Raw genomic sequence first — 114,527 nt, forward strand, 5'->3', positions numbered from 1 at the left:
TGACCGGCCGGCCGAAAAACCGGCCCTCGCCCCGTGTCGAGCGGGGGCGAGGGCCGGTTCGCGAGAAATCCGTCAGACCCGCTTGAACAGCAGGGCCCGCTTCACTTCCTGGATCGCCTTCGTGACCTGAATGCCACGGGGGCAGGCGTCGGTGCAGTTGAAGGTGGTGCGGCAGCGCCACACGCCTTCGCCGTCGTTCAGGATGTCCAGGCGTTCCTCGGCACCGTCGTCACGCGAGTCGAAGATGAAGCGGTGCGCGTTGACGATCGCGGCCGGGCCGAAGTACGAGCCGTCGTTCCAGTACACCGGGCACGACGACGTGCAGCAGGCGCACAGGATGCACTTGGTGGTGTCGTCGAAGCGGTCGCGGTCGGCCTGTGACTGGATCCGCTCGCGGGTCGGCTCGTTGCCGTAGGTGATCAGGTACGGCTTGATCGCCCGGTACGCCTCGAAGAACGGGTCCATGTCGACGTAGAGGTCCTTCAACGTCGTCAGGCCCTTGATCGGGGCGATGCTGATCTCGGTCTTCTTGCCGTTCTTTTCCAGCAGGTCCTTCAGCAGCACCTTGCAGGCCAGCCGGTTGATCCCGTTGATCTGCATGGCGTCCGACCCGCACACGCCGTGCGCGCACGAGCGGCGGAAGGCGAACGTGCCGTCCACGTAGTCCTTGACGTAGAACAGCAGGTTCAGCACCCGGTCGGTCGGCTGCGCCGGGACGTCGTAGGACTCCCAGTGCGGCTCCTGGTCGATCTCCGGGTTGAACCGCAGGATCTTCAGCGTGACCTGGATCGGCGTGTGGGTTTCGGAAGCGGCCTCGGCTTCCGGGGTGGCCGTCGTCATCAGTACTTCCGCTCCATCGGTTCGTAGCGGGTGAAGGTCACCGGCTTGTAGTCAAGCCGGATGTCGGACGACAGCCCCTCGCCCTGCTTGTAGGCCATGGTGTGCCGCATGAAGTTCGTGTCGTCGCGGGTCGGGTAGTCCTCGCGGGCGTGGCCGCCGCGCGACTCCTTGCGCGCGATCGCGCCGACGACGAGCACCTCCGCCAGCTCCAGCAGGAAGCCGAGCTCGACCGCTTCGAGCAGGTCGGTGTTGTACCGCTTGCCCTTGTCCGCCACGGTGATCCGGGTGTAGCGCTCCTTGAGCGACTGGATGTCGGTGAGCGCCTGCTTGAGCGTGTCCTCGGTGCGGTAGACCGACGCGTGCGAGTCCATCGTCTGCTGCATTTCCTTGCGGATGTCGGCAACGCGCTCGTCGCCGTGCTCCGACAGCAGCAGCTCCAGCTGCTGCTCGACCAGTGTGGTCGGGGTTTCCGGCAGCTCGACGTGCTCGTGGGCGAGTGCGTACTCCGCGGCGGCGATGCCCGCCCGGCGGCCGAACACGTTGATGTCCAGCAGCGAGTTGGTGCCCAGCCGGTTCGAACCGTGCACGGACACGCAGGCCACTTCACCCGCCGCGTACAGGCCGGGGATCACGTGCTCGTTGTCGCGCAACGCTTCGCCGTGGATGTTGGTGGGGATACCGCCCATCACGTAGTGACAGGTCGGGAACACCGGCACCGGTTCCTTGACCGGGTCGACCCCGAGGTAGGTGCGGGAGAACTCGGTGATGTCCGGCAGCTTGGTCTCCAGCACCTCCACCGGAAGGTGCGTCACGTCGAGCACGACGTAGTCCTTGTTCGGCCCGCAACCGCGGCCCTGCAGTACTTCCTGGACCATCGAGCGGGCGACGATGTCGCGCGGTGCGAGGTCCTTGATGGTGGGGGCGTAGCGCTCCATGAACCGCTCGCCGTCGGCGTTGCGCAGGATGCCGCCCTCGCCGCGGACCGCCTCGGAGATCAGGATGCCGAGGCCGGCCAGACCGGTCGGGTGGAACTGGAAGAACTCCATGTCCTCCAGCGGCAGGCCCTTGCGGAAGATGATGCCGAGGCCGTCACCGGTGAGGGTGTGCGCGTTCGAGGTGGTCTTGAAGATCTTGCCCGCACCGCCGGTGGCGAACACGATCGACTTGGCCTGGAACACGTGCAGTTCGCCGGTGGCCAGTTCGTAGGCGACGACGCCGGAGGCGACCGGGTTGCCGTCCTCGCCCTCGGTGGTGACCAGGTCGAGCACGTAGAACTCGTTGAAGAACTCGGTGCCGTACTTGACGCAGTTCTGGTACAGCGTCTGCAGGATCATGTGCCCGGTGCGGTCCGCGGCGTAGCAGGCGCGGCGGACCGCGGCCTTGCCGTGGTCACGCGTGTGCCCGCCGAACCGGCGCTGGTCGATCTTGCCCTCGGGCGTGCGGTTGAACGGCAGGCCCATCTTCTCCAGGTCGAGGACGGCGTCGATGGCTTCCTTGGCCATGATCTCCGCGGCATCCTGGTCGACCAGGTAGTCACCGCCCTTGACGGTGTCGAAGGTGTGCCATTCCCAGTTGTCCTCTTCGACGTTGGCCAGTGCGGCGCACATGCCGCCCTGTGCCGCGCCGGTGTGCGACCGGGTCGGGTAGAGCTTGGTGAGGACCGCCGTGCGGGCGCGCTGGCCGGATTCGATGGCCGCACGCATCCCGGCGCCGCCGGCGCCGACGATCACCACGTCGTACTTGTGGAACTGCATAGTGGGGCTCCGCTGCGTTGTGGAAGAGCGCTGTGGTGGGTGCGCCGTCAGGTGGCGGGCATTTCGGGATCGAAGGTGAAGATCACCATCGTGCCCACGGCCAGGATCAGCACCATCGACACGTAGAGGACCATCTTCAGCCAGAACCGGGTCGAGTCCTTGCGTGCGTAGTCGTCGATGATCGTGCGCAGGCCGTTGCCACCGTGGATCTCCGCGAGCCAGAGCATCGCCAGGTCCCAGAACTGCCAGAACGGCGAGGCCCACCGGCCGGCCACGAAGCCCCAGTTGATCCGGTGCACGCCGCCGTCGAGGATGTTCATGATCAGCAGGTGGCCGAGCACCAGGATGATCAGCGCCAGTCCGGAGATGCGCATGAACAACCAGCTGTAGAGCTCGAAGTTGCTGCGCCGGGCGGCAGGGCGCCGCGGCGAGCGCGGCTTGTCGAGAATCAGAGCGTCGGCCATCAGGCACCCCCGAAAAGCATTTCGACGGTGCGCTTGAGCATGAAGAACGCACCCGGAACCATCACCACGACCCACACGACGCCGATCACCCACAGCATCGTCTTCTGGTACTTCGGGCCCTTCGACCAGAAATCGACCAGCATCACGCGCAGGCCGTTGAGCGCGTGGAACAGCACCGCGCCGACGAGGCCGACCTCCAGCAGGTTCACCAGCGGGGTCTTGTACGTCTCGATCACCTGGTCGTAGGTGTTCGGCGACACGCGCACGAGTGCGGTGTCGAGTACGTGCACGAACAGGAAGAAGAATGTCAGCACGCCGGTGATGCGGTGCAGCACCCAGGACCACATACCGGGGTCGCCCCGGTAGAAGGATCCCCGCCGGCGTGAGGCACCCGCCCGATCGCTCGCCCCCGCCGCTGGCTCAGCGGCAGTGCTCGCCGTGGTGGACATCGGTGAACGGCCTCCAACGTCATGACTGTCGTGCCCGGGTGACCGGTGTGCTCCGCACTCGCCGGGGTCGGTCCACTGGGGACAACTCCGGCGACAGTGCCGAGTTCAGGGGCTCACGCGAGCGTGGATGCACAGGATGCTAGACCCGCCCCGGGTGCCCGGCTCACCTCCGGGTTCGTCTCTGTGATGGACCAGACACCGGCAGCGGTATCCACCACTTGCCGGTGTGTTCTGGAGCACGCCGGCGCCGGTCCCGCGGCCTCGCCGCAGCGGCCGGCCGGCGCGGTTCGCGCCGGCCCGCACCGAGTCCACTGTGGACACGCTGAGTGTCGGCCGGACCAGGTCGACCGCACTGGCCGGGTGGTCCGGGTGGGTGAGTTCCGGTGATCGAAGATGCGGAGCGTGGCCAAGTCGGTGACTTTCAGTACACGAATGGTCGCGGACCGAGCCGCTGAGTAAACGTTTGTGTTACGTAGCGTGCCGTTGCTATGGCGTCTTCCTGGCGGTTGGGTACGGTCTGGCGGTTGAACCCGACACCGTCGCCGGGTTCGTTCGACGCGTCCGCTGGATCAGCGGGGAGGGAGACACACGTTGCGTCGCATGCGTGGAACCGCGCTGGCCGCCGTGACCATGGCCGGGGTACTCGCCTTGGCCGGGTGTGCGAAGGACACCGGCAAGAACGAGAACGCGTCCGGATCGGACAGCAACTCGGGGTCGAACTGCATCACCGCGCAGAAGCCGCCTGCCGCGCCCGCCGCGGCCACGAGCAGCACCGCGGACACCGGCAAGGTCGACGGGAGCAAGTTGAAGGTCGGACTGGCCTTCGACGTCGGGGGTCGCGGGGACGCCTCGTTCAACGACGCGGCAGCCGCCGGAACCGACCAGGCGAAGAGTGAGCTCGGCGTCCCGTCGGTCCAGGAAAGCACGGCGAGCGCGAGCGAGAGCGAATCGGCGAAGCAGCAGCGGCTGGAGCAGATGGCCGCGCAGGGGCTCAACCCGGTCATCGCGGTCGGTTTCGCGTACGCGCCTTCGGTGGCTGCTGTCGCGCCGAAGCACCCGAACACGAAGTTCGCGATCGTCGACGACGATTCCATCAAGCAGCCGAACGTGACGCCGCTGGTCTTCGCCGAGGAGCAGGGTTCGTTCCTGGCCGGCGTCGCTGCCGCGTACAAGAGCAAGAACTGCCACATCGGCTTCGTCGGCGGCGTGAAAACCCCGCTGATCCAGAAGTTCGAGGCCGGTTACCTGCAGGGGGCGAAGGCGGTCTCGGACAAGATCCAGATCGAGGACGACTACCTCACCCCGGCCGGCGACTTCACCGGTTTCCAGGATCCGGCCAAGGGCAATGTGAAGGCCGCGGCGGAGATCGCCAAGGGCGCGGACGTGATCTACCACGCCGCGGGTGCCTCCGGTAAGGGCGTGTTCGACGCCGCCAAGTCCGGTGACGCGCTGGCCATCGGCGTCGACTCCGACCAGTACAACCAGAAGACCGTCGCGGCGGACAAGGACATCATCATCACCTCGATGGTCAAGCGGGTGGACATCGCGGTCTTCGAGTACCTGAAGGCGGCCGCGAAGAACGACCTCTCCACGGTCCCGAAGCGGTTCGACCTCAAGGTCGACGGCGTCGGCTACGCCACCTCCGGTGGCAAGGTCGACGACATCAAGGACGTGCTGGACGGCTACAAGGCCCAGATCATCTCGGGTGCCGTCCAGGTCAAGGACAAGCCGGAGAAGTAGTACACCGACGCGCCAGGGCTCGGAGGGATCTTCCTTCCGGGCCCTCGCGCGTTTCGACAGAACGGGATGTGCCCTCCGATGAGCGCTACCGAGGCCGAAGCCCCCGATCGGGGTACCCCGGCCGTTCAGCTGACCGGGATCACCAAACGGTTCCCCGGTGTGGTCGCCAACTCCGACGTCAATCTCACCGTGACCGCAGGCGAAGTACACGCCCTGTGCGGGGAGAACGGCGCGGGCAAGTCGACCCTGATGAAGATCCTCTACGGGATGCAGCAGCCCGACGAGGGCGCCATCGAGATCAACGGCACCGAGGTGCGGCTGCGCAACCCGCAGGACGCCATCCGGACCGGGATCGGCATGGTGCACCAGCACTTCATGCTCGCGGACAACCTTACCGTCGCGGAGAACGTGTTCCTCGGCGCGGAGGGGCTGCACGGTATCGGCCGTGCGGCGCGGTCGCGGCTGGCGAAGCTGGCCGAGCAGAGCGGGCTGCACGCGAAGCCGGACACGCTGCTGGAAGAACTCGGCGTGGCCGACCGCCAGCGCGTGGAGATCGTGAAGGTGCTCTACCGCGGCGCGAAGATCATCATCCTCGACGAGCCGACCGCCGTGCTCGTGCCGCAGGAAGTCGACGCGCTGTTCGACACGATCCGCGGGATGAAGGCGGACGGCTACACCTTCCTGTTCATCTCGCACAAGCTCGACGAGGTGCGGGCCATCGCGGACACGGTCACCGTGATCCGCCGCGGCACCACGGTCGGCACCGCTGATCCGAAGAGCATCACCAGCCACGAACTGGCCGAGATGATGGTCGGCTCCGAGTTGCCGAGCCCGCAGACCCGCGAGTCGACCGTGACCGACCGCGAGGTGTTGCGCGTGCGCGAGCTGCGGCTCTCGGCCGAGGGTTCGGAACGCAACGTGCTCGACGACATCTCCTTCACCGTGCGCGCGGGAGAGGTGCTCGGCATCGCGGGTGTCGAGGGCAACGGCCAGACCGAGCTGGTCGAGACGATCATGGGCATGCGCAAGGCCAGTGGCGGGCATCTCGAGCTCGCCGAGGCCGACGGCAAGGCCCGTGATCTGGTCAGGCTCGGCACGCTGGCCCGGCGCGAGGCGGGCATCGGCTACATCGCCGAGGACCGCACGCGGCACAGTCTGCTGCTCACCCAGCCGTTGTGGGTCAACCGGATCCTCGGCTACCAGACGCGCAAACCGGTTTCCGGCGGGCAGCTGCTGGACATCGCGGGTGCCCGCAAGGACACCGAGCGGATCGTGCGCGAGTACGACGTGCGCACGCCGGGCATCGACGTGCCCGCGGCCGCGCTTTCCGGTGGCAACCAGCAGAAGCTGATCGTCGGACGCGAGCTGTCCGGTAATCCGGTGCTGCTCATCGCGTCGCATCCGACCCGGGGGGTCGATGTCGGCGCACAGGCGCTGATCTGGGAGCAGATCCGCCAGGCCCGCGCGGACGGGCTCGCCGTGCTGCTGATCTCCGCGGACCTCGACGAGCTGATCGGGCTGTCCGACACGATCCGCGTGATGCTGCGCGGGCGGCTGGTGAGCGAGGCGAACCCGGCCACGGTGACCCCGCAGGAACTCGGCTCCGCGATGACCGGTGCCGCCGGAGAGGGAGAAGAAGTCCAGTGAAGTCCGGAGTGAGTTCGTGGCGCACGCGGCTGCTGCCGCCCCTGCTCGCGATCGTCTTCGCCCTGCTGCTGTCGGCGATCGCGCTCATCATCTCCGGCGCCGATCCGCTGCAGGCGTACGGGACCATGGTCGGTCAGCTGTTCAAGGGCTCGACCGCGGTCGACACGGTGAACCTCGGATGCGTCTACTACCTGTCCGGTCTCGCGGTGGCCATCGGTTTCCAGATGAACCTGTTCAACATCGGCGTCGAGGGCCAGTACCGGTTCGCCGCGGTGGTCGCCGCGATCATCGGTGGCGCACTGCAGCTGCCGCCGGTGCTGCACACCATCGTGATCCTGCTGGTGGCCATCGTCTCCGGTGCGCTGTACGCGACGATCCCGGCGGTGTTGAAGGTGACCCGCGGCGTCAGCGAGGTCATCTCCACGATCATGCTGAACTCGATCGTGGCGGGCATCATCGCGTTCCTGGTGAACGCCGACCAGTTCGGCGTGCAGACCGGCAACAACGTCGGCACCAGGCAGATCGCGCCGTCCGGGCGCATTCCCGGCATCCCGATCGGTTCCGGCACGCTGTTCGGCTTCGTGTTCATCGCGATCGTGATCGGTGCCGCCTACTGGTTCATGCTCAACCGCACGCGGTTCGGCTTCGAACTCAAGGCGAGCGGCGAATCGTCGACGGCCGCCTCGGCGGGTGGCGTCAGCGCGAAGAAGATGACGCTGATCGCAATGCTGCTTTCCGGTGCGGTGGCCGGCCTGGTCGCCATGCCGGAGCTGCTCGGCCGTGACTACAGCTACGGCATCACGGCCACCCAGATGTACGGCTTCACCGGCATCGCAGTGGCGCTGCTCGGCCGCAACCATCCGGGCGGCATCGCGTTCGGCGCGCTGCTGTGGGCTTTCCTGGACACCTCGGCGGTGTCACTGGAACAGATCAACGTGTCCAAGGAGATCGCGACGATCATGCAGGGCATCATCGTGCTGTCGGTGGTCGTCGCGTACGAGATCGTGCGCCGCGCCGACCTCGCCGCCGAACAGCGACGGGTGGGGCGCGCGCTGGCCGGTAACGGCCGCAAGGGTTCCTCGGTCGCGGAAGGCGGTGCGGTGTGACCACCACGACGGAGTTCACCCGGCCGGAACCGGAATCCGGCACGCCGGTGCCCGCTCGGCGCCAGCGGCCGCGGATCCCCGGCTGGCTGCGCGGGGTGATCTGGGCGGTCATCGCGATCGCCGTGATGTCCACCGCTTCGTACGCCACCGGCGTGTCCGCGCTGACCTCGAGCAACACCGCCTCGACCGCGTTGCGGCTCGCGCTGCCGATCCTGCTGTGCGCGCTCGGCGGGTTGTGGGCCGAGCGCTCGGGCGTGATCAACATCGGGCTCGAGGGCATGATGATCCTCGGTACCTGGGGCGCGGCGTGGGGTGCCTACTACGGCGGCGTGTGGATCGGGCTGCTGGCCGCGATCGGGTTCGGCGCGCTGGGCGGGCTGCTGCACGCGGTGGCGACGGTGACCTTCCGGGTCAACCACATCGTCTCCGGCGTCGCGATCAACCTGCTCGGTCTCGGGGTGGCGAAGTACCTGGCGAACCTGATCTTCGAGCCGATTTCGGGCAATCCACGGCAATCGCCGACGGTGCCGAAGTTCGACACCTACTCGGCGGTCGGGCTGTCCGACTGGCTGGGTTCGCTGGAGGACGAGCAGCGGGTCGGGTTGTCCGATGTCGCGGGCGTGCTGAAAGGCCTGGTCAGCGGGGTGGCCCCGTTGACGATGATCGCGATCGTGCTGATCCCGGTGAGCTACTGGGTGCTCTGGCGCACGCGGTTCGGCCTGCGGCTGCGTTCGTGCGGTGAGAATCCGGTGGCGGCCGAATCCCTTGGCGTGAACGTGTACCGCTACAAGTACCTCGGCGTGCTGATCTCCGGTGGTTTCGCCGGTATGGGTGGTGCTTCGCTGGTGCTGCTCAAGGGCGGCGCGGACTACCTGGAGAACCAGACCAACGGCCGCGGTTACATCGGTCTGGCCGCGATGATCTTCGGCAACTGGCGGCCGGGTGGTCTGCTCGGTGGCGCCGCGCTGTTCGGCTACTCCGACGGTCTGCAGCTCGCCGGTGGCGGCGACGCGGTGCTGGCGTTGTTGTACGGCGCGGTGATCCTGCTGGTGATCATCGTGATCGTGCAGTTGTTCCGGCGGCGCTGGATCGCGGCCGGGGTCGGCGTGGTCGGTGCCGGCGTGCTGTACGCGATCTACTGGACCAACGACACGTTGCCGAGCGACCTGATCCCGTACACCGCGCACTTCGTCACACTGATCGTGCTTGCCGTTGCGTCGCAACGACTACGGCCACCGAAGGCGGACGGCGCGCTGTACCGGCGAGGGGAGGGCGACTGATGTCCGAAGTGGACTGGGACGCGCTGCGTTCCGAAGCAGTGTCGGCCGCTTCGCACGCGTACGCGCCATATTCGGGCCTTCACGTCGGCGTCGCGGGCATCGTGGACGACGGTCGGCACGTGACCGGCTGCAACGTCGAGAACGCCTCGTACGGCGTCGGGCTGTGCGCGGAGTGCACCATGGCCGGGCAGCTGCGGCTGTCCGGTGGTGGACGGCTGGTGGCGGTGGCCTGCCGCGGTGGCGAAGGGGAGCTGCTGATGCCGTGCGGTCGTTGCCGCCAGATCTTGTTCGAACTCGGTGGTTCGACGTGCCTGCTCGACACGCCAAGCGGTGTGCTGCCGATGTCGAAGGTGCTGCCGGATGCGTTCGGGCCCGAGGATCTGCCGTGAGCCCCGCCGACGTACTTCCTCCCGCGGAGGCGGCAGCAACCCCAGTCGCGGTCGACGTCATCCGCGCCAAGCGGGATGGCGGACGGCTCAGCGACGCGCAAATCGACTGGGTCGTCGACGCCTACACCCACGGTGCCGTGGCCGAGGAACAGATGGCCGCGCTGGCCATGGCGATCTTCCTGCGCGGGATGGACAACGCGGAGATCGCGCGCTGGACCGGTGCGATGATCGGCTCCGGCACGCGGTTGTCGCTGTCCACCTCGCGCCCGACGGTGGACAAGCACTCGACCGGCGGGGTCGGCGACAAGATCACCTTGCCGCTGGCGCCGTTGGTCGCCGCGTGCGGTGCGGCGGTGCCGCAGCTGTCCGGCCGCGGTCTCGGGCACACTGGTGGCACGCTCGACAAACTGGAGTCGATCCCCGGCTGGCGCGCGGCGTTGTCCCCGGACGAGATCGCGGCGCAGCTGGACTCGGTGGGTGCGGTCGTGTGCGCGGCCACCGAGGGCCTGGCGCCTGCGGACAAGAAGCTGTACGCGCTGCGGGACGTGACCGGCACGGTCGAGTCGATCCCGTTGATCGCCAGCTCGATCATGAGCAAGAAGATCGCCGAAGGCGCGTCCGGGCTGGTGCTCGACGTGAAGGCCGGCTCCGGCGCGTTCATGAAGACCGCCGCTGATGCCGAAGCGCTGGCCCGCACCTTGGTGGACATCGGTATCGCGCACGGCGTTGCCACCACCGCGTTGATCACGGATATGGAAACGCCGCTGGGGCGCGCGGTCGGCAACGCGGTGGAAGTCGCCGAAGCGGTCGAGGTGCTCCAGGGCGGCGGTCCGGCCGATGTCGTGGAGCTGACCGTCGCGCTGGCCCGGGAAATGCTTGCGCTGGCTGGAATTTCGGTGGATCCCGCGGCAGTCCTCGCGGCCGGCGAGGCGTACGAGACATGGGCACGGATGATCACCGCACAGGGCGGCGACCCGTCCGCACCACTGCCGAAGCCGGGGCACGTGCATGTGGTCCCGGCCCCGGAGTCCGGGGTGCTGGCCTCCTTGGACGCCTACGCGGTGGGCGTTGCGGCCTGGCGCCTCGGCGCCGGACGTGCGCGCAAGGAAGACCCGGTCCAGTCCGCGGCCGGGGTGCTGTGCCATGCGAAGCCCGGCGACGCCGTCACCGAAGGCCAACCGCTGCTGGAACTCCACACGGACACCCCCGACGCGGTGCCTGCCGCTTTGGCGGCGCTGTCCGGTTCGTTCACCGTGGCCTCGCACGCTCCGGCAGTGCACGGAATCGTGCTGGACACCGTGCGGCCCTGAACCGCTACTCGGCTGTTGGCGGGGGAGTGGCCAGGCTCTGGAAGCACGGGCGGAGCAGGTCGACGATCTGCTCCGGTGAGGCGTCCGCGAGGTTCGTGAGGCGCAACAGGTACCGCTCGGCGAGCACGCCGTGCACGATCGCGCTGAGCAGGCTCGCGCGAAGGTCGGCGTCGGGTGTCGGGATGGCCTCGGTGAGATGCTTGAGCTGGGGCTCCCCGGCGGCCCGGTAACGGTCGGCCGCGTCGGCGTTCGTGAGCATCGAGCGCAGCACCGCCAGCGAGGCAGTCGGCTCCTCGGTCAGGCGCCTGCCCAGCGACGTCAGCAGAGCCTCGGCCACCTCGTCCGACGTCCCGCCCGGTAATTCGTCGGCAGGCGCTTCGGAGGCGCGCGCGAAGAGCAGGTCCTTGCTGCCGAAGTAGTGCATGACGAGTCCGGCGTCGACACCGGCGGCCGAGGCCACCGCGCGGATCGTGGTCCGGTCGTAGCCGAGCTCGGCGAAGATCCGGCGGGCTGCGGCGAGAATGCGGTCCTCGCTCCGGCGGCGCTGCTGTGCCCTGGTGAGGCGGGCGCTCGGTTCACTCACCGGTTCATTCTACGGCCGTTGACCGAGGGTCCATTTCGCTCTACGGTCGTTCAATCAACGAGCGTTCAACGAAAGGGGAGTGGCCATGGCCGCCACGGCACGTGAGATCGTCGAGCAGGTTCTGCGCGCAGGCCGGGAGATGGACACCGACACCTTCGTCAGCCTGATCGCCCCGGACGGCTACCTCGAGTGGCCGTACCGGCCGGAAGGCGTCCCGGGCCGGTTGGCGGGCCGCGAACGGATTCGCGAGTTCCTCACCACCCAGGCCGAGAGCTTCGTGAGATTCGACGAGTACCGCAACGTCGTGATCCACGAAACGACCGACCCCGAGGTGGTGATCGTCGAGTACGACGCACACGGCACCGTGGTCCCCACCGGCGCACCCTTGCACCAGACCATCATCGCCGTACTCCGGATCAGGGACGGCCTGGTCGTCTCGTACCGCGACTACCTCAACCCGCTGGTACTGGCCGAAGCGCTGGCCGACGCCGGCAGGGCTTAGTACCGCGGCAAATCCGGGCGTGCCCGAAATCCGGCCGTGCTCGCGAACGGCGCCCAAACAGGAAAACGCCCCCGCCGAGTTCCGGCGAGGGCGTTCTTCGGGTTCCGGCTCAGTCGGTGGCCGGCTCGTCCGCGTCGGCGGAGCCGTTCTTCGCCTTCGCGTCGGCGGCCTTCGGCGAACGGCCGTTGCGCGAGCTGCGGCGCGGCTGGCGCGGCGCGGGCGGTGCCGGGGCGATCTGCTGCACTGCCGGGCCGCCGCCGAGCATCAGCTCCGCGAAGGTGGCCATGGCCTCGTCCAGCTGACCGCCGATGCGGCGCACGGACTCGTCGTTGCTGCGGCGCACGAGCGAGTCGACCGAGTCGGTGTCCGGCTGCTTGGCCAGCGTGCCCTCGACCTTCGACAGGCCGGTGCGCAGCGAGCCGTCCAGATCGCCGAGCCTGCCGGTGACGCCGTCCTCGACCTTGTCCAGGCGGGTGGCCAGATCGTCGAGCCGGTCGGTGACCGTGTCGAGCCGGGTGCCGACCTTCTCCAGCCGCTCGGCGGGGTCGACCTTCTCGCCGGTCTCCGTGACCGCCGCCTTGAGCGCGTCGGTGGTGGCACCGATCCGCTCCTTGGTTGCGCGGTCCAGCTCGTCGACGCGGGAGCGCAGCTCCTGGTCGGTGGTGTCGATCCGCTCGCGCAGCGCCGCCTCGGCCAGTTCGATGCGCTCGCGCACCGGGGCCTGGGTCGACTGCGGGATCGAGTCCAGCTTGGCGTCCTGCTTGTCCAGGTGCCCACCCAGCTCGTCGATCCGGCGGTGGATGTTCTGCAGTTTGTCCTCGAGCCCGTCCATCCGGCCCGCAACGCCCTCGAACCGGGCCGCGACGCCGTCCAGCCTGCCGTCGAGCTGGGCGAACGGCTTCGCCAGCTTGTCGACGATGCTCTCCACCGCGTGCGTCAGCGCGGCAAGCGCGTTGTCCTGCGCCTCGAGCCGGGTCATCGCCTCGTCGAGCCGCTCGGCCAGCACCCCGACCTCGGTGCGGTCGGGCAGCTCGGACAGCCGCTTGCGCACCGCGCCGAGTGAGTCCACCGGCGCCAGCCGGGCGTAGATGTCGTCGAGCGCGTCGAAGATCTGCTGCTGCTCGCTCTCACGCACTTCGGCCGCGCGCACCAGCATGTTGCGCATCCGGTCGAAGGACGGAGCGGCAATGTGGTTGTCAGTGGTCACTGCGGTGTCCTTCGTCGGCGGGGAAATGGAAGGGACTGGGCGGAAGCTTAACGACGGAGAAAATTGCTGTGTGTATGGCCCCCGCGAAGCCGGGATAGCACGTCGGCTACCCGGATGGCCGATTCCTTCCCCCGGACCCGCACGCACAGCGTTGTCACGACGGTGCCGGTTACGGCCATGTAGGGGAATGACACCGAGGCTACCGTTGGGGCCATGTCGGACGAAACCCCGTTGAGCGCGGAGATCCTGCGCCGCGCACCCAAGGTCCTGCTGCACGATCACCTCGACGGTGGTCTCCGCCCCGGCACCGTTGCCGAACTCGCCGATGCCGTCGGGTACCGCGACCTGCCCACCGGCGATCCGGCCGAACTCGGCCGCTGGTTCCGCGCCGCGGCCGATTCCGGTTCGCTGGTGTCCTACCTCGAGACGTTCGCGCACACCTGCGCGGTGATGCAGACCGAGGAGGCGCTGGTCAGGGTTGCCGCCGAGGCGGTGGAAGACCTGGCGGCGGACGGCGTGGCCTATGCCGAGCTGCGGTACGCGCCGGAGCTGTTCGTTGAACGTGATCTTTCACTCGATGCGGTGGTCGAAGCAGTCCAGGCCGGATTCGCCGAGGGAACACAGCGCGTGGTCGCCGCAGGCGGACGGATCCGGGTCGCGACGATCCTGTGCGCGATGCGCCAGCACGCGCGGGCGATGGAGATCGCCGAGCTGGCCGTCCGGCATCGGGACGCCGGCGTGGCCGGCTTCGACATCGCCGGCCCGGAGGACGGATTCCCGCCGAGCCGCAATCTCGACGCATTCGAGTTCCTGCGTCGCAATAATGCACATTTCACTATTCATGCCGGCGAGGCGTTCGGATTGCCCTCGATCCACGAGGCGATTCAGTTCTGCGGTGCGGAACGGCTGGGGCACGGTGTTCGGATCGCCGAGGACATCACCACCGGGCCGGACGGCGAGGTCCATCTTGGACGGTTGGCGAGCTATGTCCGGGACCGCCGCATTCCGCTGGAGATCTGCCCCACCTCGAACGTCCAGACCGGAACCGTCCCGTCGCTGTCCGAGCACCCGATCGGCCTGCTCGCCAGGCTGCGCTTCCGGGTCACCGTGAACACCGACAACCGGCTGATGAGCGGATGCACGATGACCAGCGAATTCGCCGCGCTGGCCGGGGCATTCGGCTTCGGTCTCGACGATCTTCGCTGGTTCACCATCAATGCGATGAAATCCGCGTTCCTCGATTTCGATGCGCGGCTGGCGCTGATCGAGAAGGTCATCAAGCCCGGGTACGCCGCACTGGGCTGAGTCCCGCGCCGGTGGGTTGCGACCGGTCCGGTAAGCCGGTTGCGTTCGTTAGCATGCCCAACTAAAGTTCAATATGTAAGAACGTCTTCTCAAATATTGAGACGGTGACAGATGATGGCGCAGGTCGCGGCCGGGCAGCAGGTGCCGGAAAAGGGCGGCGTGCGCAGATGGTTCATCCTCGCGCTCGGTCTCGCCGCGCAGACCGCGAGCTGTTCCTTCCTTTACGGTCTGCCATTTCTCGTGCCGACCATGCGGGTCGCCGACGACCTCACGCTGGCGCAGGCGGGCACGGTGGTCGCCGCGCCGAGCATTGGGCTGCTGTTGACCCTGATCGCCTGGGGTGCGGCTGCGGACCGTTACGGCGAGCGGCTGATCATGGCGCTCGGGCTCGGCCTTTCGGGATTACTCCTGGTGTACGCCGCGCTTGGTCATCACCCGGTTGGCCTACTGTTCGGAGTGTTTCTCGTTGCCGGAGCGTGCACGGCTTCGGTGAACGCGGCGAGCGGTCGGGTGGTGATGGGCTGGTTCTCGAAATCCGAACGCGGTGTCGCCATGGGCATCCGGCAGACCGCGCAGCCGCTCGGCATCGCGGTGGCCGCGCTCGGTCTGCCGCCGCTGGCCGCGAGCTGGGGGTTCCAGACGGCAATGTTGCTGCCCGCGGCGCTGGCGATCGTGGTGGCGCTGCTGGTCGCGGCGTTCGTGGTCGACCCGCCGCGGCCACCTCGTCCGGCGAACGGTGCGGAGAAACCGCCGTCGCCGTACCGCAAGCCTTGGCTGTGGCAGGTGCACGGGGCGAGTGCGTTGCTGGTGGTGCCGCAGTTCGCGGTGTCCGCGTTCGCGCCGGTGTACCTCGTCTCGCAGCAGCACTGGGGTCCTTCGCAGGCCGGGATTTTCCTTGCTCTGGTGCAGGTGTTGGGTGCGCTGGGCCGGCTGGCCTCCGGTTACTGGTCGGACCGGGTCGGCAGCAGGTTGCGGCCGATGCGGCAGCTGGCGGCGGCCAGTGGTGTGGTCATGCTCCTGGTCGCGCTCGGCGACGTGACGTGGTTGTGGCTGGTGCTGGTCGCGCTGGTGCTTGCCGCGGTGATCACGGTGGCGGACAACGGTCTCGGGTTCACTGCGTCGGCCGAACTCGCCGGCGTCGCCTGGTCCGGCCGGGCGATGGGCACCCAGAACACCGCGCAGAACATCGCGGCCGCGCTCACCCCGCCGTTGCTCGGCCTGGTGATCGGTGACAGCCGCTACGCACTCGCCTTCTGCGTGGCCGCGGTCTTCCCGGTGCTGGCGATCGGCCTCGTCCCGGTGCGCGCGGAGTCCGAAAAGGACTAAGCGCGCAGTCCGTCCAGGAAGAAGCCGAGGTGCCGCCGCCAGTCGGGCGAGGTCGCCTCGGACTGGAGTACCTGGGACATGCCCACCAGGAGCGGCACCAGGTCGGCGGGTTCGAAGTCCGGGCGCAGCCGGCCCGCCGTTTTGGCGCGGTCCAGTATCCGGGTGGCTTGCCGGAGCCCGGCGTGACACGCCTCGAGCATCGCGGGGCTGAGCGGCAGCCGCTGTGCGAGTGCGTCGTTCAGGCCGTGGTTTTCCGCCTGTAAGGCGAACAGGCCGTCGATGAAGCCGGTGAACGCCTGCCACGGATCCGGTTCGGCCAGTGCCTTCTCGGCGAGATCGTCCAGTGCGGCCAGCTGTGCGGGCAGGATCGCTTCGAAGAACGCCTCACGGGTGGCGAAGTGTGCGTAGAGGGTGCCGATGCTGACGCCGGCGTCGCGCGCGATCTGCTCCAGCGGGGCATCGAGACCGCGCGCGGCGAACGCCCGGGTTGCCGCACCCAGCAGCTTGTCGCGGTTGCGGGCGGCGTCTGCGCGCAACGGCTTGGATCCGGCGGCCATGGTTCCATCGTACAAAAGTCGAGGGTGATCTCGACTTCGTGCTACGGTCGAAACCAAGTCGAGGGTGCCCTCGAGTTATTTCCGGAGGAAGGAATCACCATGACCAAGCCGACCGCCGTGGTGCTCGGAGTCGGACCCGGCCTCGGGCTTTCGATGGCCCACCGGTTCGGGCGAGAGGGCCACGACGTCGCCGTCGTTTCCCGGACCGACACCCGGCACACCGGGTACCTCGCCGGCCTGTCCGCGGCCGGGATCACCGCGGAGTCCTTCACCGGTGACGTGCGCACCGACCTGGATTCCGTGCTGGACGCGATCACCGAACGCTTCGGCCGGATCGACGTCGTCTACTCCGGACCGGCCGCGGCCGGACCGGAGAGCAGGCCGGGGCCCATCGAGGAAGTCACCGTCGCCGATGTCGAACGGGCGATGACCTGGCTGTACCCGGCGGTTCAGGTGGTGAACCGGACGCTGCCCGCGATGCTCGAGCGCGGCACGGGCGGATTTCTGTTCGCAGGCGGGCTCAGTGCGGTCCGGCCGATGCCCGCCCTCGGTGCACTGGCCGTCGCCGGCGCCGCTCTGCACAACTACGCGAAGACGCTGCACGCGGCGCTGGCCGGAACCGGGGTCTACGTGGGCAGCCTGGTCATCGGCGGACTCATCGAACGCGGCGACATCTACCGGATGGTGACCGCACAGCCGGAAAAATACGGCGACGCCGACGGCCACACCCTTGATCCGGATGCGATCGCCGACGTCGCCTGGCAGCGGTATTCCGGCCGCGGAGCGGCCGAAGCCGTGTTCGACGCGCTCGGCTGACGGATCAGAGCACCGTGAGGCGGTTCTCGAAACCCTCCACCAGCTTGCGCCACGCGCTCTGTTCGGCGTCGAACGGAGCGCTCGGCTCGAGCCGGCTCGGGTCGGGGCGAAGCACGAACGACACGAGCCAGCCGAGGCTTTCGCCTGCCGCCAGCGCGCTTTCCACGGTGTCGTCGCCTGCCCACTCGGCCGCGTCGGTGAGCAGTTCGACGGCGAGTTCGAGCTGGGTCGGGTCGATCGATTCCGGACCGGCGGCGATGTCCTCGTCGAGCCCGTTCAGCACGTAGGTGTTGTCCGGGTCGACCTCGACCTCCAGCTCGCCCGCGGTCGCCTTCGCCAGCACCTCGTCCCAAGTGGACACGTCGGCGAGTTCGGTGTCGGCCAGCTCCTTGCCGTCGGTGATCGCGGTGAGCAGTGCCTTTTCCGAGCCGAACACGTCGATCTCGCCCTCGCTGCCGAGGAACACCGGCTTGTCGTCGAGGTAGCAGCGCAGCGTGTAGTACTCCGCGCCGGCGGTGACGATCTTGACCGGGTCGATGCCGACCTCACCCCAGAAACCCACCGGCTCGTCGTCCGCCTCGTCGGCGTCGTCCTCGGAGTCCACCGCCTCCAGGTCCTCCGGGCCGCCGTCCTCGGCCTCGGCCTCCGATTCGGCGGACTCCTCGTGGAACGCGGCCAGCTCCTCTGCGGTCTGCTCCAGCACCGCGGCGTCGACCTCGGGCACGGTCACCAGCCCGTCGATCGCGTCGAGCACGACATCCCACTTCTCCGAGACGGCCTTCGACAGGTCGTTCCACAGCGCTTCGCCCTCGCGCCCGGTGAACGGCAGCCGTCCCTGCTCCAGCAGCGAGAAACCCTCGTAGGCGTCGAGCACCTCGTGCACCTCTTCGAGCTCGCACACGTCCGCGAGCGAGCGCACAATGCCGACGATCTCGGCCAGTTCGCCGATGGTCCACGAGTCCGGCTCGTCGGCAACCAGCTCCGGCACGCCGACCAGGTCGTAGGAGTGGTCGTCGTCCGGGATCAGCTCCGGCACGTTCAGCTCGGGGACCGCGTCCCACGCCGGGTGGTCGAGCAGATCGTGCTGCTCGGACGTGCGCACGAAGGCGGCAAGGTGCGCGGCATCGGGGAAGGCGTACAGGTCGTCCTCGTCGCCGAGGAACGCTTCCCACTCCTCGCCGTCCTCCCGCCACCGCGGGGCCCAGAGGGTGACCACGTCGCCCTGCGGCAGCCCGAGCTCGATCGGGATGATGTCCTGTGCCATTGCTGAGTCCTCCGCGAGTACCGCCCGTGTGCGCGCCCGCCCGTCAGTATCCCCCGGTCGGTGCGCGGTACCCGGGCAGCCTACGGGTTCGGGCAAGCAGCCGCGATCTCCCCTGCGGAACTGCCCGTCGTGAGATGGCACGATGGGTCCCACGATGACACTCACGGACCTTCTGCCTGCGGATCCCGATCCGGACACCCTGTTCGAGGCCTTCTCCACCTGGACCGCCGAACGGGGGATCGAGCTGTACCCGGCCCAGGAGGAAGCGCTGATCGAGGTCGTCTCCGGCGCGAACGTGATCCTCTCGACTCCGACCGGCTCCGGCAAGAGCCTGGTCGCGGTCGGCGCCCACTTCACCGCGTTGGCGCATGGCAAACGCAGCTTTTACACCGCGCCGATCAAAGCCCTCGTCTCGGAGAAGTTCTTCCAGCTCATCGACATCTTCGGCGCCGATCAGGTCGGTATGCTGACCGGCGATTCGAGCGTCAACGCCGATGCACCGATCATCTGCTGCACCGCGGAAATCCTGGCGAACATCGCATTGCGCTTCGGTGCCGATGCGCCGGTGGGTCAGGTCGTCGCGGACGAATTCCACTTCTACTCCGAACCGGACCGCGGCTGGGCGTGGCAGGTCCCGCTGATCGAGCTGCCGGCGGCGCAGTTCGTGCTCATGTCCGCGACGCTCGGCGATGTCTCGTTCTTCGAGAAGGACCTGACCCGCCGGACCGGGCGGGCCACCGCGGCGGTCACCTCCACCCAGCGGCCGGTCCCGCTGACCTACCGCTATGCGATCACGCCACTGCACGAGACCATGTCCGAGCTGCTGAACGGCGGTCAGGCACCGGTGTACGTGGTGCACTTCTCGCAGGCCGCGGCGATCGAGCGGGCGCAGACGTTGATGAGCATCAACGTGACCACTCGCGCGGAGAAGGACGCCATCGCCGAACTGATCGGCGACTTCCGGTTCTCCGCCGGGTTCGGCAAGACGCTGTCGCGACTGGTGCGGCACGGCATCGGCGTGCACCACGCGGGCATGCTGCCGAAGTACCGGCGGCTGGTGGAAACGCTCGCGCAGTCCGGGCTGCTCAAGGTGATCTGCGGGACGGACACCCTCGGCGTCGGCATCAACGTGCCGATCCGCACCGTGGTGTTCTCCGCGCTGACCAAATACGACGGCGTGCGCCAGCGGCACCTGAAGGCGCGCGAATTCCACCAGATCGCCGGCCGCGCCGGGCGGGCCGGTTACGACACCGACGGCTACGTCGTGGTGCAGGCGCCGGACCACGTGGTGGAAAACGCGAAGGCACTGGAGAAGGCAGGCGACGATCCGAAGAAGAAAAAGAAGATCGTCCGGAAGAAGGCGCCGGAGGGCTTCGTCAACTGGACCGAAAGCACGTTCGACCGGTTGATCGCGGCGGATCCGGAGCCGCTCACGTCCAGCTTCCGGGTCAGCCACTCGATGCTGCTGAACGTGATCTCCCGGCCGGGCAACGCGTTCGAGGCGATGCGCCACCTGCTGGAGGACAACCACGCGGACCGGCCCGCGCAGCGGAAGCTGATCCTGCGCGCGATCGCGATCTACCGCGCGCTGCTCGCCGCGGGCGTCGTGGAGCGGCTGCCCGAACCGGACGCCGACGGACGGATCGTGCGGCTGACCGTGGACCTGCAGTTCGACTTCGCGTTGAACCAGCCCCTTTCGCCCTTCGCGCTGGCCGCGGTGGAGCTGCTGGACACCGAATCGCCGTCGTACGCGCTCGATGTGGTGTCCGTTGTGGAATCCACAGTGGATGATCCACGGCCGGTGCTGTCGCAGCAGCAGTTCAAGGCCCGCGGCGAGGCCGTGCAGGCGATGAAGGCCGAGGGCATCGAGTACGAGGAGCGGATGGAGCTGCTCGAGGACGTCACCTACCCGAAACCGTTGGAGGAGCTGCTTTCCGCCGCGTACAGCTCGTACCGGCAGGGGCATCCGTGGGTGGCGGACTACGAGCTCTCGCCGAAGTCCGTGGTGCGCGACATGTACGAGCGCGCGATGAACTTCGTCGAGTACGTGGGCTTCTACCAGCTCGCGCGGTCGGAGGGCCTGGTGCTGCGCTACCTCGCCGACACCTACGACGCGCTGCGGCACACCGTTCCGGACGAGGCCAAGACCGAGCCGTTGCAGGACCTCATCGAATGGCTGGGCGAGCTGGTCCGGCAGGTGGACTCCAGCCTGCTCGACGAGTGGGAGGCGCTGCGCCACCCGGACGAGGAAGGTGCCGCGGACGGACGGCAGGCCCGTCTCCCCGCCGAACCACCCGCGGTCACCCGCAACGAGCGCGCGTTCCGGGTGCTGGTGCGCAACGAGCTGTTCCGTCGTGTGGAGCTGGCTGCCCGGCGCGCCTACGACACCCTCGGCGAACTGGACGCGGCGTCCGGTTGGGACGGTGCCGCGTGGGAGGACGCCGTCGAAGACTACTTCGACGAGCACGAGACCCTTGGTATCGGCCCGGATGCCCGCGGCCCTGCGCTGCTGCTGATCGAACAGCAACCCGAACTGTGGCGGGTGCGGCAGATCTTCGACGACCCCGCCGGTGACCACGACTGGGGTATCAGCGCCGAGATCGACCTCGCCGCCTCGGACGAGGCAGGCACCGCGGTGGTCCGCATCGTGGACGTGAACCAGCTCTAGGACATCAGCATCGTCCGCGCGTCGGCGCCGCGCAGCCAGAGTCCGATGGCGAACGCGGCGGTGGCTTCGAGCAGCGGTGCGCGGTCCAGGCCGCCGGCGGGCAGCGGGGTGGCGCCGACGTCGCGGACCAGCTCAGCGGCCACCTCGACCGCGGCCGGAGCACCGCACAGCGGGACACCGAGCGGACGGCCTTCGAACGTCGGCGGGGTCCTCCGCCAGACGTCCACCTTGGCCAGATTGAACGCCTTCACCACGGACGCACCGGGCGCCAACTCGGCGATCCGGGTGGCCACGGGGGTGCCGGGTGGCTCCGGGTCGCCCGGCGTGTTCGTGCAGTCGAGCAGCACGGTGCCGGTCAGCTCCAGCGGCGGCAGCAGTTCCTCGAGTGCGGAGACCGGCACGGCGAGCAGGACGGCGTCGGCCTCGCGGGCGGCGGCTGCCCAGGGCTGCACTTCGGCGCCGAGTTCACCGGCGAGCTTCGCGGCGCGTTCCGGATCGCGACCGGACACGGTCAGCCGGTGCTGCCGCCACCGGGAGCCGAGTGCGGCGGCCATTCCGCCGGTGCCGAACAGAGCGATGCGCATGGGGTTCCTTCCGGAGTTGTGGTTGGCTCCGAAGGTAGAAACCCGGGTAGGAACCGAAAGGTAACCAGCGCATGGACTTCCTCGCCGACTGCCGTACGCGGCTCGCGTTCGACCTGGTCGGGAACACCTGGCATCCGGTCGTGTTGTGGGCGTTGAAGGACGGCCCGCGCCGGCACGGCGAACTGCGCACCGCGATCGGCGGCATCAGTGCGAAGGTGCTGACCGAGGCGGTCCGACGGCTGGAGCGGGACGGGCTGGTCGAGCGCGTGCCGGGTGGTTACCGGCTCACCCGGCTCGGCACGAGTTTCCTCGGGCCGATCGAGGCGTTCGGCCGATGGGCCGCCGAGCACGGGGACGAGGTCGTGGCCGCGCAGGCGGCGCCCGGCTGTCCGGTCGCCGCGGTCAACCGGCGCTGAGTTTTCCGGTGCGCGGCAGGGTTTTCGGCCGTCGCACGAGGAGTACGACGAGCATGATCAGCGACAGGGCGGGCATCGGGTAGCCGAGTGCCAGCCCGGCGGCGATGTCGATGACCGGCGCGGCCAGCCCGGCCGCGAAGATCCAGGTGGGTGCGTTCGGCGGCTTCGCGGTGCGTGACCATGGCGTGCGCGGCCACGGTTTGGCCACCGAAAGCCAGGCCTGGAACGCGAGCCCGCCGGCCATCAGCGCGGTACCGGCGGCCTGTGTCCAGGTGGGCGTTGCGGTCGCGGCGCTGTCGGCGAGTGCCGGGGACAACAGGAAGATCCCGGCGTAGAGCTGGACGAGCGTCATGGCGAACTTGGCCAGCACCCACCAATGCCGGAAGAACCCCCAGGCGGTCGCCCCCGCGAGCACCAGCCCGGTGAACGCGGCGGCGTTCGCCATCGGGGCGAGCAGCACCGTGTCGAGGTGCTCGGCCATGGTCATCGCCGCGGACCGCGTCGGCCGAGCACCGGACAACGCAACCAGCGTCAACGTCATCAGCGCGAGCGCCTGGCTCATCCACGCCACCGACGAGACCACGTGCAGCCACACGACAACCTGCCGCCACCGCGGCGAAACCCGAGCCATCCGATCAGTCTCACCGAGCCCCCGGCCGCGGACATCCGGTGAAATCACCCAACTCGACCCTGAGCCGAGCCAGGGGGGCCCGGCCTGCAGCAACTCCGGGGTTGCCGCGAAACCGTGCCGCTCGTAGGCCGGGACAGCCCGGGTTGACGAATGCACCGTGACCCGCTCCAGCCCGAGTTCCACGGCCAGCTGCAGCACAGCGTCGATCAGCATTCCGCCGAGCCCGCCGCCGCGAGCCTCCGGGACGTCGCCGGAAGCTCGCGAGAACGCCCGCGGAGCCGGCACTCGGCTCGTGATCGCAAGGAGCGCCATGCCGATCACCTGGCCGGCACGCACCAGGACCAGACAGCGGTGGGTGTGCGCGTTCTCGCCTGCCCAGGTGGCGAACTGCGCGATGAACCCGGCGCGGTCCCCGCCGGGTACACCGTCCTGTTCGGACACCCGACGCCATCGCAACGCGGCGGCCGCAGCCAGCTCCGCCGGACCTGCCACGCGGACCTCGACGTTCGTCATGCTTCGGCCAGTGCCGGCGGGGTCCAGTCCGTGCAGCGCAGCATCGAGCGGGCCATCAGACCGGCCGGTGCCGCGCTGATCGCCAGGTTGCGGGCGGCGATCGCCACCGGGTTCCGGAGCTGCTGGCCCATCCGGCTGGCCTGCCGCGCGGCGCGTGCGACGGATTGGCTGCGGGCACGGCGTCGTGCGTCGTACCGGGTCAGCGCGGATTCCACAGTGGACTCTTCGGCGATCGCGGCGGCCAGTTCGACCGCGTCCTCCAGCGCTTGGCAGGCGCCCTGTCCGAGGTTCGGGCGCATGGCGTGCGCGGCGTCGCCGAGGAACGCCACCCGACCGGACACGTAGCCGGGCAACGGCGTGTGTAGTTCGTAGATGTCATGGTGCAGCACGTCTTCCGGGCGGGTTGCGGACAACAGTGCCGCAATCGGTTCGTGCCAGCCGGTAAGCAGACGGCGTAGCTCGGCCAGTGGATCCGGATGGCGGCGGTCGGCGCCGACACTCCGCACCACATGCCATTCGACCTCGCCGCCGGACAGCGCGATGTGCCCGAACTCGATCCCGGGTCCCCAGGTGAGATCGAAGTCCGACGGTAGGGCCACCGGTTCCGCGGTGATCGCCCGCAGCACGGACGATCCACTGTAGAGCGGACCGGGATGGCCGGGGAAATGCCTTGCCCGGAACCGGCTGCGGATCCCGTCCGCCGCCACGACCAGGTCCGCCTCGGCGAGCCCCGGCCGCTCCGGCGTGACCTCCTCGCCGAGCACCACCGCCCCCGGCGGCAACGCCTCCCGCAGCAGCCGGTGCAGTACCGCCCGCCGGATGCCGACGATCGGGGTGTCCGCCACGCGTTCGAGGTCCGCGCCGTTCATCCGGGCCAGCCACCGGCCGGCCGGGGTCCGGGTGCTCACCGTGCGCTGGTACTGCCCGGCGGCCCGGATCGCGGCTCCGGCGCCGAGTGTGTCGAGCGCGCGGATCCCGTTGGCCGCCAGCGAAATTCCCGCGCCCGCATCTTCGAGCACCGGATACCGCTCGAAGACCACCGTCTCCCAGCCGACCCGGCGCAGCCCGATCGCCGCGGCCAGTCCGCCGATGCCCCCGCCGATGACCACGGCACGGTTGCCCATTGCGTTTTCCCTCGGTTCAGGACGGCCGTCCGGCGTCCGGCGGCAACGGGTTCGCCTTGGCCAGGTCCAGCAGGGCCTCCGCGGCGGCGGCGTCGGTGACCAGGCTGGACACCATGCGCGAGCGCAGTACCGCGTCCACCGCCTCCGCCTTCGGACGGCTGTAGCCGATCGCGATCACTTCCGGGACCGCGGTCAGTTCCTCGCGGCTGATCGCCAGTACGTGGTGCGTCAGCCCGGTGGACACCGGGTTGCCTGCCGCGTCGAACAGCCGCGCGGCGACCTCGGCCGTCGCGCCGCGGGCGGCGATCGCGGCCCGTTCGGCGTCGTCCAGTGCGTCGTAGACGGTGGACTCACCCGGCGTCCAGGCGCCGATGCTCACCACTGCCTTGGTGAGCTTGCCGAACTGCGCGAACGTCTCGGCGATGCCCGGCTGGTGCCGCAGGATCTCGGTGGTCCGCTGGTCCGGCAGCACGAGCGGACCGAAGATCGGATAGGCCTCGCCGCCGGACACCGCGGTCACCCTGCTCACCGTCTCCACCGAACGGCCGCGCATGTCCATGCCCGCCTGTACTCCGCACAGCTGCACGATCGGGCACCGTGGCAAAGTCCGGATCGCCTCGGTCATCGCGTTCACCGAGCGGGCCCAGGACAGCCCGATCACGTCCTCGGCAACGGCGATCTCCTCCAGCAGCCGGGCGGCCAGTGCGCCGACGCGTCTGCGCACGACCTCCTTCGGCTCCCGCATCGAGGATCTTTCGAGGACGAGAACACGGTCCAGCCGATACGCTCTGCGGACCTCGTCGGAGAGCTCGACGTCGACCGGGGCCTGCAAGTCGAACTCGATCCGCACCAGACCGCTCTCCCTGGCCGCATCCAGCATGCGGGCGACCTTGAACCGGCTCATGCCGAACTCGTCGGCGATCTCCAGCTTCGAGTGTCCCTGCACGTAGAACCGCCGGGCCATGGTGGCGAGACGTAACGTCTCGCTCAGCGGCTGCTGCCCTTTCTTCCTGCTCACATGAGCACTATAGCTCGAAATTGAGCGTTTGTGGTTGACTTAACCCCCAGGAAACGCCTGTAATGCTTTCGCATGTTAGGTGCGCCATAGATCAACGTTGCTCGGATGAGCACCCAGGAAGGTGATGAAGGCATGCGTGCCGCGATCGTGGACCGGCCCGGAGAGATCCGGGTCGGCGAAGTTCCCGATCCCAAACCCGGAGAGCGCCAGGTTGTCGTGAAGGTGGGTGCCTGCGGTATCTGCGGCACGGACCTGCACATCGCCGACGGGCACTTCCCGCCAACCCCGTACCCGATCGTCCCCGGCCACGAGTTCGCCGGGGAGATCGTCGAACTCGGCGCGGACGTGCCGGGTGAGTGGAAAGTCGGTGACCGCGTCGCGGTCGACCCGTCGATCTACTGCGGGTACTGCAAGCCGTGCCGATCGGGACACGGCAATCTCTGTGCCAACTGGAACGCCACCGGAGACACGGTCAACGGTGCGTTCGCCGAATACGTCGCGGTCCCCGCGGACACCTGCCACCAGATGCCCGACTCGCTGACCTGGGAGCAGGGTGCGCTGGTCGAGCCGGTCTCGTGCGCGGTGCACGGGGTGCGCCGGATCGGCGTGGAAGCGGGCGAGCGGTTCCTCGTGGTCGGGGCGGGCACGATGGGCCTGATCATGCAGCAGCTGCTGCAGCGGGCCGGTGCACACGTGACGATGGTCGACCGCAACGCGGCCCGGCTGCCGCGCTCCACCGACCTCGGTGCCGCTGCGGTGGCCGAGGATGTGTCCGCATTGGACGGTGAGCGCTACGACGCCGCGGTGGACTGCACCGGCGCCGCACCGGCCATCGAGTCCGCCTTCAACGCGTTGCACCGCGGTGGCCGTCTGCTGGTGTTCGGCGTCGCCCCGGCGGAAGCCAGGGTCGCGCTGTCCCCGTTCCGGATCTACAACGACGAGATCACCATCGTCGGTTCGATGGCCGTGCTGAACAGCTACGGCAGCGCGCTCGACCTGGTCGCAAACGGCTATATCGACACCGACGCGCTGATCACCGACACCCTGCCGCTCGAGCAGTACCCGGACGCGCTGGCGAAGATGCGCAGTGGTTCCGGGCTGAAGATCCAGGTGCTCCCAGGAGGCAGCCGTGCGTAAGCTCCTGTGTCTCCTGGCCGCAACAGCGCTGTTCGTAACGGGATGCGCCGGGGCCGGTTCGCTCGGCAACGGCGGGCGGACGCTGGTCGTCGCGATCGTGTCCAACGCGCAGATGAAGGACGCGATCTCACTGAAGGGCGAGTTCGAGAAGAACAACCCCGGAGTGAACCTGAAGTTCGTCTCCCTGCCGGAGAACGAGGCCCGTGCGAAGATCACCGCCTCCACCGCCACCCAGGGCGGCGAGTTCGACGTGGTGATGATCAGCAACTACGAGGCTCCGCAGTGGGCGGCCAACGGCTGGCTCGAGAACCTCGAACCGCACATGAAGGCCACTCCCGGCTACGACGAGAACGACTTCATCCCGAGCATCCGGGACTCGTTGTCGTACCAGAAGCAGATGTACGCGGTGCCGTTCTACGGTGAGTCGTCGTTCGTCGCCTACCGCAAGGATCTGTTCCAGAAGGCGGGCATCACCATGCCGGCGCATCCCACGTGGGCGCAGATCGCCGAGTACGCCGCGAAGCTCGACGACAAGCAGGCCGGCATCGCCGGGATCTGCCTGCGCGGCAAGCCCGGCTGGGGCGAGAGCCTCGCGCCGTTCAGCACGGTCGCCAACACCTTCGGCGCGCAGTGGTTCGACAAGGACTGGAACGCCAAGCTCACCAGCCCCGAGTTCACGAAGGCGGCGAACTTCTACGTGAACCTGGTGCGCGAGCACGGTGAGGTCGGTGCCTCCAGCGCCGGGTTCACCGAATGCGGCACGCAGTACGCGCAGGGCTCGGTCGCGATGTGGTACGACGCCACGTCGATGACCGGCACCACCGAGGACCCCTCCACCAGCCATGTGGTCGGCAAGAACGGCTACGCCCCCGCCCCGGTCGACAAGACGCAGGCCAGCGGGTGGCTCTACGCCTGGTCGCTGGCCATCCCGAAGGTCGCCAAGGACAAGGACGACGCCTGGAAATTCATGGCGTGGATGACCGACAAGGAGTACGCGAAGAAGGTCGGCGAGGCCTACGGCTGGAACCGCGTGCCGCCGGGCACCCGTAAGTCCGTTTACGAGATCCCGCAGTACAAGGACGCCGCCAAGGCCTACGCGCAACCCACGCTGGACGGCATCGCGAACGCGAGCCAGCAGAAGACCATGGTGTCCCCGGTGCCGTACCCGGGCATCCAGTTCGTCGGCATCCCGGAGTTCCAGGACCTCGGCACCCGGGTCAGCCAGCAACTGTCGGCGGCCATTGCCGGCCAGACGTCCGTGGCGGACGCGCTCGCGCAGTCCCAGAAGTACGCGGAGACCGTGGGCAAGTCCTACCAGGAGGTGGCCGGATGAGTACCCTCTCCGTCCCCGCCGGCACCGCGCCGGCGACCACGAGCACGACCGCGAAGAAGCCGGTCGCCAAGTCCGGCAAGCGTCGGCTGCCGCTGCTGCCCGCGCTGATCTTCGTCATCGCGGTGACGCAGATCCCGTTCCTGCTGACGCTGTTCTACTCGTTCCAATCGTGGAACCTGGTGCGGCCGGGTTCGCAGCACTTCGTCGGCTTCCGGAACTACGTCGACGTCTTCACCGACAGCACGTTCCTCGGCGCACTGCTCAACACCGTGGTGCTCACCGTGGTGTGCGTGTTCGTGTCGCTGCTGCTCGGACTCGGGCTGGCGATCCTGCTCGACCGCAAGTTCGCCGGCCGCGGTTTCGTGCGCACGCTGCTGATCACGCCGTTCCTGATCCTGCCCGCGGCCGGTGCGCTGCTGTGGAAGACCACGATGTTCGACCCGACGTTCGGGCTGCTGCACTTCGTGTTCAACACCGACGTCGACTGGCTTTCGCAGTTCCCGCTGGCCGCGGTGATGGCACAGATCGTGTGGCAGTGGACGCCGTTCATGATGCTGCTGACCCTGGCCGGTCTGCAGAGCCAGTCGAAGGAGGTGCTGGAGGCCGCGTCGGTGGACGGGGCCAACCGCTGGCGCACCTTCTACTCGATCACGCTGCCGCACCTGTCGCGGTTCCTGCAGCTGGCCACGCTGCTCGGCGCGATCTACATCGTGAACAGCTTCGACGCGATCTTCCTGATGACGCAGGGCGGGCCGGGCACGGCGAGCACCAACCTGCCGTTCTACATCTACCAGCGCGCGTTCGAGGGCTTCGACATCGGCCAGTCCTCGGCGATGGGCGTCATCGTGGTCATCCTGACCATGATCGTCGCGACGTTCGCCCTGCGGCTGATGTTCCGCGCGTTCTCCGTGGACGGAGGTACGAAGTGACTACCGCAACCGCCGCCCCGCCGGCCACGGCCACGTCGGAGGCGCCGCGCCGCAACACCAAGCGGCGCTACGGTCCTGGCACGCTCACCGTCGTCACGTGGGTACTGGCGATCCTGTTCGTCTTCCCGCTGCTGTGGATGATCCTCACCGCGTTCAAGCAGGAGTCGGACGCTTACACCGATCCGCCCAAGCTGTTCTTCAAGCCCACCTTCGACCAGATCTCCGGAGTGCTGAAGGGCGATTTCCTGCCCTACCTCGGCAACTCGGCGTTCGTCACGATCATCTCCACGCTGCTGGTGCTGCTGCTGGGCATCCCCGCGGCGTACGCGTTGTCGCTGGCGCCGGTCAAGGGCACGAAGAACGCGCTGAGCTTCTTCCTCTCCACGAAGATGCTGCCGATCGTCGCGGCGATCATCCCGCTGTACGTGATCTCGCAGAACACCAACCTGCTGGACACGGTGTGGGCGCTGATCATCCTCTACACCGCGATGAACCTGCCGCTGGCGATCTGGATGATGCGCTCGTTCTTCATGGAGGTGCCCGGCGAGATGATCGAGGCGGCGCGGATCGACGGGGCGAACCTGCCGACGTTGCTGCGCAAGATCATCATGCCGGTGGTCGCGCCTGGCGTGGCCGCGACCGCGTTGATCTGCGTGATCTTCTCCTGGACGGAGTTCTTCTACGCGGTCAACCTGACTGCCGCGAGGGCCGGCACGGTGCCGGTGTTCCTGGTCGGCTTCATCACCAGTGAGGGCCTGTACTGGGCCCAGCTGTCCGCCGCAGCGCTGCTGGCCTCGCTGCCGGTGATGATCGTGGGCTGGTTCGCGCAGAACCACCTGGTACGTGGCCTTTCCATGGGTGCTGTGAAGTAAAGGGAGAGCGCAGATGTCCGCAGAAGTGATTTACGACCAGGCGTCGCGCGTCTACCCCGGCAACCCGGGTGTGCGTGCGGTCGACAAGTTGAGCCTCGATGTGCCCGACGGTGAGTTCCTGGTGCTGGTTGGCCCTTCGGGATCCGGGAAGTCCACCGCGCTGCGCATGCTCGCCGGGCTCGAGGACGTCAACGAGGGCGCGATCCGGATCGGCGACCGCGATGTGACCGATCTGCCGCCGAAGGACCGGGACATCGCGATGGTGTTCCAGTCTTACGCGCTGTACCCGCACATGACGGTGGCCGACAACATGGGGTTCGCGCTGAAGCTGCGCGGGGTGTCCAAATCGGACATCGAAGCCAAGGTCGCCGAGGCTGCCGCGATGCTGGACCTGACCAAGTACCTCGAGCGCAAGCCGAAGGCGCTCTCCGGCGGTCAGCGCCAGCGGGTGGCGATGGGCCGCGCGATCGTGCGTGAGCCGAGCGTGTTCCTGATGGACGAACCACTGTCCAACCTGGACGCGAAGCTGCGGGTGGAGACGCGGGCCAATATCGCGAAGCTCCAGCAGCGCCTCGGCACCACCACCATCTACGTGACCCACGACCAGGTCGAGGCCATGACGATGGGCGATCGGGTGGCGGTGCTCAAGGACGGCCACCTGCAGCAGTGCGATTCGCCGCGCGAGCTGTACGAGAACCCGGCCAACTCGTTCGTCGCCGGGTTCATCGGCTCCCCTGCGATGAACCTGACCACGGTGCCGCTCACCGACGGTGGGGTCAAGCTGGGCGACCTCACCGTGCCGCTGCCGACCGCGGTGCTGACCGGCGCGCGGGAGGACGGTCTGTCGGAGATCGTGTTCGGTGTCCGGCCGGAGGCACTGCGCCTGGTCGGCGAGGCCGACGACGGCTTCGAGCTGGTCGTGGAGCTGGTGGAGGAGCTGGGCGCGGACGCGTACCTGCACGGCAAGGTCGGCGACGACCGGTTCGTGGTCCGCGTCGACGGCCGCACCCCGCCGCGGATCGGCGACAACGTGCGGGTCGCCCTGCGTGGTGAGGGCGAGACGCACGCGTTCAACCCGTCGACGAGCCTGCGGCTGGGCTGAGTTTTCCACGGTGCTGATGGCCATCCCGGGCTTCCGGGGTGGCCATCAGCCGTTTCCGGGCTCCCGCAGCACGCCGGAGAGCACCGTCCGAACCATCCGCCGCACGGCCTCGTCGTCCGGCGCCGGGCCGGTACGGTCGGCGAACTGCAGGTGCCCGGCGCCGACCAAGGTGGGGGCGAGCGCGTCGACGTCGGCGTCCGGGGTGAGCCTGCCGAGGGCACGTTCGGCGGCGAGGTAGCCCGCGAGCATCCGGGCCGCCTCGGTCGCCAGTGGCACGCCGCCACCCGGGCGGGCCACCCGCAACCGGGCGCGCAGCTCGTCGCGGAAGGTGATCAGCGCGACGATCGACACCGCGACCGATTCGAACAGCTCGGTGAGCACCTCGGCAACGGTGTCGACCACGTCGTCCGTCCCGGCCTTCTCGAGCAGTTCGCCGGAGCGGGCCTCGAGCCGGCGCAGCCGGTCGAGCACGAGCTCGGCGAGAAACTCGTCGAAGTCCGCGAAGTGCCGGTGCAGTACGCCTTTCGCGCACGCCGCCTCGTCGGTCACGGCGCGGCTGGTCAGTGCGCTCGGGCCGGCGCGCAGCAGCACACGCTCCGCGGCGTCGAAGAGCTGCGCGCGGACCTCACGGAGGTGGATCCCGGTCGGCAACGGTCGTCCCTTCTCCGCCTCGCGGTCTTCGGCGGCTTTTCAAAGTGGGCGCTTGCCCACTAGGGTGGGCGCATGCCCACTTTACCGGCCGAACGTCCGGAACCCCACCGGCACCGGCAGATCGCCGAATCCTTCGGCGTGGACGCACAGCGCTACGACCGGGCCCGGCCGCGCTATCCGGACGAGCTGATCGCCGCGGTCCTTTCGGCGAGCCCCGGCCGGGATTTCCTGGACGTCGGCTGCGGCACCGGGATCGCGGCCCGGCAGCTCCGGGCCGCCGGTGCCACGGTGCTCGGCGTGGAGCCGGACGCGCGGATGGCCGGATTCGCCGGCACCGCCGGGGGTGCCGGGGTCGAAGTCGAGGTGGCGACCTTCGAGGACTGGGAGCCGGCCGGGCGGACCTTCGACGCGATCGTGTCCGGGCAGGCCTGGCATTGGGTGGATCCGCAGGCCGGTGCGGCCAAGGTGCAGGAGGTGCTGCGGCCGGGCGGCCTGTTCGCCCTCTTCTGGCACCTCTTCCTGCCTCCGCAGGACATTGCCGACGCGTTCGGTGCGGCCTTCCGGCAGGCGGTTCCGGCGTCGCCGATCCCGGTCCCGGCCGGCCGGAACCCCGGCCGGGAGGCGTTCCGGCCGGTTGTCGACAAAACCGCCGCGGCACTGCAGGGGTTCACCGGTTTCGAGCGGCACCACTACGACTGGCAGTGCGACTACACCCGCGACGAGTACCTCGACCTGCTCCCGACGCAGGGCGGACTCACGCGGGTGCCCGCGGCCGGGCAGGCGAGCGTCCTCGCCGCGGTCGGCGAGGCCATCGATGCCCGCGGTGGCCGGTTCACCTGCGATTACACGACGGTGCTCTGCACCGCCAGCCGAACGTGAGACCCATGGCCGGGGAGAGAACCCGGCCACGGGACCACGTTCACTCCTGCAGCGAGAGCGCCTGGCTCGGGCAGACGTTCACGGCTTCGCGAGCCTTCTCGACCAGTTCGCCCTCGGGCTTGTCGTTGAGCACGATGACCGTGCCGTCGTCCTCGCTCTGGTCGAACAGGTCGGGTTCGGTCAGCACGCACTGGCCGGCGCCGACGCACTTGCCTGTGTCAGCGATGATCTTCATGGTTCCTTCTTCCTGGCTCGTGGTGGGAGCACTCTGATCCTTACCAGGTCACCGGCAGCTGGTACAGGCCATAGATCGCCGCGTCGTCCTTGAACGGCAGGTCGTCCACCGGTTTGGCCAGCTTGAGCTCGGGGATGCGGCGGAGGAGCGTGTCGAAGACGACCTGCAGTTCGGCGCGGGCGAGGTTCTGGCCGAGGCACTGGTGCGGTCCGAAGCCGAAGGCGACGTGGTGGCGGGCCCCGCGTTCGAGATCCAGCCGTTCCGGCGACTCGAAGACCGCCGGGTCCCAGTTCGCCGGATACCCGAGCACGATCACGCCGTCGTCGGCCGGGATGGTGGTCCCGCCGATCTCGACGTCCTCGGTCGCCACCCGCGAGGTAACGGTGTCCACGATGGTGAAGTACCGCAGCATTTCCTCGATCGCGGGGAGCGTCCGGGCCGGATCCGCCCGGATCTTCGCCAGCTGGTCCGGGTTCTCCAGCAACGCGACGGTGCCCAGCGAGATCATGTTCGCGGTGGTTTCGTGCCCGGCGACCAGCAGCGAGAACGCCAGCGAGACCAGTGCCTCGTGCTCGTAGGTACCCTCGCCGCGCAGCTTCACGATCTGACGGCCGAGCAGGTCGTCGCCCGGGTCGGCTTCCTTCACCGTGACAAGGCTGCTGAGGTAACTGCGTAGCCGGTCGACCGCGGCCAGCCGTTCCTCCTCGGCGGTGTCCCGCTTGGCCAGTTTCCTGGTGTTCCCCTGGAAGAAGTCGTGGTCTTCGTAGGGGACACCGAGCAGTTCGCAGATCACCAGTGACGGCACCGGCAGCGACAGCATTTCGACCAGGTCGCCTTCGCCGTCCCGCGCGAGGATGTCGTCGATCAGGCCGTCCACGATCTGCTGGATCCGCGGCCGCAGCGCGTTGACCCGCTTCACGGTGAACTCGCCGAGCACGGATTTGCGGGCCGCACCGTGTTCCGGTGCGTCCATCCCGATCATCGGGCGCGCCTGGCTGCGGAACGGGTTGCCGCCTTCGGTCAGGAACGGGTAGCCCGGACGGAACCGGTTCGAGGAGAACCGGTGGTCGTTGAGCACCAGCCGGGCGTCTTCGTACCGGGTGACGACCCAGGCGTGCTTGCCGTCCGGGATGCTGACCCGGGTCACCCCCTGGTCCTCGCGCATCCGGGTGTACTGCTCCGGCGGCGCGAACGGGCACGTGCGGGCGATCGGCAGAGCCGGCTGTTCGGTGGTGGCCATCGCGTTCTCCGTCACCAGGTGACCGGCAGCTGGTACAGGCCGTAGATCGACGCGTCGACCTTGAAGTCCAGATCGTCCACCGGCTTGGCCAGCTTGAGCCCGGGGACGCGGCGGAACAGGGTGTCGAAGACGATCTGCAGTTCGGCGCGGGCGAGGTTCTGGCCGAGGCACTGGTGCGGTCCGAAGCCGAAGGCGACGTGGTGGCGTGCTCCGCGTTCGAGGTCCAGCCGTTCCGGCGACTCGAAGACCGCTGGGTCCCAGTTGGCGGTGTAGCCCAGCACGATCACGCCGTCGCCCGCCGGGATCGTCGTCCCGCCGATCTCGACGTCCTCGACCGCCACTCGTGAGGTCGCGGTGTCGACGATGGTGAAGTACCGCAGCATTTCCTCGATCGCGTCGAGCGTCCGGCCGGGATCGGCCTTGATCTTGGCCAGCTGGTCCGGATTTTCCAGCAACGCGACGGTGCCCAGCGAGATCATGTTCGCGGTGGTTTCGTGTCCGGCGATCAACAGCAGCAATGCCATCGAGGCCAGCGCCTCGTGCTCGTAGGTGCCCTCGCCGCGCAGCTTCACGATCTGACGGCCGAGCAGGTCGTCGCCGGGGTCGGCTTCCTTCGCCGTGATGAGATCGCTGAGGTAGTCACGCACGCGTTCGATCGCGTCCCTGCGTTCGGCGAAGCTGGCCGTGCGGCGCAGGGCCTTCGACGTGTGCTCCTGGAAGAAGTCGTGGTCTTCGTAGGGGACGCCGAGCAGTTCGCAGATCACCAGCGACGGCACCGGCAGCGACAGCTTCTCCACCAGGTCGACTTCGCCGCCGGTGGCAAGGACATCGTCGATCAGGCCGTCCACGATCTGCTGGATCCGCGGCCGCAGCGCGTTGATCCGCTTGACGGTGAACTCGCCGAGCACGGACTTGCGCGCCGGACCGTGTTCCGGCGCGTCCATCCCGATCATCGAGCGCTGCTCGTTCCGGCGGAAGGCGTTGCCGCCTGCGGTCAGGAACGGGAAGCCCGGATTGAACCGGTCCGAGGAGAACCGGCGGTCGTTGAGCACCAGCCGGGCGTCCTCGTGTCGGGTGACGACCCAGGCGTGCTTGTCGTCCGGGATGTCCACCCGGGTGACCGCCTGGTCCTCGCGCATCTTGGTGTACTGCTCCGGCGGTGCGAACGGGCACGTGCGTGCCACCGGCATCTGCAGCTGTTCCGTGGTGGTCATCGCGTTCTCCTTCACCAGGTGACCGGGAGTTCGTACAGTCCGTAGACGATCGCGTCGTCCTTGACCGCGAGGTCGTCGAACGACGTGGCGAGCTTCAGCGTGGGGATGCGACGGAAGAGCGTGTCGAAGACGATCTGCAGTTCGGCGCGGGCGAGGTTCTGGCCGAGGCACTGGTGCGGTCCGAAGCCGAAGGCGACGTGGTGGCGTGCTCCGCGTTCGATGTCGAACGACGACGGCTCGCTGAACACCTCCGGGTCCCAGTTCGCCGCGTAGGTCGTGAGCACCACGCCCTCACCGGCGCGCACGACGGTGTCGCCGACGCGCACGTCCTCCCGCGCGATCCGCGTCGTGTTGTCCACGATGGAGAAATAGCGGAGCAGCTCCTCGATTGCGTCGAGGGTCTTGTCCGGGGCGCGCTCGATCATGGCGCGCTGGTCCGGATGCCGCAGGAACGCGACGGTGCCGAGCGAGATCATGTTCGCCGTGGTCTCGTGGCCGGCGACCAACAGCAGGAACGAGAGGCTCACCATTTTCTCGCGGTGGTAGTCGCCGTCCGCCCGGCGCTTCTCGATCTGCCTGCTCAGCAGGTCGTCGCCGGGGTTGACCTCCTTCTCCGCGAGCAGCCGGTCGAAGTAGTCCCGCAGCCGGTCGAGTGCCGTGCGCCGGCTCTCCTGCGTGGTGTTCCGGTTGATCAGCTGTTTGGTGTTTTCCTGGAAGAAGTCGTGGTCGGCGTAGGGGACCCCGAGCATTTCGCAGATCACCAGGGACGGCACCGGCAGTGACAGCTTCTCCACCAGGTCGACTTCGCCGCCGGTGGCAAGGACATCGTCGATCAGCTCGTCCACGATCTGCTGGATCCGCGGCCGCAGCGCGTTGATCCGCTTGACGGTGAACTCGCCGAGCGTCGCCTTGCGCTCCGGGCCGTGCTGCGGCGCGTCCATCGCGAGCATGGTGCGCTCTTCCTCGCGACGGAACGTGTTGCCGCCCTTGACCAGGGTCGGGAAGTCCGGGCGGAGCCGATCGGCGGAGAACCGCGGGTCGTTGAGCACCGCCCGCACGTCCTCGTGCCGGGAGACCAGCCAGGCTTCCCCGTCGGGCAGCCGGACCCGGCGCAGCGGCGCCTGGGTGTGCTGCGCCGGCGGGCTGAACGGGCACTTCCGGAGTGCGGGGAGTTCTTCCATGGTCGTCATCGGGTACTCCTCACCAGGTCACCGGAAGACAGTGCAGACCGAAGATGGCCGAATCGTGTTTGAACGGCAGCTGGTCGAACGGCACCGCGAGCTGCAGCGTGGGGATCCGGCGGAAGAGCGTGTCGAACACGATCTGCAGCTCCAGCCGTGCGAGGTTCTGCCCGAGGCACTGGTGCGCGCCGAAGCCGAAGGCCACGTGGTGGCGCCCGCCGCGGGTGAAGTCGAGTTCGTCCGGCTCGGGGAAGGCGTCCTGGTCGAAGTTGGCCGCGTGGCTGAGGCCGAGCACGCCCTCGCCTGCACGGATCGTCACGCCTGCGATCTCCACGTCCTCGGTCGCGAACCGGGTGGTGGCGAACTCGGCGATGGTGAAGTACCGCAGCAGCTCCTCGACCGCGTCGAGCGTCTTGCCCGGATCCTCCTTGAGCACGGCGAGCTGATCGGGGTTCTCCAGCAGTGCGACGGTGCCGAGCGAGATCATGTTCGCGGTGGTCTCGTGCCCGGCGAGCAGCAGCAGGAAGGCGAGGCTCACCAGGTCGTCGTGGTCGTAGGTGCCGTCCGCGCGCTTCTTCTCGATCTGCCGCCCGAGCAGGTCGTCGGTCGGCGCCTGCTCCTTGGCGGTGACCAGTTCGGACAGGTAGTCCTGCAACTGCTCGACGGAGGCGGTGCGCTGGTCCGCGGTCGCGGTCCGGTTCAGGACCGTCGAGCTGTGCTTCTGGAAGAAGCCGTGGTCGGAGTACGGGACGCCGAGCTGCTCGCAGATCACCAGCGAGGGCACCGGCAGCGACAGCGCGGTGACCAGGTCGGCCGGCTTGTCACCGGCCAGGATCGCGTCGATGTGCGTGTCCACGATCCCCTGGATGCGTGGCTGCAGCGCCTTCATCCGCTTCACGGTGAACTCGCCGACGACCTCGCGCCGGGCCGGCCCGTGCTCCGGCGGGTCCATGTTGATCAGCGACGGGCCGAACCCCGGCCGCCGACGCGCTGCCCCGTCCCGGAAGAGGACCGGATAGCTGGAGTTGAACCGGTCGGAGCTGAACCGCGGGTCGTTCAGCATCGCCCGCACGTCCTCGTGCTTTGCCAGCGCCCAGACGTGCTGCCCGGAAGTCAGTTCGACCAGCGTCGCCCTGGCCTCCGTGAACTCCCGGTACTCCGGCGGCGGCGCGAACGGGCAGGTCCGCATCAACGGGAAGTGCGCGGTTACCGGTTCGACATCCCGCCCGTCGACCGGCACCGGCGCGGCTGTGCCGGACTGGGCGGCGGCTGCGCCGGACTGGGCGGCTGGGCTGGGCTGGGTTCCTGCGCTGGGCTGGGCGGCTGGGCTGGGCTGGGTTCCTGCGCTGGGCTGGGCGGCTGTGCCGGGCTGGGTTCCTGCGCCGGGCTGGGCAGCTGCGCCGGCCGGGGAGATGGCGCCGGTCGGGGTGGTGAGTTCGTGCTCGGCGACCTCGGTCATGGTGGGACCCCTTTTGGTGGAAATGCACCGTTACGGAACGAATGTGGAGGATTACATTCCGGTTCACTGCCCACGGTACCGAAGTGGAGGATCTTCGTCCACTAGCAACGGGGTGACAATTACTGTCCGGAGGACGTGTGCCGAGACGTGCGAGAATCGCCGCGCACCCCGCAGGTGCGCGGATCGGAAGGGACTGTCGGGATGAGTGCGGACCCGCAAACGCCACTGCGCGCGGACGCGCAGCGCAATCGCGACCAGATCATTGCCGCCGCCCGCGCGATCTTCGCCGAGCACGGTCCCGAGGTCCCGATGGAGGAGATCGCCCGCGCGGCCGGCGTCGGAGTGGGCACCCTGTACCGCCGCTTCCCCGACCGCGAAGCGCTGATCCGAGCCGTGGCGGTGGACAACTTCACCCGCGTCCGTGACGACGCCCGTGCGGCGAGCGCCGAGGAGCCGACGTGCTGGAGTGCCCTGGTGCGGCTGTTGTACCAGTCGGTGGACCTGCAGCTGTCGATCCAGCTGGCGATGCTGTCGATCAGGGCGTACGAGATCCTCCGGGAGGACCCCACCATCGTCGCCCTGCGGGAGGACCTGCTGACCGAGGTGGAATCCCTGGTGACCGGCGCGCAGCAGGAGGGCCACCTTCGCACCGACGTCGGCGCAGGCGACGTGGCGATGCTGTTCGCCCTCCTGCTCCGCCGCATCCCGTCCCGCAAGAAGCACATCGCGGAAATGTCCACGGCCCGAAACGTCGCCATCATGATCGACGGCCTGCAGTCCCACCCCGGCACCGAACTCCCCGGCCACCCCCTCGGCCGCGACGACATCCACTGACCCCTGCCGGGGCGGGGCCCCACGCCCGCTGGCCCCGTCGCCGCCCACTGCCACACCGCGACCGCTGCCACACCACAAGATCCGGCCGCACTACAAAATTCGGCCACCCCACAAGATCCGGCCGCACTACACGATCCGGCCGCACTGCGTGCCCGGAGCGCCACTGGCTTGTCTTGCCGTGTTCGTTCGGGCTGGGTTCGAGCTCGCTGGTTTGTCTTGCCGTGTTCGGTCGGGCTGGGTTCGAGCTCGCTGGTTTGTCTTGCCGTGTTCGTTCGGGCTGGGTTCGAGCTCGCTGGTTTGTCTTGCCGTGTTCGGTCGGGCCGTGTTCGAGCTCGCTGGTTTGTCTTGCCGTGTTCGGTCGGGCCGTGTTCGAGCTCGCTGGTTTGTCTTGCCGTGTTCGGTCGGGCCGTGTTCGAGCTCGCTGGTTTGTCCTGGCGTGTTCGGTCGGGCTGCGTGCCCGGAGCCCACCGGTTTGTCTTGCCGTGTTCGGCTGCGGTGCGTTCGAACTCACTGACTTGTCTTGCCCCAGCCCACGGCTCCGACCGGCGGCAGCCGCTGTCACTCCACGGCCGCGATCCCCTGCGACCTTGTTACGCGCGCGAGCGCCGTCGCCTGCGGCTGCCGTCGCCCGCGGTCGGCGCCACCCGCGGCTGCGCCGTCGCCGCCTGTAAACGCTGGCTGCGGTCGATCGCGGTTGTCGTCGCCTTGTAGCTGCCATGTCGGCGGTAGTAGCAGCCTCGCGTCGCTAGCTGTCGGTCGATTGTGGTTGCTGTTGCCTGTGGCTGCCATGTCGGCGGTTGTAGCCGCCTCCGGTTGCCGACTGCGGTCGATCGTGGTTGGTGTCGCCTTGTAGCTGCCATGCCTGCGACCCGCGGCCCCGGTCGTCCTCTGCCTGCGGTCTTAATCGTCGGCGGCTCCCACCGATCGAGGCCGCCTCGGTCTGTCGTTCTCGTTCACCGAAGCCTTCTCCGTCCAGGACTCTCACCGACCGTGGGTTCCCGTCGAATACGGCTACTGCTGACCGTGGTCCCATCGATGGTGGCCTGCTGACCGTTGCCCCACAGAACCACAACTTCCGTCGATTTCGGTTTCCGCTGGCCCCGGATCGCTGACTGTGCAACGGGATCGACCAGTGCAAGCACCCGATTGCCCGCGCTTGGCTACCCGTGAGCCGCCGGGCTGGTTCGTTCACTGCCTATCATCCGCAACCGCTCGTCCGTAACCGCAATCGTCCGCGACCGCGACCCTCGCCCATAGCCATAGCCATAGCCATAGCCATAGCCATAGCCATAGCCATAGCCATAGCCATAGCCATAGCCGCAACCGGCGCCCGCAACCACTCAACCTGTTGGCTCCAACGGGTGCGATGAGCGCAACTGTCCGGCCCAGGCTCCCCGAGAGCCTGCTGCCAGAACGGACTTCCTCGCCCGCCGCGGTTGCGTCCTTTGCCCGGGGCCGCCCGGTGAGGCTGCCGGGTTTGTGCACGCAGGGTTTTCTTTCAGCTTCTTAACCCTCGGACGCGTGAACCCCGATCGGGTTGCTTTGCTGGGGGCGATTTCACAGTCAGGCATCCCCTGGTGGTCGTGGGCGTCTTTCCGGTTGAGAGCGATCACGGTGGATCGATCACCGGCCGATCGCCTTCCGCCGGCGGAAAATCCGTCCGGCCATGGAGAAAGGGGAGCACCATGACCACTCGTATTTCGGTTCGCCGTACCGCCGCCGCGCTCGCTGTTGCCGGCGTTGCCGCCGGAGCGGGAGCGTTCTTCGCGACCAGCGCCAGCGCCGCTCCGTCCGGCACCGAGTCGACGGTGTCCGCGTGCACCTCGAACCAGTTCACCACCAAACTGGTGCCTGGCGATCCCGGCGCGGGCAACCGTTACGCCGCCCTCCAGTTCACCGCGAACCCGGGTGAGCGCTGCTACCTCCCCGGCAAACTCGATGTTTCCCTTGTCGGCGCCCACAATGTGCTGATCAACAACGAAGCGGCGGACGACGCGCCCTCTGTGCCGCTGACCGACGGGTCCTCGGCCTACGTGCAGCTGCACTGGACCGGCATCGCGGCCGAGGAGCAGCAGCAGACGCCGAACGGCCTTTCCGTGACCGCGCCGTCCGACTCCAACATGCACGGTGACTACATCAACCCGAACGTGCTCGTCGACTGGAACCTCGGCGCGGTCGACGCCAACGAGGACAGCCACACCATCGATATCGGTGCGATGACCCAGGGTGTCGCCCCGACCGTGTGACGCCGGCTTCTCCAACGGACGGGTGGTGCGAGGGGGCACCACCCGTCCGCTTTTCGGCTGCATCGGACTTCGCCGGACCGATTGGCTGTGGACGGCTCAGACGCCCAGCGGATGCCAGACCGTCTTGGCCTCCAGATAGCGTCGCAGCCGGGAAAGATCCGGTTCCGCAGTCCAATCGGGTTCGTCGTCCGCGACGGTGAGCACTCGCTTCACCGTACCGGCTGCTTCTTGGGCGAGCTGGACGCGTTCTTCCGGCGTGGCACCGGTGGGGTCGAGTGCGTTCACATCGCCGTGCGAGGCCAGCCACGGCCCGAGCTCCGACGCCCGGCCGGTGAGGATGTTCGCCACCCCACCCGGAACATCCGACGTCGCAAGCACTTCCGACAAGGTGATCGCCGGCAGCGGTCGGTCCGCGCTCGACACCACCACTGCCGTGGACCCGGTTGCCAGCACCGGCGCCAGCACGCTCACCAGTCCCAGCAACGACGACTTCTGCGGCGCCAGCACCCCCACCACCCCGGTCGGCTCCGGTACGGTGAACGAGAAGTACGGACCGGCGACCGGGTTGGCCGCGCCGAGCACAGACGCGATCTTGTCCGTCCACCCGGCGTACCAGACCCAACGGTCGATCGCCGCGTCCACTTGGGACTCGGCCCGTTTCGCGGACAGGCCCTCGGAAGCGGCGACCTCGGCGGTGAACTGGTCGCGGCGGCCTTCAAGCACCTCGGCTACGCGATAGAGCACCTGGCCCCGGTTGTACGCGGTCGCCGAGGACCAACCGGGGAACGCCTTGCGCGCGGCCACCACGGCCTCGCGGAGATCCTTCCGGGAGGCGTGCGCGGCATTGGCGAGGAACTTGCCCGCCGTGTCGGTCACCGGGTAAACCCGGCCGGACTCCGAACGCGGGAACTTCCCGCCCAGGTAGAGCTTGTACGTCTTCGCCACGGAAATCCTGGTGGACGCTGTCGAATCAGACACTGAGGTAGGCCTCCAAGCCGGTACGTCCGCCCTCCCGGCCGAACCCGGACTCCTGGTAACCGCCGAACGGTGCGGCGGGGTCGAAGCGGTTGAACGTGTTGGCCCAGACGACACCCGCCCGGAGCTGGTTCGCCATCCACAGGATGCGCGAGCCCTTTTCAGTCCAGATTCCGGCGGACAGCCCGTACGGGGTGTTGTTCGCCTTCGTGATCGCCTCCTCCGGCGTGCGGAAGGTGAGTACCGACAGCACCGGTCCGAAGATCTCTTCGCGCGCGATCCGCATCGACTGGTGCACGTCGGAGAACACCGTGGGAGCGAAGAAGAACCCGCGGTCGGGCACCGGACAGGGACTTGTCCAGCGTTGCGCGCCCTCCGCGTCACCGGACTCCACGAGACCGCGGATCTTGGCCAGCTGCTCGGCCGAGTTGATCGCGCCGATGTCGGTGTTCTTGTCAAGCGGATCACCCAGCCGCAGCGTGGAAACGCGATAACGCAGCTTCTCCAGCACTTCCTCGGCGATGGACTCCTGCACCAGCAGCCGGGACCCGGCGCAGCACACGTGCCCCTGGTTGAAGAAGATCCCGTTGACGATCCCCTCAACGGCCTGGTCCAGCGGTGCGTCGTCGAACACCACGTTCGCCGCCTTGCCGCCCAGCTCCAGGGTGAGCTTCTTGCGCGTGCCGGCCACCGTGCGCTGGATCAGCTTGCCGACCTCGGTGGAACCGGTGAACGCGATCTTGTCCACGTCCTCGTGTTCCACAATGGACGCACCGATGTCGCCGGCGCCGGGCAGGATGTTCACCACGCCCGCAGGCAGTTCGGCCTGCTGGCAGATCTCGCCGAACACCAATGCGGTGAGCGGCGTGGTCTCCGCTGGCTTGAGCACCACGGTGTTGCCGGTGGCCAGCGCGGGTGCGATCTTCCACGCCAGCATCAACAACGGGAAGTTCCACGGGATGACCTGGCCGGCGACACCCAGTGGTTTCGGATCCGGGCCGTAGCCTGCGTAGCCGAGTTTGTCGGCCCAGCCCGCGTGGTAAAAGAAGTGCGCGGCGGCGGTGGGCACGTCCGAATCGCGCGACTCCTTGATCGGCTTGCCGTTGTCCAGCGTCTCCAGCACGGCGAGTTCGCGGGAACGTTCCTGGATCAGCCGGGCGATGCGGAAGAGGTACTTGGCCCGTTCCACACCCGGCATCTTCGACCAGACGTCGGTGTAGGCGCGGCGGGCGGCCTTCACCGCAGTGTCCACATCGGATGCCGATGCGGTGCCGACCTCGGCGAGGATCTCCTCGGTGGCCGGGTTGAGCGTCTTGAGCGGCTCGCCCGACCCGTCCACGAATTCGCCGTCCACGAACGGTTTGTAGTGATCTTTGAGGTTGGCGATGGCGCGCGATTCGGGCGCGGGCGCGTATTCGAAGATGCCCATGTCAGTCCACCGTCACGTAGTCGGGGCCGCTGTAGTGACCGTCCACCTGGGTGCGGCGCTGCAGCAGCAGATCGTTGAGCAGGCTCGACGCACCGAACCGGAACAGTTCCGGCGTGAGCCACTGCTCGCCGGCCACCTCGTGCACGGCGACGAGATATTTGATGGCGTCCTTCGTGGTGCGGATCCCGCCTGCGGGCTTCACACCGCGCAGCTCGCCGGTCCGTGTGAACCAGTCGTGCACGGCCTGCAGCATCACGTGCGTGACCGGGAGCGTGGCGGCGGGGGACACCTTGCCGGTGGACGTCTTGATGAAATCGCCCCCGGCGAGGAGCGCGAGCCAGGAAGCGCGGCGCACGTTGTCGTATGTCGCCAGCTCGCCCGTTTCCAGGATCACCTTCAGATGCGTCTCGCCGCAGGCCGCCTTCACCGCCCGGATCTCTTCGAACACGTCCATGTACCGGCCTTCGAGGAACGCACCGCGATCGATCACCATGTCGACCTCGTGCGCACCCGCCTCCACCGCGAGTCGGGTGTCCGCCAGTTTCACCTCGCGACTCGTGCGCCCCGACGGGAAGCCGGTGGCCACGCTCGCCACGTGTACTGCACTTCCCGCGAGCGCCTCGACGGCCGTCTGGACCAGGTCCGGGTACACGCACAACGCGGCAACCCGGGGGCAGTCCTGCCGCTCCGGGTCAGGCCGCAACGCCTTCGCCGCGAGCGCGCGGACCTTCCCGCGGGTGTCGGCGCCTTCGAGCGTGGTCAGGTCGACCATCGATATGGCGGTGTCGATCGCCCATCGTTTGGCCTCCTTCTTGATGCTCCGGGTCCCGAGCCCCGCCGCGCGTTGCTCGACACCGACCTGATCGACACCGGGCAGCCCGTGCAGGAACCGCCGCAAGCTCGCGTCGTCGCGAGTCACGTCCGCCAGCGGTGCCGGGGTGTCCGGTGCCGCTGACGGGCTGGTGGTAGCTGTCATACCGCTGAGTGTAGGTCCGCCACGGGCCGTGCCGGGTTACTCACCGGAATCTGTGGATGACTGCGTGCTGGCGGCCGAGTTGTCCACAGATCGGCTTCGGCTCGTGCCGTCCGACCGCTGCGGTGGTAGACCGGAGTCATCAAAGCGCAAGGCGGAACAGCCGCTCCGTGGTTTTCGCGGTGTTCGGGCGTGGAGTGAACGCGCAGAACTCGTTGACCATCGGTACCTGTCGCAGGCCTGCCTGTTCGGCGTTCGCCGTCAGGTCGAGCGTGGCCAGCGTCGTCACCTGAAGCGGCCCGGTCTGTTCCTTGAAACTCAGGGTGTTGAAGCCCGGCACGTCCCCACCGTGGCCCCAGACCACGGTCGGTTTCCCGCACAGCGGGGTCAGGTCGACGCGCATCAGCCCGAGTCCGTAGTCGAAACCCTCGTCGAGGCCGGTGGGGGTGTCGACGCCGGGCACCGTCGTCTTCATCGCGTCGAGGAGCGCGGGCGGCAGCAGCCGTCCGCCGAGAAGGGCATCGAAGAAATGGTTGAGATCGGGACCGCTGGAGATCAGCTGCCCCGCACCGAGGTAGCGCGAATAGTTGTAGGTCGTTACGTCGGTGAGTGGGTGCGGCGCTGGGTAGGCCTGCTCGTAGCCGTGTGCCGCCGGCCTCGGTACGAACGGGAAGTCGCCCGGCAGCAACGTGTCGCGCAGTCCGAGCGGCCGAGCGATCCGCTCGTCGAGCACGCGTGCGAGCGGCTTGCCGGTCATGTGTTCCACCAGCAGGCCGAGGATGTTGTAGCCGGTGTTGGAGTACGACCATCCGGTGCCCGGCGCGAAGAGCAGCGGTTGCGTTGTGCTGAGCTGAACGGCACGCCTGCCGTCGAAGTGCACGAACCGTTCGGTGGCGAGCTCTTCGTTCGTGGCCCAGGTGTACTCGAGCGGCAGATCACGCGGCACGCCGGCAGTGTGCTGCAGCAGCTGGTGGACAGTGATCGGTTCCGGATAAGGGAGCAGGCCGGGCAGCCGGTCCTGGATCACGTCATCGAGCCCCAGCTTGTGCTCGGCCACGAGCTGCAGCACCAGGGTCGCGGTGAACGTCTTCGACACGCTGCCCACCCGGAACTGCCCGGAGGGATCGGGTTTTCCCGGCCGGTCGAGCACCTGGCGGCCCGCCGAGCCGCGCCAGTCCGGGGCGACCGCGGTCATCCCGGGGATGTCGGCGGCCGCCGCGGCGTCGAGCGAAGCCTGGCGGCGGTCCGGCGCAGCCTGTGCCGGGGCGCCGGTGACGAGTGCGGTACCGGTGAGCAGGCACAGCACAACACGGACGAGACGCATGTGGATCCCCCAGTGCTCCGGCTCCGGCTCCGTCGGCCGGGCTCACCTCGGTCGTACCGGGGCGAGCGACGAGGGGCAAGTCGATGCTCCGCGCGACGGCGGGCGTCAGGACTCGATCTGCGGGGCGTCCCGGGATCCGGCTGGCTTCCGGTAAACGACAACGCCACCCCAGAATCCGAGGCCGTTGATGGTCACCGTCGGCGCGGTTGGCGGCGCGGGCGGCGCCCCCGACTTGTCCTCCAGCAGGAAACCGCCCATCAGGCCGATACCGGTCACCTCCACGTTGATGTCGTCGGGCACGGTGATCTCGATGCCGCCCATGATCGCGACGGCGGTGATCGTGGATTGCTTTTCCGCAAAGCGTGCGCTGCGCAGGTCGACCTGCGCGCCACCCCAGAACGCGACGCTGGTGTGCTGCCGCGGCAGCACCCAGCTGCCGTTGCGCACGGCTCCGGACATGATCCCGATCGACAGATTCGAGCCGGGGTGCCCGCCCACGCGATTGTCCGGCAGCCCGAGCGCCCGGCTGGTCGCCGGTTGCAGTGCGGTCGACGGGGTGCCGGCGGCCCCGGGCAGGTCGGCCGTCACCGGCTTGAGATCGCCGAATGTCTTGGCCGCGTAGACGGTGGAGAGCCGTTCCTCCAGCTCGTTGATCGTGATGCGGCCTTCGGACAGCGCCTGGTGCAGCACTTGCGCGACCTGTTCGCGGTCGGCGTCCGAAATCCGCATTTGGTCCGGGCCCGGAATGGCTGGATCTTCACTCACCCGGGGCAGCCTAGCCCGACCGCGGACAGTCTGGGGTCCAACGAACGACGGATAGGGGCCATAATGTCCCGATGGCATCCGCGTTGGCAGGGACGCTTGTCTTGCCCGACGGCGCCGAGGTGCGCCCGCGCGGCCTCGGACGGCCCAAACCGGACGGTCCCGACCCGGACTTTGGCCTGTATCTGGGCTCGCGGCGACTGCGCGCGAAGTACGACTCGACCCTTGACTGGGACCGCGAGTGGATCCGGTGGCCCGACTTCCTGCTGCCGCTCGACTGGACCGCCGCCAGGCGTGACATCGAGGCGCTGCACGCGCGCGCCTCCGCAGGTGAGGCCGTGGAGGTGGCCTGCCACGGCGGCGTCGGCCGCACCGGCACGGTGCTCGCCTGCCTGGCGACGTTGGGTGGATTGGGGCCGGAGGAGGCCGTGGTGTGGGTCCGCGAGAACCACCACAAACACGCGGTCGAAACACCCTGGCAACGGCGCTGGGTCCGCTGGTTCGCGGACGCCGGCGTGAGGAATTGACTGGCACATTCCCGCCGAGTCTCGGCCGGACTTCGGGTCTGGGCCCGATCCGGACGGGCTGTGTGCGGCTGGAGGGAGCCGGGCCGGGGTCACCTGGGTACGCGGTAGTGGTCCCGGGCTGCGGCGGTAGGCCGAGTCGTCGATGAGCTGAGTGGTCGGTGGTGGGCCTGTGGCTGCAGGGGCGCCGGACCGGCGGTTGCGGCGGTGGCCTGTGGTTTGGCTGTGCTCGCTGGCAGCGGGTTGAGTTCGGCGGTGATGACCGGGCTTTGCGGCGGGTGGGTCGAGGTTGCTCGATGGTCCAGAACGGAGGTGGTGTCAGTCGAGGCGGACGCGGGCTTGATGTGGGCAGTGCGGCATGACGCGGGGGCGGGCGAGTGACGACGTCGGCGTGGTGTGCCAGCTAAGTTGTGCGGCATGGATGTGCACGTCGTCGACCACCCGCTGGCCAAGGCCCGGCTTTCCACGATGCGTGACGCGCGGACGGACAGTGCGGCATTCCGGGCCGCGCTGCACGAATTGACCGTGATGCTCGTGTACGAGGCCACGCGGGACGCCCCGGTGCGCATCGAGCGCATCCACACGCCGGTCGCGCGGACCGATGCCTATCGGCTGGCCAGTCCGCCGCTGCTGGTGCCGGTGTTGCGCGCCGGTCTCGGGATGGCCGACCAGGCGCACAAGCTGATCCCGGATGCGCAGATGGGCTTCGTCGGCCTCGCGCGCGACGAGGAGACGCTCAAGCCGACGCCGTATCTGGAGTCGTTGCCCGAGACGCTCGCGGACCGGCCGGTGCTGGTGCTCGACCCGATGCTGGCCACCGGCGGGTCCATGGAGTACACGATCCGCCTGCTCACCGACCGCGGTGCCACGGACGTCACCGCGATCTGTGCGCTGGCGGCTCCGGAAGGGCTCGAGCACCTCGAGCGGACCGGGCTGCCCGTGCGAGTGGTCACCGCGAGTATCGACGAACGCCTCAACGACTCCGGATTCATTGTCCCCGGCCTCGGCGACGCGGGTGATCGGCAGTACGGAGCAGTCTGACCCGGCCGGCGCGAAGGGTCCCTGGGCTGCGGTCGGAGACCGACCGTCGCTGGGCGCTGGTGCGCGGCTTGAGGCTGGTGCCTGGCCGGTTGGCGCCGATCCGCGGCGTGAGGCTGAGGCTGGTCGGTTGGTGCGGTGGGCACCCGTACGCCGGCTTGAGGCCGGGCTGTTGGCGCGCCGGGTGTGCGTTCGACGCTGTCCGGTTCGCTCGCTGGGTGGCGGCTGACCGGTTGACGGATTGGGTGGGCGGCTCGGGGCTGGCTGGCGCGCTGGGTTTGCAGCTTGAGGCAGTGCGCTGGGGGCTGGCGCGTGGCTTGAGGCTGATCGGCTGGAGCGCCGGTGCCGGTATCAGTGCCGGCGCCGGTGCGGGGCTTGAGGTTGGGCGCTGGCGTTGGGGGTGGTGCGTGGCTTGAGGGCTGGGAGGCGGGGCGCGGGCGGCGTGAACCTGGTCGGCTGACGTGGTGTGGCGGTGCACGTCTTGAGGCTGGGCGGCTTGGGTGGTGGGGCTTGCCGCGGGGGCGGCTGGGGGTGGGAGAGGTGGGTTTGTCTGCTGGGATCGGCGGCCGCCGCAGGGGTCGCTTCGGCGGGGGTCGCGGGGGCTGCTGTGGGGTTCAGCTCGGGTCTGGGCCGGCGGGGGTTTCCCGTGGGTTTCGGAGCCAGCTGGAAGCGTTGGCCCACAAGGCTTTCTCGTACGAATCGGGCATGCTGTACCCGGGCGGCAGGCTGCCGGACAGTTCCAGGGACACCAGGCCGTGTACGAGTCCCCATGAGCTGATTGTGATCACTTCGGGGGCGACGTCGGCGAATTGACCTGACGCCACGCCGTCGTGGACGATTCGGCCCAGTGGTTCCAGGGTGGCGAGGGCCAGGCGTTCGGCTTCGGCGTTCGGTTCGAAGCCGGGTATCGAGCGGGTGAACATGATCGCGTACAGGTGGGGGTCGGCGAGCGCGCTTTCGCGGTAGGCGGCGCCGAGGTGCACGAGGTCCGTGACTGCGTCCCCGGTGCGTGGGACGGCTGCCAGGCGCGCGCCGAATCGGCGGAAGCCTTCGACGTACAGGGCGTTGACCAGGTCGGGTTTACTGCCGAAAAGGGAGTAGACCGCGGTGGTGGAGGTGCCGGCGTCCGCGGCGAGTTTTCGCAGGGACAGCGCCTTGGGGCCCTCGCTGGAGATCAGTTCGCCTGCCCGGTCGAGCAGTTTCAGCCGGAGCGTCTCGTCGTGGGTACGGGGCCGGGGCACAGGACGAGCGTAACGCAACGTTGTTATAAAACGCGACTCCGCAGCGGCTGCCACTGCGAGCGGGGAGGTTCTCCTGGGATTCGGGCGACCGAGCCAGGTGACGGGACAGCGGAAAGGCTCAGGCTGAGCTGGGTGATCGTCTGCGGACCGGACAAAACTGGCGGGTCACCCACTGTGGCGGAGACGGATTCGGGGATTTGACCTGGAGTGCGCTCCAGGTCGTACTGTCGGGCGCATGAGCTACTCGATAGCGGAAGCCGCACGACGTAGCGGCCTGTCGATCGACACCCTTCGGTACTACGAGCGGATCAAGCTGCTCGATCCGCCGGCGCGGGACTCCGCGGGGCGGCGTGCGTACTCCGACGACGATCTCACCTGGCTCGGGTTCCTCACCAAGCTTCGGCTCACCGGCATGCCGATCAAGAGCATGCGCGAGTACGCCTCGCTGCGCAATCACGGCGCCGCGAGCGCCGGGCGGCGCAAGGCGATTCTCGTGGAGCAGCGCAAGTCGGTGGCGGCGCGGATTGCCGAGTTGCAGGGGTGCATGGACATTCTGGATTACAAGATCAGCAACTACGACCAGATCGAGCGCAAGGCCTTCGGGCAGGCGCCGGCGTTGGAGGAGATCTCTGCGTGATCGCCACGAGGAAGCTCGGCGAGCTGGAAGTCGGCGCCCAGGGCCTTGGCTGCATGGGCATGAGCCAGGCGTACGGGGTGCGCGACAACGACGAGGAGTCGATCGCCACCGTGCATCGCGCGCTGGAGCTGGGGGTCACCCTCCTCGACACGGCCAATGTGTACGGCGCGGGCGAGAACGAGAAGCTGGTCGGCCGCGCAATCGCGGGACGTCGTGACGAGGTGGTGCTGGCCACCAAGTTCGGCATCGTCTGGACCGACGATGGCATGACCGCGCGCGGCGACGCGGCATATGTGAAGCAATCCTGCGACGAATCGCTGCAACGGCTCGGCGTCGACCACATCGACCTCTACTACCAGCACCGGGTCGATCAGACTGTTCCGGTCGAGGAAACCTGGGCCGCGCTCGCCGAGCTCGTGCAGGCCGGGAAGATCCGGTACGCGGGTATTTCCGAGGCCGGGGCCGAAACGATCCGGCGTGCGCACGCCGTGCACCCGGTCACCGCGTTGCAGAGCGAATGGTCGTTGTGGACGCGGGGGATCGAGGACGAAATCCTGGGCACCTGCCGGGAACTCGGTATCGGTCTCGTGCCGTTTTCGCCACTCGGCCGGGGTTTCCTGACCGGCGCGGTCACCTCGACGAAGGATCTCCCGGACGACGACGTACGCCGCAACATGCCGCGGTTCGCCGATGGCAACCTCGAACGGAACCTGGCAATCGTGGACGCGCTGCGCAACCTGGCCGCGGAAAAGGGAGTGACCGCCGGGCAGCTGGCACTCGCGTGGGTCCAGGCGAAGGGTGACGACGTCGTGCCGATCCCGGGCACGAAGCGGCGCAAGTACTTGACGGAAAACGTCGCCGCCGCGGAACTGGAACTGTCCGAAGAGGACATTGCCGCGATCGAGCAGGTCGCCCCGGCGGACGCGGTCGCCGGAGCCCGCTACCCGGAGGCGCTCGCCCGAGCAGCCGAGAAGTAGACGATCACGGGGCCGGCGGGGTGCCCGCTTGACGGTTGACGAGTGGGTGACCCGCCGGTCCTGGTGGTGAGGTGCTGGTTGTGGGTGGGTAGGTGACCCGCCGGTCCCGGTGGTGAGGTGCCCGGCTGTTGGTGGGCTGGTGGTTGTGGCGGTGAGGCGCCGGTGGCCGGGCTGTTGGTGGGTAGGTGACTGGTGGTTGTGGCGGTGAGGTGCGGGTTGGTAGGTCGGTGGTGGCAGTGCTGAGCTGCGGGCTGTTGGTGGATGGGCGGTCAGTGGTTGTGGTGGTGAGGTGTCGGTGGCCGGGACGTTGGTGGGTTGGCGCCCGGTGTGAGGTGCGGGTTGTCGATCTATTGGTGGGCAGTTGATTACTGACCCGTGGCGATGTGTCGGCCGGTGGGTGTGGGTGAGTGCTGAGTTGTGTCGGGCGGTTGGCTGCCGGTTGGTCGAAGAGTGGTGGTTGGGGCTTTCGGTGAGTCGCTGATTCGTTCGCGAGTGGGGAGTGGCTGGCCGGGTGCCGAGTGGGGCTGCTGGCGGGTTGCGGAGTAGGCGACCGCTGAGTCTGTTTGTGGGTGGGGCTTTCGGTGCGTGGCGAGTCGGTGGCTGCTGGCCTCTTGGCGGGTGGCAGAGGTCGGTGGGCGATCGGGGTCGTTGGCCGGTGTCGGGGAGGTCGGTGGTTGCCGGGGTGGTCGGGTGGTGGCGGTGCAGAACATTCGGCGGTGGGCTCGTGGGTGTGGTCTGACGTTGTGTGGTCTGACGTTGTCGGCCGGCGGTGCTGGTTGGCTGGTGTCGGCGGGAGAGCGGGCGGGTTGCATTCGGCACAACTCTGTCGGTCAGTCCGGGCAAGGCGTGCGTATCTGCCTGTGGACCTGCACTTATCCGCCTCGTATGTCCTTGAACGACCAGGCCGGGGATGGCGCGTTCTGAGGGTTTTCTGAGATCTGCGGGCGAAGCTCGTCTCGGTAAACCAAGCGTGGTCTTGCGGGGAGGTCGGTGTGATGGCGGAGGTGCTGGAGTACCTGGTGGTGGGCTCGGGGCCGGCGGGGTTGCAGCTGGGGCGGCAGCTCGGCGCGGCCGGGCGGAACTACCTGGTGCTCGAAAGCGGGGACGCGCCGGCCGCGTTCTTCAGCCGGTTCCCGCGGCACCGGACGCTCATCTCGGTCAACAAGAAGCACACCGGCTGGACCGATCCCGAGCTGAACCTGCGGATGGACTGGAATTCGCTGCTCGACGACGGGCCCGATCCGCTGTTGTTCACCGACTACAGCGCCGAGCTGTTTCCGCCGGCGGAGGCTTTTCTGCGTTACACCGCGGATTACGCGGCGAAGCATCAGGTCCGCATCCGCTACGGCACCCGGGTTACCCGGATCGCCCGGGACGGGGGCATCTTCGTGCTCACCGATGCGGACGGTGGCAGTTACCGGTCGCAGCGGCTGATCATGGCGACCGGTGTGTCCAAATCGTACGTCCCGGACGTGCCGGGGATGGAGCTGGTCGACCAGTACGCAGACTTCGATCCCGATCCGGAGCCGTTCACGAACCAGCGCGTTTTGATCCTCGGCAAGGGAAACTCCGCCTTCGAAACCGCCGACAGCCTCAATGCCCACGCGGCCGTGCTGCACGTCGCCGGACCGCGGCCGGTCAAACTCGCCTGGCGCACGCATTTCGTGGGGCACCTGCGTGCCTACAACGCCGGGGTGCTCGATATGTACCAGCTCAAACTGCAGCACGCGATCCTCGACGGGGACGTTCGCGAGATCACCAAAAGCGACGACGGCTACCACGTGAAGTTCGCCTTCTTCCGTGCCGACGAGGTGATCAAGGAACTGCGCTACGACCGCGTCATCGCGTGCACCGGATTTCGCTTCGACGCCTCGATCTTCGACGAGGAATGCCGTCCGGAGATGGCGATCAACGGCCGGTTCCCCGCGCAGACCTCGTCGTGGGAATCGGTGAACGTGCCGGGACTCTACTTCGCCGGAACGATCACTCAGGTTCGTGATTTCAAGCAGGCGACCAGTGCGTTCATTCACGGATTCCGCTACGGTGTCAGAGCGCTTTCAAAGGTGCTCGATGAGCGTTACCACGGGATCGAATGGCCGCACACATCTGTGCCGGCGGAGACCGCCGAACTCGTCAACGCGGTGATCGGCCGGATCAACCGAACCTCCGCGCTGTACCAGCAATTCGGCTTTCTCGCGGACGTACTGACCGTGGACGGCGGGCAGGCCCGGTACTACGAGGAGATGCCGGTCGGCCGGTTCGAGGAATCGCCGCTTCGGCAGCGGGAGAACGCCTTTGTGATCACCCTCGACTACGGTCCGGACCACGACAAGGTCGACCCGTTCGACTTCACGGTCAAGCGTGCGAGCCAGGATGTCGCGAACGATTCCGGAGAAGGGCACTATCTGCACCCGATCGTCCGGCACTATCGCAACGGCGAATTGGCTGCCACGCACCACGTCACCGAGAATCTCGAGAACGAGTGGAACCGGGACGTGCACATCGAGGCGCTGACCAAGTTCTTCGAACAGCAGCTCTGACATGCGTACGATCGTGGAGATCGAAGCGGCGGCACGAAAGCGGCTCGCCCCGGCGCACTACGACTTCTACGCCGGTGGCGCGGATGCGGAAGAAACACTGCGGGCCAACGAGGAGGCGTTCCGTCGCCGGGTATTGGTGCCGCGGGTGCTTCGCGGCGTGAGTGAACGCGACCTTTCCGTGCAGCTCGCCGGTTCGCCGTTGTCGATGCCGGTTCTCGTTTCTCCGACGGCGTTCCACCGCTTGGCGCATCCCGAAGGTGAGGTGGCGACGGCCCGTGCGGTCGCTCGGGCGGGCACGGTTCTGGTGGTGAGCATGGGCGCGACCACGGCGATCGAGGACATCGCCGCCGCGGCGAGGGCGGCGTGGACGGAGAACGCGGCAGAGGAGGACGCCGCGGCGAGGGCGGCCGCGAAGGGGGAAGCGGCGGCGAGAGAGGCTGCGGCGGGAGAAGCGGCGGTGCGAATTGCGGCGGACGGGGAAGCCGCGAGGGGGGAAGCGGCGATGAGGGCGGCCGCGAAGGGGGAAGCGGCGGCGAGAGAGGCTGCGGCAGGAGACGGGCAAGCCGCGAGGGGGGAAGCGGCGGCGAGAGAGGCTGCGGCAGGAGACGGGCAAGCCGCGAAGGGGGAAGCGGCGGCCAGAGATGCTGCGGCGGGAGGGGGCACGGCGGGAGAAGCTGCAGCGGGAGGAGTCACGGCGGGGGCGGTTGCGGTGAGTGAAGGGGTGGCTGCCGGGGCGCCGGCGTTGTGGTTTCAGCTGTACCCGCAGCCGGACCGGGGATTCACCGAGGCGGTGCTCCGTCGGGTCGAGCGGGCGGGGGTTGCCGCGCTGGTCGTGACTGTCGATTCCGCGGTCTACGGTCAGCGGGAACGTGATCACCGTAACGGTTTTCACGACCTTCCGCCGCATTTGGCCGTCGAGAACATGCGCGATCACACCGGGCGGGTGCGTGACATCGCGATGCCTGCAGCGCTGAGCTGGGCGGACGTCGAGTGGTTGCGGGCGGCCACGACGTTGCCGATCTTCCTGAAGGGGATTCTGCATCCGGCGGACGCCAGGCGGGCGGTCCGGGCGGGTGTGTCCGGGCTGGTGGTGTCCAACCACGGCGGACGGCAACTCGATTCGGCGATCTCCACTGTGGACGCACTGCCCGCGGTGGCGTCTGCTGTGGACGGTGCGATTCCGTTGATCCTCGACGGCGGTGTGCGCTGTGGGACCGATGTGGTGAAAGCGCTCGCACTCGGGGCGAGTGCGGTGGGGATCGGCAGGCCGGTGCTGTGGGGGCTCGCCGCGGCCGGCTCGGAAGGAGTGACCGAAGTGCTGGAACGGTTGCGTTCGGAAGTCGATCGTGCGCTCGCGTTGTGCGGTGCGGTGAACCCCGCCGGGCTGACCGCGGATCTGGTCCGATGAAACGGCTCGTGCTGCTCGCGCTGGCCGGTCTCGTGACGACGCTGCCGAAATGGCTGCCGTCCCGGGTGGTCGCGGTGCGGATGAAGATCTTCGCCCTCGTCAACGGCGACGAGGGCATGGTGGTGCCGGTCGAGGACTTCCGCCAGGTGTACGCCCATCCGGCGGCGGATGGCCGCAGCAAGGGCGCCGCGCTCTCCGACCTCTTCTGGTACTGGCTCGCGCCAGGGCCGCAGGTGCACCAGGAACATCTGGAACCCGGCCCGCGCTACGACGAAGTCGCCAAGACCACCCGGCACATCCTCGTGAAGACGAAGGGCGAGTCCGAGGAGCTGACCCGCCGGGTCGCCACGCGGGTCCTCGACGAGCTGGACATCGGGTCCGGCAGGCTGATCCGGCTGCGTGACGAGATGATGCCGATCTGGGCGGAGCTGTACTACGAGCTGGTGTTCGGCGAACCGTGCCCGCGCGAGGCACGTGAGCTCATCGTGGGGCACGCCGACGACGTCGTCTCCGCGCTGAAGTGCGTCCGGCCGCGCAACATGCGCCGGCGCGCCCGGCTCACCGCGTACCTGCGGCGCAGGCTCGATGACGTGCCGCACCCGCTGCCGTCCCGGCTGACCCGCGAGGAGCAGGCCTTCTACCTGCAGGGCACGTTCTTCAACACCGCCGTGGTGCAGATGTCCGAGGCGATGGCGCACCTGCTGATGATCATCGCCGAGCACCCCGAGGTGCAGCGCAGGCTTACCGAGCATCCGGACGACGACGCGTACCTGGATCGCGTGCTGGACGAGGCGCTGCGCACCTATCCGTTGTTCGGGATCGCGCATCGGATCGCGACCGGCGACATCGAGCTGGCCGACCGGACCGTCGAGGCGGGCACCGTGCTGTTGTTCAGTTATCCCGATTTCCACCACACCGGATTCGAGCGGCCCACGGAGTTCGAACCGGCCCGATGGGAGGCAGGCTGTCCGGCGCACGGCCGCAAGGAGGCGAACTTCCTGCCGTTCGGCGTGGCACAGAACCGGCCGTGCCCGGCGCGCGGACTGGCTCCGGTGACCATGCGGGTGGTCACCAGGGAGTTCCTGCGCCGGTTCACGCTGGCAACGAGTGCCGCGCACACCCGCTCGATTCCCAACCGTGGCCCGGTTTTCCTCACCCCGCGCCGGTCCCGGCGCGAGGTCGGCGGCGTGCTGGCCTACCTCGCGGTGCGGGACCGATGGGAAGACGTGTGGCGCAGCCTCGCACAACTGGTGTTCGGCACCTTCATGGTCCTCGACGCCCGGCGGCAACGGTTGTGCATCAAGTACTTCGAGACCCACGACCTCGGCGGAGGCAGGAAATGAGCCCAACCCAGGCGGCACCGGCGTTCTTCCTCGCGGTGGTGGTGATCCTCGTGGTCTGCCGGCTGGTGTGCGCACTGGCCGTGCGGCTCGGCCAGCCACCGGTGGTGGGGGAGATGATCTCGGGTGTGCTGCTCGGCCCTTCGCTGCTCGGGCTGCTGCTGCCGGGGGTGCAGGAGGCGCTCTTCCCGGACGAGGTGCGCACCCTGCTCTACCTCGGCGGCCAGATCGGGCTCGTGATCTACATGTTCGGCGCCGGGTACGAATTCCGGATGGGTGCGTTGCGGGACGGGCGCAAGACGGTCGCCGCGGTGTCCGCCGCGGGTACGGTCGTCCCGCTTGCCCTCGGCGTCGCGGTCGCGATTCTCGGCGGGACTTGGGTCGGCATCCTCAAACCCGGGGTCTCCCCGGCGGTCTCCGCTGCGTTCGTGGGGGTCGCGCTCGCCATCACGGCGTTCCCGATGCTCGCCCGGATCATCACCGAACGCGGATTGGGCGGGACGCGGTTCGGTTCGCTCGCGCTCGCCTGCGGTGCGCTCGACGACGTGCTTGCGTGGATCCTGCTGGCCGTGGTGCTCGGGATGCACGCGGGTTCGGCGGGCCCGATCGCGCTCGCGGTGGGTGGTGCGGTGCTGTTCGTGTTGCTGGTGTGGCTCGTGGTGCGGCGGATTCTCGTGCACGCCCTGCGCAGCCCGCGGCTCTCGGACGACCACCGGCTGCTGGTGACCGCGATGATCCTGTTCGCGGCCGCGTGGTTCACCGACGTGGTGGGGCTGTACGCGGTGTTCGGTGCGTTCGTGATCGGGTTGGCGTTCCCGCGTGGCGCGGCAGCGGACGCGGTGCTCGCGCGGATCATGCCGATCGGGCGGGTGGTGTTTTTGCCGCTGTTTTTCACCTATTCCGGCCTCAACACCCGGTTCGCGCTGCTCGCCGACCCGAACCTGCTGCTGTTCGCGCTGGTGTGCGTGGTGGTCGCGGTGGCGGGCAAGCTGGGTGCTTCGTGGGGTGCGGCGCGGCTGGCGGGGGAGCCGGCGCCGGTCGCGGTGCGGATCGGCGTGCTCGTGAACGCCCGCGGGCTGATGCAGCTGATCGCGCTGAACGTCGGGCTCGCCGCCGGCATCGTGTCGCCCGCGTTGTTCACCGTGCTGGTGCTCGTCGCGCTGGTGACCACGGTGATGACCGCACCGGTGCTCAGTCTGCTCGATCGGCGCGACGCCCGTCGCTACGCCGGCCGGGACCTGCCCGAATTTCTCCTGAGTACGGGGACCTGAGTACTTACCTACGAAAGTTGAGGGCTCAAGTGGCCGGATCACTGCAAGTATGAAGCCGTGCACGAAGAGGCAGGAATCCGGGCGGTCACCCGGGTGCTCCTGGTCGAGGACGATCGCGACCTCGCCGGGATGCTCGCCGAGCTGCTCGCCGGAGAAGGTTACGAGACCGACCTGGCCCACGACGGTCAGCGCGGCCTGCACCTCGGGCTCACCGGGCGGTACGACGTGCTGATCCTGGACCGCAGGCTGCCGGTGGTGGACGGCCTGTCGGTGCTGGCGCAGCTGCGCCGCCGCGCGTTGTCCGCCCGCGTGCTGGTGCTCTCCGCGCTCGGTGAGCTGACCGATCGGGTGCAGGGCCTTGATGCCGGAGCCGACGACTACCTGGTCAAGCCGTTCGAGACCGACGAACTGCTCGCCAGGGTGCGTGCGCTGTGCCGCCGTGATCTGGAACAGGCCGAGAGCCTGCCGCTCGGGACCGCCGCACTGGACCTGTTGCGGCACGAGGTGGTGCTGCCGCGTGGCGAACGCGTGACCCTGTCCGGACGCGAGTTCGAGTTGCTGCGCACGCTCGCGCAACGGCCGAAGGCGATCCACCCGCGGGCTTCGCTGCGCGCGGGCGTGTTCACCGAATCCGCCGCGGAGTCTATTGTGGACACCTATGTCTACTACCTGCGGCGGAAGCTGGGGCGAAGCGTGGTGAAGACCGTGCACGGGCTGGGTTACCAGATCGGGGCGGTGTGACCACGGTCGTCGATGCGGAGACGCGGGCGCTGCGGCGGGCGCGGCGGACCATCGCGGGCCAGATCGCGGTGGCGATCACGCTCGTGGTGCTCGTGGCGGGCGCGATCTCGTACTGGGTCCTGCTGCGCGGGCAGGAATCCGAGGTCGACCGCCAGCTCGACTACACGCTCGGCAGGGGACTGGACGAAACGCCGCCCGGCTGCGTCTGGCTGGTCACCCCGCAGGGGCACGTCCCGGCCGGGCCACTGCCGTTCACGCTCCCGTCGCCGCCGCCGGTACCGCACGACGGCGACGTGGTCACCGAGGAACACACCCTGGACGGGATGGTCTACACCATTCGCACGGTCAACCGGGGCGGCCAGGTCTGGCAGGCGTTCTTCGAGCAGCGCTACCTGATCGCCGACCGGCACCAGCTGCTCTTCGGCCTCGGCGTGGCGGAACTGGTGGTGCTCGCCGTCGCGGTGGTCAGCGGATATCTGCTGGCGAGCCGGGCGATCCGGCCGCTGGGCGAGGCGTTGCGCAGGCAGCGTGCCTTCGTCGCCGACGCATCGCACGAGCTGCGCGCACCGCTGACCCGGCTGCACACCAGGACTCAGCTGCTCGCCCGTCGTGGCCGCGCGGCCACGGCTGATCTGGACGCCCTCGTCGCAGGTACTCGTGAGATGAGCGACCTGGTGGACGATCTGCTGTTGTCCGCGCAGGCCGGTCACGAACGGCCGCAGCTGGTGCCGGTGCCGCTCGCCCAGCTGGCGGCACAGGCGGTGGAAGCGGAATCGGTCCGCGCGAGCGACCGGCGGGTGGATCTGCGGCTGTGCCGTTCGCCGGGGCTGGAGGACATCGTCCCCGGCGTACCGACCGCGTTGCGACGGGTGTTGTCCGCGTTGCTGGACAACGCACTCGGACACACCCCGCCGGGCGGTTCGATCGAGGTGAGCCTGCTGAACCCGGACCCACGGCACGTCGAACTCCGCGTGTGCGACACCGGCGCGGGCTTCCCCTCGCAGAACGTCGAGCGGCTCTTCGAACGCTTCGCGCACGGTACGAACGGCGAAGGCCGCCGCTTCGGCCTCGGACTGGCACTGGTGCAGGAGGTCGTGACCGGCCACGGCGGCACCATCGCGGCCACCGGCAGCCCCGGCTCGGGGGCGACCTTCACGCTGCGCTTCCTCCGCGCCTAAGGGATGTCGCGGTCAGATACCGCGAAGGATGTTGTGCGGGTTGGGCGATTCCTATGCCCGGCCCGTGCCTGCCGCTCTCTTGCGCCGGCTGATCGGGTTTCGGGTGCGGGAGCACGAATAAGACGGCGTGCTGTGGCTGTGCGCACCGAGGTGCACTGATTGGTCACGTGCCCGACCACGCGAAGGTTTCGTGACAGCGTTTTAAAACACTGTTACAGTTGTGTTCGTTCCCGAACGAGGAGGCGAACCATGCACGGTCCCGTTCAGTTGTTCACTGTCATCGCGCTCGTCTCGCTGCCCACCGTGATGTACGGCGGATACGCGTTGGGCGGTGTGCTGCGCCGTCAGCAGCTGAGCGAGAAACAGCGGGGTCTGTTCCGTGCCGGGCACGCGCACGCGGGGGTGCTGCTCGTGCTGGTGCTCGCCGCGATGCAGGCTCTCGACCACGGCGGTCTGTCGGACACCGCGCGGTGGCTCGTCTGCTTCCTGCTGCTGTTCGGCGTGCTCGCGCAGTCCGGCGGCTTCTTCCTGGCGATGCTGCGCACCCGGCTCGGCATGAGCGTCACCACCGGTGGCGCGGTGCTGCTCGGCGCGGCGATGCTGCTCACCGCCTACGGCGTCGCGTTCCCCTGACGAACGGGTGCGAACCGGGTCGTTAAGCTTGATGACGTGCCTGAATACCTGTCGACCGCGCCTGTCAAGGGGACCCGAGACTTCCTCCCCGCCGAGATGTCCGTCCGTACGCAGGTGTTCGGCCATCTCTACGACGTGCTCGAGCGCTACGGCTTCCTCCGCTACGACGGTCCGGTGCTGGAACCTGCCGAGATCTACGAGCGGAAATCCGGGCAGGAGATCGCCGATCAGCAGCTCTACACACTCACCACGCGGGGCGGCGAACGGCTGGCGTTGCGCCCGGAGATGACGCCTTCGGTGGCCCGGATGATCGCCGGGCACGCGAAGTCGCTGTCGTTCCCGGTGCGCTGGTACAGCCACCCCAACTGCCACCGGTACGAACGCCCGCAGCGTGGCCGCGTCCGTGAGCACTGGCAGATCAACGCGGACATCTTCGGTTCGGAAAGCGCGAACTGCGAGATCGAGATGTTCGAGCTGATTCACGACCTGATGGGTGCGCTCGGCGCGACGCCGGACAAGTTCGCGGTGCGGGTCAACGACCGGAACCTGCTCGCCTCGGCGCTGACCGACGTGGCCGGGATTTCCGCGGAACTGCTGCCGCAGGTGTTCGCGCTCGTCGACCGCTGGGAGAAGACGGCGCCGGATGAACTCGCCGCCGCGGCCGCGGAGATCGGGCTGGCGGACAAGGAGTTCGAGAAGCTGTCCGAGACCCTCGGTGCCGGTGCTGCGTTGCTGGACGAGCTGCCCGCCGAGGTCAAGGCGGAGTCGAACCTGGTGAAGGTGCTCTCCAGCAGTGCCGCGAGCCTCGTCCGCTACGAACCGCTCATCGTGCGCGGGCTGGCGTACTACACCTCCACCGTGTTCGAGGTCTTCGACACCTCGCCGAGGAACCGCCGAGCACTGTTCGGCGGCGGCCGCTACAGCGATCTCGCCTCCCTGTTCACCAAGGAGCGGATTCCCGGCATCGGCTTCGGCATGGGTGACGTCACGCTGATGGACTTCCTCGAAACGCACGGTCTGACGCCGGCCCCGCGCAGCGAGGTCGACGTGATGGTCATCCCGGTTGTCGAGGAGCTGGCCGACCCGGCCCGTCAGGTTGCCGCGTCGTTGCGGAAGGCGGGGCTGCGCACCGCGACGCCGCTCGAACCGCGCAAGCTCGGCAAGGAACTGACCCGCGCGGACAAGGCGGGTGCGGTCGCGGTGGTCATCGTCGGCGAGGAGGACTGGGCGGCCGGTGCGGTCACCGTGCGCAGCCTCGCCACCCGGGAACAGCAGCAGGTTTCGCTGGCGAACGTGCCTGCCGAAGTGGCGGCGCTGATCACCCCGTCGTGACGGCGGCGGACGCTGATCATCCCGCGGGGACCGTGGCCCATCCGGACACGAGTTCGGCAACCCGGGCCGGGTGGCTCGCGAACGGCGAGTGCCCGGCCCCGGAGATGACGGCCACCCGTGCGCCCGCCGCGGCGTAGCGGGAGGCGGTGGAAACCGGGTCGTAGAGCCGATCCCGGCTGCCCAGGAGCACCAGTGCGGGCAGGCCGAGGTCGCGCAGCTGCCCGTCGAGCGGGCGTGCCTCGAGCAGTTTTCGCCGTTCGGTGAGCACGATCCGGGCCATCCGGGGACTGGTGGCTGCGAAGTCGGCGCGCAGCCGGTGGACCGCGGTCCGGCGCAACGCGTGCGCGGTCACCGGTGAAGCGGCCAGTAGTCGCAGCAGCGTGCTCACCGCTGGTGCGGCGAGCAGCCCGTGCCCTGGCGGGAAAGTGGCGTGGCGGTAGTCCGGTGCCTGTCCGATGAGGACGACCGTTCGACGGCTTTCGTGCGCGTCGCCAGCTCCAGTACCACGTCCGCACCGAACGAGTGCCCGACCGCGGTGATCCCGGTCAGGTTCCCTACGGCGGCCGCGAGCGCTTCCGCCTGTGCGGCGGCGTCGAGTCCGGTGTGCCCGCCGGTGCGGCCGTGTCCGCGCAGATCCGCCCGCACGACCCGGAACCGCTCGGTCAGCAGTGCGGCCACCGGATCGTATGAGCGCAGTGATCCGCCGAAACCGTGCACCAGAAGCAAGACCGGCGCGTCCGCCGGGCCGTCGACGAGGACGTTCAACTGCGGATCGCGGGTTCGGCCGACCATCCTCGGTCTCCTTCGCGGTAGGCCGTGAGTGCACGGGAGAGCGGAATCGGCATTGCGGGCGAGTGGATTGTCCGCTGCCGCCCGCCCTCGGCCCGCCACCGGGCACGGTGCACGCCTCGCCGGTTGCAGGCCCGGCCGGGCACCGTGCACTGCGCAACTTGCCGGTGGTGGGTGCACCGCCGATCGAAGTCGCGCAGGGCCGGATTGCGGCGCATTCACCGGGATTTTCCGGCTGCTGCCGCTCGTCATGATCGCTACCTTGTAGTAAGCTGGACGCAGTCAAGGTTGATCGCCTCGCAGCGAACCCTTGACCTGGCCTGTTGCCGGAGGTCGACCCCCAGGGCTTCCGGTGACAGGCCCCTTTACTTTCCGGGGTGTGCGGCGGATTTCCCGGTCCCGCAGAGGTTCTGCGCTCAAGCGAGCAGACGGTACTCAAGCGAGCAAGGGATGCTCACATGAGCGTCGCGGCGAGCGTCCCGCCGAGTTCGGTGAGTGCCTCCAGGGTGGCCTTGTCCGGTTCGCCGGTCACCAGGATCGGTTCAGCGGCGCGGTTCCAGCCCAGTCCGGTGGTGATCGAGTCGAGCTGGCGCACGGTGCCCGAAGTGTCGTTGTTGCCGTGCACGTAGGCGCCGAACGGGCGGCCCCTGGTCGCATCGAGGCAGGGGTAATAGACGGTGTCGAAGAAGTGCTTCAACGCGCCGCTCATGCTGCCGAGGTTCGCCGGGGTGCCGAGCAGGTACCCGTCAGCGGCCAGCACGTCGGCCACGGTGGCCCCGAGCGCGGGCCGCCGCACGACCTCGACGCCCTCGATGTCCGGATGCTTCGCCCCGGCGAGCACGGCTTCGAACATCGCCTGCATGACCGGCGACGGCGTGTGATGCACGATCAGCAGTGTTGACATGCCCCGCAGCCTGCCATCGGCCACCGGGCAGCGCATCCGTCAGCGCAGGAGCGCGGTGACGTCCTGGCGGACGGCGCCGAGCACGGTGGTCGCGTGGCGGCGCGCGTCGGACAGGTCGCCGGTGACCGGGGCGACGACTTGCAGGTAGGTCTTGAGCTTCGGCTCGGTGCCCGACGGCCGGATGACGACCCGCACACCTTCGCCGTGCAGCCGGAGCACGTCGGCGCCGGGCAGGAGGTCCTCCAGCGTCACCGGGACTCCGCCGAGGGTGGCCGGTGGTCCGGCGCGCAGCGCACTCATCAGCCGGCCGCGGACGGCCAGATCGGTGACCCGCAGCGAGACCTGGTCGGTGAGGTACACGCCGTGCCTGCGGGCGATGTCGTCGAGGACGTCGGACGGGCCGCGGCCGTGCGCCTTGAGCGTGGCGGCGAGGTCGGCGGCGGCGACCGCGGCCGCGATGCCGTCCTTGTCCCGCACGAATCCGGGGTTCACGCACAGGCCCAGTGCTTCTTCGTAGGCGAAGAGCAGGCCCTCGCCTGCCCGGACCAGCCATTTGAACCCGGTCAGCGTTTCCGCGTAGCGGGCGCCGGTTTCCTTCGCCAGTTCGCCGAGCAGCGCGGCGGACACGATGGTCGTGGCGACGAGCGGATCCGGATCGTCGGTGGTGGACAGCAGATGCGAGCCGAGCAGCACCCCGGTCTCGTCGCCGCGCAGCATCCGCCAGGTGCCCTCGGGCGCGGGCACGCCGAGCGCGCAGCGGTCCGCGTCCGGGTCCAGCGCCACCGCGAGGTCGGCGTCCACTTCGGACGCCAGCGCCAGCAGCAGGTCGGCGGCACCCGGCTCCTCCGGGTTGGGGAACGAGACCGTGGGGAAATCGGCGTCCGGTTCGGCCTGCGCGGCAACCAAATGCACATCGGTGAAGCCGGCACCGGCCAACGCGGCGCGCAGCGTTTCGGCGCCGACGCCGTGCAGCGCGGTGGCGGCGATCCGCAGTTCCCGCGCGGTGCCCCGCGGCAGTGAGGCCACTTCGGCCAGATACGCCTCGCTCGGATCGACGACTTCGACACCGCCCGCACGGGGCACGTCCGCCGCGGCGGGTGCGGCACGGATGGCTTGTTCGATCTCCCCGTCCGACGGCGGCACGATCTGGCCGCCGGTCGCGTCGTAGAGCTTGTACCCGTTGTCCGCGGGCGGATTGTGCGACGCGGTGATCTGAATGCCGGCCGCCGCACGGTAATGCAGTACCGAATAGGCCAACAACGGCGTGGGTAACGGCCCAGGCAGGACTTTCACCGCGAATCCGGCAGCGGAGAGCACCTCCGCCGACGCCGTGGCGAATGCTTCCGAACCGTGCCGGGCATCGCGGCCGATCACGACCACCCGGCCGGCGTGCCCGTGCGCGGTGAGCCACGCCGCGACGCCGGCGGTGGTCCGGGTGACCACCGCGACGTTCATGCCGTTCGGCCCGGCCCGTACCGGTCCGCGCAGGCCGGCGGTGCCGAACTCCAGCGGTCCGGCCATCCGGTCGGCGACCTCGTCGGCCGCGCCGGGCGCCTGGTCGACGGCACGGGCGAGGATGCTGGTCAGCTCGTCGCGGGAAGCCGGGTCCGGATCGTTCGCGATCCAGCGTTCGGTGGCGGCCCGCAGTTCGGCGGTGAGACTGTTCGGCACCGGATCAGCCTACGCGGGACGTTCCGCCCGAAACGGGGAATCTGTGTTGCGCGTTCTCGATACGCTGGGCCAGTGCGCATGATTTTCACGTCTCTCGCCTCCTACGGCCACCTCTACCCGCTTCTCCCGCTCGCCGTCGCCGCTCGCGACGCCGGGCACGAGATCGTTTTCGCGACTGCCCCCGAGTTCCACCCCACGCTGGACAAAGCGGGCCTCGAACCCGCTCCGGCGGGGATCAGCATCCGGCAGGCGTTCCAGGAGATCTTCACCGGCGATCCGCGCTCCCAAGGCGAGGTACCCAAAGACGAGCTGGAGCAGCACATCGGCCGGGCGTTCGGCCGGATCATGCCGGAACGGTTCATGGCTGATCTCGCCCCGCTGATCGAGCAGCGCCGCCCGGACCTTGTGGTCTACGAAACCGGCAACCCCGGCGGGTTGTTCGCTGCGCACACCGCCGGGGTCCCGGCGATGTGCCACGGATTCGGCAGGGTGTCCTATAACGGCGATGCCGCCTCGACTTTCGTGGAACCGCTGGCCGCCTTCGCCGCGGAGCTGGGGATCACCGGCGACACCCGGTTGGCCTGGGGGCGCCCGTACCTGGACATCTGCCCGCCGTCGGTGCAGGAACCGCAATTCCTGGCCGGCGCACGGCGGGTGCCGGTGCGGCCGGTCGGCTGGAGCGAACCCGGCGACCTGCCGTCCGGGGTGCTCGGACGGGACCGCGGGCGTCCGCTCGTCTACCTCACGCTCGGCACCACGCCGATGAGCCAGGCCCACCTGCTGGCCTCGGCCGTGCACGGCCTCGCCGCGCTGGAGGCCGACGTGCTCGTGGCCACCGGTCCGTCCGTCGACGTCGCTGCGCTCGGGGACGTGCCGTCGAACGTGCGGCTGGAGGCGTGGGTGCCGCAGTCGGAGCTGCTGCCGCACGTCGACCTGGTGGTGCACCACGGCGGCAGCGGCACGACCATGAGCGCGTTTTCCGCCGGTGTGCCGCAGCTCGTGCTGCCGCAGGGCGCGGACCAGTTCACCAACGCCGAGGCAACCACCGCGGTGGGCGCAGGCACCCAGCTGCTGGGGGACGAGGTGACCACGGAGGCGGTGCGGGACAACGCGCGTCGCCTGCTCACCGACTCCGCCGTCGCGGACGTGGCACGCAAGCTGGCCGAGGAGGTCGCGGCAATGCCTTCGCCGCAGGAGGTCGCGGAGCAGCTGCCGCAGTACGCCTGAGCGACCGTGGTTCCGCCCCGACCTGGTGGACCGGGGCGGAACAGGCGTCTCAGGCGCGGGCGACGAGGTCCTTCAGCAGCGAGCCCATCCGGGTCGCCGACTGCCGTCCCGCCTCCAGTACCTCCTCGTGGTTCAGCGGTTCGCCGGTCATGCCCGCGGCCAGGTTCGTGACCAGCGACAGGCCGAACACCTCGAGTCCGGCGGCGCGGGCCGCGATCGCCTCCAGCACGGTCGACATGCCGACCAGGTCCGCACCCAGCGTGCGCAGCATCCGGATCTCGGCGGGCGTCTCGAAGTGCGGGCCGGGCAGTCCGGCGTACACGCCTTCTTCGAGCGAACCGTCGATCTCCCTGGCCAGCTCGCGCAGTCGCGCCGAGTACAGGTCGGTGAGGTCCACGAAGTTCGCGCCGACGATCGGCGAACGAGCGGTGAGGTTGAGGTGGTCGGAGAGCAACACCGGCTGGCCCACGTGCATGCCGTGGCGCAGCCCGCCGGCCGCGTTGGTCAGCAGCACCGTGCGTGCGCCCGCGGCCGCCGCGGTCCGCACGTTCTGCACCACCGGGTCGATGCCCTTGCCCTCGTAGAAGTGCGTGCGCCCGAGCAGGACCAGCGCGTGCTTGTCCCCGATCCGCAGCGACCGCACCGTGCCGCCGTGGCCGACGGCGCCGGGGGCGGTGAAGCCCGGCAGGTCGCCGAACGGGATTTCCGCCTCGGCGGAACCGATCACGTCCGCGGCCGGGCGCCAGCCCGAACCGAGCACCACCGCGATGTCGTGGCGGTCCACCCCGGTCCGCTCGGCGATGACGGCCGCAGCCGCCTCCTCCTGGTTGGTCATACCGCCGAGCGTATCCGCAGGGCAGCACCGCTCAGGACGCCCCGGGCAGGCTGAGCGTCGGTTCGATCTTGTCGAACGTGCCGGCCGCGGTGTCCTCCTGCTCGGACGGCACAGTGAGCGCCAGTACCCACAGGTCGTTGCCTGCGGATTTCAGCAGGGCGAAGGTCGCGCGGGTGATCGCGCCGGTCGGCTCCTGGTTGGTGGTCTGCTCGGGGGGCTCGCCGGATGGCTTGCCCTGTGCGCGCTCCACCGTGCGGTAGGCCAGTTCGGTTCCGTTGGCCGTCTTCGCCGGTCCCTGCGCGATGGTGAACGCGTCCTCGGCCGCCTTCGGGGGCAGCGAGTTCACGTAGTCCTCTTCGGAATGCTTGGCCAGGAAGCCCGCGAAACGTTCGAGCCGCAACGATTGCCTGCCGTCCGGGGAGAGGTACTGGACCACCGCCGAGGGACCGATCGCGGACCGGCGCGACGCGATGAACCGCTGCCAGTTCTCCGGGACCGACACGGTGTACGCACTGTCCCGTGACACGTTCGCGGTGGCGCTCGCATTGCCCTGGCGGCCGACCAGTTTCAACGGCTTCTGCGGCTCTTCGACCGGCGCCACGCCCGGCACTCCGCTGTTTTGCAAGGGCAGCAGCGGCTGGCCGCTGGCCACCCGCGCCAGCGCGAACCCGCCCACTCCGGCGACGAGGAACAACACCACCGAGCCGAGTGCCAGCAGCGTCGTGACCCCGGCACTGCGCCGCCGCGGTGGCGGTACCGGCGGAGCGGCAGTGTCCGACGAGTCGTACCCCGGGGCCGCGGTGAACGAAGAGTCCGCGGTGGCCGGCGGGACTGCCTGCGCGGACGCGGTCGAGGACTTCAGGAACGGCAGCGGACCGGGATCGGCCGCCAGCGGCGCGGGCTGGTCCGCGGAAGCCGCGTCCGGCGTGGGCGCGACCGTCTTCACCACCTGGGTGTCGGTGGCGTCCAGGTGTGCCGACGTCTTCTTCCCGTCCGGCGTGCGGAACAGCTCCGGGCCGAACAGATCGAGCGCCGTCTTGCCCTGCATCGGGTACAGCCGGTGCCGCACCTCGCGCAGCGAAATCCGCTTCTCCGGCTCCTTCTTCATCAGCGCAGTGATCACGCCGGCCAGCGGACCCGGGTTGGGCCTCGGCACCTTGCCGTTGACGACCTTGCCGACGGTCTCCAGCGGGTCACCGTCCGCGTCGTACGGCGGGGCGCCCTCGACCGCGGCGAACAGCGTGGCGCCGAGGCCCCACAGGTCGGCACCCGGGGTGACCGCGCCGCCCGACGCGACCTCGGGTGCGATGTACGCGGGCGAGCCGAGCATGATCCCGGTGCGCGTCATGGTGGCTTCGGAGACGTTGCGGGCGATGCCGAAGTCGGTGAGCTTGATCCGGCCGTCGGCCGCGACCAGCACGTTTCCCGGCTTCACGTCACGGTGTGTGATGCCGGCGGCATGCGCTGCCTCCAGCGCGGCCGCCACCGCGATGCCGATCGCCGCCGACTGCTCGACGGTGAGCGGGCCGTGGTCGCGCAGGATGTGCGCGAGGCTGCGCGAGGGCAGCAGTTCCATCACCACGAACGGCTCGTCGTGCTCGCGGGCGACGTCGTGCAGGATGATCACGTTCGGGTGGGACAGCACGGCGATCGCACGGGCCTCGCGCAGCGTCCGTTCGCGCAGCTCGTCCGCCTGCGCCGCGGGGATCCCCGGCGGCACCTTCATCTCCTTGACCGCCACCGGCCGGTGCAGGAACTCGTCGTAGGCCGACCACACGGTGCCCATCGACCCGGAACCGAGCACCGATTGCAGCCGGTACCGGCCCGCGACCACCCGCGGCTGCTCGTCCGGTGACCGGTTCGACGGCTCTAGCTTCTCCGAGGACACCCCCTGATTGTGTCGTAAGGCACCGACTCGCTTCGAGCCAGTGTCGCCACCCCTGTCCGCCAGGGGCAGGGGGCGAGCAGAGTCACAGGTGCGCGCACTGGCGTGCCTCTACCATCACTGGGTATGACGAACCTGGCTGGTCCGGAATCAGCGCCGATGTCCGAGCCGGGGCTCGCCCTCGCTGCGGAGTTCCCGCCGGCGGACCGGGCCCGGTGGCAGGAGCTGGTCGCCGGAGTGCTGCGCAAGAGCGGACGGCTGCCGGAGGACTTCGACGGCGCGCCGGAGAGCAAGCTCGTCACCCGCACCTACGACGGGATCGAAATCCAGCCGCTGTACACCGGCGGCGGCGAACCGGCCGAGCTCGGCTTCCCCGGGCTGCCGCCGTTCGTCCGCGGTGCCCGGCCGGAAGGGGTCATCGGCACCGGATGGGACGTCCGGACCCGCCAGACCCGCTCGGCCGCCAAGGCCGCCAACACGGCGATCCTGGCCGACCTCGCGGGCGGCGCGAGCTCGGTGTGGCTGGCCCTCGGCGACGCCGCGCTCCCGATCTCCGAGCTGGCCGAGGCGCTCGACGAGGTGTACGTGGAACTCGCGCCGGTCGTCCTCGACGCCGGTGCCGACTACGAAGCCGCCGCCCAAGCGTTGCTCGGCCTCTTCGCCGAGCGTGAGATCCCGGCCAGCGAAGCGGTCGGCACGCTCGGTGCGGACCCGATCGGCACCACCGCGCGGACCGGCGAAACCCTTCCGCCGGGGCCGGCCGCGGCACTGGCCGCCCGGGTCGCCGCGAAGTACCCGAAGCTGCGCACGATCGTCGCGGACGGGTTGCCGTTCCACGAGGCAGGCGGTTCCGATTCGCAGGAGCTGGGCACGGTGATCGCGGCCGGCGTCGCCTACCTGCGCGCGCTCACCGAGGCCGGCCTGGACGTGCCTGCCGCAGCCGGGCAGATCGAGTTCCGGCTGTCCGCGACGGCCGACCAGTTCCTGACCATCGCCAAGTTCCGTGCCGCCCGGCGGCTGTGGGACCGGGTGCTCGAGGTTTCCGGTGCTCCGGCCGCGGCCCGTGGGATGCACCAGCACGCGGTCACGTCCCCGGCGATGCTGACCCAGCGTGACCCGTGGGTGAACATGCTGCGGACCACGGTCGCCTGTTTCGCCGCCGGGGCAGGCGGCGCGGACGCGGTCACCGTGCTGCCGTTCGACGCCGCGATCGGCCTGCCGGACGCGTTCTCCGCGCGGATCGCCCGCAACACCAACGCGGTGCTGCTGGAGGAGTCGAAGCTGGGCAGCGTGATCGATCCGGCAGGCGGCTCCTGGTACGTCGAGCAGCTGACCGACGAACTGGCCGAAGCCGCGTGGCGCGAGTTCACCGCGATCGAGGCGGCCGGTGGCATCGAGGCCGAACTGGCCTCGGGCGCGCTGGCCGCGCGGCTCGCGGAGACCTGGGCGAAGCGCGCGAAACGGCTGGCCACCCGTCGTGATCCGCTCACCGGCGTGAGCGAGTTCCCGAACCTGGCGGAGAAACCGGTCGACCGCGAGCCGTCGCCTTCCACCGTCGCAGGTGGACTGCCCCGGCACCGGTACGCGGAGGAGTTCGAGAAGCTGCGTGACGCATCGGACGCCTACTTGGCTGAGCACGGGGAACGGCCGAAGATCTTCCTCGCCACACTGGGTCCGGTCGCCGCGCACACCGCGCGCGCCGGATTCGCCGCGAATCTGTTCCAAGCCGGAGGAATCGAGGCCGTGAACCCCGGTGCCACGGACGATCTGCCCGCCGCGTTCCGGGACAGCGGCGCCAGGGCCGCCTGCCTGTGCGGCACCGACGCGGCGTATGAGGAGCAGGCCGCCACGGTCGCGGCATCGCTCGGCGCGGAGACCGTTTTCCTGGCCGGCAAGGGAAATTACGAAGGCGTCGACGGCACCGTGTACGCCGGATGTGACGCGCTCGAAGTCCTGACCGGCCTGCACGCACAGCTGGGAGTGTCCGCATGAGTGCAGCTTGCAAGCGAATCATCGGCATTCCTGCCGGTGCCTCTCGACCGACCAGTGTGCAACTCCTTGTGGAGGCGGCGGCATGAGTATCCCGAACTTCGCCGATATCCCGCTCGGCACCCCGGAACCCGGCGACCGTGCCGCGTGGGCACAGGCCGTGCAGGACACCACCGGCAAGGGTCCGGACGCGCTCGCCTGGGAAACCCCCGAAGGCATCGGCGTGAAACCGGTCTACACCGCCGCCGATCTGTCCGATGTGGACTTCCTCGGCACGTACCCCGGTATCGCGCCGTACCTGCGCGGGCCGTACCCGACGATGTACGTGAACCAGCCGTGGACCATCCGCCAGTACGCCGGATTTTCCACCGCCGAGGAGTCGAACGCCTTCTACCGCCGCAACCTCGCCGCGGGCCAGAAGGGCCTTTCGGTCGCGTTCGACCTGGCCACGCACCGCGGTTACGACTCCGACCACCCACGGGTGGCAGGCGACGTCGGCATGGCCGGCGTGGCGATCGACTCGATCTACGACATGCGCCAGCTCTTCGACGGCATCCCGCTGGACAAGATGAGCGTGTCGATGACGATGAACGGCGCGGTGCTGCCGGTGCTGGCGCTGTACGTGGTCGCGGCCGAGGAGCAGGGGGTGAAACCGGAGCAGCTGGCCGGGACCATCCAGAACGACATTCTCAAGGAGTTCATGGTCCGCAACACCTACATCTACCCGCCGCGGCCGTCGATGCGGATCATCTCCGACATCTTCGGGTTCACCTCGCAGCACATGCCGAAGTACAACTCGATCTCGATCTCCGGCTACCACATGCAGGAGGCCGGTGCGACCGCCGATCTGGAGCTGGCCTACACGCTCGCGGACGGCGTCGAGTACCTCCGCTCCGGTATCGACGCCGGACTGGACGTGGACAAGTTCGCCCCGCGGCTGTCGTTCTTCTGGGCCATCGGGATGAACTTCTTCATGGAGGTCGCGAAGCTGCGTGCCGCGCGGTTGCTGTGGGCGAAGCTGGTGAAGCAGTTCGACCCGAAATCGCCGAAGTCGTTGTCGCTGCGCACGCATTCGCAGACCTCCGGCTGGTCGCTCACCGCGCAGGACGTGTTCAACAACGTCACGCGCACCTGTGTCGAGGCGATGGCCGCGACGCAGGGGCACACGCAGTCGCTGCACACCAACGCGCTCGACGAGGCGCTGGCGTTGCCGACCGACTTCTCCGCGCGCATCGCCCGCAACACGCAGCTGTTGCTGCAGCAGGAATCCGGGACCACGCGGGTGATCGATCCGTGGGGCGGCAGCGCGTTCGTCGAGAAGCTCACCCACGACCTGGCGCGCAAGGCGTGGGCGCACATCTCCGAAGTGGAGGGTGCCGGCGGTATGGCGCGGGCGATCGACGAGGGCATCCCCAAACTGCGCATCGAAGAGGCCGCCGCTCGCACGCAGGCGCGGATCGACTCCGGTCGTCAGCCGGTGATCGGGGTGAACAAGTACCAGGTCGCCGACGACGAGCAGATCGACGTGCTCAAGGTGGACAACGCCGGGGTCCGCGCGCAGCAGCTGGAGAAGCTGCGGCGGCTGCGCGAGGAGCGCGACCCGCAGGCCACCGAGGACGCGTTGCGGCGGCTCACCGAAGGCGCGCAGAACGACGGCAACCTGCTGGCCCTGGCCATCGACGCGGCCAGGGCGAAGGCCACCGTGGGAGAGATCTCCGACGCGCTGGAGAAGATCTGGGGACGGCACTCCGGCCAGATCCGCACGATCTCCGGGGTGTACCGGGAAGAGGTGGGGAAGTCGGACAACGTCGAGAAGGCCCGTGGGCTGGTCGAGGAGTTCGCCGAGGCGGAGGGGCGCCGTCCGCGCATCCTGATCGCCAAAATGGGCCAGGACGGCCACGACCGGGGCCAGAAGGTGATCGCCACCGGCTTCGCCGACCTCGGCTTCGACGTCGACGTCGGACCGCTGTTCTCCACCCCGGCCGAGGTCGCGCGCCAGGCCACCGAGGCGGACGTGCACGTGGTCGGCGTGTCCTCGCTGGCCGCCGGGCACCTGTCGCTGGTCCCCGCGCTGCGCCACGAACTGGCCGAGCTGGGCCGCGCGGACATCATGGTCGTGGTCGGCGGTGTGATCCCGCCGCAGGACTACGAAGAGCTGCGGACCGCCGGTGCCGCGGCGATCTTCGGTCCGGGCACGGTGCTCGCGGACGCCGCGATCGGCCTGCTCGAGCAGCTGGTCGCGCAGGAGTCCTGAGCCTTGCCGCGCCGGATCGACGTCGGCGAGTACGCGAAGGGTGTGCTCGCCGGCGACCGGGGGACCCTGTCCAAGGCGATCACGCTCGTCGAATCCCATCGCGACGACCATCGCCGGCAGGCGCAGGAGCTGCTGGTGGAGCTGCTGCCGCACGCGGGTGGATCGAAGCGGGTCGGGATCACCGGCGTACCCGGAGTCGGTAAGTCGACATTTATCGACCAGCTGGGCACCGACCTCACCACGGAAGGGCACCGGGTCGCGGTACTCGCCGTCGACCCGTCGTCGACGAGAACCGGCGGTTCGATCCTCGGCGACAAGACCCGGATGGCCCGGCTGGCGGTGGATCCGAACGCGTTCATCCGGCCGTCGCCGACCTCGGGCACGCTCGGCGGGGTCGCACGGGCCACCCGCGAGACGATCGTGCTGATGGAGGCCGCCGGCTTCGACGTGGTGCTGGTGGAGACCGTCGGCGTCGGGCAGTCCGAGGTGACCGTGGCGAATATGGTCGACTGCTTCCTCTTCCTGACCTTGGCCCGCACCGGGGACCAGCTCCAGGGCATCAAGAAGGGCGTGCTGGAGCTGGCCGACGTGATCGCCGTGAACAAGGCGGACGGCCCGCACGAACGCGACGCCCAGCGGGCCGCGCGGGAACTGCAGGGTGCGCTGCGGATGATCTACGGTAAGGACGCGGCGTGGACGCCACCCGTGCTGACCTGCAGCGCGCTGGAGGGGCGAGGGCTGGCCGAGGTGTGGGAGACGATCGGCACGCACCGCGACACGCTGGCCGAATCCGGGGAGCTGGCGGATCGGCGCCGGCGGCAGCAGGTGGAGTGGACCTGGGCGATGGTGCGCGAACAGCTGCTCGATCGGCTGACCGCGCATCCGGGGGTCCGCGCGCAGGTGACGGACGTGGAGCGGGCGGTCCGCGAAGGCGAGCTGACCCCGACGCTGGCCGCACAGCGCATCCTGGACGCCTTCATCGAGCCGGCTTGAGCTTCCTGCGCCCGGCGGTCGCCGGCACCGGTCGAACGGACCCGCCTCCTCCGCGTGGCGGCTGACGGGAACGGGGTTCGCCGGGCAGAATGCGCGTCGATGCCGTAGAAGGGAAGTCATGGCGAAGGTGCGGGGACTGCTGCTGGCCGGTCTGCTCGGCGTGCTGCTGACCGGGGTACTGCCGGTTTCGCCTGCCTCTGCAGCACCGGCCTTTGCGGCGCCTGCCTCCGTGTCGCCTGCCTTTGCGACCTCGGCCCTTGCGCCGCAGGCTCTTACCGCCGCGCGCATGCAGGTGACCGACCTGCGTCAGGCCCCACCGGCCGGTCCGGTCCTCGACCCATCCGAGACGGACAAGGCAAACGCGGAGAAGACCAAGAACAAGCTGGTCGCCGGCGGCGCCGCGGTGGTACTGCTCGCGATCGTCTTCTTCGGCCGCCGCCACCGCATCAAGCGCCGCAAGGCACAGGGCAGCTGAGCACCCACCCCGCCCAGCCGGGCCACAGTTCGGCACCCGCCGCCGGGTCCGCCGGATCTGCCAGGTCCGCCGGCTCCGCCGGGTTCTGCCGCACGCGACTCGGCGGTCCGGGATTTGCTGCGCCGGCGGGGCCATCACGCTGACGGCAGTGCTGGGTTCGCCGCGCGGTAGCGGACGGACCGGGATTTCGCGCTCTGCCGGGTCTTGCTGTGCGATGCCGGGTGCCGCTGCGCACTGTCGGGTTTCGCCGCGCGATGCCGGGTTTTGCCGCACTGCTCGGCAGGTCGGGATTTCCCGCGTTGGCGGGGTTGTCGCGCTGACCGCAGTGCCGGGTTCGCCGCGCGGTAGCGGACGGACCGGGATTTTGCGCTCTGCCGGGTCTTGCTGTGTGACGCCGGGTGCCGCTGCGCACTGTCGGGTTTCGCCGCGCGATTCTCGGCGTGCCGGGACTTGCCGTTCTGCGTGGTCTTGCCGTGCGCGATGCTGGGGTTTGCCGCGAGACCCCGCGCTTTATCGGGTTTGCCCGGTGCGCCGGTGGTCGGAGGCCTTGCCGCAACGCCTGGACCGCACTGATCCGCCCGCCGCTTCCCCCTCGCCGGGTTCTTCGGTGGGGCGCCGCTGATCGGCGGTCGGCCGGACGGTTGTCGCTGACCGGCCCGCCGTCGGGGATGGCTGTCGCCGGGCCGCCGGTCGCTGGGACGGTTGCCGCTGGTTGGTGGTCGGTCGTTGGGACGGTTGCCGCTGGTCGGCGGTCGGTGCTGGGGGTTGTCCGGAGCTGTGCTGGCCGTCGGTGGTCGGCGGGGTGTCCGGGGTTCGCCGTCGGGTGTGGTCCTCGGCGGAGGTGAGCGGGTGGTCCGAGGGGTCCGTTCACCCAAGCCGAACTCCGGTTCGCCGTTCAACGCAGATCCGGTACCGGCCGTCTCGGGCGCCTGCCGCGGGTGGGGCGCTTGCCACCTGCATGGTGCACGATCATCTGCAAATGCGTAAGACAGATCGAACGGCACGTTGCGTGACCCTTTGCGCTGCTGCTCGGGCCACCCGTGTTGCGGGAGGAGGTGCGGCGTGACTGTGCTGGATTCACGACCCGACGTGCCCGGCGACCCCGAAGGTGGGCTCGGCGACTCGATCGAGTCGCCGGGCGCGCTGTTGACCGAAGCCGGGGTCAGCATGGCTCCTGTGGATGATCTCGGTGCGGGCCGCGGCCCGTTCTGGCTGGACGATTGGCTGCGCGCGAACGCGGCCGACGTGCTGGCGTGGCGTCGGCACATCCACGCCCACCCCGAGCTGTCCCGGCACGAGTTCGCGACCACTGAGCTGATCGTCTCGCTGCTGCGCGAGGTGGGGTTGAAACCGTGGGTGCTGCCCGGTGGCACCGGCGTGGTGTGCGACATCGGCCAGGGCGAGCGGTGCGTGGCACTGCGCGCGGACATCGACGCACTGCCGCTCACCGAAGCGACCGGCCTGCCCTACGCGTCCACCACCGACGGCGCCGCGCACATGTGCGGGCACGACGCACACACGGCCATCCTGCTGGGTGCCGCCCGCGCGCTCGCCGGGGCGCCCGAACTGCCCGGCCGCGTACGGCTGATCTTCCAGCCCGCCGAGGAGGTCATGCCCGGCGGCGCGCTGGACATGGTCGCCGCGGGCGCGCTGCAGGGTGTCGAGCGGATTTTCGGGCTGCACTGCGACCCCCGGCTGGAGGTCGGCAAGGTCGGCACCCGCGTCGGAGCGCTGACTTCGGCGGCGGACCTGATCGAGCTGCGGCTGACTTCACCGGGTGGGCACACGTCACGGCCGCATCTGACCGCCGATCTCGTGTACGCACTCGGCACCGTGATCACCTCGTTGCCTTCGGTGCTGTCCCGGCGGGTCGACCCGCGCTCCGGGACGGTGCTGGTCTGGGGCGCGGTGCACGCGGGGGAGGCGGCCAACGCGGTCCCACAGGACGGCTTGCTGCGCGGCACCCTGCGCACTGCCGATCACCAGGTGTGGAAGGCGCTGGAGCCGCTGGTCGCTTCGTCGGTGGAGTCCTTGCTGGCGCCGACCGGCGTCGGCTTCTCGCTCGACTACCGGCGCGGCGTTCCCCCGGTGGTGTCCGATCCGGAGTCGACGGACCTGATGCGTGCCGGCGTGGAAGCGGCCGTCGGTGAGCCGGGGCTGGCGGGTACCGAACAGTCGTCCGGGGGTGAGGACTTCGGCTGGTATCTCGAACACGTCCAGGGTGCCTTCGCCCGGCTCGGCGTGTGGTCCGGTCCGCCTGCCACCCAGGCGGACATCCACCGCCCGACGTTCATCCTGGACGAGCGTGCTCTCCTCGTCGGCGTGCGCACTCTGGTGCACACGGCGCTGACCTCGCTGGCTTGAGTTGTCCACAGTGATCCGCTCGCTGTGGACAACTCAGATGGGGGATGTGTACCCCTCGTGAGGGGTCGCCGCAGAGGGGGATCACCCGCCCTTGTGGACTGTTCCACCGTTGGGGCGGGGTGTTCACAGAGGGTGGTTACCAGGTCGGCCCGGTCGGTCCTGCTGTGGCTTTGTGGACAACTTTTCTGGTGTGGTACAAGGGTTTTCGTATTTCTTGGCGAACTGTCCCCAGCCGGGACGACTCGGTTGGGTCGTGCATTGTCCACATGGTGATCGAGGCCGTGCACACGGCCCCACCGGTCCGGTGGAACAACGCCCGCCCCGGCTCCCCGACCCACTTCGTGAGACGAGTTGTCCACAGGCCCCGCGACTTGGGGACGGCGGAGCAGTTCATCGCGCAATCGATCCCCAGGACACTCCGCCCCAACACCGTTCACCTGCTGGACAGCGATCGGCCACCACCCGGTCGCCATCCCTTCCGCCAGCCGAAGCCGTCCCACCCAATGAGCAACGGCCCTGCCTTGGTGCCTTGGCGTTTAGTCCCCTGGTCCCTGGGGTCGGGTTCCTTGGTCCTTGGTCCTTGGGCCCTGGGATCGGGTGCCCTGGTCCTTGGGCCGGGTGCTCGGTGCCCCGGTTCCTAGGGCCGGGCACTTGGTGCCTGGTGTCCCGGTTCGTGCGCTCGGTGCCCGGTGCCCGGTGCCCGGTGCCCCGGTGCTTGGTGCCCCGGTGCTTGGTGCCCCGGTGCTTGGTGCCCCGGTGCCTGGTGCTCGGTGGTTGATTCCTGGGGCCGGATGCTTGGCACGCTCCGCGTACAAGAGTGCTTGAAGTCGTCGCACGAAAGGCATGGCTCCGGCCACGACCGGCGGGGTGCCCTGGCCAAGCCGCTGTCCCCTGTCCACCCGCGCGCGGGACCACCTGTGGTGCCAGGCCGTGCGGCGAGGCTGGGCCCGTTCGGGAGGTTGGGTCCTTTGGCGGTGCCGGGCTGTTCCGTGGGGCTGGGCCTGTTCGGGAGGCCACGCCCATTCGTGAGGCTGGGCCTTGCCGCGGGGGCGGGTCCGTTCGCGGAGCCGGGTTCACCTCGGAGGTCAGGCCGGTCCGGTGAGGACGGGCCCGCTTGCAGTGCTGCGGTCGTCCGCGTAGTCGAGCAACCTGACATCTCGCCCGACGGGGCGGCTGACCTGCGGTGGGTCAGTGGACCGAGGTGCCGGACCGAGTGGGTCGGAGCACCGGGCCACCTGCGTTAGGCCGACGGACCGAGTGGGGCAGTGGGCCAGGGGCCGACCTGTGGTGCGTCGGCGGAGTGAGCGAATCCGGCCGGTTGGACGGGCCGGGGATCGGTCAGCCGGTGATTCCCGTGCAGGGGCGGGTGCGCAGGTCTTCCACGTAGTCTGCCGGGGCGCCTGCTGCTTCGGCTGCGTCGGCGAGGACGCCCAGGTAGCGGGCGGAGGGCAGGCCGCCCTCGTAGGCGTCGAGGACGTACAGCCAGGCGAGCACCGAGCCGTCCATCGTCTGGACTCTGAGCCGGATCTTCGTGTGCATCCCCAGCTCGCCGCCTTCCCAGCGGTCGAGGCCTTCCTCGTCCAGCGCGGTCACGTCGTAGAGCACCACGAACACCCGGGAGGCCGCGTCCTCGACGATGGTGGCCAGTGCGCCTTCCCAGCCGAGGTCCTCACCTCCGAAGGTGAGGCGCCAGCCCTCCAGCCAGCCGGAGCTCGCCATCGGGGAGTGCGGGGCGCGCTCCAGCATCTGGGCGGGCTCCATGTTGGATCCGTAAGCGGCATACAACGGCACGGCCGACAGCCTAGCGACCCGAGCGCCGCAGGAGCGGATGCACATGCCGTGTCCGGACACTTCGCCTGTCCGCCGGGCCCGCCGCGTACCGTGAGGACCACCGCGAAGCACGTATCGAGGAGGACTTCAGGTGACCAGGATCGTGATCATGGGTGGCGGCCCGGCGGGCTACGAAGCTGCCTTGGTCGCGGCGCAGCACGGCGCCGACGTGACGATCGTCGAGCGGGACGGGCTGGGTGGCGCCTGCGTTCTCTACGACTGTGTCCCTTCGAAGACGTTCATCGCCTCGTCCGGTGCGCTCGCGAAGATGCACGACCTCGGTGAGCTGGGCATCAACACCGACCTCGCGGACACGCGCGTCGACCTGCCCACCGTGCACGGACGGGTGAAAGGTCTGGCGCTCGCACAGTCGGCCGACATCCGTGCCCGCGTGCAGCGGGAGGGCGTGCACGTGATCAACGGCGAAGCCCGCTTCTGCGACGACGAGCCGGGTCTGGCCACCCACAAGGTGGCCGTCACGCACGCCGACGGCAGCACCGAGGCACTGTCCGCCGACGTCGTGCTCATCGCCACCGGAGCCACCCCGCGGGTGCTGCCGGGGGCGGTGCCCGACGGCGAGCGGATCCTCGACTGGCGGCAGCTCTACGACCTCGGCGAATTGCCCGAGCACCTGGCCGTGATCGGCTCCGGGGTCACCGGCGCCGAGTTCGCCTCGGCCTACACCGAGATGGGCGTCAAGGTCACCGTGGTGTCCAGCCGGGACCGGGTGCTGCCGCACGAGGACGCGGACGCCGCGGCAGTGCTGGAGGAGGTTTTCTCGCACCGGGGCACCACGGTCGCCAAGCAGGCCCGCGCCGAACGCGTGGAGCGCATCGACAAGGGCGTCGCCGTGCACCTCGCCGACGGCCGGGTGATCGAGGCCAGCCATGCGCTGATGACCGTGGGATCCGTGCCCAACACCGCCGACATCGGACTCGACCGCGTCGGCATCGAACCGGGCCCCGGCGGGTTCATCACGGTGGACCGGGTTTCGCGGACCACCGTGCCCGGCATCTACGCCGCCGGCGACTGCAGCGGCGTGCTGATGCTCGCCTCGGTGGCGAGCATGCAGGGCCGCATCGCGATGTGGCACGCGCTGGGTGAGGGCGTCGCGCCGATCAAGCTCAAGACGGTGGCCGCCAACGTCTTCACCCACCCGGAGATCGCCACGGTCGGCATCAGCCAGCAGGCGATCGACTCCGGTGAGGTGCCCGCGCGCACGATCATGCTCCCGCTGGCCACCAACGCACGGGCGAAGATGGAGGGCCTGCGCCGCGGGTTCGTGAAGCTGTTCTGCCGCCCGGCGACCGGGGTGGTGGTCGGTGGCGTCGTGGTGGCGCCGTCGGCGAGCGAGCTGATCCTGCCGATCGCGCTCGCGGTGCAGAACCAGCTGACCGTGGACCACCTGGCGCTCACGTTCTCGGTGTACCCGTCGCTGTCCGGGTCGATCACCGAGGCCGGCCGCCAGCTGATGCGGCACGACGATCTGGACTGATTTCCGGCGAACGGGCAACCCGCCACCGGGACCCGCGTCTTGCGGGATGAGCAGCTGGACGTGGGAGAGAGGCCGAGGGTGCGCAAGAGGGCAGTGGTGGCGGTGGCGGCGGCGATCGGGTCGGCCGCGGTGGCCGGGCCGGCGGTAGCCGCGGCGAGCGGTGGGCAGCCGCCGGATCCGGTGACCGTGCAGCTGAACCAGGACACCGTGGCGCTGCACGGCATGGTCGACCACTACCAGCGCGGGGACACGAACGTGGCGCTCGCCGACTGCCCCGGTGCCAAACCGGGTGCGGTCACGTTCAGCTCGCCGGTGCTGAAGTTCTCCGGTTACGACTTCGGTCCGTTCATCGGCGTGAAGGCGACGGTGAGCGCGGACGCGGAGCTGGTGCCGGGGACCGCCGCCGGTCAGTACCCGCTCACCGTGACCTGCAGTGGAAAGCCTTACACCGCCACGTTTTCGGTGCCCGCCGCACAGGTGACCCAGGTGCCCGCCGGTGGTGCGAAAGCGGGAGACGGCAGCCTCGCCGAATAGCGGCCGGTCGTCGCCCAAGCCGTCGGGAATTGTTCCCGGCGGCTTTTTCGTGCGTGCTCCCCGCCTGCGCCGTTTCTCGAATGTTACCCAGGCCGGCAACCCCGCCCGGGTGTGAGACGTCTTACCAGAGTCGGAGGAAAACGCCCGGACGACAGGGGGAACTGCGGTCCGGGCGTGCCCAATCCGCTGTTCGACGATGCGGAAGATCCGTTTTCGAGGGGAACTGTCATGAAACGTATCGCACTCTTCTCCACCTTGGTGGCCGCCGGGATGTGCACTGCCGCACCGGCTTTCGCCGCCACCCAGACCAGTGGTCCGGCCGACGGCGAAGTCGGTGTCCCCAAGGCCTTCGTGCAGGTGCAGCCGTCGGCTGGGCAACCAGGGGACAACGTGGTCGTGCAGGTCGGCTGTGAGGCGTCGGCGATCTCGCACCTCACCTCGACGGCGCTCGACTTCGGGCCGTTGTACCCGGTCGGCCCGCAGCACGACCCGGCGAAGGCGCCCGTCTCGCAGGGGCAGGGGACCGTCCGAGACGGCGTGCAGCCGGGTACCTACCGGGTTTCGTTCGATTGCGGCAGTGCGGAGATCGACTCGCAGTTCACCGTGCAGCCCGCAACGCAGGTCTCGGCCGGCGCACGCCAGAGCGGGGGATCGGCCGACGGGCTGCCCGCTGCGGCGGCGGCAATGGGCGCGCTCGCCGTCGGCGGGACCGGGCTGGTGCTCGTGCGTCGACGCGGCCGCGACTGATCTTCCTTCTCCGGCCTTGGTTTCGAGGGCGGCCGGGTGGCAGGCTGCGGCCTGCGCGCGTGCCGAGCCGATAGGGGAACCATGATCAGGAGAACACTGGTTGCCGCGGTCTGTGCGGTCGCGGTGGTGGCCGCCGGGTGCGCGGCCGAGCCGGCGCCGTCCGCACCGTCCGCGCCGAGTTCGGCCGCGTCGTCCGGTCGCGTGCTCGCGTTGCCGAAGTCGACGCCGGTTTCACTGGACATCCCGAAGATCGGCGCGCATTCGAGCCTGGTGCCGTTGGGGCTCAACGCGGACAAGACCGTGCAGGTGCCGCCGGTGCGCACACCGCTGCAGGCCGGGTGGTACGAGTACGGCCCGACACCCGGCGAAATCGGGCCGGCCGTGGTGCTCGGCCACGTGGACGGCAACAAGCAAAAAGGGATCTTCTACCGGCTCAAGGAACTGCGGCCGGGGGACGATGTGACGATTTCCCGGCAGGACGGCCGCACCGCGCATTTCGTGGTGACGAAGACCGACCAGGTATCGAAGGACGTTTTCCCGAGCGACGCGGTATACGGAGACACCGACGACGCGGAACTGCGCCTCATCACCTGCGGCGGTGCGTTCGACCGGTCAGCCCGCAGCTACGTGGACAACATCCTCGTCTACGCGAAATTGATCGCCGATCGCATCGGGTGAGCATGCGGTGGAATTGCCGTGCCGGGAGGTGACACGGCAACTCCGCCGCGCCGGTTCACCCGTGGGAGACCCCCAGTGCGAAGAAGTGCACGCGGGCACCCACCGTGGAGCTGCTGCTGGTGCTCTGGTTGTAGTTCCCGGCCTTGAAGTACATCGGGTAGTCCTTGAACGACGAGTCGAGCGGCCACGTGGTCTGCTTGCCGTCGAGCACCAGTCCGATGGTGTCGCCGCCGGTCAGGCTGATCTCGTAGGACCACTTCTGTCCCAACGGCACGTTTCCCATCGGGTGCTGGGTCTGCCCGCCGTCGGGGGAGTCCTCGACGCCCATCTTGATGTCGCCGTTGGCGTAGTAGTACAGCTCCACCAGCGGTTTCGTCGAGCCGCTGCCTTCGGCGAGGTGGATCTGGCCGACGCACACGTGGTCGGGCACTTCGCTCACGTCGACCGAAGCGGTGAGCCGATGGGTGCCGGAGACCGGCCAGCTTGCCGCCTCGCCCGTCGAGGTCATCTCCCGCAGTTCGGCACGCGGGTAGTGCGAATTCGGGGTGGTGACGCCGTTTTCCGGATCCCAGAACGTCATCGAGCCGTCGGTGGAATCGGTGTAGAAGTACTTGTCCTGGAACCCGTCCCCGAGCCGGGACGCCGAGATGGTGGTCGGTTTGCCCGGTTCGCCGACCGGCTCCTGCAGCTCCCACGCGGACAGGTCGAAGTTGCTGCCGGGAGGCGCGCCGGGATCGAGCGCGGCCGCAGCGGAAGCGGGCTGGCAGACCAGCGCGCCGAGCAACACGGCGCCGGAACACGCGAAGAAACGAACCGCACGGAGCGTGGACATGGTTCTCCTTGGCCGAGTGGGAATGGGGGTCGTGATCCGGATCACCCGGCCCAGTGTGTGTGGTCTAAACCAGAATAGTCAAGAGTCCGGCACCAACCTGCCATTCCGGGGGAAATATCGGTCACGTGCGTGAATGGCGATTCGAGGTGCTGAAAGGAATACCGCTGGCCGGGACAGCGCGAGCAGGGGGTTCAGGAATGCGAACGCCTCCCGCTGCGAAGGCAGAACGGGGGCCGGAAAGGCCGCGGGGCGGACGGGCGTGGGTGGAAAGGCCGCGGGGCGGAATGGTTCGGCCGGGCGGGCAGGGAGCGGAATGCCTGGGGTGGGTGCGCTGGGGCGGAATGGGCGGGGTCGGAAAGGCCGGGGTGGCCGGGGTGGGTGCGCTGGGGTGGAATGGGCGGGGCTGGAAAGGCCGGGGTGGCCGGGGTGGGTGCGCTGGGGCGGAACGGCGGGGCCGGAAAGGCCGACGTGGGCGGGTCGGGGGCCGGAAAGGCCGTGGGCAGGCCGGAGCCGGAGAGGTCGGGATTACGGTCGCCCGGTGCACCGGGCCGCATCCATGTGCTGTGTGGGTGCAGCTGTGGATGCGGCCCAGGGGCGGCCGGTGGTGTGGATCAGTCCGTCACCCAGTCGAAGGTCTTCGTCACGGCCTTCTTCCAGTTGTGGTATTCCGACTCGCGGCGGGACTCGTCCATTGCCGGGTCCCACTGCTTGTCCTTGGCCCAGTTCGTGCGGATGTCGTCCTCGGACTTCCAGAAGCCCACGGCGAGTCCGGCGGCGTAGGCGGCACCGAGCGCGGTCGTTTCGTTGACCACCGGGCGGATCACCGGTACGCCGAGGATGTCCGCCTGGAACTGCATGAGCAGTTCGTTCACCACCATGCCGCCGTCGACCTTGAGGGATTTGAGCGGTACCCCGGAATCCGCGTTCATCGCGTCGATCACCTCGCGCGACTGGAACGCAGTGGCCTCCAGTACCGCCCGCGCCAGGTGTCCTTTGTTGACGAACCGGGTCAGGCCGACGATCGCGCCGCGGGCGTCCGAGCGCCAGTACGGGGCGAAAAGACCGGAGAAGGCGGGTACGAAGTACGCACCGCCGTTGTCCTCGACCTTGCGGGCGTGCTCCTCGATCTCCGCCGCGGTGCCGATCATGCCCAGGTTGTCGCGCAACCACTGCACGAGCGAGCCGGTGACCGCGATGGAGCCCTCCAGCGCGTAGACCGTGTCGTTCGAGCCGATCTTGTAGCAGACCGTGGTGAGCAGGCCGTTTTCCGACATCACCTTCTCGGTGCCGGTGTTGAGCAGCATGAAGTTGCCGGTGCCGTAAGTGTTTTTCGCCTCGCCCGGCGAAAGGCAGGCCTGGCCGAAGGTGGCCGCCTGCTGGTCGCCGAGGATGCCCGCGATCGGCACGCCGGCCAGCGCGCCACGCTCGCGCACCTTGCCGTATTCCTCCGACGACGACCGGATCTCCGGCAGCATGGACAGTGGAATGCCCATCTCCGCCGCGATCTCCGCATCCCACTGCAGCGTGTCGAGGTCCATCAGCAGCGTGCGGGACGCGTTGGTCGGATCGGTCACGTGCACGCCGCCGTTGGTGCCACCGGTCATGTTCCACAGCACCCAGGTGTCCATGTTGCCGAACAGCAGGTCGCCGGCCTCGGCCCTGGCACGCACGCCCTCGACGTTGTCGAGGATCCACTTCACCTTCGGGCCGGAGAAGTACGTCGCGAGCGGCAGGCCGGTCTTCGACCGGTACCGCTCCTGCCCGCCGCCGAGCGCACCCAGTTCGGCCGCGATCTTGTCCGTGCGGGTGTCCTGCCAGACGATCGCGTGGTAGACCGGCTTGCCGGTGTTGCGGTCCCACACCAGCGCCGTCTCGCGCTGGTTGGTGATGCCGACCGCGACGATGTCCGCGGGGTGCAGATCCGCCTTGGCGATGGCGCCACCGGCGACCGCGCGGGTGTTCTCCCAGATCTCCTCCGCGTCGTGCTCGACCCAGCCCGCCTGCGGGAAGATCTGCTCGTGCTCGCGCTGGTCGGAGGCCACCACCCGGCCGGAGTGGTCGAAGATCATGCAGCGGGTCGAGGTGGTGCCCTGGTCGATCGCGGCAACGTATGAGGTCATCGGTTTCTCCAGAAGGATCGGAGGGAGGCGTCAGGAAAGGTTGTGCACGGCGAGGTAGACGAGCGCGGCCACCGCACCGCCCAGCAGCGGCCCGACGACCGGGACCCACGCGTAGCCCCAGTCCGCGTCCCGCTTGCCCTTGATCGGCAGCAGGAATGCGTAGGCGATGCGCGGACCGAGGTCACGCGCCGGGTTGATGGCGTAGCCGGTCGGCCCGCCGAGCGAAATACCGATCACCAGCACCACGAACGACACCCCGGCGTAGCCGAGCCCGGAGTTGCCGAAGCTCGGCACGCCGTCCTCGCCGTTCTCGAAGACCGGGCTCAGCAGCACCCAGCCGACCAGCACGAAGGTGCCGATGATCTCGGTGACCAGGTTCCACGCCTTGTTCCGGATCTGCGGTGCGGTGGAGAAGATGCCCAGCGTCTCGCCCGGTTCCGGATGGTCGTCGAACTGCAGCTTGTAGGTCAGCCAGCACAGCACCGCGCCGAGGATCGCGCCGGCGAACTCGCCGATGAAGTAGAACGGCACGTCCGCCCACGCCGTCTTCCCGGAGATCGCGAGCCCGAGGGTGACCGCCGGGTTGAGGTGCGCGCCGGTCGGTGCCGCGATGCTGGCGCCGGCGAACACGCCGAACGCCCAACCGAAAGTGATGAACAACGTGCCTGCGTTGTGGCCGTTGTTCTTGCGGAGTACGTGGTTGGCCACGACACCGTTACCCAAGAGAATCAGGACTGCGGTACCCAGCAGCTCCCAGACGATGATCGCTCCGGCACTCACGTTCTACCTCCACACTGGACACTCTGCGCAGGGTCGATCACGCCGTGCCACGGCCACGTCGCCGACCCAGTCCGCGGCACGTTACCGGTGCGTACAAGATCGTTCCAGGCGCCGCTTGTCGCAATGTCATCACGGGTCGGGAGGGTTACGCCACACGTGTCACCTCGGGGTGAGCGCGCGATCACCGACCCGTGCGATGCTGGGGAAGGTGAGCATGAGGAGGAGCCAGTGGTGACGAGTTCCGAGCACGGTGCCGCGCGGTCCGCGGCCGAGATGAACCCGGCCCGGCTGGGCCCGCTCAGCCGTGAGGAGTCGTGGCGGCGCTTCGGCGACGAGACCTACGACCTGGTCGTCATCGGCGGCGGTGTGGTCGGGGCGGGCACCGCGCTCGACGCGGCGACGCGCGGTCTGCGGGTGGCCCTGATCGAGGCGCGCGATCTGGCGTCCGGCACGTCCAGCCGATCGAGCAAGCTTTTCCACGGCGGTCTGCGCTACCTGGAGCAGCTGGAGTTCGGGCTGGTGCGGGAAGCCCTGCACGAACGCGAGCTGATGCTCACGAAGATCGCGCCGCACCTGGTGAAGCCGGTGAGCTTCCTGTACCCGCTGACGCGCCGCGTCTGGGAACGGCCCTACACCGCCGCCGGGCTGCTGATGTACGACACGATGGGCGGCGCCCGTTCGGTGCCGGGCCAGAAGCACCTCACCCGCGCGGGTGCCCTGCGGATGGTGCCTGCGCTCAAGCGGTCCGCGCTGATCGGCGGGATCCGCTACTACGACGCGCAGTCCGACGACGCCAGGCACACCATGACGGTGGCCCGCACCGCCGCGCACTACGGTGCCGTGGTGCGGACGTCCACCCAGGTCGTCGGGTTCCTGCGGGAGGCGGACCGGATCTCCGGGGTCCGCGTGCGGGACGTCGAGGACGGCAGGGAGACCGAAATCCAGGCGGGCGCGGTGATCAACTGCACCGGCGTGTGGACCGACGAACTGCAGCGGCTCTCCGGCGGCCGCGGCCGGTTCCGGGTGCGCGCCAGCAAGGGCGTGCACATCGTGGTGCCGCGTGACCGGATCGTCTCGGAATCGGGCATGATCCTGCGCACCGAGAAGTCGGTGCTGTTCGTGATCCCGTGGCGCAACCACTGGATCGTGGGCACCACGGACACCGACTGGAACCTCGACCTCGCACATCCCGCGGCGACCAAGAACGACATCGACTACCTGCTCAAGCACGTCAACAAGGTGCTCGCCACCCCGCTGACGCACGACGACATCGAAGGGGTGTACGCGGGCTTGCGGCCGCTGCTGGCCGGCGAGAGCGAGGAGACGTCGAAGCTGTCGCGGGAACACGCGGTCGCGCGGGTCGCACCGGGGCTGGTCGCCATCGCGGGCGGGAAGTACACCACTTACCGCGTGATGGCGGCCGACGCCGTCGACGCGGCCGTGGTCGACCTGCCGGGCCGCCCGCCGTCGTCCATCACCGACAAGGTCCCGCTGATCGGTGCGGACGGCTACCACGCGCTGGTCAACCAGGCCGATCACCTGGCCGCGCAGCACGGGCTGCATCCCTATCGCGTGCGGCACCTGCTCGACCGCTACGGCTCGCTGGTGCACGAGGTGCTGGCGCTGGCCGACGACCGGCCGGAGCTGCTCAAGCCGATCGAATCGGCCCCGGACTACCTGGGTGTGGAGGTCGTGTACGCGGCCAGCCACGAGGGTGCGTTGCACCTGGAGGACGTGCTCGCGCGCCGCACCCGGATCTCCATCGAATACGCCCACCGCGGCGTCGACTGCGCCGAGCAGGTCGCCCAGCTCGTCGGCGAGGTGCTGGGGTGGTCCGCGGAGACCGCGCAGCGCGAGGTCGAGGTCTACCAGGCTCGGGTGGAGGCGGAACGCGATTCGCAGTCCCAGCCCACCGACGAGTCCGCCGACGCACTGCGGGCGGCTGCCCCGGAGGCGCGGGCGGGAATCATCGAACCGGTCAGCTGAGCAGCCTCATCCGGGTTTGCGGACCCAGCGCACCAGCGGTTCCCCGGCCGGCGACGGCTGCTCGGCCACGTCGATCCGGGTGAATCCGCACCGTTGCGCGACAATCGCGGACGCGGTGTTGCTCGCCAGATGCCGGTAGGTGATCTCGCGCAGCCCGAGTCCGCCGAAGCCGAACCGGATGGCCGCGGACAGCGCGGTGACGGCGATCCCGTTGCCGCGCTCCGCGGGATGCGTCCACACCGACGCCTCGGCGGTGCCGAAGGTGAGGTCGAGATCGCGCAGACCGACCTCACCGAGCAGCCGTCCGGTCGTCGGTTCGGCGACTGCCCATGAACAGCGTTCGGCACAGGCCCACTGTGCTGTGCGGAGCGTGACGTACTCGGTGGCCTCGTCGGGCGTGCGCAGCCGGTAGTTCAGCACGTATCGGCGGTGTTCGGGGTCCGCGAACGCCTCCATCAGCGCGGGCCGGTCGTCGAGGTGCCGGTCCGCGCGCAACTGGCGCAGGTAGTACGCGCCCGCGTTGATCTCCACGGGTTCCACCCCACGAGCGTAACCACCCCGGCGCCGGCCGTCCTGGGGAGCGAGCGGGCTCAGCCGACCGGAACCTGAACGTGTACCGAGGTGCCTTCTCCCGGCGCGGATTCGACGGTGAGGGTCCCGGCCACCTGCTCGACCCGCTGTCGCATGGCTTCGAGGCCGAACCCGGTGCCCTCACCGCGGTCCCCGGTGGCGAAACCCCGGCCGTCGTCGCGGATGTCGAGGATGGTCACGTCGTCGGCGTAGGTGAGGGTGATCCCGATCCGTGCCGCGACGGCGTGTTTTTCCGCGTTGGCCAGTGCTTCCTGCGCGACCCGGTAGAGCGTCGCCGCTGCCTCGGGGGACAACGGCCGCGCGGTGCCCTCGGTCCCGGCGGTCACGTCCGCGCCCACTCGTTCGGACACCTGCCGTGCCAGATCGGCCAGGGCCGTGGGAAGGGGCGACTCGGCAAGCGATTCCGGGCGCAGCGCCTGCACGGCGCGGCGGGCTTCGGTGAGGCTGCCTTTCGCGAGCGCGTGCACGTGGCCGAGGTGGCGTCGGCGGTCTTCTTCCGACGAGGCCTGGTCCGCGGCCTGCAACTGCGTGACGATTCCGGTGAGCCCCTGTGCCACGGTGTCGTGGATCTCGCGCGCCATCCGCTGCCGCTCGTCGAGTACGCCCGTTTCCCTGGCCTTGGCGAGAAGTTTCTCTTGCAGGCCGGCGTTTTCCGCCAGCGCGGCTTCCAGCCGGGCATTGGTGCGGCGGCGTTGTTCGTTTTCCACGCCGACGAACCACGCCGCGTACAGGATCGGCCCGAGGATGGACACGACGGTGACCCACGGTGGCGTGTCCGAATGCCAGATTCCGTTGGCCAGTAACGGAACCAGTGCCGTCGCCGCGGCCGCGAAGATGCTCCAGCGCGCCGGGAACAACACGAACGCGATCGGGTAGCCCACGGAGCCGAACGCGGTGAACGTGTCCGCCCGCGTGCCCAGCGCGGTCGCCGCGGCCAGCAGCACGACGAAGAAACCGAGGGTGAGCCACGGGTTCCGGGTGCGCCGTGGGAACAGCGGGATCAGCAGCAGCAACCACAGCGCGCTCGCCGCGGCGAGGATCAGCGTGGTGCGCCACTGCGCCGGACTGCCGTGCTCCCCGGTGCCCGCAATGACCGTGCACACCACCAGCGCCGCGATTCCGATGGCCGCACCTGCCGGACCTGCCCGCCGTTCGGCGCGGGGGTCGACGGCACCTGGGCGTAATCCGATCATGGAGCGTTCTTCAGCGCCGTCGCCAGCCGGTGAGCAGCAGGACCGCTACCGGCAGTGCGAAAATGAGGTACAGCCTGCCACGGGAGAGCACCAGGACCACGATGCTCACCGCGATCGAGAGCGGCACCGCATACTGCATTGCATACCGCGACAGTGCGCTGCCCCTCGGCTCCGGATCCGCGCTCCGCGGTGCGGCCAGCAGCGCGCTCGGTCTCGGCGACGGCAGGTCCTCGAACAACGGCAGCAGTTCGCTGACCCGCGTCGCCGCGGTGACCTTCGCCGAGCGGGTGCCGTACTCGTCGACGTCCAGTCGTCCGGTGCGCACGTGCTCGGACAGGACGTCGAGCGCGTCCTGCCGTTCGGCGTCGCTCAATCGCATGTCGGGCACGGCGGGCTCAGGGGTCCAGCCGGCGCCGCCGCCGGTACTCGTCCCGCATCTCGCGGTGCCGCTGGTGGTGCTCCAGCCGATGTTCACGGCGCCGGTCGTGGTGGTCGGAGTGATCGAAATGCTTGCCCCACAACGCCCGTCCGACGCCGCTGAGCGCGATCGGCACCAGGATCACCCAGGCCGTCGTGGTCCCGGTGGCGATGAGCGCGATCGCGGCGACCCAGATGAGCGGCAGGAACGCGGCCACGAACCGCTGTCCGCCCGACCAGTTCTGCTGGGGTGCCGCCACCGCGCCCGCCGGCTGCAGTGCCACCGGCGCTGCGGCCGGTGCCGGTGGTGCCGCCGCGGCGGGGGCTCCACCGTACGCCGGATGCGGCGCAGGCAGGTCGGCGAACATCTCGGCCAGCTCACCACGGGTCTTGGCCGCAGTGATCCGGGCGGAACGCTCGCCGTACTCGTCGATGTCGATCCGCCCCGCACTCATGTGCTCACCGAGCGCTTTCAGCGCGGATTCCCGTTCCTGATCGCTGATCCGCAGCTGCGGAGACGGAACCTCAGTCACACTGACGATGGTATGCCGCCGCGCGCCCGCGTACCCACGACATCCGGCACAACTTCAGTCTTTCAGCTCCAGCAGCTGCGTGCCCTGGGTGACCGCGGCGCCGATCTCGACCGAAAGTCCGGTGACCGTGCCCGCTTTGTGCGCGGTGACCGGATTCTCCATCTTCATCGCCTCGAGTACCAGGATCAGCTCGCCCGCCTCGACGTGCGCACCCTCCTCGACCGCGATCTTCACGATCGTGCCCTGCATCGGTGCGGTCACCGCGTCGCCGCTCACCGCGGCCTTCGAACCACCGGCGCGCTTGCGGGGCTTGGCCTTGGTCGCGGTGGCACCGCCGCCTTCCAGCGCGAAGCCACCGGGCAGCGACACTTCCAGCCTGCGTCCGCCGACCTCGACGACGACGTTCTGCCGCTGCTCGGGTTCCTCGGCTTCACCTTCGGCAGCGGTGAACGGCTCGATCTTGTTGTCGAACTCCGTTTCGATCCACCGGGTGTGCACGCTGAAGCCGTTCTCGTCCCCGACGAACGCGGGGTCGTCGACGATCACGCGGTCGAACGGCAGCACCGTCGCCATGCCCTCCACCTCGAATTCGGCCAGCGCGCGCCTGCTGCGTTCGAGGGCGTTGGCCCGGTCGGAGCCGGTGATGATGAGCTTGGCGAGCATCGAGTCGAACTGACCGCCGATCACGCTGCCGCTCTCCACCCCGGAGTCAACGCGCACGCCGGGGCCGCTCGGCGCCACGAACTTCGTGACCGTGCCGGGGGCGGGCAGGAAGCCGCGCCCGGCGTCCTCGCCGTTGATGCGGAATTCGATCGAGTGGCCGCGCGGCTCCGGGTCCTCGGTGATGCGCAGCTTCTCACCGCGCGCGATGCGGAACATCTCGCGCACCAGGTCGAGCCCGGTCGTCTCCTCGGACACCGGGTGCTCCACCTGCAGCCGGGTGTTCACCTCGAGGAAGGAGATGGTGCCGTCGGTGGCCACCAGGTATTCCACGGTGCCCGCGCCGTAGTAGCCGGCCTCCTTGCAGATGGCCTTCGCGGATTCGTGGATGCGGGCGCGCTGTTCTTCGGTGAGGTACGGCGCAGGCGCCTCCTCGACCAGCTTCTGGTGCCGTCGCTGCAGTGAGCAGTCCCGGGTGCCGACGACGATCGCGTTGCCGTGCTGGTCGGCCAGCACCTGCGCCTCGACGTGCCGCGGCTTGTCCAGGTAGCGCTCCACGAAGCATTCGCCCCGGCCGAACGCGGACACCGCTTCGCGGGTCGCGGATTCGAACAGCTCCGGGATCTCCTCGCGGGTCCGTGCAACCTTCAGACCGCGGCCGCCACCGCCGAAAGCGGCCTTGATCGCCACCGGCAGGCCGTGCTCGTCGGCGAAGGCGAGGATCTCGCCGGCGTCCTTGACCGGTTCCTTGGTGCCGGGCACCAGCGGCGCACCGGCCCGGGTGGCGATGTGCCGCGCGGTGACCTTGTCGCCGAGGTCGCGGATGGACTGCGGGCTCGGCCCGATCCAGGTGAGCCCCGCGTCGAGCACCGCCTGGGCGAATTCGGCGTTCTCGGAAAGGAACCCGTATCCCGGGTGGACCGAATCGGCGCCGGACCGCTTGGCCGCGTCGAGGATCTTGTCGATCGAAAGGTAGCTTTCCGCGGCCGTGCTGCCGCCGAGGGCGAAGGCCTCATCGGCAACGCGCACGTGTGGGGCGTCCCGGTCGGGATCGGCGTACACGGCCACGCTGCTGAGACCCGCGTCCTTGGCCGCCCTGATCACCCGCACCGCGATCTCACCCCGGTTGGCGACCAGGATCTTGGTCACCGGACCGCCCGTGCTCGCGATGTCCTGCTCGCTCACCCCGTACCTCCCGCGTTGTTCAGCGGCGCTGCTGGTCAACCGGGAGTCTACGGTTCGCCCTGTGCTCTGGGTTGAGAGCTGGACCACCCGGTCGGTTCGTTATACCGGCGCGTGGTGGCGCAGCTCGACCGGGAGCTCGGTGTCGAGCACGATCACGTCGTAGGGGTTGACCTGGTGGATGCGCGGCAGGTGCTCGGTGTTGACCATGATCCACGGCTGGTGTTCACCGCAGCAGTCCACGAGCCGGTCCAGCGCGGTGAACGCGACCAGCGCGACGCGCCCGTCCGGGGTGTGCCGCAGCTCGACCGAGGCGCCGGTGCCGCCGTCGGTGGTCGGCCCCACCGGACCGGTGGGCAGGTACAGGGCCGGGGGCAGGTTGGGGTTCGTCACCCGGACAACATAGACGGCCACGGTGCGCGAGGTCGCTTACAGTCTCGGATATGCGGACTTCGCCGAAGCGGCTCCCCCGATCCGCGCTGCTCACCGCGGTGCTCGCCGTCGTGGTGACAGCTGCGGCGCTCGTCGTGATCGTGGTGTTGCGCGCGGCGAACGATGGCTCGCCGCGGGAGCCCGGTCTCTTGCCGCTGGACACCGGAGCGGCGCAGGTCGGGACGTGCGGTACCGGCCCGTGCAACCAGCTGGCCGCGGTGACGGTCGGCGGGGTGCCGGTAGTGCTGCTCGCGGACGGCGAGGGCGGCTCGGGACGGGTGCAGATCGGCCCCCAGCCGGGCACCGAGTTCGAACTGGCGCTCACCGGCATGGGTGCGAAGCTGTCCGCCCACTCACTGCAGTGCATCGACGGATCCACGGCGGCGTGCCTGGTCCGCGGCAACACCGGCGGCGGCGGTGCGTACGGCGAACTGCTCACCGAATCCGGCGGGGTCTGGCGCGACTTCGGGAAGCCGTACTTCGCCGACGCCGGCACCGTCTCGCTGTTCGACGTGAGCGAGGACGGCCGCCCGGACGTGATCCTCGTCCGGCACGAATGTCCGCAGGCCACCCCCGGCACGCCGAGCTGCCAGGCCGCTCCGGTGCTGGCCGAGGTGTACGAGCTCGGCGGGGACCTGATGGGCTGCACCTCGACCGTGACGTCCCCGGCGAACCTGCGCGGCTGGCCGGACGTGCAGGTCCGCCGTTCCCAGCTGCACCCCTGCCCGGACGCTTCCTGAGCCCGATTCGCCTGCCGGATTCGACCGCGGCGCGCGGCGGTGGCCGGGTTCGGCCAGATGAGCCGGGCCGCGGGTCGGTTCGGCGGAGGTGACGCGGCCCGGTTCGCCGGGTGGGCCGGGGGTTGTGCGCGTGGTTGGGCCGGGGGTTGTGTGGCGTGGTTGGGCCGGGGGTTGTGTGGCGTGGTTCGGCGGGGGTGACGCGGTCCGGTTTGCCGGGTGGTCCGGGGGCGGCGTGGCCCGGTTCGGCCGGGGGCGGCGGGGTCCGGGTCAGGCGGTGGCGGGTGCGGTGCCGTCGTCGTTGTGCGCGGGGCGGCTCGTGTGGGCGTGTAGGACCTCGTCGTCGAGGAGTCCTTCGCTGCGGGCCACCACCGCAGGCACCACGATCTGGCCTGCCACGTTCGTGGCCGTGCGCATCATGTCCATGATCGGGTTCACCGAGTAGATCAGCGCCAGCCCCAGCGCCACCTGCTTGGCGTCGAGGCCGATGAACGCGGTGGTGAGGGTCAGCGCGGTCAGCCAGCCGGTGGTGCCCGCGGTGGCCAGCGCGCCGATCACCGCGACCACCACGATGCCCACGTACTGGCCGAAGCCCAGCGACACCCCGGACAGGTTGGCGATGAAGATGGCACCGATCGCGGGGAACACCGCGGCGCAACCGTCCATTTTGGTCGCGCTGGCGAGCGGGGTGGCGAACGCGGCGTACCCGGGGTCCACGCCGAGGTTCACCGCGGACTGGCGGGTGAGCGGCAGCGTCGCGGAACTCGACTGCGAGGCGAACGCAAACTGGATCGCGGTACCTGCCTTGGCGAAGAAGGTCAGCGGAGACACCCTCGCGACGAACTGCAGCAGGATCGGGTACACCACGAACAACACGAGCAGGCAGCCGACGTACACCGCGAGCGTGGTCGAGAACAGCGGGCGGAACAGCGCGTCGCCGTAGTTCGACACGGCGGCGCCGATCAGGCCGATGATGCCGATCGGCGCGAGCCGCACGATCCAGCCGAGGTAGCGCTGGATGATCTCGAACACGCTGTTGGTGAAGTCCACGAACGGCTTCGCCTTGTCACCGAGGCTGTAGGCGGCGGCGCCGATCAGCACGGCGAGGAAGAGCACCTGCAACGTGTTGCCCTCGGCGAAGGCGGAGAAGAAGTTCTGCGGCAGCAGGCCGTCGATGAACGCGTCCCAGGAACCCCAGTCGCTCACGCTCTTGGCGGCCTTGTCGGCGTTCTTGGCGGTGGCCGCGACGCCGGGACCGAGCCCGCCGACGCCGGGGTCGAACAGCTTGCCGATGGCGATGCCGATCAGCGACGCGATGAACGACGTGATCGCGAACCACAGCACGGTCTTGCTGCCCAGCCGCGCGGCGGTCCGGCCGCCGCCGAGTTTGCGCAGGCTGGTGATGCCGACCACGATCGCCGCGAAGACCAGCGGGATCACCGCGATCTGCAGCAACGTGGTGAAGATCGTGCCGATCTGGTCCAGCACTTCGGTCAGCCAGTCCGCCCCGCTGGTCCTGGCGAGCACGCCGAGCCCGGCGCCGACCACGAGCGAACCGAGGACCGCCGCGGCGAACACGCGCGGTCTGGTGTACGTCGAGACGAAGGACACGAAGCCACCCCATGGGTCGAAAAGTTCCGGTTCGGCCCGGTTCGGGCCGTTCAGAAACTCTTCCGGACCACCCGAACGAGTGGAAACCCTCTCAGGATGTGGACGGCCGCCAGAGATTCACGACGCTCACGCCCACTTCGGCAAGCAGTTGCCGCACGAGCGGCAGGCTGATGCCGATCACGCTCGACGGATCTCCCTCGACACCTTCGACGAACCAGCCGCCGAGTGCGTCGAGGGTGAACGCACCTGCTACCTGCAACGGTTCGCCGGTGGCGATGTAGGCGTCGATCTCGGTCTCGCTGGGTTGTCCGAAGTGGACGGTTGTGCGGCGGGTGCCTGCCGCTTCTTTGGTGCGCTGTCCGCCGTCGAGCCGGAACACCGCGTGACCGGTGAGCAGTTCGCCGGACTGTCCGGCCATCCTTGCCCATCGACGGCGGGCGAGGTCGGGGGTGGCCGGCTTGCCGACCATCTCGCCGCCGATCGAGAGCATCGAATCGCAGGCGACGACCACCGCGTCCGGATGGGCCGCGGCGACCTGGTCGAGCACCGCATTGCCCTTCGCCGTGGCCAGTGCGGTGACCAGTTCGTCGGGTGCCGGATCGGTGAGCGCGGCGGCGACCGCGTCCTCGTCGACGCCGGACACCACGACGGCCGGATCGAGACCGGCGCCGCGCAGCAGTGCCAGGCGGGCGGGGGACTGGGAAGCGAGAACGAGACGCACGGGGAGAAGCTACCGCGCACCTGCCCGTTGCCGAATCGTGACGTGCACGAGGCGGGTGCGGGGTTAGTTTGTTGTAGCCCGCAACATATGCCCTGCCGGGATCGGCGGTCCCGGCCGTGCCGGTGTCCGACCAGGATACCGAGAAGGGACGGGGTGCCCGATGACCGTGAGGGTGACGGAATCGACGCCTGCTTACCAGCCCCGGGTGCCGTGGTGGGCAAAACGCCGAATGCCGAAAGACCGCGAAGCCGTGCGCCCCACCCGGGCCGTCGGCTCGAAGACCTCCCCGCCCTCCCGCAGCTGACCCGATCCGCGCCAGCTCCCCAGGGCCAGCGCTGCCCCGTTGACCGGTTCCGTTGCGCGGAAACGGCCGGAGCTGCTGCAACTGGCACCGGTGGTCGGAACGCCTGGTTTGTCGAACGCCCGGCCTTCGGGAACGCCCGGCTTTCGGGAAGGCCCGGTTCCCATGGACGGTTCCCGGGAACGCCCGGCTCCCAGGGGTCTCGCCTCAGGAGCCGCCCCGCCCCAGGAGCCGCCCCGCCCCAGGGGATGTCGCGCCCTTTGCGGACATCGTGCCGCCCCAAGGGATGTCCCACCCTCAGTGGTGTCGCACCACTGGGACGTCTCGCTCCCAGGGATGTCGCACCACCAGGGTATGTCGCGTACTCAGGGGATATCGCGCCACAAAGGACGTCCCACTCCAGGGATGTCCCACCCCAGGGGTGTCGCGCCCAGGGATATCTCACCCCAGGGGATATCGCCCCGAGGGACGTCCCGCCCCAGGGGATATCGCGCCCAGGGATGTCTTTCCCTCAGGGATGTCTCGTTCCTGGGTCTGTCCCGATCTTCCGACTTTCGAATTGGCCTTGGCTGCCCGGCTTTCCCTCGACCTTCCCTTGCCTCCCGGAGTTGATCCGCCCTCCTCGAATTCTTCTCGTGCTTGCGGGTTTCGTTTCCGGTCGTCTGGAAGCGCTGCAGCTTTTCGAGCTGCCCGCGCCTTCCGGGGCCGCGCCAGACCTTCCTCTCCCTCGGTTGGGCGTGCCTCAGCCGGTTGGGGAGGGGGCCGGTTCGGCCGAGGGGGGTGAGGTGGCTGGGCGTGGGGTCACCCGGCGCAGGACCGCGGCCGACAGCACGCCGAGTACCAGTACCGCGACCGGCAGGATCAGGGTTGTTCTGGCGGCGTCGGTGAGTCCGCTGTTGACGGCTTGGCTCGCGAGCCGGCCCGCCCGTGCGGCGAGTTCGGTCGGCAGGCCGGGGATCGGCGCGGAGCCGCCGGACGAGCCGAATTCGCCGGTGGACGCCGCGGCCTGCGCGATGCCGTCGGCGAACGGTGCCCGGTACGGCTCGGGCAGCTGTGCCGCCGCAGCGGCCGCCTCGTCGGTGATCGACGCGCTGATCCGCGCCTGTAGCAACACCCCGATCGCCGCACTGCCGAGCACACCGCCGACCTGGCGGGCGGTGTTGAAGATGCCGGACGCGGTCCCGGTCAGCTGCCGCGGCACCGACGCCATGGTGAGGTTGCTCATCGGCGAGAAGATGCAGCCGACGCCGAGGCCGCACACCAGCAGGGCCGGGATCAGCGTCCACGGACTGGTGTCCGGCCGGGCCTGTATTGCGATGATGCCGATGCCGAGTGCGAGCAGGGACAGCCCGGCCATGACCAGATACTTGCCGTTGACCCGGTCCGAGGCCCTTCCCACGAACGGTGCGATCACCCCGGACAGCAACGACATCGGCGCGGTGAGCAGTCCGGCCATGGTCGGGCTCAGCCCCAGCACCGTCTGGATGTAGATGATCAACGGCAGGAACATGCCAGTCATGGTGAAACCGACAGTGGTCGCGGTGAGCGTGCCCGCGGAGAAGTTGCGGTTGCCGAACACCGCCAACGGCACCAGTGGTTCGCTCCGGTTGTAGCGCTGCCACAACACGAACGCGATCAGCAGCAGCACGCCCGCGCCGATGATCTCGGGCACGGTGATCCCGCCGAAGACGGCGCCCCAGTCGTACTGCTGACCGTTCTGCACGCCGAACACGATGCAGAACAGGCCTGCCGCGGACAGCAGAATGCCGATCAGATCGAACGAATGCGAGTTCTTCGGCTGCCAGTCGGGGACCAGCGCGACGGTGAGCACCACTGCGATGACGCCGATGGGCACGTTGACGTAGAAGATCCACTCCCAGCCGAGGTGCTGCACCAGCACGCCGCCCAGCAGCGGTCCGGTGATCGTGGCAAGGCCGGCGACCCCGCCCCATGCGCCCATTGCCGGACCACGTTTGGCAGGCGGGAACAGGTGCGTGATGAACGCGAGCGTCTGCGGCGTCATCAACGCGGCACCGAGGCCCTGTACGGCACGGGCGGCGATGAGCATCTCGACGTTGCCGGACAGCCCGCACCACAACGAGGCGGCGGTGAACACGACGAGCCCGGCGAGGAACACCCGCTTCGGCCCGAACCGGTCACCGAGCCTGCTGGTGAACAGCATTGGTACGGCGTAGGTGAGCAGGTAGACGCTGATCACCCAGACCACCGAGTTCAGCCCGGCGCCGAGCTCGCGCAGCATGGCGGGCACCGCAATGGACACGATGGTGGTGTCGAGCAGGATCATGAAGAAACCGAGGCACAGCGCGCTGAGCGCGGCCCACGGGTTAACCGGTCTGGCGGGCATGACCTTCCTTGACGAGGTTGAGATCTGGTTTGGGGGTGCCGTCGCTGGGGAACGGGATGCGTCCGCTGGACAGGTCGGCGTGCAGCCGCCGGACCCAGGCCAGTTCGAATTCCCGGTGCGCGGCCGCGTACCGGACGTCGAGCCAGTAGGCCTCCGGCGTCCCGTCGGTGCGGAGCCTGCCGAGGATCACCTCGTCCGCCGCGACCGCCGCGCGCAGCCGCGTGATCCGGTGTTCCAGTTCCAGGAGCGAGGTTTCGTGGCCGAGGTCGTCGATGGCGGCGAGGCCGCTCAGCAGCTCCGGGTACTCCGGGGCCACGTCGCCGAGCATCTGCCGCGCACGTTGCACGAAGGCGTCTTTGCCTGCCGGGGTCATCGCGTACACCGTGCGCTCGGGGCGGCGCCCGTCGCGCTGTGTCTCGGTGACCTCGACGAAACCATTGCGCAGCAACCGTTCCACTGTGTGGTAGAGCGAGCCTGCCTTGAGCTTCACGCGGTCGTCCACGTACCGCTCGCGCATGAGCTGCGCCATCTCGTAGGGATGCATGGGCTTCTCGTGCAGCATCTCGAGCACGGCGACCCCGAGCGCGGTCAGCTTGGTCGAGATCATCGTCGTTCGCTTCCTCCGGTGGCGGGTGCAGCGGGTGCGGGGCTGATCCTTCTGGGTGGTCCAGAACGGCTATTCCGCATGGACTATACGGGGCGGGACAAGGTTGGGCCAGTGTGGTCTTCGCTGGTGAACGACCTGTCGCTGACCGTGACGGGTGTTGCGGATAGTGGGAGAAGGATAGGCGAGGTGTCTGACAAAAACGGCGATCGCCTGTTCGAACGGGGTTCCGGGGCGGGCGGGTGACCCCGGAGCTGGTTCCGCTGTGCCGGGTGCCGGGTGCCGGGTGCGGGGTGCGGGGCTGCTGTGCCGGGTGTCGCTGTGCCAGGTGCCAGGTGGTGGTTGCCGGGCGCCGGGGTGCCGCTGTGCCGGGTGTCGTTGGTGTGCGCAGTCGCCTCTGGCACGGGATGCGGTTGCGGGGGATCGGCCATCCGGCCGATCTGCGGGCCTGTTCCGGCCGGGTTGTCCGCCGGTCGGCCGGAATGAACCGGCTCATCGGTCGATACCCGTGATCCCGGTCCTGAATAGCTTCGGATTGCTCGCATTTCCGGCGGAGGTGGACCGTTGCCCAGGCAGTTCGGACAGGTGAAGGTGCGCGTGGGGATCGCCGCGCTCATCGTGGCGGGAGGTTTGCTCGTGGCGTTCGCCGTGCACGGCGGATCCGGCAGCGGTCACTGGCGCGCAGGCTGCGGTTCGACTCCGGCCCCGGCGGCGGACAAGCATGCGAGTGCCCTTGCCGAAGCCAGGAAAGCATTGCTGAGCAAGGGGAACGATCCCCGTCTCGAACTCGAGGTCGTCGATCTGGACACGTGCGCGGTGGAGCTGAGCTGGAAAGCCGATCGGCCGCTGCCCACCGCGTCGGTGGTGAAGCTGCTCATCGCGCTCGATCTGATCGACAGTTCCGGGGTGCCCTCCGGCAGCGACGCGTCGGCTGTCAGTGACATGCTCTCGGCCAGTGACGATCAGGTCGCCAGCCGTCTGTGGCAGGAGAACGGCGGGCCGTCCATCGTCGAGCGGCAGGCCGGGAAACTGGGGCTCGCAAACACTTCGCCGCCCACCGATACCGGACAGTGGGGCTCCGCCCGGATGTCGCCTGCCGACGTCCTCACGGTCTACCGGCACATCACCGCGGAGCTGCCCGACGAAGAACGCGACTTTCTCACCGAGGCAATGGAAAGCGCCCCACGCAACGCCGCCGACGGTTTCGACCAGCACTTCGGGATTCCACGTGCATTCGAGGGCGCGGACTGGGCGGTGAAACAGGGCTGGGGCAGCTCCGGCGGACGGCGGGTGCTCAACACCACCGGCCTGGTCCGAACCGAGTCCCGGACCTTCGCCGTCTCGGTGATGACCACCTGGAGCAAGACCGTCGACTGGACCACCGCAACCACGGCACTCACCACCGCCACCAGCGCGCTGAAGGGCTCGCTCGCCACCAGCACCAACGGCCGTCTGCGCTGACGGCTAGTGCGGTCCGGCGTCCAGCAGCTTCAGTCCCAGTTCGGTAGTGCGGTACAGGACGCGACGCCCGCAGCGCTCGCCGACGACAAGCCCGCCGTCACGCAGGACCCGGATCTGCTGCGACACGGCGCTGGGTGATACCTGCTGCACCCGGGCGAGATCCACTGTCGTTGCCGGCGATCGCAACGCCGCCAGCAGATCGGCTCGCCGCCGGCCCAGCAGACGAACCGTGCTGCGTCCGGCCACGGGATGCATTCCGGTGGCCCACAGTGCGCCGACACCTCGAGCTGGATAGCGCAGTGTCGGGTGGGTCGTGCTGTGCAGCTTGATCAGAACCCGCGGCGGGCCGAGCGCAACCGGGGAGAGCACCAATCCTCCGGGGAGCTTTCCGGGAGACGGCCGATCGTCGCCGTCGAGGGTGAGCTGCCCGTCGTTCCAGCGGAGATCTTGATGCAGCTCGGTGAAGAGCTTCCCGGCACCGCCACTGGCCAATTGCCGTGCTCGGTAGGCGATATCGGCGTCGAGGACGGCTTGCAGGCGAGACCAGTGCGGCGCGACGAGCCGGTCGTGGGCCCGACGCAATTCGGCGGCGATCACGCGTAGCCCGGCAGCGGGGTCCGCGGCGAGCTTGCGGGCGACGGCCGGAGGGCGGTCGCCGAAGGTTCCGCGGAGACTGCGGCGAACCTGGGCTGCCGTGGTCCGCTGCAGCGCGGCGAGCGCGTCGTCGATCGTGGTTGCCGCACGAGCAGGCGCCGGGAGGAGAAACTGCGGCCAGCTCGTGCGGCCGTGCACGATCAGCGGCCAGGTCCAGGACAGGTCGAGAGGCCGGGCGGCGACCTCGTCCGCAGCCCACCGGACCCAGCGCAGATGACGTTGCCGTCCCTGTCCCCACCCGTTCCCCAGGATCTGCAGCCCCGAGATGGTCTCCGACAGCGGCGAGATGGCGAACCGGGTGCTCGCCAGGTCGCCGATACTCAGCTCCAGAGTCAGCGGCATGGCTCCGAGTATGTACGACCGAGCTGCCGGATTGGAACACACGTTCGATTGGTGATGCTTGCCGGTATGACCGAACGCGTCGCCGCCGGGAGTGCGGCTGTCCGTGTCGGCGACGGCGTGTTCGTCTTCGGTCCGGGGCGTGGCAGGCCTCGTGGCTGGGTCAGGAGGTGGTCTGGGTTGCCTGCCGTAGTTCGGCTCTTGCGGTGCGGGCTCGGGGGCTCCACAGGGAGAACCAGCCGGCGATGGCCGTTCCGACGGTCAGGGCGGTGGCGCTCAGGCCGAGGGACCAGTGCACGCCCACTGCGGAGCCCAGGATGCCCACGGTGAAGCCGCTGCCGGCGCGGAGGCCGTTCGCGGAGACGTTGTACACGCCGATCACGCGGCCTCGTTCGGACGGTTTTGCCAGCAGCTGCACCACTGTCTGGCCGATCGACATCGACGCCAGGTTCGCCACCCCGCCGATCAGCAGCATGACGACGGCCAGCGGATAGCTCGCGGTCATCGCGAAGAACAGGCTGGAAAGGCCGTAGACCGCGGTGCTCACCACTGCAGCGGGCACGCTCGGTTTGATCCGGCCGGTGGCTTCCAGCAGGATCCCGCCGATCACCCCGCCGACGCCGTTGGCGAACAGCAGCACGCCGTAGGCGGTTCCGGCGCTGCCCGCGCCGAGATCCTGGGCGAAGATCGGCATCGAGGTCTGCATCGAGGCACCCACGAAGAACGCGCCCAGCCCGCCGAGCACGACCATGCCCACCATGGTCGGGTTCGCGCCCACCTCGCGCAGCACCCGCACCGAGTCCAGCAAGGTCAGCCGCTGCCGGGGCACGCCGCCGTCTCGCGTGTGGCCGGTGAACTTCGTGCGGAACAGGAATGCCGTGAGCGGCAGGTAGAACGCCACGTTCACGAGAAGACCGGCGACCGGGCCGAGTCCGAGCAGCAGTGCCGAGCCGACGACCGGTCCGAACAGGATGCCGAGGCTGCGGAAGGTGGCGTTGAGCCGGATCGCGCTCGGCAGCTCCGTCGGACCGACGAAATCGTGCAGCATCAACTGTTCGCCTGCTGCCCACACGGAGCCGGCGAACCCGTGCAACACCAGCAGTACGCAGGCCATCCACACCTGCAGCGTGTCGGTCAGGATCAGCACCGCCCAGGTCGCCGAGACGAGCATGAACAGCCCTTGTCCGGCCTGGATGATCCGGCGGCAGTCGTACCGGTCGGCCAGTCCGCCGAAGTACACCGAGAACAGCAGGAACGGCACCCAGTGGCTGATCACCTCGAACCCGCTGAGCGCGGGCGAGTGGAACTTCTCCCACAGCACCCAGTAGGTGATGACGTGCTCGATGTTGTCGGCCATCATCGCCAGTGCCGCGCCGAACAGGTACGGGCGGCAGTCCTTGTTGTACAGCGCGGCGAACTTGCGCGGCGCGGTCGCCGCGGCCGGTGAGGCTTCGGCGGCCTCCGGCACGTGCGTCGGCACACCACAGGCGGAACACATGGTCGGGGCCCCCTTTTCGTCCCGTTCACCGTAGGCGCAACGTTGCGTCTTGTCTATAAACCGGATACGCTCCCCTGCGTGAGCGAGGTCACTACATCCGCAGGTCGTCGGCACCACGGGAACCGGTTCGGCCGCAGTGAGCAGGCTCGGCTCGCGGTGCTCGAGGCCGCGGACGACGTGCTGGCCGAGTACGGTTTCGCCGGGCTCACCATCGAGCGGATCGCGGCAAGGGCCGGGGTGGCCAAGCAGACCATCTACCGCTGGTGGCCGTCCAAAGTGGACATCCTGCTCGATGCGCTCGGCGAGGACCTCGCCGAGGACCTCGTCCCGCCCGACCACGGTGACCTGCGCCGGGACCTGCGCGAGCACCTTGCGCACCTGGCCGGTTTCCTGACCATGGCCGACACCGGTGCGATGGTTCGTGTGCTGCTCGGCCAGGCCCAGCACGACCCGGCACTCGCCGAGCGCCTGCGCAGCCAGCACCTGAGCGTCCAGCACGCACGCGACCGCCTGCCGTTCGAACGCGCCATCGCACGCGGTGAACTACCGCCGGACACCGACGTGAGCCGTGCGGTGGAACGGCTCGTCGGGCCGATCCACTACCGCGTTCTGGTCACCGGTGAGCCGGTGACCAGCGAATTCACCGACGAGCTCGTCGATCGCCTGCTCGGTGAACCCGCCGGTGGGTAGCGCGCCGGGATCGGGCCTGCGAAGCGATCGGTGAGTCGGCCAAGGCCCTGCACAAGACGGGCGAGAAGCCCGGCAAGGCCGCCGAGCAGTACGAGCCCGAGGAGCCCGTCCTCGGACGGCTCAAGAGCTCGACTCGATGTGTCCGCCCGCGGTCGGCGCGAGCCGTCGGGGAACTGAGCACGAGCAATCCGTTGCTCGCCTCGGCCTCAGCGCGGTAAGGCCGAGGCGCGCCAGGCTCCTTCGCCTGGTGCCTGCGGGGCGTGGACCGCGGTGGCGCGGTCGCCCCACCACGAGGTGCGCCGCTTCTTTCCGGCAGGTGCCGGGGTAGCGGCGGCCGCGGCCACGACCGCGGTGAGCGCGGCCAGTTCGGCGTCGTCCGGATTGCCGCGTACCACGCGGAGCAGGGGGGCGTCCGTCATCGCTGCCTCACAGAGGGATGTTGCCGTGCTTCTTGGGCGGCAAGGACTCTCGCTTCGTACGCAGCAAGGCGAGAGCCTTGGCGACGTGGCCACGCGTGTGCGCGGGCGCGATCACCGAGTCGACATACCCGCGCTCGGCGGCTGCGTACGGGTTCAACAGCGTGTCCTCGTACTCCTGGATGAGTTCGGCCCGCAGCGCGTCGACGTCGCGGCCCTCTTCGGCGGCCTTCGCCAGCGTCTTGCGGTGCACGATGTTCGCCGCGCCCTGTGCGCCCATCACTGCGACCTGCGCGGTGGGCCACGCCAGGTTGACGTCGGCGCCGAGGTGCTTCGAGCCCATCACGTCGTACGCACCGCCGTACGCCTTGCGCGTGATCACCGTGACGAGCGGGACGGTGGCTTCGGCGTAGGCGTAGATCAGCTTCGCGCCGCGCCGGATGATGCCGTTCCACTCCTGGTCGGTGCCCGGCAGGAAGCCCGGCACGTCGACGAAGGTGAGCACCGGGATGTTGAACGCGTCGCAGGTCCGCACGAACCGGGCGGCCTTCTCCGAAGCATCGATGTCGAGGCAGCCGGCGAACTGCGTCGGCTGGTTCGCCACCACGCCGACGCTCTGACCGTCCACCCGGCCGAAGCCGACCAGGATGTTCGGCGCGAACAGCTCGTGCACCTCGAGGAACTCGCCGTCGTCGAGCACCCGGGTGACGACCTCGTGCATGTCGTAGGGCGTGTTCGGCGAGTCGGGGATGAGCGTGTCCAGCTCGCGGTCGGTGTCGGTGACGTCGTCGAAGAAACCGGCAGGCGGCTGCTCCGCGTCGAACTCCGGTGGTGTCGACAGGTTGTTCTGCGGCAGGTAGGAGAGCAGTTCCTTGACGTAGCCGATCGCGTCCTCGTCGTCGGAGCCGAGGTAGTGCGCGACGCCGGACTTGGTGTTGTGCGTACGCCCGCCGCCGAGTTCTTCAAAGGTGACGTCCTCGCCGGTCACCGTCTTCACCACGTCCGGGCCGGTGATGAACATCTGCGAGGTCTCGTCGACCATCACCACGAAGTCGGTGAGCGCGGGGGAGTACACGTGCCCGCCCGCGTTCGCGCCCATGATCAGTGAGATCTGCGGGATCACCCCCGACGCCAGTGTGTTGCGCCGGAAGATCTCGCCGTACAGGCCGAGCGAGACCACGCCTTCCTGGATACGCGCGCCGCCGCCCTCGTTGATGCCGATGATCGGGCGGCCGGTCTTGATCGCCAGGTCCATCACCTTGACGATCTTCTCGCCGTACACCTCGCCGAGTGCGCCGCCGAAGACCGTGACGTCCTGGCTGAACACGCAGACCGGGCGGCCGTCGATGGTGCCGTGGCCGGTGACCACCCCGTCGCCGTACGGACGGTTCTTCTCCAGCCCGAAGTTCGTGGAGCGGTGCCGCGCCAGTTCGTCGAGTTCGACGAAGGACCCCTCGTCGAGCAGCAGGTCGATCCGCTCGCGGGCGGTCTTCTTGCCCTTTGCGTGCTGCTTCTCGATCGCCCGCGCCGAACCGGCGTGCACGGCCTCGTCGTAGCGGCGATAGAGGTCCGCGAGCTTGCCGGCCGTGGTGTGGATGTCCGGTTCTTCCTCGGGCGGCGTCCCGAGCGGCTGCGTCGCACTGCTCATGGAGCGGAGCTTAACTACTGTGCGGTCGCTGCGCGTGTGGCGTAGGCCTCCTCCGGCATAGGCTGGCCGGGTGCCGATCGCCGACCTGCCCGTCCGTCCGCTCGGGCCCGCCGACCTGTCCGCCTGCCTCGACCTGGGAGCCGATCGTGGCTGGCCACGGGAGCGCCGGAAGTGGTCGATCCTGCTCGACGTCGGCCGCGGGTTCGGCGTGGACGCGCCGGACGGCGGACTGGCCGCGGTCGCGATCCTGACCCGCACCGGTCCGGCCGCCACCGTGTCGATGGTCGTGGTGGCTCAGCGGTACGGCAGGCAGGGGCTCGGCGCCCGGGTCATGGCGCACGCGCTCGACGCGGCCGGCGACGCAGTGGTCTCCCTGCACTCGACCGAAGTCGGCCGTCCGCTGTACGAGTCGATCGGCTTCGTGCTCGACGGCGGCTGCAGTGACCACCGGGGCCGGTTCGAGGGCGACGGCGGCCCGCTTTCGCGGCCGATCGGACCCGCGGACGTCAGGCGGGTATCCGAACTGGACACCGAGGCGCAGGGTTTCGCCCGTCCGGAACTGCTGGACCGGCTGTTGTTCGAGGCGGAACACGTGCACGTGACCGACCACGGCTACGCGCTCGGCACAGTGCACGACGAGGTCACGGTGATCGGCCCGGTCGTCGCCGCCGACGAGGAACAGGCGCGCGCCCTGATCCGCGGCGTCGCGCTGGCCGCAGACGGCGATCTCCGGCTGGGCGTGGACGATCGTTTTCCCGAGCTGTCCGCCTGGTGCCGGAGCCGTGGTCTGGCCGTTCACCGACCGGCTCCGCGGCTCGTGCTGGGCGGGAAACCGTTGCCGGGCAAGGCGGAAATGCGGTTCTCGCCGTACAACCAGGCGCTCGGCTGAGCCCAGGCCAAGGTGGTCACCCTGCCCGGTGCACGCCGAATCCGCTCTCGCCGGGTGCCAGGTCGGCGCGCAGCACGAGGTTTCGGTCGTAGTCCCCGCCGTTCTGCGTGCGGAACGGCAGCGGCTCGGTGGTTTCCAGGGAATGCAAGCGTTTGCGCAGCTGTTCGGCGGCGACGTCGTACTGCTCCTGCGTCATCCGGTTCGCGCTCAGCACGGCGACCGGCGGCAGCACGGACATCCCGGTGTAGAAGAAGGTGCCGTGCTGCAGGCCGAACAGCAGGTCCTCCAGCGGGCCGTTCACGCCACGCGGACCGAGGCTCGCCTCGCTGCCTCCGGCAGTGACTACGACAAGGGCGCGTTTGCCTGCCAGCGTGCCCTCGCCGTAGCGCAGGACCCGGCCGTCTTCGTCGCGTACGTCGTAGCCGTAGCCCTGGATCAGGACACGGTCGAACCAGCCCTTGAGGATGGCCGGCGTGCCGTACCACCAGAGTGGGAACTGGAACACCACGGCGTCTGCCCAGGCGAGCTTCTCGTGTTCGGCGCGCACGTCGTCCGGCGCGGTGGCGATCTTGTCGACCACCGGGTTCCAGTGCATGGCGTACAGGTCGGACTCGCGGACCTGGTGGTCAAGGGAGCGCAGCGTGGCGATGCCCTCGTCGCGGAGCGAGCCGTTCAGCGACTGCGGTTCGGGATGGGCGAAAATCCACAACACGTTCATGGCTCCAGCGTGCCGACCTGTGCGGACGCGAACCAGTGGCCCGATAGCCAACCTGTGTCAGAATCGGGCCATGTCCGCTTTCCTGCATCCCGATCGGCACAAGGTCGCCGTGCTGGTGCGCCACGGCATGCTCCTGATGGAGCTCGGCATCGTGCACCGGCTGTTCGGACAGGCCCGCTCGGCCGAGGGCGAGCTGCTGTACGAGGTGATCACCTGCACGCCGGAGCCCGGCCCGGTGCGTACCGACACCGACCTGACCATCCCGGTGCCGCAGGGGCCGGAAGCGATCGCCGAGGCCGACACCGTCGTCGTCACGGCGTCGTCGGCCGAGTACGAACCTTCCGGACGGTCGATCACCCCACCGGTCGCGTACGCGATGGGTCTGATTTCGGACGGTACGCGGATCGCGTCGATCTGCACCGGTGCGTTCGTGCTCGCCGCGGTCGGGCTGCTCGACGGACGGCGCGCGACCACGCACTGGCGTTCCGCCGACGAGTTCCGGCGGGAGTACCCGCAGGTACGGCTCGACCCGGACGTGCTCTACACCGAGGACGGCGATGTGTTCACCTCCGCGGGCGTCGCGTCCGGCATCGACCTGTGCCTGCACCTGATCCGGCAGGACTTCGGCGCGGCGGTGGCCAACGAGGTCGCCCGCGGCACCGTGGTGTCCCCGCATCGCGAAGGCGGACAGGCCCAGTTCATCCGCCGTCCGGTGCCCGAGCCGCGGACCTCCTCCACCGCCGCCGCACGGGCGTGGGCGCTGGAACACCTGCACCTGCCGCTGACCCTGCGGGAGCTGGCCGCGAAGGAAGCCATGAGCACCCGCACGTTCACCCGGCGATTCCGTGACGAGGTGGGCATGTCTGCGGTGCAGTGGCTGACCCAGCAACGGGTGGAACGGGCACGGCAGCTGCTGGAGGAGTCGGAACTGCCGATCGACCGGATTGCCACCGAAGCCGGGTTCGGCACCGCAGCGTCGCTGCGCCAGCACCTGCAGAGTGCGCTCGGGGTCTCGCCGAGCGCCTACCGCATCACGTTCCGCCGGACCGCCTGAAGCCGACGGTCCGTGGCAACGTCCGGCGCTGCCACGGACCGACCCCCAGTGGACCTCGAAGACGGCGGGAGGACGCCTTCGCCGCGTCTCCATCCTGGCCGGGCGGGCCGGGTGTCCGGTACCTGCGGAGCCGGGTCTTACAAAATCTGACAGAACTCAGGGCGCCACAGTCACCAGGACGTACACCGGACGTCGCGTGGTGAAGAGCTGAGCGCCCGAGGAGTCGACCATCTTCCAGCCGATCCAGCAGCTGCCCGGGTGGTCCGCCGCGGTGACCGGGACGCTGACCATCACGTGTTCACCCGGCGCGGTGTCGCCGACCAGCACCCGGTCCGGGGTGCGGCAGCTGCCCGGCGCGGGGGGCAGGTCCATCCGCTGCAGGTAGCGCTCGTGCCAGGGCACCGAGCCGCTGTTTTCGATCTCCCACACCTTCTGCACGGTCTCGCCGACGTGGATCGTGGTGCCGTCGGGGACGGTCACGTCGGTGACGAACCTGGAGTTGTCACCGGGGATGCGGGCACCGACATCACCGGTACTGGTACCGAGCTTCGGCACGACGACCGCGGCCACCGCGCCGAGCACCAGCACCACCACAGCGGCCATGGCCAGCGCGTACTTCCTCCTGGAGAGCCGTCGTGGCCGGAAGCCGGCGGCAGGTGCGGAGCTGATGACCGGCTCGACGCCGTCGCCCACCGGGGAGACGACCGCCGGCTCGGGACCCGATGCGGCGCTCGGGGTGCCGCTGGGTGCGGTGTCCGGTTCGGTGTCCGGCGGAGTGTTCGCCTGCGGCTCGGTGCGCTTCGCCGCGTCCGGTTCGGCGTCGGCCACCAGCGGCAGGCCCTTGAGCTCTTCCCAGCGCAGCCGCCACGGGAGCTCGTCCGAATCGCAGGCCCGGACGAACTCCCTGGTGGTGTCCCAGGACGGGAAGCGGGTTCCGCGTACTGCTTCGTGCAGGGTGGCGTGCGAGATCCGTCCCGAGCGTTCGGCCATCTTCCGGAACGATGGGTTGCCGGCCTTCCTCCGCAGGGCGGCCAGTTCCGCGGAGAGGACCTGGGCGGGGCTGCGGCCCGGATCGTCAGCTCCGTCGGCCATCGCACTCCCGGTTGTCAGATCCGCTGGTCTGGACAATTCTGACAGCTGGGTCCAGTGCCGCAGGGGGGACCCCGGTGCGGATTCAGCGGGCGAGCAGGTCCCGGAGTGCACTCGTCACGCGGCCCGGTGCTTCCTCCGCCATGAAGTGCCCGCAGGTCACGGTTTCGTGTACGCAGCCGGGTGCCCAGGTCCGCCAGAGTGCCGTGCCGTCGTAGCCGAGCGCGGCGCCCCAGTCCTGTTGCAGCACCGTGACGGGCATCCGCAGCTGATTGCCTGCGGCACGGTCGGCTCGGTCGTGTTCGAGGTCGACGCCCGCCGAGGCGCGGTAGTCGGCGACGATGGACGGGACGGCGTCCCGGCAGGCCGCGAGGTATGCGGCGCGGACGTCGTCGGGGATGGCCGCGCGCTCACGTGCCCACAGGTCGAGGAAGTGGCCGAAGAACGCGTCCGGGGCGGCGCCGATCAGCTGTTCGGGCAGACCGGGTGGCTGTGCCATGAGGTAGAGATGGAAGGCCACGGCCGCGTCGGCGCCGTGCAGCACGTCCCACATGTCGAGGGTGGGCAGCACGTCGAGCACGGCGAGGTGGGTGATCGCGGCGGGGTGGTCGAGGCCGGCGCGGATCGCGACGAGCGCGCCGCGGTCGTGCCCGGCGAGGGCGAACCGTTCGTGCCCGAAGGCCTTGGCGAGTGCGACGACGTCGGCGGCCATGGTGCGTTTGGCGTAGGCCTGCCCGTCCGGGTCTGCGGGTTTGCTGCTGGCGCCGTAACCACGCAGATCGGGACAGAGCACGGTGTGGTCGGCGGCCAGATCGGCGGCGACGTGCCGCCACATCAGGTGGGTCTGCGGGAAACCGTGCAGCAGAACGACCGGCGAACCGCTCCCGCCGACGGCCACGTTCAGCGAAACGCCCGCGGCGACCGGGACCTGTTGGTAGTCGAAATCCATCCGCCGAGCATCGGTGGGCGCGATCAGTATTCGATCAGCACCGACCGAGCGGACTCGGCCGCGAGCACCGGCTCGGACGGGCGCCAGCCAGGGTGCTGCGGGCCGGGGTGGGTGCCGGTTCGGGTGGCAACGGGCTGGCGTGGGCTGAGGTGGGCCTCGGCGGAGCGATGCGGGCGGGGGTGGGTGCCGTCCGAGTGGGTATCGGCGGAGCGATGCGGGCGGGGAAGGGTGCCGGTTCGGGTGGGTTCGGGCTGGCGTGGGTGCCGGCTGGCGTGGGTGCCGGCTGGGGTGGGTGCCGTCCGAGTGGGTATCGGCGGAGCGATGCGGGCCGGGGTGGGTGCCGGTTCGGGTGGGTTCGGGCTGGCGTGGGTGCCGGCTGGCGTGGGTGCCGGCTGGGGTGGGTGCCGGAGCATCGGGTCGGAAGGTGTTCCGGTGCTCCGGCACCCCCGCCGATGTCCGGCCGTGGTCGGGCAACAGCGGTGGTCAAGCGTGGCGCCGGGGGGTTGCTCTGCGTGCCGCCGACGGCCCCGGCACTGGTCGTCGCGGGCGGGTGGCGCTCACGTGCCTCGGGTTCGCAAGGACGCTTGCGGACGAAACACGGAATCCTTTCCGGCGAACTCTGGAATCGGGTGTTTCCGTGTTGAACGTAACAGGGTTCTCCTGGCCGAGATCCGGCTCGGAGTATTTCAGCCCCCGATTTTGCCTGAATGTTCCATCTGTGGCCAATTGCAGCGGCTGCGAATTCGCGACAGTTTGTGATGGAAGTGCACAGTGGATGCCGCGGTGGCCGTGTGGCCGGCGCCCGAAGGCTCGCGGCGAGGTGGGTCTGCCGGCTCGTTCGATGGGTCAGCCTGGATCGCGTAGGCCACTCGTTCGACTGGTTGTGCTGGGGTTTTGCTGGCCGGAGTGCGGCCGATCGGCGAGGCGCTGGGCGCGGCGGGCCTGCAGCCGGTGGGCGGGGGGTCGCTGTTGCGGCCGGGGGAGCAGGTGTTCTCGGCGATGCTGTCCGGGCTTTCTGCCACTTCGTCACCGATCCGGCCGCTACGGCTGCCGGCTCAAATCATCACCCGCCAGGCCGCGCTGCCCAAGCCGGAGCGGATCGCGTTGCTTGGCCAGCTGCTTTCCGGCCACGACCTGCCGTCGCGGTCCCGGGCCGCCGCCGTGATCGGTCTGCTCTGCGCACAACCGTTCAACCGGATCGCCCGGCTCACCGCGACAACCTGAACACCAGAACCCGAGACACTTGAAGACGCGACCTCACCAGTCAAGCGACCCTGCAGGCAACTTTGTCACCGCTGGGGCGTCCTGTCCGCATGAAGTCGACTTCGGAAAGCGGTGCGGTCTCTGCTGGTCCTGCCCGGGAGAACAGCTACGACGGTATCGCCGAGGGATATTCGGCCGAGAACGAGACCAGCCTGATGAACGCCTACTACGAACGGCCCGCGATGCTGGCCCTGGCCGGCGACGTGACCGGCCGGCGGATCCTCGACGCGGGTTGCGGCTCAGGGCCTCTGTTCGCCGCGCTACGCGATCGGGGCGCAGTCGTGACCGGTGTCGACGCGAGCGCAGGCATGGTGGAGCTGGCCCGGCGACGGCTGGGTGCCGAGGCCGACCTGCGGGTCGCCGATCTGGCTGATCCGCTGCCCTTCCCCGACGGTGAATTCGACGACGTCGTCGGGTCTCTGGTGCTGCATTACCTGCAGGACTGGGGGCCGACGCTGGCCGAACTGCGACGCGTCCTGACACCCGGCGGACGGCTCATCGTCTCGGTCGAACACCCCTTCGTCATCACCATGATGCAGCGCGAGGCCGGGGAAAAGCCCCACTACTTTCAGACCCGCAGCCGAACCGAAGAATGGACGCTGGGCGGCCAATCCGCCAGGTTGACCTTCTGGGACCGCCCGCTGCACGCAATGACCGATGCCTTCACCGCGGCCGGCTTACGCATCAACGTCATCAGCGAGCCGCCGCCCGCACCCGAAGCCCCCGAGCTGTTCCCCGACGAATTCCGGAAGCTCACCGGCACGAGGTTCCTGGGCTTCCTCTTCTTCGTTCTCCAAGCCGACTGACCAGGGCCGGCTACAGCAGCACAGACCCCTGGCCGCCACCTGGAGCCACTACACTCCGGTGGCCACACACCGTCACCTCCGCGGAGAACCCGCGACACTTGAATACGAGACCTCACCAGTCCGCGGTCCGGCACCGGTTTGCTGTGTGGCGGATTGGCGCCAGTGGCTACAGTACGGAGCCGATGGTGTCGTTCGCGGTGCTTGGTCCGCTGGTGGCCAGTGACGCGCGAGGGCCGGTGGCGCTGCACGGGCCTCGGCATCGCGCGGTGCTCGCACGTCTGCTGGTCGCGCGTGGTCAGGTCGTTTCGGTGGATGCGCTGGTCGACTCGCTGTGGCGCGAACCTGGTGCGGGTGCGGTCGGGGCGCTGCAGACGTTCGTGGGTGCCTTGCGGCGTTCGCTCGAACCCGGCCGGGCACCGCGGACGCCGGCGTCCTTGCTCGTCACCGAAGCGCCGGGATACGCCTTGCGCGCGGAACCGGACCAGGTCGATGCGTGGCGGTTCGAGGCATTGCTACGGAGGAATCCGTCCGTCGCGCAGCTCGACGAGGCGCTCGGCTGGTGGCGGGGCGAACCGTACGCCGAATTCGCCGACGAACCGTGGGCAAGGGCGGAAATCGCGCGGCTGGCGGAATTGCGGTCGCTCGCGTTGGAACGGCGTGCTTCGGGGCTGCTGGAACTCGGCCGGGCCGCGGAAGCGGTACCGGACCTGGACTCCCATGTGGACGCTCATCCGCTGCGGGAAGAGGCGTGGCGGCTGTTCGTCCTTGCGTTGTACCGCGCCGGTCGTCAGGGCGACGCGCTTGCCGCGTTGCGGCGTGCGCGGGCGGTGCTGGCCGCGGACCTCGGCGTGGATCCCGGCCCGGGGTTGCGGCAGCTGGAACAGGACGTGCTGACGCAGGCGCCACGGCTGATCCCGTCGGAGACCGCGCCGCGGGAACGGCTGGTCGGCCGGGAGCGGGAACTGGCCGAGCTCGCCGAGGCAGCCGGCCGTACGCGGCTTGTGCTGGTGTCCGGTGAGGCAGGCGCGGGAAAGACGGCGCTGGTCCGGGAATTCGCCGCACGGCTGGGCCGGACCACGGCGTGGGGACCGAATCCGGACGCCTCCGGAGTACCGCCTGCCTGGCCGTGGACGCGGATCCTGAACGCACTCGGCGAGCCGGTGCCGGCGCGGGAGCAGACGGGCGACCCGGCGGTGTCCCGGTTCCGCTGGCACCACGCGGTGGCCGCGCGGCTCGCGGAGGTCGCCGTCCGCGGCAGGCTGCTGCTCGTCCTCGACGATCTGCAGTGGGCGGGCGAAGAAACGCTGGCGTTGCTCGCCGCGGTCATCGCGGAGCCGGCACCGGTGCTCGTCGTGGCGACCTATCGGACCACTGAGGTGTCCGCGGAACTGTCCGCCGCACTGGGCCGGCTCGCGCGCGCCGACCCGGTGCGGCTGTATCTCGGCGGCCTGTCCGTGGCCGCGGTGGCGGAGCTGGTCGGCGACGGCCCGGCCGAGGTGATTCACCGGCGGACCGCGGGAAATCCCTTCTTCGTAAGGGAACTCGCGCGGGTGCTCGACGCCGAGGGCGACCTTCCGGACGGTATCCGCGATGTCGTCCGGCATCGGCTCGACAGCCTGCCCGAAGACGGCCGAGCTGTGCTGCGGAGGGCGGCCGTGGTGGGCGCCGAGATCGATCCTGGTCTGCTCGACGACGCGTGGGAAGAGCTGGAAATCGCGGTACGGACGGGATTTCTCGTGTCGACCGGGCCGCGGCAGTTCCGGTTCGCGCATTCCCTGGTCCGGGACGCCGTGTACGAGGACATCCCGTTGGCTCAGCGGGCGCAGCTGCACGCTGCGGTGGCCGAAGCGCTGGCACGTCGTCGGCCGTCGGAGGTTTCCCTTCTGGCGCACCATTTCCTGCGGGCCGGGGACGATCGCGGTGTCGGCTACGCGCGAGCCGCCGCGGAGCGCGCCGAACGGGATTTCGCACCGCACGAGGCGGTACGGTGGTGGCAGGCCGCGCTCGCGCACGGCCCGCGTACCGTCGAGCTGCTGATGGGACTCGCCCGCACGTCCGCGATCACCGGTTCGCTCGAGGCTGCCCGGCGATATCGCGCCGAGGCCCTCGACCTCGCCGGTGCCGATCTCGCTCTGACCACGCGGGTGCTGACCGCGTTCGACGTGCCGGGGATCTGGACCGACAACGACG

General features: G+C 69.2%; 103 protein-coding genes (2 of these 103 only partly in view). 52 read left to right on the forward strand and 51 right to left on the reverse strand.

Features of this window, described 5'->3' with window-relative positions; translation table 11 throughout:
- A protein-coding gene (locus tag ABD793_RS11495; RefSeq protein ID WP_344858575.1) for a S8 family peptidase crosses the window boundary here: on the forward strand, positions 1–3 show its 3' end. 1,386 nt of this gene lie to the left of the window's left edge; 3 of the gene's 1,389 nt are visible here — the last part of the coding sequence; its start codon lies beyond the left edge, outside the window; its stop codon occupies positions 1–3.
- A gap of 69 nt (positions 4–72) precedes the next feature.
- Here the strand turns inward: ABD793_RS11495 and ABD793_RS11500 are convergent, their stop codons facing one another.
- Genes ABD793_RS11500 through sdhC form a run of 4 tightly spaced genes read right to left on the reverse strand, consistent with a single transcriptional unit; the run spans position 73 to position 3,507 of the window.
- On the reverse strand, positions 73–840 hold the full coding sequence (locus ABD793_RS11500) for a succinate dehydrogenase iron-sulfur subunit (protein WP_344858577.1): 768 nt from the start codon (positions 838–840) through the stop codon (positions 73–75).
- Positions 840–2,594, reverse strand: coding sequence for a succinate dehydrogenase flavoprotein subunit (gene sdhA / locus ABD793_RS11505; RefSeq protein WP_344858579.1), 1,755 nt, complete (start codon positions 2,592–2,594; stop codon positions 840–842). The genes ABD793_RS11500 and sdhA overlap by 1 nt, the downstream gene beginning before the upstream one ends.
- 47 nt (positions 2,595–2,641) lie before the next feature.
- On the reverse strand, positions 2,642–3,058 hold the full coding sequence (locus ABD793_RS11510; protein WP_344858581.1) for a succinate dehydrogenase hydrophobic membrane anchor subunit: 417 nt from the start codon (positions 3,056–3,058) through the stop codon (positions 2,642–2,644).
- On the reverse strand, positions 3,058–3,507 hold the full coding sequence (gene sdhC / locus ABD793_RS11515) for a succinate dehydrogenase, cytochrome b556 subunit (RefSeq protein WP_344858583.1): 450 nt from the start codon (positions 3,505–3,507) through the stop codon (positions 3,058–3,060). The genes ABD793_RS11510 and sdhC overlap by 1 nt, the downstream gene beginning before the upstream one ends.
- Positions 3,508–4,107: 600 nt before the next feature.
- On the opposite strand from sdhC, the gene ABD793_RS11520 reads away from it, so the two are divergent.
- The 6 genes from ABD793_RS11520 to ABD793_RS11545 all read left to right on the forward strand — a co-directional run bounded on the left by ABD793_RS11520 (position 4,108) and on the right by ABD793_RS11545 (position 10,979).
- Positions 4,108–5,247, forward strand: coding sequence for a BMP family lipoprotein (locus ABD793_RS11520; protein WP_344858586.1), 1,140 nt, complete (start codon positions 4,108–4,110; stop codon positions 5,245–5,247).
- Positions 5,248–5,325: 78 nt separating this feature from the next.
- On the forward strand, positions 5,326–6,894 hold the full coding sequence (locus tag ABD793_RS11525) for an ABC transporter ATP-binding protein (protein ID WP_344858588.1): 1,569 nt from the start codon (positions 5,326–5,328) through the stop codon (positions 6,892–6,894).
- An 8-nt stretch (positions 6,895–6,902) separates the two neighbouring features.
- Complete coding sequence (locus ABD793_RS11530) at positions 6,903–8,000, forward strand: ABC transporter permease (RefSeq protein ID WP_344859194.1); 1,098 nt, start codon at positions 6,903–6,905, stop codon at positions 7,998–8,000.
- A gap of 47 nt (positions 8,001–8,047) precedes the next feature.
- The gene (locus ABD793_RS11535; protein ID WP_425548697.1) at positions 8,048–9,280 is read left to right on the forward strand and encodes an ABC transporter permease; all 1,233 of its coding nucleotides are present in this window, start codon (positions 8,048–8,050) and stop codon (positions 9,278–9,280) included.
- Positions 9,280–9,669: a cytidine deaminase gene (locus ABD793_RS11540; RefSeq protein WP_344858592.1), complete on the forward strand. Its 390-nt coding sequence runs from the start codon at positions 9,280–9,282 to the stop codon at positions 9,667–9,669. Before ABD793_RS11535 ends, ABD793_RS11540 begins: the two co-directional genes overlap by 1 nt.
- On the forward strand, positions 9,666–10,979 hold the full coding sequence (locus tag ABD793_RS11545) for a thymidine phosphorylase (RefSeq protein ID WP_344858595.1): 1,314 nt from the start codon (positions 9,666–9,668) through the stop codon (positions 10,977–10,979). The genes ABD793_RS11540 and ABD793_RS11545 overlap by 4 nt, the downstream gene beginning before the upstream one ends.
- Before the next feature lie 4 nt (positions 10,980–10,983).
- Here ABD793_RS11545 and ABD793_RS11550 read toward each other — a convergent pair whose 3' ends face one another.
- Positions 10,984–11,562, reverse strand: a complete 579-nt coding sequence (locus ABD793_RS11550) for a TetR/AcrR family transcriptional regulator (protein WP_344858597.1) — start codon at positions 11,560–11,562, stop codon at positions 10,984–10,986.
- 85 nt (positions 11,563–11,647) lie between these two features.
- Here ABD793_RS11550 and ABD793_RS11555 point away from each other — a divergent pair, with 85 nt between their 5' ends.
- Entirely contained in the window at positions 11,648–12,064 is a 417-nt protein-coding gene (locus tag ABD793_RS11555) for a nuclear transport factor 2 family protein (RefSeq protein WP_486303686.1), read from the forward strand.
- Positions 12,065–12,173: 109 nt separating this feature from the next.
- On the opposite strand, the gene ABD793_RS11560 is transcribed toward ABD793_RS11555, so the two are convergent.
- On the reverse strand, positions 12,174–13,271 hold the full coding sequence (locus tag ABD793_RS11560) for a PA containing protein (protein ID WP_344858601.1): 1,098 nt from the start codon (positions 13,269–13,271) through the stop codon (positions 12,174–12,176).
- A 213-nt stretch (positions 13,272–13,484) separates the two neighbouring features.
- On the opposite strand from ABD793_RS11560, the gene ABD793_RS11565 reads away from it, so the two are divergent.
- Together ABD793_RS11565 and ABD793_RS11570 are read left to right on the forward strand one after the other, a co-directional pair.
- Positions 13,485–14,576, forward strand: a complete 1,092-nt coding sequence (locus ABD793_RS11565; protein ID WP_344858603.1) for an adenosine deaminase — start codon at positions 13,485–13,487, stop codon at positions 14,574–14,576.
- 114 nt (positions 14,577–14,690) lie between these two features.
- Positions 14,691–15,902, forward strand: coding sequence for an MFS transporter (locus ABD793_RS11570; RefSeq protein WP_344858605.1), 1,212 nt, complete (start codon positions 14,691–14,693; stop codon positions 15,900–15,902).
- Here ABD793_RS11570 and ABD793_RS11575 read toward each other — a convergent pair.
- The gene (locus tag ABD793_RS11575; protein ID WP_344858607.1) at positions 15,899–16,459 is read right to left on the reverse strand and encodes a TetR/AcrR family transcriptional regulator; all 561 of its coding nucleotides are present in this window, start codon (positions 16,457–16,459) and stop codon (positions 15,899–15,901) included. The two genes, ABD793_RS11570 and ABD793_RS11575, sit on opposite strands and share 4 nt — an antisense overlap.
- 99 nt (positions 16,460–16,558) lie before the next feature.
- On the opposite strand from ABD793_RS11575, the gene ABD793_RS11580 reads away from it, so the two are divergent.
- Positions 16,559–17,275 (forward strand): SDR family NAD(P)-dependent oxidoreductase, encoded by a 717-nt coding sequence (locus ABD793_RS11580; RefSeq protein ID WP_344858609.1) that lies wholly within the window; start codon positions 16,559–16,561, stop codon positions 17,273–17,275.
- A gap of 4 nt (positions 17,276–17,279) precedes the next feature.
- Here the strand turns inward: ABD793_RS11580 and ABD793_RS11585 are convergent, their stop codons facing one another.
- On the reverse strand, positions 17,280–18,539 hold the full coding sequence (locus ABD793_RS11585) for a primosomal protein (RefSeq protein WP_344858611.1): 1,260 nt from the start codon (positions 18,537–18,539) through the stop codon (positions 17,280–17,282).
- Between the two features lie 154 nt (positions 18,540–18,693).
- Here ABD793_RS11585 and ABD793_RS11590 point away from each other — a divergent pair, with 154 nt between their 5' ends.
- The gene (locus ABD793_RS11590) at positions 18,694–21,207 is read left to right on the forward strand and encodes a DEAD/DEAH box helicase (RefSeq protein WP_344858613.1); all 2,514 of its coding nucleotides are present in this window, start codon (positions 18,694–18,696) and stop codon (positions 21,205–21,207) included.
- On the opposite strand, the gene ABD793_RS11595 is transcribed toward ABD793_RS11590, so the two are convergent.
- On the reverse strand, positions 21,204–21,791 hold the full coding sequence (locus ABD793_RS11595) for an NADPH-dependent F420 reductase (protein ID WP_344858615.1): 588 nt from the start codon (positions 21,789–21,791) through the stop codon (positions 21,204–21,206). The two genes, ABD793_RS11590 and ABD793_RS11595, sit on opposite strands and share 4 nt — an antisense overlap.
- A gap of 71 nt (positions 21,792–21,862) precedes the next feature.
- Between ABD793_RS11595 and ABD793_RS11600 the strand changes: the two genes are divergently transcribed.
- Positions 21,863–22,207, forward strand: coding sequence for a winged helix-turn-helix transcriptional regulator (locus ABD793_RS11600; RefSeq protein ID WP_344858617.1), 345 nt, complete (start codon positions 21,863–21,865; stop codon positions 22,205–22,207).
- Here the strand turns inward: ABD793_RS11600 and ABD793_RS11605 are convergent.
- From ABD793_RS11605 to ABD793_RS11615, 3 genes are read right to left on the reverse strand one after another with little or no spacing between them, the layout of a single operon-like run.
- Complete coding sequence (locus ABD793_RS11605; RefSeq protein WP_344858619.1) at positions 22,194–23,351, reverse strand: GNAT family N-acetyltransferase; 1,158 nt, start codon at positions 23,349–23,351, stop codon at positions 22,194–22,196. The two genes, ABD793_RS11600 and ABD793_RS11605, sit on opposite strands and share 14 nt — an antisense overlap.
- Positions 23,348–24,475, reverse strand: a complete 1,128-nt coding sequence (locus tag ABD793_RS11610) for an FAD-dependent monooxygenase (protein ID WP_344858621.1) — start codon at positions 24,473–24,475, stop codon at positions 23,348–23,350. The genes ABD793_RS11605 and ABD793_RS11610 overlap by 4 nt, the downstream gene beginning before the upstream one ends.
- Before the next feature lie 16 nt (positions 24,476–24,491).
- Positions 24,492–25,439 carry a sugar-binding transcriptional regulator gene (locus tag ABD793_RS11615; protein WP_344859197.1) on the reverse strand — a complete coding sequence of 316 codons (948 nt, stop codon included), beginning with the start codon at positions 25,437–25,439 and terminating at the stop codon, positions 24,492–24,494.
- A 186-nt stretch (positions 25,440–25,625) separates the two neighbouring features.
- Between ABD793_RS11615 and ABD793_RS11620 the strand changes: the two genes are divergently transcribed.
- The 5 genes from ABD793_RS11620 (at position 25,626) to ABD793_RS11640 (ending at position 30,866) form a co-directional block, all read left to right on the forward strand.
- A complete protein-coding gene (locus tag ABD793_RS11620) occupies positions 25,626–26,630 on the forward strand; it encodes a zinc-dependent alcohol dehydrogenase family protein (protein ID WP_344859200.1) in 1,005 nt (334 codons plus the stop codon).
- Positions 26,623–27,963: an ABC transporter substrate-binding protein gene (locus ABD793_RS11625; RefSeq protein WP_344858623.1), complete on the forward strand. Its 1,341-nt coding sequence runs from the start codon at positions 26,623–26,625 to the stop codon at positions 27,961–27,963. The genes ABD793_RS11620 and ABD793_RS11625 overlap by 8 nt, the downstream gene beginning before the upstream one ends.
- Positions 27,960–28,892, forward strand: coding sequence for a carbohydrate ABC transporter permease (locus tag ABD793_RS11630; RefSeq protein ID WP_344858625.1), 933 nt, complete (start codon positions 27,960–27,962; stop codon positions 28,890–28,892). Before ABD793_RS11625 ends, ABD793_RS11630 begins: the two co-directional genes overlap by 4 nt.
- Positions 28,893–28,996: 104 nt before the next feature.
- Positions 28,997–29,764 (forward strand): carbohydrate ABC transporter permease, encoded by a 768-nt coding sequence (locus ABD793_RS11635; protein ID WP_344859203.1) that lies wholly within the window; start codon positions 28,997–28,999, stop codon positions 29,762–29,764.
- Positions 29,765–29,777: 13 nt separating this feature from the next.
- Positions 29,778–30,866, forward strand: a complete 1,089-nt coding sequence (locus ABD793_RS11640) for an ABC transporter ATP-binding protein (protein ID WP_344858627.1) — start codon at positions 29,778–29,780, stop codon at positions 30,864–30,866.
- A 45-nt stretch (positions 30,867–30,911) separates the two neighbouring features.
- Here the strand turns inward: ABD793_RS11640 and ABD793_RS11645 are convergent, their stop codons facing one another.
- On the reverse strand, positions 30,912–31,517 hold the full coding sequence (locus ABD793_RS11645; protein WP_344858629.1) for a TetR family transcriptional regulator: 606 nt from the start codon (positions 31,515–31,517) through the stop codon (positions 30,912–30,914).
- A 72-nt stretch (positions 31,518–31,589) separates the two neighbouring features.
- Here ABD793_RS11645 and ABD793_RS11650 point away from each other — a divergent pair, with 72 nt between their 5' ends.
- A complete protein-coding gene (locus tag ABD793_RS11650; RefSeq protein ID WP_344858631.1) occupies positions 31,590–32,396 on the forward strand; it encodes a class I SAM-dependent methyltransferase in 807 nt (268 codons plus the stop codon).
- Between the two features lie 40 nt (positions 32,397–32,436).
- Here the strand turns inward: ABD793_RS11650 and ABD793_RS11655 are convergent, their stop codons facing one another.
- Genes ABD793_RS11655 through ABD793_RS11675 form a run of 5 tightly spaced genes read right to left on the reverse strand, consistent with a single transcriptional unit; the run spans position 32,437 to position 37,455 of the window.
- Positions 32,437–32,631 (reverse strand): ferredoxin, encoded by a 195-nt coding sequence (locus ABD793_RS11655; RefSeq protein WP_344858633.1) that lies wholly within the window; start codon positions 32,629–32,631, stop codon positions 32,437–32,439.
- 40 nt (positions 32,632–32,671) lie between these two features.
- Positions 32,672–33,871 (reverse strand): cytochrome P450, encoded by a 1,200-nt coding sequence (locus ABD793_RS11660; RefSeq protein ID WP_344858635.1) that lies wholly within the window; start codon positions 33,869–33,871, stop codon positions 32,672–32,674.
- Between the two features lie 11 nt (positions 33,872–33,882).
- Positions 33,883–35,085 carry a cytochrome P450 gene (locus ABD793_RS11665; protein WP_344858637.1) on the reverse strand — a complete coding sequence of 401 codons (1,203 nt, stop codon included), beginning with the start codon at positions 35,083–35,085 and terminating at the stop codon, positions 33,883–33,885.
- An 11-nt stretch (positions 35,086–35,096) separates the two neighbouring features.
- Entirely contained in the window at positions 35,097–36,275 is a 1,179-nt protein-coding gene (locus ABD793_RS11670; RefSeq protein ID WP_344858639.1) for a cytochrome P450, read from the reverse strand.
- Positions 36,276–36,285: 10 nt separating this feature from the next.
- Positions 36,286–37,455 carry a cytochrome P450 gene (locus ABD793_RS11675; RefSeq protein WP_344859206.1) on the reverse strand — a complete coding sequence of 390 codons (1,170 nt, stop codon included), beginning with the start codon at positions 37,453–37,455 and terminating at the stop codon, positions 36,286–36,288.
- 471 nt (positions 37,456–37,926) lie between these two features.
- Between ABD793_RS11675 and ABD793_RS11680 the strand changes: the two genes are divergently transcribed.
- Both ABD793_RS11680 and ABD793_RS11685 read left to right on the forward strand, forming a co-directional pair.
- On the forward strand, positions 37,927–38,559 hold the full coding sequence (locus ABD793_RS11680) for a TetR/AcrR family transcriptional regulator (protein WP_344858641.1): 633 nt from the start codon (positions 37,927–37,929) through the stop codon (positions 38,557–38,559).
- A gap of 1,685 nt (positions 38,560–40,244) precedes the next feature.
- Positions 40,245–40,805: a DUF4232 domain-containing protein gene (locus ABD793_RS11685; RefSeq protein WP_344858644.1), complete on the forward strand. Its 561-nt coding sequence runs from the start codon at positions 40,245–40,247 to the stop codon at positions 40,803–40,805.
- A 96-nt stretch (positions 40,806–40,901) separates the two neighbouring features.
- Here ABD793_RS11685 and ABD793_RS11690 read toward each other — a convergent pair whose 3' ends face one another.
- The 5 genes from ABD793_RS11690 to ABD793_RS11710 all read right to left on the reverse strand — a co-directional run bounded on the left by ABD793_RS11690 (position 40,902) and on the right by ABD793_RS11710 (position 46,235).
- Positions 40,902–41,756, reverse strand: a complete 855-nt coding sequence (locus ABD793_RS11690; protein ID WP_425548698.1) for an aldehyde dehydrogenase family protein — start codon at positions 41,754–41,756, stop codon at positions 40,902–40,904.
- Between the two features lie 19 nt (positions 41,757–41,775).
- Positions 41,776–43,209, reverse strand: coding sequence for an aldehyde dehydrogenase family protein (locus ABD793_RS11695; RefSeq protein WP_344858648.1), 1,434 nt, complete (start codon positions 43,207–43,209; stop codon positions 41,776–41,778).
- A gap of 1 nt (position 43,210) precedes the next feature.
- Positions 43,211–44,185, reverse strand: coding sequence for a deoxyribose-phosphate aldolase (deoC, locus tag ABD793_RS11700; RefSeq protein ID WP_344858650.1), 975 nt, complete (start codon positions 44,183–44,185; stop codon positions 43,211–43,213).
- A gap of 139 nt (positions 44,186–44,324) precedes the next feature.
- Positions 44,325–45,506, reverse strand: coding sequence for a serine hydrolase domain-containing protein (locus ABD793_RS11705; RefSeq protein WP_344858652.1), 1,182 nt, complete (start codon positions 45,504–45,506; stop codon positions 44,325–44,327).
- Between the two features lie 105 nt (positions 45,507–45,611).
- The gene (locus ABD793_RS11710) at positions 45,612–46,235 is read right to left on the reverse strand and encodes a DUF1707 SHOCT-like domain-containing protein (protein WP_344859208.1); all 624 of its coding nucleotides are present in this window, start codon (positions 46,233–46,235) and stop codon (positions 45,612–45,614) included.
- Between the two features lie 107 nt (positions 46,236–46,342).
- Between ABD793_RS11710 and ABD793_RS11715 the strand changes: the two genes are divergently transcribed.
- Positions 46,343–46,795, forward strand: a complete 453-nt coding sequence (locus tag ABD793_RS11715; protein WP_344858655.1) for a protein-tyrosine phosphatase family protein — start codon at positions 46,343–46,345, stop codon at positions 46,793–46,795.
- A 414-nt stretch (positions 46,796–47,209) separates the two neighbouring features.
- Positions 47,210–47,833 (forward strand): uracil phosphoribosyltransferase, encoded by a 624-nt coding sequence (gene upp, locus ABD793_RS11720; protein ID WP_344858657.1) that lies wholly within the window; start codon positions 47,210–47,212, stop codon positions 47,831–47,833.
- Positions 47,834–48,444: 611 nt separating this feature from the next.
- Here upp and ABD793_RS11725 read toward each other — a convergent pair.
- Positions 48,445–49,071 (reverse strand): TetR/AcrR family transcriptional regulator, encoded by a 627-nt coding sequence (locus tag ABD793_RS11725; RefSeq protein WP_344858659.1) that lies wholly within the window; start codon positions 49,069–49,071, stop codon positions 48,445–48,447.
- A gap of 235 nt (positions 49,072–49,306) precedes the next feature.
- On the opposite strand from ABD793_RS11725, the gene ABD793_RS11730 reads away from it, so the two are divergent.
- The 10 genes from ABD793_RS11730 (at position 49,307) to hisS (ending at position 61,128) form a co-directional block, all read left to right on the forward strand.
- Entirely contained in the window at positions 49,307–49,708 is a 402-nt protein-coding gene (locus tag ABD793_RS11730; protein WP_344858661.1) for a MerR family transcriptional regulator, read from the forward strand.
- The gene (locus ABD793_RS11735; RefSeq protein WP_344858664.1) at positions 49,705–50,685 is read left to right on the forward strand and encodes an aldo/keto reductase; all 981 of its coding nucleotides are present in this window, start codon (positions 49,705–49,707) and stop codon (positions 50,683–50,685) included. The genes ABD793_RS11730 and ABD793_RS11735 overlap by 4 nt, the downstream gene beginning before the upstream one ends.
- Positions 50,686–51,680: 995 nt before the next feature.
- Positions 51,681–53,225: an NAD(P)-binding domain-containing protein gene (locus ABD793_RS11740; protein ID WP_344858666.1), complete on the forward strand. Its 1,545-nt coding sequence runs from the start codon at positions 51,681–51,683 to the stop codon at positions 53,223–53,225.
- A 1-nt stretch (position 53,226) separates the two neighbouring features.
- Complete coding sequence (locus tag ABD793_RS11745) at positions 53,227–54,633, forward strand: alpha-hydroxy acid oxidase (protein WP_344858668.1); 1,407 nt, start codon at positions 53,227–53,229, stop codon at positions 54,631–54,633.
- The gene (locus tag ABD793_RS11750; RefSeq protein ID WP_344858670.1) at positions 54,630–55,976 is read left to right on the forward strand and encodes a cytochrome P450; all 1,347 of its coding nucleotides are present in this window, start codon (positions 54,630–54,632) and stop codon (positions 55,974–55,976) included. The genes ABD793_RS11745 and ABD793_RS11750 overlap by 4 nt, the downstream gene beginning before the upstream one ends.
- Positions 55,973–57,244, forward strand: coding sequence for a cation:proton antiporter (locus ABD793_RS11755; protein ID WP_344858673.1), 1,272 nt, complete (start codon positions 55,973–55,975; stop codon positions 57,242–57,244). Before ABD793_RS11750 ends, ABD793_RS11755 begins: the two co-directional genes overlap by 4 nt.
- 93 nt (positions 57,245–57,337) lie before the next feature.
- On the forward strand, positions 57,338–57,985 hold the full coding sequence (locus ABD793_RS11760) for a response regulator transcription factor (RefSeq protein ID WP_344859210.1): 648 nt from the start codon (positions 57,338–57,340) through the stop codon (positions 57,983–57,985).
- The gene (locus ABD793_RS11765) at positions 57,982–59,163 is read left to right on the forward strand and encodes a sensor histidine kinase (RefSeq protein ID WP_344858675.1); all 1,182 of its coding nucleotides are present in this window, start codon (positions 57,982–57,984) and stop codon (positions 59,161–59,163) included. Before ABD793_RS11760 ends, ABD793_RS11765 begins: the two co-directional genes overlap by 4 nt.
- A 249-nt stretch (positions 59,164–59,412) precedes the next feature.
- The gene (locus tag ABD793_RS11770; RefSeq protein ID WP_344858677.1) at positions 59,413–59,796 is read left to right on the forward strand and encodes a hypothetical protein; all 384 of its coding nucleotides are present in this window, start codon (positions 59,413–59,415) and stop codon (positions 59,794–59,796) included.
- 36 nt (positions 59,797–59,832) lie between these two features.
- Positions 59,833–61,128 (forward strand): histidine--tRNA ligase, encoded by a 1,296-nt coding sequence (gene hisS / locus ABD793_RS11775; RefSeq protein ID WP_344858679.1) that lies wholly within the window; start codon positions 59,833–59,835, stop codon positions 61,126–61,128.
- A 16-nt stretch (positions 61,129–61,144) separates the two neighbouring features.
- On the opposite strand, the gene ABD793_RS11780 is transcribed toward hisS, so the two are convergent.
- The 4 genes from ABD793_RS11780 to ABD793_RS11795 all read right to left on the reverse strand — a co-directional run bounded on the left by ABD793_RS11780 (position 61,145) and on the right by ABD793_RS11795 (position 64,492).
- Complete coding sequence (locus ABD793_RS11780) at positions 61,145–61,516, reverse strand: alpha/beta fold hydrolase (protein ID WP_486303687.1); 372 nt, start codon at positions 61,514–61,516, stop codon at positions 61,145–61,147.
- Positions 61,513–61,920 carry an alpha/beta fold hydrolase gene (locus tag ABD793_RS11785; RefSeq protein WP_344858681.1) on the reverse strand — a complete coding sequence of 136 codons (408 nt, stop codon included), beginning with the start codon at positions 61,918–61,920 and terminating at the stop codon, positions 61,513–61,515. The genes ABD793_RS11780 and ABD793_RS11785 overlap by 4 nt, the downstream gene beginning before the upstream one ends.
- A 451-nt stretch (positions 61,921–62,371) precedes the next feature.
- Complete coding sequence (locus tag ABD793_RS11790) at positions 62,372–62,821, reverse strand: flavodoxin family protein (protein ID WP_344858684.1); 450 nt, start codon at positions 62,819–62,821, stop codon at positions 62,372–62,374.
- Between the two features lie 39 nt (positions 62,822–62,860).
- Positions 62,861–64,492 carry a phospho-sugar mutase gene (locus ABD793_RS11795; protein WP_344858686.1) on the reverse strand — a complete coding sequence of 544 codons (1,632 nt, stop codon included), beginning with the start codon at positions 64,490–64,492 and terminating at the stop codon, positions 62,861–62,863.
- 72 nt (positions 64,493–64,564) lie between these two features.
- Between ABD793_RS11795 and ABD793_RS11800 the strand changes: the two genes are divergently transcribed.
- Positions 64,565–65,719, forward strand: a complete 1,155-nt coding sequence (locus tag ABD793_RS11800) for a glycosyltransferase (protein WP_344858688.1) — start codon at positions 64,565–64,567, stop codon at positions 65,717–65,719.
- Positions 65,720–65,768: 49 nt separating this feature from the next.
- Here the strand turns inward: ABD793_RS11800 and ABD793_RS11805 are convergent, their stop codons facing one another.
- Positions 65,769–66,554, reverse strand: a complete 786-nt coding sequence (locus tag ABD793_RS11805) for a purine-nucleoside phosphorylase (RefSeq protein ID WP_344858690.1) — start codon at positions 66,552–66,554, stop codon at positions 65,769–65,771.
- A gap of 31 nt (positions 66,555–66,585) precedes the next feature.
- Positions 66,586–68,442, reverse strand: a complete 1,857-nt coding sequence (locus ABD793_RS11810; protein ID WP_344858692.1) for a serine/threonine-protein kinase — start codon at positions 68,440–68,442, stop codon at positions 66,586–66,588.
- Between the two features lie 123 nt (positions 68,443–68,565).
- Here ABD793_RS11810 and ABD793_RS11815 point away from each other — a divergent pair, with 123 nt between their 5' ends.
- The 5 genes from ABD793_RS11815 to ABD793_RS11835 all read left to right on the forward strand — a co-directional run bounded on the left by ABD793_RS11815 (position 68,566) and on the right by ABD793_RS11835 (position 76,514).
- Positions 68,566–70,431 (forward strand): methylmalonyl-CoA mutase family protein, encoded by a 1,866-nt coding sequence (locus ABD793_RS11815; RefSeq protein ID WP_344858695.1) that lies wholly within the window; start codon positions 68,566–68,568, stop codon positions 70,429–70,431.
- A gap of 82 nt (positions 70,432–70,513) precedes the next feature.
- Entirely contained in the window at positions 70,514–72,682 is a 2,169-nt protein-coding gene (gene scpA / locus ABD793_RS11820) for a methylmalonyl-CoA mutase (RefSeq protein ID WP_344858697.1), read from the forward strand.
- Positions 72,683–72,685: 3 nt separating this feature from the next.
- Positions 72,686–73,675, forward strand: a complete 990-nt coding sequence (gene meaB, locus ABD793_RS11825; RefSeq protein WP_344858699.1) for a methylmalonyl Co-A mutase-associated GTPase MeaB — start codon at positions 72,686–72,688, stop codon at positions 73,673–73,675.
- Between the two features lie 118 nt (positions 73,676–73,793).
- Positions 73,794–74,150, forward strand: coding sequence for a hypothetical protein (locus tag ABD793_RS11830; protein WP_344858701.1), 357 nt, complete (start codon positions 73,794–73,796; stop codon positions 74,148–74,150).
- 1,062 nt (positions 74,151–75,212) lie between these two features.
- Positions 75,213–76,514: an amidohydrolase gene (locus ABD793_RS11835; protein ID WP_344858704.1), complete on the forward strand. Its 1,302-nt coding sequence runs from the start codon at positions 75,213–75,215 to the stop codon at positions 76,512–76,514.
- A gap of 1,338 nt (positions 76,515–77,852) precedes the next feature.
- On the opposite strand, the gene ABD793_RS11840 is transcribed toward ABD793_RS11835, so the two are convergent.
- Positions 77,853–78,305 carry a gamma-glutamylcyclotransferase family protein gene (locus tag ABD793_RS11840; protein ID WP_344858706.1) on the reverse strand — a complete coding sequence of 151 codons (453 nt, stop codon included), beginning with the start codon at positions 78,303–78,305 and terminating at the stop codon, positions 77,853–77,855.
- Positions 78,306–78,435: 130 nt separating this feature from the next.
- Between ABD793_RS11840 and ABD793_RS11845 the strand changes: the two genes are divergently transcribed.
- The 4 genes from ABD793_RS11845 (at position 78,436) to ABD793_RS11860 (ending at position 81,798) form a co-directional block, all read left to right on the forward strand.
- Positions 78,436–79,839: an NAD(P)H-quinone dehydrogenase gene (locus ABD793_RS11845; RefSeq protein ID WP_344858708.1), complete on the forward strand. Its 1,404-nt coding sequence runs from the start codon at positions 78,436–78,438 to the stop codon at positions 79,837–79,839.
- Positions 79,840–79,917: 78 nt separating this feature from the next.
- A complete protein-coding gene (locus tag ABD793_RS11850; protein WP_344858710.1) occupies positions 79,918–80,373 on the forward strand; it encodes a hypothetical protein in 456 nt (151 codons plus the stop codon).
- A gap of 228 nt (positions 80,374–80,601) precedes the next feature.
- The gene (locus tag ABD793_RS11855) at positions 80,602–81,120 is read left to right on the forward strand and encodes a hypothetical protein (RefSeq protein ID WP_344858712.1); all 519 of its coding nucleotides are present in this window, start codon (positions 80,602–80,604) and stop codon (positions 81,118–81,120) included.
- 81 nt (positions 81,121–81,201) lie between these two features.
- Positions 81,202–81,798 carry a class F sortase gene (locus tag ABD793_RS11860; RefSeq protein WP_344858714.1) on the forward strand — a complete coding sequence of 199 codons (597 nt, stop codon included), beginning with the start codon at positions 81,202–81,204 and terminating at the stop codon, positions 81,796–81,798.
- A gap of 55 nt (positions 81,799–81,853) precedes the next feature.
- On the opposite strand, the gene ABD793_RS11865 is transcribed toward ABD793_RS11860, so the two are convergent.
- The 3 genes from ABD793_RS11865 to ABD793_RS11875 all read right to left on the reverse strand — a co-directional run bounded on the left by ABD793_RS11865 (position 81,854) and on the right by ABD793_RS11875 (position 85,530).
- A complete protein-coding gene (locus tag ABD793_RS11865; RefSeq protein WP_344858716.1) occupies positions 81,854–82,630 on the reverse strand; it encodes a polysaccharide lyase family 7 protein in 777 nt (258 codons plus the stop codon).
- Between the two features lie 611 nt (positions 82,631–83,241).
- Positions 83,242–84,750: a glycerol kinase GlpK gene (glpK, locus tag ABD793_RS11870; protein ID WP_344858718.1), complete on the reverse strand. Its 1,509-nt coding sequence runs from the start codon at positions 84,748–84,750 to the stop codon at positions 83,242–83,244.
- Positions 84,751–84,780: 30 nt separating this feature from the next.
- Positions 84,781–85,530 carry an MIP/aquaporin family protein gene (locus ABD793_RS11875; RefSeq protein WP_344858720.1) on the reverse strand — a complete coding sequence of 250 codons (750 nt, stop codon included), beginning with the start codon at positions 85,528–85,530 and terminating at the stop codon, positions 84,781–84,783.
- A gap of 273 nt (positions 85,531–85,803) precedes the next feature.
- Here ABD793_RS11875 and ABD793_RS11880 point away from each other — a divergent pair, with 273 nt between their 5' ends.
- Complete coding sequence (locus tag ABD793_RS11880) at positions 85,804–87,516, forward strand: glycerol-3-phosphate dehydrogenase/oxidase (RefSeq protein WP_344859214.1); 1,713 nt, start codon at positions 85,804–85,806, stop codon at positions 87,514–87,516.
- Between the two features lie 6 nt (positions 87,517–87,522).
- Here the strand turns inward: ABD793_RS11880 and ABD793_RS11885 are convergent, their stop codons facing one another.
- The 6 genes from ABD793_RS11885 to ABD793_RS11910 form a co-directional block, all read right to left on the reverse strand.
- Positions 87,523–88,056, reverse strand: a complete 534-nt coding sequence (locus ABD793_RS11885) for a GNAT family N-acetyltransferase (protein WP_344858721.1) — start codon at positions 88,054–88,056, stop codon at positions 87,523–87,525.
- A gap of 50 nt (positions 88,057–88,106) precedes the next feature.
- A complete protein-coding gene (locus tag ABD793_RS11890; RefSeq protein ID WP_344858722.1) occupies positions 88,107–89,300 on the reverse strand; it encodes a sensor histidine kinase in 1,194 nt (397 codons plus the stop codon).
- A gap of 10 nt (positions 89,301–89,310) precedes the next feature.
- On the reverse strand, positions 89,311–89,679 hold the full coding sequence (locus tag ABD793_RS11895) for a DUF1707 SHOCT-like domain-containing protein (RefSeq protein WP_344858724.1): 369 nt from the start codon (positions 89,677–89,679) through the stop codon (positions 89,311–89,313).
- A 16-nt stretch (positions 89,680–89,695) separates the two neighbouring features.
- Positions 89,696–90,250, reverse strand: a complete 555-nt coding sequence (locus ABD793_RS11900; RefSeq protein ID WP_344858726.1) for a DUF1707 SHOCT-like domain-containing protein — start codon at positions 90,248–90,250, stop codon at positions 89,696–89,698.
- 54 nt (positions 90,251–90,304) lie between these two features.
- Complete coding sequence (locus ABD793_RS11905) at positions 90,305–92,095, reverse strand: acetyl/propionyl/methylcrotonyl-CoA carboxylase subunit alpha (protein WP_344858728.1); 1,791 nt, start codon at positions 92,093–92,095, stop codon at positions 90,305–90,307.
- 99 nt (positions 92,096–92,194) lie between these two features.
- Positions 92,195–92,485, reverse strand: a complete 291-nt coding sequence (locus ABD793_RS11910; RefSeq protein WP_344858730.1) for an SAV_915 family protein — start codon at positions 92,483–92,485, stop codon at positions 92,195–92,197.
- 50 nt (positions 92,486–92,535) lie between these two features.
- Between ABD793_RS11910 and ABD793_RS11915 the strand changes: the two genes are divergently transcribed.
- Positions 92,536–93,264 carry a hypothetical protein gene (locus ABD793_RS11915; protein WP_344858732.1) on the forward strand — a complete coding sequence of 243 codons (729 nt, stop codon included), beginning with the start codon at positions 92,536–92,538 and terminating at the stop codon, positions 93,262–93,264.
- 267 nt (positions 93,265–93,531) lie between these two features.
- Here ABD793_RS11915 and ABD793_RS11920 read toward each other — a convergent pair whose 3' ends face one another.
- The 4 genes from ABD793_RS11920 to ABD793_RS11935 form a co-directional block, all read right to left on the reverse strand.
- On the reverse strand, positions 93,532–94,872 hold the full coding sequence (locus ABD793_RS11920; RefSeq protein ID WP_344858734.1) for a dicarboxylate/amino acid:cation symporter: 1,341 nt from the start codon (positions 94,870–94,872) through the stop codon (positions 93,532–93,534).
- Positions 94,873–94,963: 91 nt separating this feature from the next.
- Positions 94,964–95,593, reverse strand: a complete 630-nt coding sequence (locus ABD793_RS11925) for a Maf family protein (RefSeq protein ID WP_344858736.1) — start codon at positions 95,591–95,593, stop codon at positions 94,964–94,966.
- Between the two features lie 1,043 nt (positions 95,594–96,636).
- On the reverse strand, positions 96,637–98,259 hold the full coding sequence (locus tag ABD793_RS11930; protein WP_344858738.1) for a DHA2 family efflux MFS transporter permease subunit: 1,623 nt from the start codon (positions 98,257–98,259) through the stop codon (positions 96,637–96,639).
- A complete protein-coding gene (locus tag ABD793_RS11935) occupies positions 98,240–98,866 on the reverse strand; it encodes a PadR family transcriptional regulator (protein WP_344858740.1) in 627 nt (208 codons plus the stop codon). The genes ABD793_RS11930 and ABD793_RS11935 overlap by 20 nt, the downstream gene beginning before the upstream one ends.
- A gap of 561 nt (positions 98,867–99,427) precedes the next feature.
- On the opposite strand from ABD793_RS11935, the gene ABD793_RS11940 reads away from it, so the two are divergent.
- Positions 99,428–100,324, forward strand: a complete 897-nt coding sequence (locus tag ABD793_RS11940; RefSeq protein WP_344858742.1) for a serine hydrolase — start codon at positions 99,428–99,430, stop codon at positions 100,322–100,324.
- A gap of 3 nt (positions 100,325–100,327) precedes the next feature.
- On the opposite strand, the gene ABD793_RS11945 is transcribed toward ABD793_RS11940, so the two are convergent.
- The gene (locus ABD793_RS11945) at positions 100,328–101,320 is read right to left on the reverse strand and encodes a DUF5937 family protein (protein WP_344858744.1); all 993 of its coding nucleotides are present in this window, start codon (positions 101,318–101,320) and stop codon (positions 100,328–100,330) included.
- Positions 101,321–101,480: 160 nt separating this feature from the next.
- Entirely contained in the window at positions 101,481–102,797 is a 1,317-nt protein-coding gene (locus ABD793_RS11950; RefSeq protein ID WP_344858746.1) for an MFS transporter, read from the reverse strand.
- A gap of 96 nt (positions 102,798–102,893) precedes the next feature.
- Here ABD793_RS11950 and ABD793_RS11955 point away from each other — a divergent pair, with 96 nt between their 5' ends.
- On the forward strand, positions 102,894–103,505 hold the full coding sequence (locus ABD793_RS11955; protein WP_344858748.1) for a TetR/AcrR family transcriptional regulator: 612 nt from the start codon (positions 102,894–102,896) through the stop codon (positions 103,503–103,505).
- 206 nt (positions 103,506–103,711) lie between these two features.
- Here ABD793_RS11955 and ABD793_RS11960 read toward each other — a convergent pair whose 3' ends face one another.
- Together ABD793_RS11960 and ABD793_RS11965 are read right to left on the reverse strand one after the other, a co-directional pair.
- Entirely contained in the window at positions 103,712–103,924 is a 213-nt protein-coding gene (locus ABD793_RS11960; protein ID WP_344858750.1) for an acyl-CoA carboxylase epsilon subunit, read from the reverse strand.
- A 7-nt stretch (positions 103,925–103,931) separates the two neighbouring features.
- Positions 103,932–105,569: an acyl-CoA carboxylase subunit beta gene (locus tag ABD793_RS11965; RefSeq protein ID WP_344858752.1), complete on the reverse strand. Its 1,638-nt coding sequence runs from the start codon at positions 105,567–105,569 to the stop codon at positions 103,932–103,934.
- Between the two features lie 70 nt (positions 105,570–105,639).
- Here ABD793_RS11965 and ABD793_RS11970 point away from each other — a divergent pair, with 70 nt between their 5' ends.
- Entirely contained in the window at positions 105,640–106,458 is an 819-nt protein-coding gene (locus ABD793_RS11970; RefSeq protein WP_344858754.1) for a GNAT family N-acetyltransferase, read from the forward strand.
- 16 nt (positions 106,459–106,474) lie between these two features.
- On the opposite strand, the gene ABD793_RS11975 is transcribed toward ABD793_RS11970, so the two are convergent.
- A complete protein-coding gene (locus tag ABD793_RS11975) occupies positions 106,475–107,176 on the reverse strand; it encodes an NAD(P)H-dependent oxidoreductase (RefSeq protein WP_344858756.1) in 702 nt (233 codons plus the stop codon).
- Positions 107,177–107,246: 70 nt separating this feature from the next.
- Here ABD793_RS11975 and ABD793_RS11980 point away from each other — a divergent pair, with 70 nt between their 5' ends.
- Positions 107,247–108,230 carry a GlxA family transcriptional regulator gene (locus ABD793_RS11980; protein ID WP_344858758.1) on the forward strand — a complete coding sequence of 328 codons (984 nt, stop codon included), beginning with the start codon at positions 107,247–107,249 and terminating at the stop codon, positions 108,228–108,230.
- Between the two features lie 156 nt (positions 108,231–108,386).
- Here the strand turns inward: ABD793_RS11980 and ABD793_RS11985 are convergent, their stop codons facing one another.
- Both ABD793_RS11985 and ABD793_RS11990 read right to left on the reverse strand, forming a co-directional pair.
- Complete coding sequence (locus tag ABD793_RS11985) at positions 108,387–109,322, reverse strand: NBR1-Ig-like domain-containing protein (RefSeq protein WP_344858760.1); 936 nt, start codon at positions 109,320–109,322, stop codon at positions 108,387–108,389.
- A gap of 82 nt (positions 109,323–109,404) precedes the next feature.
- Positions 109,405–110,268, reverse strand: coding sequence for an alpha/beta fold hydrolase (locus ABD793_RS11990; protein ID WP_344858762.1), 864 nt, complete (start codon positions 110,266–110,268; stop codon positions 109,405–109,407).
- 906 nt (positions 110,269–111,174) lie between these two features.
- On the opposite strand from ABD793_RS11990, the gene ABD793_RS11995 reads away from it, so the two are divergent.
- The 3 genes from ABD793_RS11995 to ABD793_RS12005 form a co-directional block, all read left to right on the forward strand.
- Complete coding sequence (locus ABD793_RS11995) at positions 111,175–111,492, forward strand: hypothetical protein (protein ID WP_344858764.1); 318 nt, start codon at positions 111,175–111,177, stop codon at positions 111,490–111,492.
- Positions 111,493–111,581: 89 nt separating this feature from the next.
- Complete coding sequence (locus tag ABD793_RS12000) at positions 111,582–112,337, forward strand: class I SAM-dependent methyltransferase (RefSeq protein WP_344858766.1); 756 nt, start codon at positions 111,582–111,584, stop codon at positions 112,335–112,337.
- A gap of 182 nt (positions 112,338–112,519) precedes the next feature.
- Positions 112,520–114,527, forward strand: the 5' portion of a protein-coding gene (locus ABD793_RS12005; RefSeq protein WP_344858768.1) for an ATP-binding protein. 935 nt of this gene lie beyond the right edge of the window; the window shows 2,008 of its 2,943 coding nt (coding positions 1–2,008); its start codon is at positions 112,520–112,522; the stop codon falls past the right edge of the window.

The sequence above is a fragment of the Amycolatopsis ultiminotia genome, from assembly GCF_039536925.1.
Classification (GTDB): Bacteria; Actinomycetota; Actinomycetes; order Mycobacteriales; family Pseudonocardiaceae; genus Amycolatopsis; species Amycolatopsis ultiminotia.

Coding starts and splice junctions, on each gene's coding strand:
- ABD793_RS11860 (WP_344858714.1), top strand. CDS start 81,202: ATGATCAGGAGAACACTGGTTGCCGCGGTCTGTGCGGTCGCGGTGGTG.
- ABD793_RS11570 (WP_344858605.1), top strand. CDS start 14,691: ATGGCGCAGGTCGCGGCCGGGCAGCAGGTGCCGGAAAAGGGCGGCGTG.
- ABD793_RS11540 (WP_344858592.1), top strand. CDS start 9,280: ATGTCCGAAGTGGACTGGGACGCGCTGCGTTCCGAAGCAGTGTCGGCC.
- ABD793_RS11730 (WP_344858661.1), top strand. CDS start 49,307: ATGAGCTACTCGATAGCGGAAGCCGCACGACGTAGCGGCCTGTCGATC.
- ABD793_RS11600 (WP_344858617.1), top strand. CDS start 21,863: ATGGACTTCCTCGCCGACTGCCGTACGCGGCTCGCGTTCGACCTGGTC.
- ABD793_RS11740 (WP_344858666.1), top strand. CDS start 51,681: ATGGCGGAGGTGCTGGAGTACCTGGTGGTGGGCTCGGGGCCGGCGGGG.
- ABD793_RS11945 (WP_344858744.1), bottom strand. CDS start 101,320: ATGCCGCTGACTCTGGAGCTGAGTATCGGCGACCTGGCGAGCACCCGG.
- ABD793_RS11595 (WP_344858615.1), bottom strand. CDS start 21,791: ATGCGCATCGCTCTGTTCGGCACCGGCGGAATGGCCGCCGCACTCGGC.
- ABD793_RS11865 (WP_344858716.1), bottom strand. CDS start 82,630: ATGTCCACGCTCCGTGCGGTTCGTTTCTTCGCGTGTTCCGGCGCCGTG.
- deoC (WP_344858650.1), bottom strand. CDS start 44,185: ATGACAGCTACCACCAGCCCGTCAGCGGCACCGGACACCCCGGCACCG.
- ABD793_RS11655 (WP_344858633.1), bottom strand. CDS start 32,631: ATGAAGATCATCGCTGACACAGGCAAGTGCGTCGGCGCCGGCCAGTGC.
- ABD793_RS11745 (WP_344858668.1), top strand. CDS start 53,227: ATGCGTACGATCGTGGAGATCGAAGCGGCGGCACGAAAGCGGCTCGCC.
- ABD793_RS11580 (WP_344858609.1), top strand. CDS start 16,559: ATGACCAAGCCGACCGCCGTGGTGCTCGGAGTCGGACCCGGCCTCGGG.
- ABD793_RS11915 (WP_344858732.1), top strand. CDS start 92,536: ATGCGGACTTCGCCGAAGCGGCTCCCCCGATCCGCGCTGCTCACCGCG.
- ABD793_RS11640 (WP_344858627.1), top strand. CDS start 29,778: ATGTCCGCAGAAGTGATTTACGACCAGGCGTCGCGCGTCTACCCCGGC.
- ABD793_RS11500 (WP_344858577.1), bottom strand. CDS start 840: ATGACGACGGCCACCCCGGAAGCCGAGGCCGCTTCCGAAACCCACACG.
- ABD793_RS11585 (WP_344858611.1), bottom strand. CDS start 18,539: ATGGCACAGGACATCATCCCGATCGAGCTCGGGCTGCCGCAGGGCGAC.
- ABD793_RS11565 (WP_344858603.1), top strand. CDS start 13,485: ATGTCGGACGAAACCCCGTTGAGCGCGGAGATCCTGCGCCGCGCACCC.
- ABD793_RS11935 (WP_344858740.1), bottom strand. CDS start 98,866: ATGATCTCGACCAAGCTGACCGCGCTCGGGGTCGCCGTGCTCGAGATG.
- glpK (WP_344858718.1), bottom strand. CDS start 84,750: ATGACCTCATACGTTGCCGCGATCGACCAGGGCACCACCTCGACCCGC.
- ABD793_RS11670 (WP_344858639.1), bottom strand. CDS start 36,275: ATGACGACCATGGAAGAACTCCCCGCACTCCGGAAGTGCCCGTTCAGC.
- ABD793_RS11630 (WP_344858625.1), top strand. CDS start 27,960: ATGAGTACCCTCTCCGTCCCCGCCGGCACCGCGCCGGCGACCACGAGC.
- ABD793_RS12000 (WP_344858766.1), top strand. CDS start 111,582: ATGAAGTCGACTTCGGAAAGCGGTGCGGTCTCTGCTGGTCCTGCCCGG.
- ABD793_RS11575 (WP_344858607.1), bottom strand. CDS start 16,459: ATGGCCGCCGGATCCAAGCCGTTGCGCGCAGACGCCGCCCGCAACCGC.
- ABD793_RS11605 (WP_344858619.1), bottom strand. CDS start 23,351: ATGACGAACGTCGAGGTCCGCGTGGCAGGTCCGGCGGAGCTGGCTGCG.
- ABD793_RS11590 (WP_344858613.1), top strand. CDS start 18,694: ATGACACTCACGGACCTTCTGCCTGCGGATCCCGATCCGGACACCCTG.
- ABD793_RS11675 (WP_344859206.1), bottom strand. CDS start 37,455: ATGCGGACCTGCCCGTTCGCGCCGCCGCCGGAGTACCGGGAGTTCACG.
- ABD793_RS11520 (WP_344858586.1), top strand. CDS start 4,108: ATGCGTGGAACCGCGCTGGCCGCCGTGACCATGGCCGGGGTACTCGCC.
- ABD793_RS11960 (WP_344858750.1), bottom strand. CDS start 103,924: ATGACGGACGCCCCCCTGCTCCGCGTGGTACGCGGCAATCCGGACGAC.
- ABD793_RS11805 (WP_344858690.1), bottom strand. CDS start 66,554: ATGACCAACCAGGAGGAGGCGGCTGCGGCCGTCATCGCCGAGCGGACC.
- ABD793_RS11750 (WP_344858670.1), top strand. CDS start 54,630: ATGAAACGGCTCGTGCTGCTCGCGCTGGCCGGTCTCGTGACGACGCTG.
- ABD793_RS11695 (WP_344858648.1), bottom strand. CDS start 43,209: ATGGGCATCTTCGAATACGCGCCCGCGCCCGAATCGCGCGCCATCGCC.
- ABD793_RS11930 (WP_344858738.1), bottom strand. CDS start 98,259: ATGCCCGCCAGACCGGTTAACCCGTGGGCCGCGCTCAGCGCGCTGTGC.
- ABD793_RS11965 (WP_344858752.1), bottom strand. CDS start 105,569: ATGAGCAGTGCGACGCAGCCGCTCGGGACGCCGCCCGAGGAAGAACCG.
- ABD793_RS11990 (WP_344858762.1), bottom strand. CDS start 110,268: ATGGATTTCGACTACCAACAGGTCCCGGTCGCCGCGGGCGTTTCGCTG.
- ABD793_RS11770 (WP_344858677.1), top strand. CDS start 59,413: ATGCACGGTCCCGTTCAGTTGTTCACTGTCATCGCGCTCGTCTCGCTG.
- ABD793_RS11650 (WP_344858631.1), top strand. CDS start 31,590: ATGCCCACTTTACCGGCCGAACGTCCGGAACCCCACCGGCACCGGCAG.
- ABD793_RS11685 (WP_344858644.1), top strand. CDS start 40,245: ATGACCACTCGTATTTCGGTTCGCCGTACCGCCGCCGCGCTCGCTGTT.
- ABD793_RS11510 (WP_344858581.1), bottom strand. CDS start 3,058: ATGGCCGACGCTCTGATTCTCGACAAGCCGCGCTCGCCGCGGCGCCCT.
- ABD793_RS11895 (WP_344858724.1), bottom strand. CDS start 89,679: ATGCGATTGAGCGACGCCGAACGGCAGGACGCGCTCGACGTCCTGTCC.
- ABD793_RS11610 (WP_344858621.1), bottom strand. CDS start 24,475: ATGGGCAACCGTGCCGTGGTCATCGGCGGGGGCATCGGCGGACTGGCC.
- ABD793_RS11855 (WP_344858712.1), top strand. CDS start 80,602: ATGAAACGTATCGCACTCTTCTCCACCTTGGTGGCCGCCGGGATGTGC.
- ABD793_RS11660 (WP_344858635.1), bottom strand. CDS start 33,871: ATGGCCACCACCGAACAGCCGGCTCTGCCGATCGCCCGCACGTGCCCG.
- ABD793_RS11890 (WP_344858722.1), bottom strand. CDS start 89,300: ATGATCGGATTACGCCCAGGTGCCGTCGACCCCCGCGCCGAACGGCGG.
- ABD793_RS11680 (WP_344858641.1), top strand. CDS start 37,927: ATGAGTGCGGACCCGCAAACGCCACTGCGCGCGGACGCGCAGCGCAAT.
- ABD793_RS11665 (WP_344858637.1), bottom strand. CDS start 35,085: ATGACCACCACGGAACAGCTGCAGATGCCGGTGGCACGCACGTGCCCG.
- ABD793_RS11525 (WP_344858588.1), top strand. CDS start 5,326: ATGAGCGCTACCGAGGCCGAAGCCCCCGATCGGGGTACCCCGGCCGTT.
- ABD793_RS11755 (WP_344858673.1), top strand. CDS start 55,973: ATGAGCCCAACCCAGGCGGCACCGGCGTTCTTCCTCGCGGTGGTGGTG.
- ABD793_RS11620 (WP_344859200.1), top strand. CDS start 25,626: ATGCGTGCCGCGATCGTGGACCGGCCCGGAGAGATCCGGGTCGGCGAA.
- ABD793_RS11980 (WP_344858758.1), top strand. CDS start 107,247: ATGTCCGCTTTCCTGCATCCCGATCGGCACAAGGTCGCCGTGCTGGTG.
- ABD793_RS11555 (WP_486303686.1), top strand. CDS start 11,648: ATGGCCGCCACGGCACGTGAGATCGTCGAGCAGGTTCTGCGCGCAGGC.
- ABD793_RS11790 (WP_344858684.1), bottom strand. CDS start 62,821: ATGTCAACACTGCTGATCGTGCATCACACGCCGTCGCCGGTCATGCAG.
- sdhC (WP_344858583.1), bottom strand. CDS start 3,507: ATGTCCACCACGGCGAGCACTGCCGCTGAGCCAGCGGCGGGGGCGAGC.
- ABD793_RS11710 (WP_344859208.1), bottom strand. CDS start 46,235: ATGCGGATTTCGGACGCCGACCGCGAACAGGTCGCGCAAGTGCTGCAC.
- ABD793_RS11830 (WP_344858701.1), top strand. CDS start 73,794: ATGGCGAAGGTGCGGGGACTGCTGCTGGCCGGTCTGCTCGGCGTGCTG.
- ABD793_RS11715 (WP_344858655.1), top strand. CDS start 46,343: ATGGCATCCGCGTTGGCAGGGACGCTTGTCTTGCCCGACGGCGCCGAG.
- ABD793_RS11705 (WP_344858652.1), bottom strand. CDS start 45,506: ATGCGTCTCGTCCGTGTTGTGCTGTGCCTGCTCACCGGTACCGCACTC.
- scpA (WP_344858697.1), top strand. CDS start 70,514: ATGAGTATCCCGAACTTCGCCGATATCCCGCTCGGCACCCCGGAACCC.
- sdhA (WP_344858579.1), bottom strand. CDS start 2,594: ATGCAGTTCCACAAGTACGACGTGGTGATCGTCGGCGCCGGCGGCGCC.
- ABD793_RS11975 (WP_344858756.1), bottom strand. CDS start 107,176: ATGAACGTGTTGTGGATTTTCGCCCATCCCGAACCGCAGTCGCTGAAC.
- ABD793_RS11880 (WP_344859214.1), top strand. CDS start 85,804: ATGAACCCGGCCCGGCTGGGCCCGCTCAGCCGTGAGGAGTCGTGGCGG.
- ABD793_RS11615 (WP_344859197.1), bottom strand. CDS start 25,439: ATGGCCCGGCGGTTCTACGTGCAGGGACACTCGAAGCTGGAGATCGCC.
- upp (WP_344858657.1), top strand. CDS start 47,210: ATGGATGTGCACGTCGTCGACCACCCGCTGGCCAAGGCCCGGCTTTCC.
- ABD793_RS11785 (WP_344858681.1), bottom strand. CDS start 61,920: ATGGTCGGCCGAACCCGCGATCCGCAGTTGAACGTCCTCGTCGACGGC.
- ABD793_RS11815 (WP_344858695.1), top strand. CDS start 68,566: ATGACGAACCTGGCTGGTCCGGAATCAGCGCCGATGTCCGAGCCGGGG.
- ABD793_RS11985 (WP_344858760.1), bottom strand. CDS start 109,322: ATGGCCGACGGAGCTGACGATCCGGGCCGCAGCCCCGCCCAGGTCCTC.